A 112,219-nucleotide genomic window follows, 5' to 3' on the forward strand; every position below is an offset into this window, starting at 1 on the left:
GGTAAGCTGTCCATCCAGTTCCCCGATACGCGGCATAAGCTGTTTCACACGGGCAAATCCAAGCATGGACATTGCCTTGTAGGTTTCGATCTCGCACAGACGCTGAACAATTCGCCCCGTCCTGCGCCGCCCGGTGCCTTCCGTCACGAACATCGCAAAGCGCATATGCCCCGCGGGATCGATCCGGAAATCGCTTGCACAGATGGCAGCATCGTCCAACACGCGGGCCACGGCAAGACTTTCGGGCTCGAACCAGTCCAACAGTTTGGATTTGACGACCTCGTCGCTCTGCCGCTCAACGACGCGCACCATTGCCGACGTAACCCTTTGGCCGGGGCTGGCCATCAGCCAATCCGGTGGGAATACCTCAAAATCAGCAGGGTTGAACGCCCGGTCACTGACATTTTGTGCGATCGCAGTGTAGGTCACGAACTCGGTATGTTGCTCCCATTTCAACCAATGGCGGCCAATCTGCCCCGCGTAATGCGTGGCGTCCGGTTGAGGGTGTTGCGCCCCGTGACGATCCAGAAGATCAATCAAATGAGCCAGATCTTCGCGACGATCTCGCGCAACGGCGGCTTCCGATTTCTTGATCGCCAGAAAGACCACCGTGCAAGGCATCGCTGCCACCGGAAACGGACGGGCGTGCAGTTCATTTGCCAACGCATAGCGCAGCGGATGGTCATCTATCGGTGTCATTTAGGGCTCCGTTTCATCCGAGGCACTATACGACACCTTCAAAATACATCAATTATCTTTTTATTTCATATACTTACGGGGATACGATTGTATACAATACATCTATCTCATTGATTTGGCTGCCACAGCTCGATGGGATTGCCTTCGGGATCGTGAATACGGGCGAACTTACCGACCTCACTGTCCCATTCGGCGCGTGTCTCAACAGCGATCCCGGCGGAGTCCAGCTGCGCAATCATGGCCGCCAGATCATCGACGCGAAAATTGATCATCCACTGCTGCTCGACCCGCCCGAAATACTCGGTATCCTGCGCGAACGGAGCAAACACTGTATACCCTTCGCGCTGCTTCCAGGGCACGGGATCGTAATGATTGACGCCCAGATGCTTTTCATACCACGCACTCAAGGCTTCGGGATCACGGGCACGGAAGAACACCCCCCCAATGCCATTTACTTTCTGCATGACCAAACTCCTGACATTAAATCCCACAAACCAGCGTATCATACTCCGCCTGCTTCATCTGGTTGCAAATACCTTGGGGGTAAGTGGGCAAAGCCCCTTTCCAAACAAAAAAAGAAAAGGGCGCCCGCAGGCGCCCTTTGCAATTTGGTTGTTCCCTTTGATCAGTCGATCATCGGCAGGAGCTTGTCGAGCGACTGTTTTGCGTCACCATAGAACATGCGCGTGTTCTCTTTGAAGAACAGCGGGTTTTCGATGCCCGAATACCCCGTGCCCTGACCGCGCTTGGACACGAACACCTGCTTGGCCTTCCAGCATTCCAGAACCGGCATACCGGCGATGGGGCTGTTGGGGTCTTCCTGCGCCGCAGGGTTCACGATGTCGTTCGAGCCGATGACGATGGCCACATCCGTGTCCGGGAAGTCGTCGTTGATCTCGTCCATTTCCAGCACGATGTCATACGGCACCTTCGCCTCGGCCAGCAGAACGTTCATATGGCCCGGCAGACGACCCGCAACGGGGTGGATCGCAAAGCGCACCTCTTTGCCCTTGGCGCGCAGCTTGCGGACCAGTTCAGAGACCGACTGCTGCGCCTGTGCCACGGCCATGCCGTAACCCGGGATGATAATGACACTGTCCGCGTCGTTTAGAGCCGCGGCGACACCATCGGCATCGATGGCCACCTGCTCGCCTTCAACCGCCATCTGCTCGCCCTGCGGGCCGCCAAAGCCGCCGAGGATCACGCTGACAAAATGCCGGTTCATCGCCTTACACATGATGTAGGACAGGATCGCACCGGACGAGCCCACCAACGCACCGACCACGATCAGCAGGTCGTTGCCCAAGGAGAAGCCAATCGCAGCCGCCGCCCAGCCCGAGTAGCTGTTCAGCATCGAGACGACCACCGGCATGTCGGCACCGCCAATGCCCATGATCAGGTGATAGCCGATGAACAGCGCAGCCAGCGTCATCAGGATCAGCGGGAACAGACCACCGGTCGAGGTGTACCAGACCAGGCAGATCAGCGAGAGACCCGCAGCCGCCGCGTTCAGCGCATGGCCGCCGGGCAGCTTGGTCGCCGCCGATGTGACCTTACCGGCCAGCTTGCCATAAGCCACGACCGAACCGGTAAAGGTGATCGCACCGATGAAGATACCGAGGAACAGTTCGACATGCAGGATAGCCAGTTCGGCCGAGGTCTTCTTGGCGATCAGCTTGGCAAACGCGCCCAGATCGGACAGATCCGCTTCTTTCGCGCTGTCGGCGATCGCCATGACCTGCGCCACGTTGCCGATTTCAAAATGCGCGTTGAAGCCGACGAACACAGCCGCCAGACCAACCAGAGAGTGCATCGCAGCAACAAGCTGCGGCATCTCGGTCATCTGGACGCGCTGCGCCACATACTGACCGATCAGACCGCCACCCGCGATCAGCAGTAGCGACAGCAGCCACAGACCCGAACCGGGGCCAACCAGCGTGGCAAAGACCGCCAGCGCCATACCGACGATGCCGTACCAGACCGCGCGCTTGGCACTTTCCTGGTTCGACAGACCGCCGAGCGAAAGGATGAAAAGGACAGCCGCAACGACGTAGGCGGCAGTAGTGAAGCCAAATTCCATGTGCCCGGCCTCCTTAAGATTTCTGGAACATGGCGAGCATGCGCCGGGTTACGAGGAAGCCGCCGAAGATGTTGATCCCGGCCATGAAGACGGACAGCGCCGCCAGCAGAATGACCAGGAACGACCCCGACCCGATCTGCATCAAGGCCCCAACGATGATGATCGACGAGATCGCGTTGGTGATTGCCATCAGCGGCGTGTGCAGGCTGTGCGAGACGTTCCAGATCACCTGGAAGCCCACAAAGATCGCCAACACAAAGACGATGAAGTGCTGCATGAAGCTGGCCGGAGCGATCAGCCCTACCAACAACATCAGCGCACCACCGACCCCCAAAAGGGTAAACTGCTGCTTGGTTTGCGCCTTGAAGGCTGCGATTTCCTGCGCCTTTTTCTCTTCCGGGGTAAGTTCTTTGACCTCGGGCTTTTTCTGCGCCGCGATCGCCTGCACTTTGGGCGGTGGCGGTGGGAAGGTGATCTCGCCCTCATAGGTCACGGTCGAACCGCGGATCACATCGTCTTCCATGTCGTGATTAACCTGACCGTCCTTCTCGGGCGTCAGGTCGGTCATCATGTGACGGATGTTGGTCGCATAGAGCGACGAAGACTGAGCCGCCATCCGGCTGGGGAAGTCGGTATAACCGATGATGGTCACGCCATTGTCGGTCACGATCTTCTCATCCGGCACGGTCAGCTTGCAGTTGCCGCCTTTTTCCGCCGCCAAATCAACGATGACCGAGCCGGGCTTCATGCTTTCGACCATGTCCTTGGTCCAAAGCTCGGGCGCTTCACGGTTCGGGATAAGCGCGGTGGTGATGACGATGTCCATTTCCGGCGCAAGCTCACGGAACTTGGCCAGCTGGGCGTTACGGAATTCCTCCGACTGGACCGACGCATAACCGCCGGTGGCCGCACCATCCTGCTGGTCTTCTTCGAAGTCCAGATAGACGAACTCAGCCCCCATCGATTCGACCTGCTCGGCCACTTCCGGGCGCACGTCGAACGCATAGGTGATCGCACCCAGCGAGGTCGAGGTTCCGATGGCGGCCAGACCAGCCACACCGGCGCCGACAATCAGCACCTTGGCGGGCGGAACCTTTCCGGCCGCCGTTACCTGACCGGTGAAGAAACGGCCAAAGTTGTTGCCGGCCTCAATCACCGCGCGGTAACCGGCGATATTGGCCATCGACGACAGCGCATCCATTTTCTGCGCGCGCGAGATTCGCGGGACCATCTCCATGGCGATCACGTTCGCGCCTTTGGACTTGGCCAGTTCCATCCCCTCTTCATTCCCGGCCGGGTTGAAGAACGAGATCAGTGTTTTGCCCTTTGTCAGGCGCTTCAGCTCGGTCTCGGTGGGTTGGCGCACCTTGGCAACGATGTCCGCCGTCTTCCACAGTGAGGCAGCGGTTTTTACAATCTCAACGCCCGCGGCTTCGTAGGATGCATCGGAAAAGCCAGCGGCCTCACCAGCGCCTTTCTCGATCAGGCATTCATAGCCCAGTTTCTGCAACTGCACGGCAGAGTCAGGCGTCATCGCGACACGGTTCTCTCCGTCCAGTATCTCTTTTGGTGTGCCTATCTTCACTGGCAGTCCCCCTAATTTTCACTCTGACCGAGCGGGTGGTCGGTATTGTTTGTTAAGCAAACATGTATCTCGCGCAACATTATTTCGCAAGCGCAGCATATTTACGCTGTGTCATTACAACATCACATCATATCCATCGGCGTGTCTGGCGTTCGTATCTGGCAAAATCCGCGCGAAAAGTTCTGCGCAATCGGTCCTCTTCTGGCACGATGAAACGCCGTTCGATCACCCAAACGAAAACCGGAATTAGAACCAGCGAAAGGACTGCATCAAACCGCAGGACCAGCCCTGCTAGGATCAGCACATCACCAACATAGATCGGGTTTCGGCTGCGTTTGAAAATCCCTGACTGCACAAGTGAAGTCGGTGTTTCATGCGGAATGATTGTCGTGCGATGGCGACGGAACTCGGCGATGGCCAACGCGATCAGGATCACTCCGCCGCCAATCAGAATTCCGCTGAGAAGATCGGTAATCCCGCTGTCCAATGACAAACCCATCGGCATATGCCGCGCCTGCAGCCATGCCAGCACGGCAAAGCCCAGCAACCAGACCGGAGGGATATCGATTTTACGCATGTCGGGCTGTCTTTCGTTCCGGCAGTGGTAAAAAATGTCGCTTTTGCCCGATGACCTACCGCTTTTCTGCAGCAATAGCAAAACCCCAGTTGGTCGCAGCAGAAAAACCTTTCTCAACCCAACGCGGTTGCCATCAGGTTCGTCGAACATAGACAGAATCTTTTGGATCAGATAGCCATTTGATCCGGCGAGAACCCACCACATTCACAGGATTATGATGACCGACTTTGCCGCGACCAAAGCCATGTTCGACCTGCCCGAAAATGTCATTTACCTTGACGGAAATTCACTCGGCCCACTGCCCCGCGCTGCCGGAGACCGGGTGAATGACATGATGGTTCAGGAATGGGGGCAGATGCTGATCACCGGCTGGAACAAGGCCGGGTGGATGGGGTTGCCGACGGGCTTGGGTGATCGCGTGGGACGGTTGATTGGGGCCGAACCCGGCAGCGTTGTCATCGGCGATACCCTCTCTATCAAGGTCTATCAGGCCGTGGCCTCGGCGCTGGAACTGTGCCCTGACCGCAAGGTCGTCCTGTCTGACAGCGGGAATTTCCCGTCGGACCTTTATATGGTGGACGGCCTGTTGCGCTCTCTGGGTTCGGATTACGAGCTGCGAGTCGTCGCCCCTGAAGACGTTGCCCAAAACGTGACAGAAGATGTGGCAGTGCTGATGCTGACCGAGGTAGATTATCGCTCGGGCCGCATACACGACATGAAAGCCTTGACCGAACTGGCCCATTCGAATGGTACGATCACGGTTTGGGATCTGGCCCATTCCGCCGGCGCGATTCCCGTCGATCTGGCCGGGTGCAACGCCGACTTCGCCGTCGGTTGCACATATAAATACCTGAATGGTGGCCCCGGAGCGCCCGCGTTCATCTATGTGGCCCCGCGCCTGGCAGACCGGGTGCGCCCTGCACTATCCGGCTGGCTGGGTCACGAATCCCCCTTTGCCTTTGATCTGGATTACCGCCCCGGCAACGGCATCGAGCGGATGCGCGTCGGTACACCTCCGGTCATTCAAATGACCGCCCTGTCTGCTGCGATGGATGTCTGGGACATGGCTGACATGCAAGACGTGCGCGCCAAGTCAGTCGAGCTGACCGAGCTGTTCATCGAGCGGGTCGAGGCCACCTGCCCCGATCTGCATCTGGCCAGCCCGCGCGATCCGTCGAATCGCGGTAGCCAAGTGTCCTTCCGCTTCGCCGATGGATACGCGGCGATGCAGGCCCTGATCGCGCGAGGCGTAATCGGAGATTTCCGCGCGCCCGACATCATGCGTTTCGGCTTCACGCCGCTATACGTTGACGAACAGGATGTTGAACGCGCGGTCGAAATCCTTGCGGATATCATGCAGAACCGTTTGTGGGATGCGCCGGAATATAAGGTTCGGCAACGCGTTACCTAACCTCAAGCGCTGCGCCGATCAGTTTGGAAAACTGCGTGACAAGCGTTTCGTATTCCTGTGCACTGCCGGCGCTTACCTTCAGCCCTTTGAGAGCGGCCGTAATCGTCTTGGCCATCTCCCCCGCCTCAGCGGTCAGGCGGACTCGCCCGGCTTTTTCTTCACGCAAAAGCCACTCGGCATAAAGTCCGGCCAGATCCGCCTCGCCCTTTGACAGGATATCAGAGGCCAGTGATTTGGTGCTATCCAAGACTTCCAGCCCGTGGGGTGAGGCGAGAATGGCGGCGATCCCTTCGGTCTGAGCCTGAACCGCACGGGCAAAAACATCCGGTATGGAGCCGGGTGATCTCAACGCTTCGGCGACGGCTGCGTACTTCTCAACATAGTAAAGCTCGGTCAGTTTGCTGACGATCGCCTCTTTGTTCTTGAAATGCAGATACACGGCCGGACGGGACATCCCGGCGCCCCGCGCTATGTCGTCCATTGAAGTTTTCCGGAACCCATAAGTCGCAAAGGCCTGAAAGGCCGAGGTCAGAATCGCCTGCTGGCGTGTATCGTCTTTTATTTCTGCCATACCTGAAGTCGTGACACTTTCTGTTCATTTTGTCAATTGACATACTGACAAAATTCACCAATTATGTCAGAAACCAGCCACAGCTACGAGAGGTGCGCCATGGCGACCGACTTGAAGATCAACGGAAAGCAACATCAGGTTGACCTGCCCGATGACGTTCCCCTGCTCTGGGTTCTCCGGGACGAGATCGGCCTGACCGGAACCAAATTCGGCTGCGGCGTCGCCGCCTGTGGGGCTTGCACAGTTCACATTGATGGCGAGGCAGTACGCTCGTGCCAGGTGGCGCTGTCGGATGTCTGGGGCGATGTGACCACAATCGAAGGGGTCGGCACTCCGGGCTCGATGGCCGCAATCCAACAGGCCTGGGTCGATCATCAGGTGGCGCAGTGCGGGTATTGCCAGTCGGGCCAGATCATGCAGGCGGCCGCTCTGCTGGCTGAAAATCCTGCCCCTTCGGACGAAGACATTGACGAGGCAATGCAAGGCAACCTGTGCCGCTGTGGGACCTACCCCCGTATCCGTGCTGCAATTCACGACGCAGCATCCAAACTGAAGGAGGCGTAACCGATGGCATCCGTAGGAAAAATCCTCCGCCGCACCTTCCTGATCGGCTCGGCCGCAATCGTGGGTGGGGTGGCTTTTGGCGCTTACTACGTCAGCCGCCCTGCCGCCAACCCACTGAAGCCGGGTGAAGGAGAAACCGCACTCAGCCCCTTTGTTCTGATCGATCAACAAGGCGTCACCCTGTTCGCACCGCGCGCCGAGATGGGGCAAGGTGTCATGACCACGTGGGCCGCTCTGATCGCAGAAGAACTGGATGTGGAACTGGACCAGATCCGCGTCCTGCATGGTCCGGCCGCAGCGGCTTATTACAACTCGGCCCTGATTGGTGAGGGGTTGCCCAACAAAGGCTATGACATCTCGGACTTCCAGCACAATCTGGGTGAGGCTCTGGGCGTTCTTGGCCGAACACTCAGCCTTCAGGTTACGGGCGGGTCGACGTCGATGCGCGACGGGTTCGAACGCATGCGCGAGGCAGGTGCAACTGCACGCGAAACGCTGAAACAAGCCGCAGCTGACCGTCTGGGCGTTGATCGTTCGCAATTGAAGACCGAAAACGGTGCGGTCATCGCACCGGATGGGACACGCATTCCCTATACCGAGCTTGCCGAGGCTGCGGGCCAGATCGAGCCACCCGAAGTTGAGCTGCGCGATCCAACCAACTGGCGTTTGCTGGGACAAAACCTGCCACGCGTGGACGTGGTCGCCAAATCCACCGGCACCGCCGAGTTCGGGATCGATGTTCGCCCCGAAGGTCTGAAATTCGCGTCTGTCCGTATTAACCCGAAGTTAGGCGGAGAGATGAAAGGCTTTGACGCCAGCGCTGCCGAACAGATGCCCGGCGTCGAAAAGGTCGTTGATCTCGGCAATGGCGTTGCTGTGATTGCCAGCAACACATGGCTGGCCATTCAGGCGGTCGAGGCGATTGACGTGGACTGGGGAGACGCCCCCTACCCACCGGAAACTGGCGCAGTTTTCGCCGAGATTGCGAAGGCGTTCGATGCCTCACCGAACTCAACCATGCGTGATGATGGGGATGTAGACACCCTGCCCGAAGGTGCCTCGGAAATCACAGCAGAATACACCGTGCCCTATCTGGCCCACGCCACGATGGAGCCGATGAACGCCACTGCGCTGTTCACGGGCTCGGCGCTGGAACTGTGGTGCGGCAACCAGGCTCCGACACTCATCCAAATGCGCGCGGCCAACACCGCCAATCTGGACAAGGAAGCAGTTCAGATTCACACGACCTATCTTGGCGGCGGCTTCGGTCGCCGGGGTGAGCTGGACTTTGGCGAGATCGCCACCAAGGTCGCGATGGCCATGCCCGGTGTTCCCGTCCAGACCACCTGGAGCCGCGAAGAGGACATGCGCCACGACTACTACCGCCCCGGCGCGATGGCCCGGATGCGCGGTGCAGTCAAAGACGGTCAGGCTGTTCTGATCGACGGCAAAGTTGCGGCTCAGTCGTGCACGCAACAAGCGGTTCAGCGCTATACCGGCATACCCGGCGGAGGACCTGACAAAGTCCTGGTCGAAGGGTTCTTTAACCAGCCCTATGCGGTGCCAAACTATCGCATGAGCGGACACATTGCCGATCTGAACATTCCCGTCGGCTTCTGGCGCTCGGTCGGCAACAGCCATAACGGATTCTTCCACGAGACCTTCATGGACGAAATGGCCCACGCCGCAGGCCGCGACCCGCTGGAGTTTCGACTGGAGTTGGCCGAGGCCGAACACGCGCCCTCCGCAGGATGTCTGCAAGCCGTAAAGGAAATGTCCGGTTGGACCGGAGAAACCCCCGATGGAGTCGGACGCGGTGTGGCGATGACCTACAGCTTTGGCACGCCGGTCGCGCAAGTGATCGAGGTAGTCGACGAAGATGGCGCCATCCGTATCGCCAAAGCCTGGATCGCCTGTGATGTCGGTCTGGCACTGGATCCCGGCACGGTCGAGGCGCAGATGTATGGCGGCATGATCTATGGCTTGTCGGCTGCTGTGATGGGTGAGATCACGTTCGCTGATGGAGAAGTCGAACAATACAACTTCCCCGACTACGACGCCCTGCGGATGCACACCGCGCCGGTGACCGAAGTGAAGATCCTTGAAACCAACCGCCACATGGGCGGTGTGGGCGAACCCGGAACCCCTCCATCGATGCCAGCCCTTGGCAACGCCCTATTTGACCTTACGGGTGAGCGCGCGCGCACCCTGCCTTTGATCAATCAGTTCAATTTGCTGGTTTGATCGCGTTGCGCCGGTCTGGTCCTTCTCTCCCAGACCGGCGCACGAATTACGCGGACCGTTGGGCCAATGGCGCGTCAGACCCTGCGGCCCAGGCGTGCACTGCTGCGCCAAATGCTTTGAACAAGGGGCGCGAGACGGGGTCATTTTCGGCATCCCACTCAGGGTGCCACTGCACCGACAGGGTGAATCCCGGCGCATCCTGAACGTAGATCGCTTCGGGCGTCCCATCAGGCGCGTGACCGTCTATCACCACGCGGTGCCCGACGGTCTTGATCCCCTGCCCGTGCAGCGTGTTCGTCATCACTTCGGTCGCGCCCATCAGACGGTGAAAAACGCCGCCTTCGTTCAATGACACGATATGGCGCAGGGCAAACTTCTCTTCCAAGGTTCCATCGGGGGGCATCCGATGGTTCATGCGGCCCGGCAAATCCCTGATTTCAGGATACAGGGTCCCACCCATCGCCACGTTTACCTCCTGAAACCCGCGGCAGATGCCAAAAAACGGCTGGCCACGCTCGACGCAGGCCCGCACCAGCGGAAGGGTGATCGCGTCGCGCGCCCGGTCAAACTCGCCATGCGCCTCGGTCGCGGGCTCGCCGTATTCCTCGGGGTGAACATTCGGACGCCCACCGGTCAGCAGAAATCCGTCACAAACCTCGAGCAGTTCATCGACGCAGACATAACGCGGATCTGCCGGGATCAGCAGCGGCAAACAGTTCGACACATTCGCAACCGCGTCCGAATTCATCGTCCCACCGGCATGAGTTGGATATTGATCATTCATCAAGTACGAATTGCCGATGATACCGACGACGGGTCGAGACATTCTGCGTTCCTGTGTTGTTTCCTGTATTCTCAGAAAAACTATCGGCAGCGCAAAAAGCGCGCAATAGCACAAGCCCTGCGTGGCAGCGCAAGTTCTTGTTCAACCATGCACATGTTGGAAGATGTCCGGACCTTACTCTGTTTATAGATCGCTGCAGGAACTTTAGGCGTCGCGCAAACACCTGCAGGGACCGGAGGGCCTTGCAGGCCTTCCGCCCTTCAATGGTTCAGATCTCGCCGGTCAGACCAGCGGCTTCAATCCCGGCCAAGGCCGCAGCAGCATCGTTGTCTGACGTATCACCGGTCACTCCTACGGCTCCGATTACGGCGCCCTTTTTGTCACGCAGCAAAACGCCACCCGGAACCGGCACCACCTGTCCGCCATAGACGCCGTTCACGGCGGCCATGAAATAAGCTTGCGCTTCTGCCCGCTGCATTTGGGCCGTGCCAGCCATGCCCAGCATGACCGAACCGTAGGCCTTGCCGTGCGCAATCGCGAACCGACCGGGTGCCGCGCCATCTTCGCGTTCAAACGCGATCACGTGGCCACCTGCATCCAGCACGACGATCGAAAGTGGTTTGAGTTCCATCTCATGCCCTTTCTCAAGGGCTTTTCGGATGATGGTGCGGGCTTTGCGCAATGAAACTGCCATATCGTATCCTGTTGTTCTTTAAACGTTAAAGGCTGGCTTTCAGTTCCAACCGGCGGGCATGCAGGACCGGCTCGGTATAGCCCGATGGCTGCACGCGCCCCTTGAAGACCAGATCACAGGCCGCTTGGAAAGCAATTCCGTCAAAACCGGGCGCCAACGGGCGATAATCCGGATCATCCGCATTCTGGCGGTCCACCACCGCCGCCATCTTTTGCATCGCGGCCATGGCCTGCTCTTTCGAGATGATGTCGTGATGCAACCAGTTGGCCAACGCCTGAGACGAAATCCGGCAGGTCGCGCGATCTTCCATCAAGCCGATATCGTTGATGTCCGGCACCTTCGAACAGCCAACACCCTGATCGACCCAGCGCACCACATAGCCCAGAATGCCTTGCGCGTTGTTCTCGATCTCACGCGTGACCTCATCATCGCTGAGGTTGCGGCCGCCCAGCAGAGGAATGGTCAGCAGATCGTTCAGCGTACCGCGTGCACCGCCTGCAGCCAGTTCGTCCTGACGGGCGAGTACGTCCACCTTGTGGTAATGCGTTGCGTGCAGGGTCGCTGCGGTCGGCGACGGCACCCAGGCGCAGGTCGCGCCGGATTTCGGGTGGCCGATCTTTTGCTCCAGCATGTCGCCCATCCGGTCGGGCATTGCCCACATGCCCTTGCCGATCTGTGCCTTCCCTTTCAGTCCGCAAGCCAGGCCAATATCGACATTGCGATCCTCGTAGGAGGCAATCCACGGCGTGTTCTTGATGTCCCCCTTGGGCAGCATCGGCCCGGCTTCCATCGAGGTGTGGATTTCATCCCCGGTCCGATCAAGGAAGCCGGTATTGATGAAGGCCACACGCGATTTCGCGGCACGAATACATTCCTTGAGGTTGGCCGAAGTCCGGCGCTCCTCATCCATGATACCCAGCTTCACGGTGTTGCGCGGCAGGCCAAGGATGTCTTCGACCATATCGAAAATCTCAACCGAGAAAGCGACTTCCGCTGGCCCGTGCATTTTGGGCTTCACCACATAGACCGAGCCTGTGACCGAATTCCCACCCTCGCGCTGCAGGTCATGCATAGCGATCAGCGTGGTGCAAAGCGCATCCATCAGCCCTTCGCCGATTTCGTTGCCATCGCCATCCAGAACAGCCGGGTTAGTCATCAGGTGGCCCACGTTGCGGACCAGCATCAGAGATCGGCCTTTGAGAACATCCCATGCGCCATTGGCGGTCGTATAGGTCAGATCGTCAGCCAGTTTACGCGTGAAGGTGGAACCGCCTTTGGTAACCTCTTCGGTCAGGTCGCCCTTCATCAAGCCCAGCCAATTGCCATAGGCTACAACCTTGTCTTCGGCATCGACACAGGCCACCGAGTCCTCACAATCCATAATCGTGGAAAGCGCGGATTCCAGATAAACGTCCGCGATTCCCGCAGGATCGGACGCGCCGATGTTGCTGGACGGGTCGATCACGACCCGGATGTGCAGACCATTATTCTTCAGCAGTACGAAATCTGGGGTCCCGGCCGAACCGCCGTAGCCTACAAAACGCGAAGCATCGGCCAATGCAGGCACCAGCGCGCCCTCTTCGACACGCAGTTCAGATACATCCGCCCATGAACCGCTTACCAATGGCACCGCGTCATCCAGAAATCCTTTTGCCCAGGCAATCACCCGCGCGCCGCGTGCTGCGTCATAGCCGCCTGCCTTGGGCAGATCACCCATCGCATCCGTGCCGTAAAGCGCGTCATACAAGCTGCCCCAGCGCGCATTGGCAGCATTTAGCGCAAATCGGGCATTGGTGATTGGAACAACAAGCTGTGGCCCAGGGATCGAGGCGATCTCGGGGTCGACATTGGCGGTTTCGATCTGGAAATCCGCACCTTCCTCGACCAAATAGCCAATCTCGCGCAGAAACGCCTGATAAGCCTCGGCGTCATGCTCCTGCCCCAGGTGCTCAAGATGCCATGCGTCGACCTTGCCCTGGATATCCTGTCGCTTGGCCAGAAACGCGCGATTCTTGGGGCCCAACTCGGCAACCATGCGCGCAAGACCGTCCCAGAAGGCATCCGCTGTGACACTTGTTCCCGGCAGGACCTGCCCCTCGATAAACTCGGCCAGAACCTTATCCACCTGCAGTCCGCTGCGCGACTGTCTACTGCTCATGTTGTCTCTCCTGGGAATGTGCACGACTGTATGCCGTCAGCATTTAGGGCGAATGTTTCCGATAGGCAACTTGCGTCGCAGCGTCGCGGTTAAAAAGACTTACCAAAATCCGGTTCGGGGCATGCACAGGCAGGTCCGGCACCGCTTGCAGCCAACCGCCACAGCCCATACGTTCGCGCAAACACGAAATGATGCGAGGCCCCTGATGCGCGACGCTGCCCCAACGACAATTTATCTGAAAGACTACACACCCTTTGGGTATCTGGTGGACAGCGTGCATCTGACGTTCGATCTTGCCGCCCACGCGACCCGCGTGACCTCGCGCATCGCATTTCGCCCGAATCCGGATGCCACCGACACGACGTTCTTTCTGCATGGTGAAGAGCTGACACTGATCCGCGCATTGATCGACGGCACGGACATTACGCCCGAGGTCACCGACAAAGGCCTGACAGCCACCGTGCCCGATGCCCCCTTCGTCTGGGAAGCCGAGGTCGAGATCGATCCCGGCAACAACACCGCGCTCGAAGGGCTTTATATGTCGAACGGCATGTACTGCACCCAGTGCGAGGCCGAGGGATTCCGCAAGATCACTTATTACCCTGACCGCCCCGATGTGATGTCAACATTCACCGTGCGCATCAATGGCGACCTTCCGGTGCTGCTCTCCAACGGCAACCCCTCGGGCAAAGGCGAAGGCTGGGCCGAATGGACCGATCCGTGGCCCAAACCCGCCTACTTGTTCGCGCTGGTCGCCGGTGACCTGATCTCTCATCCCGGCCAGTTCACCTCAATGTCGGGCCGAGAGGTCGAACTGAACCTCTGGGTCCGCCCCGGCGATGAGGGCAAATGCGACTTCGGCATGGAGGCGTTGAAGAAGTCCATGAAATGGGACGAGGACGTCTATGGCCGCGAGTACGACCTGGACGTGTTCAACATCGTGGCCGTCGACGATTTCAACATGGGCGCGATGGAGAACAAGGGGCTGAACATCTTCAACTCTTCAGCTGTTTTGGCCAGCCCCGAAACCTCGACCGATGCCAACTTCGAACGCATCGAGGCGATCATCGCGCATGAGTACTTCCACAACTGGACCGGTAACCGGATCACCTGCCGCGACTGGTTCCAGCTGTGCCTGAAGGAAGGCCTGACAGTATTCCGTGACGCGCAATTCACATCCGACATGCGTTCGGCCCCGGTGAAACGCATCCATGACGCCATCGACCTGCGCGCACGGCAATTCCCCGAGGATAATGGGCCTCTGTCCCATCCGGTCCGGCCTGAGAGCTTTCAGGAAATCAACAACTTCTACACCGCAACGGTTTACGAGAAAGGCGCCGAGGTCATCGGCATGTTGAAACGTCTGGTCGGGGATGACGCCTATGCCAAGGCGCTCGACCTGTATTTCGACCGCCACGACGGTCAGGCCTGCACCATCGAAGACTGGATCAAGGTGTTCGAGGATACCACCGGTCGCGACCTGAGCCAGTTCAAGCGCTGGTACAGCCAATCCGGCACACCGCGCGTGACCGTGAGCGAAGACTGGAATGACGGCACCTATACGCTGACCCTTGCCCAGCGCACCGAAGAAACGCCGGGCCAGCCCGAGAAGCTGCCGCAGGTGATCCCCGTTGCCGTCGGCCTGCTTGGCCCCAACGGAGACGAAGTACGCGCAACCGAAGTTTTGGAACTGACCGAAGCCGAGCAGAGCTTCACCTTCACCGGCTTGGCAGCCAAACCTGTGGCCTCGATCCTGCGGGATTTCTCGGCCCCAGTGATCCTCGAGCACGACCACACCGATGCTGAACGCGCATTTCTGCTGGCCCACGACACCGATCCGTTCAACCGTTGGCAGGCGGGGCGGTCACTAGCCCAGGACACGCTGCTGCGCATGATCCTCGAAGACGCTGCGCCGGGCGCCGACTACCTGGACGGGATTCTGGCGGTACTGCGCGACGGTGAACTGGACCCCGCCTATCGGGCCTTGATGCTGGGGCTTCCCACACAGTCCGAGTTGGCCGCTTCTTTGTACGATCGCGGCGAAACGCCCGATCCAATGACGATCTGGACTGCTGTCGAAACGCTGCGGCAGGCAACAGCGCAGCATGTTCAGGACTTGCTGCCACGCCTGCACAGCGAGACCTTGATCGAAGCCGCATACAGCCCTGATGCCGAGCAAGCCGGCAAACGCTCGCTTGGCAGCGCCGCACTGGCTCTGACCTCGCGGTTGGATGGCGGCGCAAGGGCGGCCGAGGAATACAACGCGGCGGGCAACATGACGCTGCAACTGAACGCCCTGTCCTGCCTGCTGCGCGCTGGTAAAGGCGAAGCCGAACTGTCTGCGTTCTACGACCAATGGCAACATGACCGTCTGGTCATGGACAAATGGTTTGGCCTTCAAGTCGCAATGGCGTCCCCCGTTACCACTGCCGACATTGCGCGCGCGCTCACAGAGCACGCTGAATTCAACTGGAAGAACCCCAATAGATTCCGTGCCGTCATGGGCGCTCTGGCAATGAACCACGCTGGTTTCCACCGCGAAGACGGTGCCGGTTATGAACTGCTGGCGGACTGGCTCATCAAGTTGGACCCGGTCAACCCGCAAACCACTGCACGGATGTGTTCGGCGTTCCAAACGTGGAAACGCTATGACGCGGACCGGCAGGACTTGATCCGTGCACAACTGACCCGCATCGCCGAAACGCCAAATCTGTCACGTGACACGACCGAGATGGTTTCTCGTATCCTCAACGCATGACGGACTTCACGTTCACCCGTCAGAACAGGGCGCCGCGCACAGTCGGTGTCCTGATCTGCGTCTATGCGGCGCTCCTTGCCCTTGTGATCCTGTTTGACGCGGCGTGGTGGCTAGTTGGTCTTATGAGCTTGGCCACTTTGCCTGCCCTATGGGACATTGCGCAGAACACCAGCGCCGGGTTGAGCCTGGATCAGGACAAACTGCGGTGGTTTACCGGAACCCGCGAGGCCGAGGTCGAGTGCTCGGACATAGACTACATCCGCTTCGATACCCGGTGGGATTTCTCGGTTCGCGTCTCGCTGGTTCTGGTCTCTGGGAAACGTATTCGATTGCCGGACGAGTCGACCCCACACCACCGCGAATTCGAACAGGTGCTGCAGCAAGCGGGCTTTCGTGTCGAACGTCACCACTTCACCGCATTCTGAAACAATGTTTGCAAAATTTGAAAATTATCTAAGAAAATTTAACGATAGAATCCAAAAAACTTGAATTCGGTATCATTTCCGGCAAAGCTTTCAAGCTAGGTTACTTGGTTTTTTTGTTTCGAGTGTTGCCATGTTCTGGTTTTTTAGGGACCGTTGGTCTCGTTCCCGGTCTTCTTCGCGCCCAACCGCGCCGGATACGCGCCACGCGGATTCTGCTATTGCCGCTGTGTTGCCCGATCAAGGGCAGTTGAACATCCCATTAGCCGATATTCAGGCGCAGGATGAGATTGGGCGGAGTTCTATTGAGCAAGGGCGTTTTCTGGCCAGACAGGACCGATGGACAGAATTGACTGACCTGATGCGCGCTGCGGACGATGCGCGCGACACGGCGCCGGACGGGATGCCAATCGCGGAACTGTTGGCCTTTGGCGCTCGGGCCGATGTGGTCTTGGCCGTCGAGCACGCCCTCTCTGACGCCAAGGCGCTGTCGGAAATTGATGTGCTGAGCGGGATTTCAGAATTGGAAGACGAAATGCGCGCCCACGCCGACGATCCGATGATCGCACTCGTGGTGGCGCTCGCGCATATTGACCTCGCATGGGCGTGGCGGGGCACAACAACGGAAGCAACCCTGCCTACGCTACACCGATCCCGGTGTTCCGCGCATTTCGACCGAGCCGCAGCGATTTTTCCGGAATGCCGCGCGGCCGCGCCGAACAGCCCGATCGTCGCCGCTGCAGGCTGTGCCCTGCTTGCGGGCCAGCGCACGGCCAATACGCGTGTGGCAGATGAATACGAACGGCTGATCGAATTGGACCCACACAACCAGCGGCACATGCGCGCGATGGGCACTCATCTGTTGCCGCGCTGGTTCGGCAGTTATGACGAGCTTGAGGTTCAGGCCCTACGCATGGCGGCCCGCACGCAAGAGCTATGGGGTGCCGGCGGCTATACCTGGGTACAGTTCGACGCGATTGCGCTGGACGAAGAGGCCTGCGCGCGCTTGGATGTCGACTACTTCGTGGAAGGTTTACACGACATTCTGCGCCGGCGTCCGGATCAGCAGACCGTCAATTTACTTTCGGCCTATTGCTCCATCACGATCCAGAAGGGCGCTGGCCGAAACGACAAAGCTGATCAGGTACGCAGCCAAATTCATGAGGCCGCAAACTGGCTGATCCGCGATCACCTGACCGAGTTGCACCCGCTGATTTGGGCCCATGCAGCGAACGGGTTCAATAACAGCGTCCGCATCAGTTCGCCCGAGCGGTTTGCGGCCCGTGGCCAACGTGACGCTTTGCGCGCGATAGCCGATCTGTTCCGTGATGAGCTGCGCAGCGGACTGGACGTGACCTTCACGCCGAAGGGTCTGCACCTGTCCGGGCACTGATTCCCCCTTGCCCCTAGGCCGTGCCGGGCCTAATACGCAGGCTTAGACTTCTGCGGAAATGAGGCGCGCCATGCTCGACCTGACATACGAAATGCCCAAACCCAAAACCATTGCCGGGGCCAAGCACGACTGGGAACTGGTTATCGGGATGGAGGTGCACGCTCAGGTCTCGTCCAATGCCAAGCTGTTTTCGGGCGCATCGACCCGGTTCGGGGCCGAGCCGAACTCGAACGTGGCTTTCGTCGACGCGGCGATGCCGGGGATGCTGCCGGTTATCAACGAGTTCTGCGTGGAACAGGCCGTCCGTACCGGCCTTGGCCTGAAGGCGGATATCAATCTGAAATCGGCCTTTGACCGCAAGAACTACTTCTACCCCGACCTGCCTCAGGGCTATCAGATTTCCCAGCTGTATCACCCCATCGTGGGCGAAGGCGAAGTGCTGGTCGAGATGGGCGACGGCACCGCGCGCATGGTCCGCATCGAACGCATCCACATGGAGCAGGACGCCGGTAAATCGATCCACGACATGGATCCGCATATGTCCTTCGTCGACCTGAACCGCACCGGTGTCTGCCTGATGGAGATCGTCAGCCGCCCCGACATTCGCGGACCCGAAGAGGCCGCCGCCTATATCGCCAAGTTGCGTCAGATCATGCGTTATCTGGGTACCTGCGACGGCAACATGCAGAACGGCAACCTGCGGGCGGACGTGAACGTTTCGATCTGCTTGCCGGGCGCATATGAGAAGTACCAGGAAACGCAGGACTTCTCGCATCTGGGCACCCGCTGCGAGATCAAGAACATGAACTCGATGCGCTTTATCCAGCAGGCGATCGAGGTCGAAGCCCGTCGTCAAATCGCCATCGTAGAAGCCGGAGGCAAGGTCGATCAGGAAACCCGCCTGTACGACCCGGACAAGGGTGAAACCCGCTCAATGCGGTCGAAGGAAGAGGCGCACGACTATCGCTATTTCCCCGACCCCGACCTGCTGCCGCTGGAGATTGAACAGGCATGGGTCGACGACATTGCGGCCAATCTGCCCGAGTTGCCAGACGACAAGAAGGCACGATTCATCAGCGAGTTCGGCCTGACCGACTACGACGCGTCGGTGCTGACCGCTGAGGTGGAATCCGCCGCTTATTTCGAAGAGGTCGCCAAGGGTCGCAACGGTAAGCTGGCCGCGAACTGGGTGATCAACGAACTGTTCGGTCGACTGAAAAAAGAAGACCATGACATCACCGAGTCTCCGGTTACGCCTGCGCAGTTGGGCGGGATCATTGACCTGATCGCCTCAGACGCCATCTCGGGCAAAATCGCAAAGGACCTGTTCGAGATCGTTTACACCGAAGGCGGTGACCCCGCGCAGATCGTCGAAGACCGCGGTATGAAGCAGGTCACGGACACAGGCGCTATCGAAGCCGCGCTGGACGAGATCATCGCCGGCAACCCGGCACAGGTCGAAAAGGCCAAAGTGAACCCGAAACTGGCGGGTTGGTTCGTAGGTCAAGTGATGAAGGCAACCGGCGGCAAGGCCAACCCCAAGGCCGTCAACGAGTTGGTCAGCAAGAAACTGGGATCGTAAGCCTTTCGGATTAAACGACTTCTACGGCAGGTTTCAGGCGTATGGCCTGGACCTTGCCGGTCCCTGCGCAGGGTACGCGCAACAGATGACACAGAATTTGCCCTGCGGGCGAAGATGACTTTTCGAAACCCGGCAACATGTTAGATTGCTTGGGATCGGCAACCAGGAAGATCTGATGCAGCGCTACGAATACAAAGTTGTCCCCGCCCCGCAAAAAGGCACCAAGGCCAAGGGCGTCAAAACCGCCGAAGGGCGGTTTGCTGTGTCAATCGAACAGGTCCTGAACCAGATGGGCCAGGACGGCTGGGAATACCAGCGCGCGGAACTATTGCCCAGCGAGGAGCGCTCGGGCCTGACTACGTCGACCGTGAACTGGCGCAATGTTCTGGTGTTTCGGCGTGAAATCGAGGTCACGTTCACCTCGACGCGCACGGCGGACGAGACCGTTGAGGAGGTTGTCGAGGCGCAGCCGATCCCAGGCCCTGAAGAAGTGCAAGCGCCCGCGCCCATTTCCGAAGAGGTCAAGGACCCTCCACTGACCCTCAAAGCGGCGGACTTGTCCGACACGGGCAAAGACTAGCCATAACCAGCCCGCAAAGCTGGTCCATGGTTCGTCGCGTTTTCAGACCCTTAATCAGAGTTACTCTGCCGCATTCGCGGCCTGGGTGAGATCTTGCGCCAGCATCAGTGCGTTTCCGTCAGGATCGTAAAAGGTCGCGGTGCTTACCATGCCTTCGATGGTTTCCGTTTCACCATCGAACCTAACGCCCGAAGCTTCCAAAGACTTCCGGGCCACTGTGATATCGGACACCCCAAACACCGGCACCGTATTACCCGGCGCGGGCTCTGCCTGTTCGCCCAAACCTAGGGTCACGCCTTCGGTTTTGGTCTTCATCTCGCTCCACCCGGCTTCATCAATGTGGTGGATCAGCTCAAAGCCCAGCTTGGCCTGATACCATTCGGCGCTGGCGTGTCGATCCCGCACGGACATAGCCAGCGTTATCGTGTTTTCCAATGAGACAAGTGGCATAGAACTTTCCTTTGGTTTAAAAATAAAGTAACTATACTTTATGGACATAATGATTCTTGTCAAGCTCACGTCCCGCGCCTGGTCCCTGAATATTCTGGCATTGATGCACGAGGGCCTTCCTGGGCGTCAGGCACCCTTGCTGGCTGCGACAACGGCCAGTCGGACGTCTTTTACCCAAAGTCTTGATCACTTGATTCAGCTGGGATTTCTGGAACGGAACCCCGGTCACGGTCATCCGCTAAGACCCGAATTCCGACTGACTCAGATCGGTGTGCCGATGGCCGAAACCGCCAGCCGGATCGTAAATACCGTGCCGAGTGATATAGAATTCGCTGTGCTACGCCGCAGCTGGACCGCGCCCATTCTGGCGCTGACCGACGTACCGCGACGTTTCTCAGCCCTCAAATCCGGTCTGGTCACAATCTCGGATCGGGCATTGTCAACGTCGCTCCACCGGCTGGAAGAGCAGGAATGGATACAACGAGAAATCGACGCGACGCACCGCCAGCCCTTCCCAACTTATCGCGCGATAAACCGGGGTTTCGCGATCAATCAGGCAATTGCGCTTGCCGCCTGACCAAAGTGCAAGGCTTGCTTAGGAATCAACATCCAGCGCCAGCGCATGAATGCGGGGAACGATATCGCCCAGCGCCTTGTGAACAGCCCGATGGCGGGCAACACGGGACTGCCCTTCGAATGCGCGGCCACGGATACGGACGTTGAAATGGCTTTCACCACCCTCTTGGTACCCGGCATGACCGCGATGGCTTTCGCTGTCATCCACGACCTCCAGCTCGCGCGGTTCAAACGCGGCCTGTAGGCGGGATCGGATTTCGTCGGTCACAGTCATTTTTTCGCTCAGCGGCAAAAAATTTTGCCGCCCCCCTCTTCTACTTTCGGCTGCTTAGATTAAACTGCTGCCTCCGAGTCGAAAAGATGTGTTCGTAAGGATCAGAGCATGACGAAATCAGACCCCTTCGGATTCGATATGTCCGTTTCCAGCGCCAAGAAAAAGAACCCGCGCGGGCGTCGGGGGATGTCGGGCGCATCTGAAACCTCAGTGCGAATCTGTGACCATGAGGGCTGCAACGAGCCGGGTAAGTTCCGCGCGCCCAAGGCACCCGATGTTCTGGATGATTTCTTCTGGTTCTGCCAGCAGCACGTGCGCGAGTATAACCAAAAGTGGAACTTCTTCGACGGCACCACCGAGGCCGAGCTGAACGCCCAACGCTCCAAGGACAAAGTGTGGGAACGCGAGACCAAGCCCATGGGCGACCCTGAGGCGCGCGCCTGGGCCCGTCTGGGCATCGAGGACCCGCATCAGGTGCTTGGCGCGAACAGCACCCAGAACAAGGGCCGCACCTCTGGCGGCGGCGGTCGTCGTCTGCCCCCGACCGAGCGTCGTGCAATCGAGATTCTGGAAGCCAACGACAGCTGGACCAAGGCCGAAGTGCGCAAAGCCTACAAGAAGCTGATCAAGGTGCTGCACCCGGATATGAACGGCGGCGATCGCTCGCAGGAAGAGCAGTTGCAAGAGGTCGTCTGGGCCTGGGATCAGATCAAGGACAGCCGGAACTTCAAGTAATCGGGTTACTGCGTCAGCATACTACTTAACGCCTCGGTCTCGGGGCGTTTCAAACAACGAATACGTGTCTGTTTCCAGTTGGATGCAGGGCCACGCAGTTCGGGAAAAAGCTCACGAAGCTCTTCTACATCTTCACGATCGAAAGACAAAAGGGCCATATCGCCTAGAAATAGGCTTTCCGTTGGCAAACCATGCGACATCAATATCGCGTGGCGGCTGCACGCAATGTGGTAGTATGTGACCGTTTCATCGGATTGTATCTGACGAATTGTTTTATCATTAACCAGATGAATTGCTGCGGCGAAGACCTTCGGCTCTCCAAACAACAATTCCGCGCGCCACCCTTCCATAACAATCCGGTGTTGGGGTGACACATATAGATCGCGGGTTGGTAAGCCGTCTCCCATCGCTCCCTTCTGAATGCAAACTGGCCGCAAGTGTGGATTTCGCTTCAACGTTTCCGCGCTTAGGGTCTTTTCACCAATCCACAGAATAGGCAGCAATTCACCGCTGGACACGCGAACCTTGTCCCCCACCGACAGTTCTTCGACCGGGCAGTCACCTTTTTCGGTCTCCATCAAAGTCCCCTTCACGAAACACGGCACAGTTCCGGCAGGAAGGTCCACCGTTACTATGAGCGAGTCATTGTTACCGTTTCCAGGACCAGTCGATGCGAATATTTCGACGGTGAGCTGCGTGTTCAGGGGTATGTCCGCACCCGGCGTAAGTTCGACGGTCAAAACGCCGGTCGGAGAAATTGACACAGTGTAATCAGAAGGGTCCAACCCGCCTGTCCCCGTAACAACCACAGTCCATGAAGCCCCGGCTTTCGTAGCGGTGTACTGCTGCATAACGGAGGTCGATCCACCGGGAATCGCGATCGAAGACGGGCCTAAAATTGTAAGTGACATGCGAACCCTTGGAACCTAACTACAAACAGAAACACTTGGCACACTGTACAAGATGCACATTAACTCAAAATTAACATCTAAATGTTAGAATTTGATTTTTTTGCATTGGCGATGTTCTGCATTCCCTTTCGATGTCTGCATTCAGTCGCTTTGGGGTGGGGTGTTTGCTCAATCTGTTACAATTTGCCGTTACGCCCTATCTAATGGGCCGAACCTTTGGCCCATACCCAACCAGAGATCTGCCCGACTTGGGCCTGTGGCCCAGCGCCAGCGGTTGGCGGCACCATGCGGCCTTTGGATTGTTCCGCCTGTTTTGCGGCGCGACAGTGGTTTTTGCCCTTTGCGAGGCCTGGGTCAACGGCTGGGATATTGGGTGCGTTATGTGATCGGCGTTCCCATCATGGTGCTGTCCTTCGGGATCACCCTCTGGGGTTATCGATTTCTGGGCCTCGACAACACCTATTGCGAGAGCGACGGGCTGGTGACCGGCGGCATGTACGCCTATTCGCACAACCCGCAATATGTGACATCGGTTCTGGCCACTGTGGATCTGGGTATTGCTAGCGGATCCTGGGTGACCCTCGGATTGGCCGCGTTGGTGTTCGTTATCTACTTTCTATTCGTCTTGAACGAAGAACGCTGGTTGCTGCAGGAATACGGCCGTGCGTTCCAGGAGTACATGCATTCCACCCCTCGGTTCGTTGATGAACGCAGCCTGATCCGGGCCAGTGACGCGATCCTCGAACAACCATCTGCGTGCGTCGATAAGGCCAGTTTCAAAGAAACATCCGCCTAAGTCCCTACGCGCGCGGCTTTCCCTTGCCCTTGCCCGCAATATGTTGCACCACACACGGGTTCAAACCCGGCAATGCGGGCCAAAGGATAAGGACAAGGCGAATGGCTGACGGATCGATCGATATCAACGCAAAACCCACCGAAGATATTTCGGTCCGTGACGTGTTCGGTATTGATACCGACATGGCGATCAAGGGCTTTGCAGACCGCAGCGACCGTGTGCCTGCCATCGATCCGACCTACAAGTTCGACCCCGAGACCACGCTGGCGATTCTGGCAGGCTTTTCCCACAACCGCCGGGTGATGATCCAAGGATATCACGGCACGGGTAAGTCGACCCACATCGAACAGGTTGCCGCCCGCCTGAACTGGCCCGCCGTGCGGGTGAACCTCGACAGCCACATCAGCCGGATCGACCTGATTGGTAAAGATGCCATCAAGCTGCGTGACGGCAAGCAAGTCACCGAATTCCACGAGGGCATCCTGCCCTGGGCCCTGCGGAACCCCGTCGCCATCGTGTTCGACGAATACGACGCAGGCCGCGCGGACGTGATGTTCGTGATCCAGCGGGTGCTGGAGCATGATGGTAAGCTGACCCTGCTGGACCAGAACGAGATCATCACGCCGAACCCGAACTTCCGCCTGTTCGCCACCGCGAACACGGTCGGTCTGGGCGACACCACCGGCCTGTATCACGGCACGCAACAGATCAACCAGGCGCAAATGGACCGTTGGTCGCTGGTTTCTACGCTGAACTACCTCAGCCACGACGCCGAGACGATGATCGTTCTGTCCAAGGCACCGCACTACAACACCGAGAAGGGTCGCAAGACCGTCAGCCAGATGGTCACAGTCGCCGACCTGACCCGGACCGCCTTCATGAACGGCGACCTGTCCACCGTCATGAGCCCGCGAACCGTGATCAACTGGGCCCAGAACGCCGAGATCTTCCGCGACGTCGGCTATGCCTTCCGCCTGTCTTTCCTGAACAAATGTGACGAGCTGGAGCGCCAAACGGTCGCCGAGTTCTATCAGCGCTGCTTCGACGAAGAACTGCCGGAAAGCGCTGCGAGCGTGAGCTTGGGGTGATGAACGCCACACATTATTCTTTGTCGCTGACGCGGGATAGCGTAGCAGCAGGGGATGATGTGTCCGCACCTAATCGCGCTATTCTTATTGTTCCTGCACCAACGACGGGCTTTGATCTATGCAAAGCCATTCAGTCGCGGAATTACTTGGCGCGCATTTCAGGAGGTATGGCGACTTGGGTGGTTGAAGTGGATGAGGTACCTGTCGGTGTCATTGCCCAGCAATGGAAGACGCCGAAATCCATTGTCTTGAACCTGAAACCAAGCCAGAATTCTCAAGTTCACTGCAGATACCTGCTGCAACGGGACCCAGATGCTGTCTTCGCCGAATACTCTGATCCGGATTTGGGAAAACCAAAATGAGTAAACCAAACGACAACCCCGCCGATCCGTTCAAAAAGGCCTTGGCCGAGGCGACGAAGGTCATGGCTGACGATCCCGAACTGTCGGTGAGCTATACCGTCGACCCATCCGGTCTGTCGGGTGAATCGATGCGTCTGCCGCAGGTTTCTCGCCGTATGACCCGCGAAGAGGTTCTGTTGGCGCGCGGAACGGCGGATGCTCTGGCGTTGCAGCGCAAGTACCATGACGATGCGACACACGCGCGCTATGCCCCTCCGGGCGATATGGCGCGGGATTTGTATGAGGCGATGGAGGTTGCCCGATGCGAGGCGATGGGCGCACGGGATATGCCCGGCACCGCCTCGAACATCGACGTAAAGATCGGGCACGAGGCGCTGCGCCGTGGGTACGACCAGTGCAAACAACCCGCAGATGCCCCGTTGTCGGTGGCCGCCGGTTATCTGATCCGCCATCTGGCCACCGGACGGGATTTGCCGCCCGCAGCTGAGAACATCATGAACCTGTGGCGTGGATTCATCGAAGAACAGGCCGGAGGTACGCTGGACAACCTGCAAGAGATCCTCTCGGATCAGGCTGAATTCGCCAAATTCGCACGGCAGGTGATCAAGGATCTGGGGTACGGCGACCAGCTGGGTGAAGACCCGGATGAACTGGATGAAGATCAGGAAGATCAGGCCGAAGACGACGCCGAAGAACAGCCCGATCCCGACAGCACCGGTCAGGATGATCAGGACGAACAAGAGGCCGACGCGACCCCTGAACAAACTCAGGAAGAGCAGCAGGACCAGTCTCAGGCTCAGGTCTCGATGGACGAGATGGCCGAGGATGAGATGGGTGATGAGGCTGAGATGCCGGAAGGCGAGGCCCCGATGGAGCCGCCTGCCCCGCCGCCAGCGTCTGAGGCCGACCCGGACTACAAGGTCTATCTGAGCACCTACGACGAAGAGATCGCGGCCGAGGATCTGGCAGAACCTGCCGAACTGGAACGGCTGCGGGCCTATCTGGATCAGCAGCTGGAGCCGCTGAAAGGTGCCGTCAGTCGTCTGGCGAATAAGCTGCAACGCCGGTTGCAGGCACAGCAGAACCGGTCTTGGGAGTTCGACCGCGAGGAGGGTATCCTCGATGCCGGTCGTCTGGCACGTGTGGTTGCCAACCCGACTACTCCGTTGAGCTTCAAGGTCGAAAAAGACACCGAGTTCCGCGATACAGTTGTGACGCTGCTGCTGGACAATTCAGGCTCGATGCGCGGACGTCCGATCTCGATCGCTGCTATCTGTGCCGATGTTCTGGCCCGGACGCTGGAACGCTGCAACGTGAAGGTCGAGATTCTGGGATTTACCACACGGGCATGGAAAGGCGGTCAGGCACGTGAAGCGTGGCTGAACGATGGCCGCCCGCAGCAGCCAGGGCGTCTGAACGACCTCCGCCACATCATTTACAAAGGGGCGGATGCCCCGTGGCGCCGCGCACGACCCAATCTGGGTCTGATGATGAAAGAGGGCCTGCTGAAAGAGAACATCGACGGTGAAGCTTTGGAATGGGCGCACCGCCGGATGCTGGCGCGGCGAGAACAGCGCAAGATTCTGATGGTGATCTCGGATGGTGCGCCGGTCGATGATTCAACTTTGAGCGTCAACCCCGCTAATTATCTGGAAAAACACCTGCGCGACGTGATCGCCATGGTCGAAAAGCGCAAGATGGTCGAGCTTCTCGCCATCGGGATCGGCCACGACGTGACCCGTTATTATGACCGCGCTGTGACGATCACGGATGTCGAGCAGTTGGCGGGCGCAATGACCGAGCAGTTGGCGGCTCTATTCGACAGTGACCCCCGTGCCCGGGCCCGTGTGATGGGTATGAAAAAGGCCAGCTGAAGCTGGCCTTGCCTCCGGCAGGAGTATTTCAGAAAAGATGAAGGGGTAAGACCCGTCTGAGAGAGGTATGAGATGTTTCAGTCCTTTGCCGTGACAGCGCGCCCGGAACAGGGACCACCCCGGCTGGCCGCCCTGCGGGCCGAAATGGCGCAGGAAGGGGTCGACGGGTTTCTGATCCCGCGCGCGGACGCGCACCAAGGTGAGTACGTAGCACCACGGGATGAGCGACTGGCATGGCTGACCGGGTTTACCGGCTCGGCAGGGTTTTGCGCGGCCTTAACGGATACTGCCGGCGTATTCATCGACGGGCGCTATCGCACGCAGGTCAAGGCACAGGTCGCGGCCGAGTTCACGCCGGTGCCATGGCCCGAAACCAGCCTGAGTATGTGGCTGAAAGAGCAACTGCCCAACGGTGGCAAGGTTGCCTTTGATCCTTGGCTGCATGCGGCTGGCCAGATTTCCAGCACACAAAAAGAGTTGAACGGAAGCGGCATCGAACTGTTGCGCAGCGCCAATCTAGTGGATCGGGTCTGGCCGGATCAGCCGGATCCTCCGCTTAACCCGGTCAAGCCGCATCCGATTGAATTTTCCGGCGAAACAGCCGCAAGCAAAACCGCGCGGTTGGCCGACGACTTGCAGCAGAACGGATGTACTGCGGCGGTCATTACTCTGCCGGATTCGATCATGTGGCTCCTGAATATTCGAGGGTCGGATATCGGGTACAACCCGGTTGCGCATGGGTTCGCCATTCTGCATGCGGATGGGCGGGTCGACCTATTCATGGACGCGCAAAAACTGGCTGGGCTGAACGACCATCTCGGAAGTCAGGTGCAGGTCCATAAACCTCAGGCATTTCTGGGCGTGGTCGCTGAACTGGAAGGAACCGTTCAAGTCGATCTTGGAACGCTGCCCCAGGCCGTCGCGGACGTGTTGGGCGGCAAGATGCTGGACCGGGGCGATCCCTGCGCCTTGCCCAAAGCGCGCAAGAACCCGGCTGAAATCGCAGGCAGCGCCGAGGCGCATCTGCGCGACGCCGTGGCCGTCATCGAAACACTTTGCTGGCTGGACGCACAGGTCCCTGGCGCTCTGACCGAAGTGGAGGTGGTCACGCAGCTTGAGGAGAACCGCCGGCGGGACAACGCCTTGCAGGATATCTCGTTCGACACGATTGCCGGCACCGGGCCCAATGGCGCGATCATGCATTACCGGGTGACTGAGGAGACAGACAGCCGGCTGGAGGATGGGCATCTGCTGGTTCTGGACAGCGGCGGGCAGTATCTCGATGGCACGACCGACATCACCCGCACCATCGCGATCGGGGGCGTGGGTGATGAGGAAAAAGCGTGTTTCACGCGCGTTCTGAAAGGGATGATCAATATGTCCATGCTACGCTGGCCTGTTGGGTTGGCCGGGCGGGACATTGAATGCATCGCACGGGCTCCTCTTTGGCTGGCGGGTCAGGATTTCAATCACGGGGTTGGCCATGGGGTCGGCGCGTATCTGAGCGTCCACGAAGGGCCGCAGCGCCTGTCGAAGGTCAGCAATGTGCCGCTGGAACCGGGCATGATCCTGTCCAATGAGCCGGGATACTACCGCGAGGGTGCCTTTGGTATTCGGATCGAAAACCTTGTTGTGGTGCAAGAGGCCCCGGCCCTGCCCAGCGGGGATGACGAGCGCGCAATGCTGAATTGGCGAACCCTGACCTACGTTCCGATTGACCGGCGGCTTATAGTAGTCGATATGCTTACGCAGGAAGAACGAGCGTGGCTGAATGCCTATCACCGCGACGTTGCGGAAAAAGTCCGTCCAAGGCTGGGCGTTGACGCTCAACTGTGGTTGGATGCCGCAACTGCACCGATCTGACACTGAACTGTCACATAAACTGGGCAGAGGAGTGATCCGAAGAATAAGACGAGGGAAGAAGCAGAGATGACTGAGATAACGATCCGTAAGGCAGCTGGTAAATGGAGTGTTCGTTCCGGCGGCGCCGTTCTTGGAGAGAGCATGAACGCACTGGAACTGTTGGAAGGTGATCTGGAACCGGTGATATACTTCCCTCGCGCCGATATCGGGATGGCCTTTCTGGACCGTACGGAGAAGGTCACACATTGCCCGCATAAAGGGGATGCGACGCACTACTCTATCGCAAACAAATCTTCGGTGACCGAAAACGCAGCCTGGAGCTATGAAGACCCTGTTCCGGCGATGGCCGAAATCAAGGACCACGTCGCGTTCTATCGCGTCGACTCCGTGAAGGTCGAGCAGATCTAAGGATAGATCCGGCCTCAGATTCCCTCTCTTACCCGTTCGGTTCTGGCCACGTCGTGGCTCACACGGCCGTAGGCCTGCGCCATGGACGTCAGGGTGTGTGGCGGGCAGCCAGTTTCAGTCAGGCAAGAGGCATCGATGACCCGAGCCTGGCCCTGAAAGGCGGTTTCAACCGTCTGGTCCACAGGTTCGTTTCGGGCACCGATTGTCAAATTGTGATAGTGGAACCCCTGTCCGGGCGCCGTGACTCCCAGTTTGTTGCGCACTCTGTGTGACGCGAGCCAATCAAGAAAGCACAGTAGACGGTCATCCTGTTCCGGTGCGGGGACATGGGTTACCTCGATGCGGTCTTGTTGTGGCTGGTGGCGAAATTTCACAAATGTTTTGGGCGTCCAGTTCCGGAGGGGTTGCACGAAAACAATAAAACGACCCATACGCCAACCGCGTAAGCGCGGACCCAGACCCAACATCGTCACCAAGCTGACCGGCGCTTGTGACACGGCGTAAACGGAGGCAAAGAGATCGCATTTACCATCGTTTTTGCGTTTGAGCGTCATCGCATTGAAGTTTCCCCGGTTCGTATAATTCCGCGGCGACCCCAGAGCCCGCCTCAGCCCCAGACAGTTGATGGTGTAAGGCGCGTGATCCTGAAAGCCGATCTCCGCAATCTGTGGCAGACTATGTGCAAGCAGCGTTGCAGTTCCCAGAACCCCTGCCGCCAGAAACACGCGGCGCGCCTGAATTCGCGTGCTGTCATTCAATTCCAAGCACAAACAGTTTTTCTCGTTTTCGAAGCAGTGAACGCCGCCTGCCACCGGCCGGACCGGGTCGGCCGCTGTTGTCTGTATACGCATTCTGAGGTCCTCCAAAATAGACACGAAAGAATACGTTTAGATTGAAAAAATTTACTTGCGTGGCCCGGCGACGCACCACCTGCAAAGTGTCGGATCACCTCTGAAACACAACGCTGGCCGTCTTGGACAGGAAACAAATCCCCGATGAGCAGGAGGTTTTCCTCTGATAGGGTCACACTGTATCTCCGGGTTCAAGATCAGGCGGCAGTTCCATGCCGCAAGCCCGCGATGGTACCAGCTACTCTTGAAACAGGGGATGCAAAGCGAGATGCAGAAAGAGCATTGAACCGTGCCCCTGTTAACCTGAGATCTTGTTCAAAATTAATTCAGTGCAGTTGTGCCGCTCAAGTTTCTGAAACTTTGCAGGTCCCGCCTCCCACACGGGAGAAACTAAAATCGCTATGTACTTGTGAAAATACCGTGGCAGACCTTACCCATATTAACGATTTTTCTGGGTTTGGATCAAGAAAACAGGAAAATCAGAACGATCTTGGCCCGCGCATTTCACGTAGAAAACCAGCAATAATCGGCCCCAAACCCAAGGCTTTTAACCTTGTTCGGCGGTTCGGCGGATTCTGTTAAACGTTACGACAACATCCGGCGCGACCGGTCTCAAGTGCGTTCACGGCGCGTTCACGAGGCTGTTTCATGCATTTGAAGCACCAAGCGTGCACAATGTTTCCGAACACCGCCAGAGGATGCCATGTCGATTACCCGTCGCAGTTTCGCCGGATCGCTGAGCGTCGGGATCATACTGCCCGGCGCGCTGTCCGCCCAGCAGGATCGTGTGCTGGAGGCCGTGCGATCCACCTTGTTCGGAAGTGCCTCAGAGTTTGAGCAAGGTATGGCCTTTCTGACAGAACGCGGCAATCCGGACGTTGTCCCAGCCCTGCTGACTGGTATGCGATTTGGCAGGCGTCGCAGTGACGAGATCGCGCGCGTTATGCGCTCTTTGACCGGAGAGGACATCGGCGCAGACTGGTTTGACTGGATGCTGTGGCAGGAAAAGAACCCGCAGATTGTGCCCCACCCGTCTCTGATTCCGTTCAAGCGCGAAGTGCTGCTTGGGATCGATGGAAACTTCGACGATTTTCTACGCCCGGAATACCTGCAGCCTGACAAGATGAAAATCCGTCTGGAAGAAATCGCCTGGGGCGGTGTGCGAAAGGACGGCATCCCCTCACTGGACAATCCTGGGCTGATCCCCGCTGCGCGTGCTGATTACCTCAAGGACGATGACCTGGTCTTTGGCGTGTCGATCAACGGAGACGAACGGGCCTATCCGCTACGGATCATGGGCTGGCATGAGATGTTCAATGAGGTGATCGGCGGCGTTCCAGTGGCGCTGGCCTATTGTACGCTGTGCGGATCCGGAATTCTGTTCGAAACGCAGGTGCCCGGGCGTGAGAAACCGTTGATCTTTGGCTCATCCGGGTTCCTGTATCGGTCCAACAAGCTGATGTTCGACCGCCAGACACACTCTTTGTGGAACCAATACACAGGCAAGCCGGTTGTTGGCCCCCTGGTCGATAGCGGAATTGAGCTGAAGCAGCGCCCCGTAGTTATTACGACTTGGGAAAGCTGGAGAACATCACACCCCAAAACGCAGGTGCTGTCGCTGAAAACTGGGCACCGGCGGAACTATGGGTCGGGTGTGGTCTATCGCGAATACTTCGCCTCACCCGAGTTGATGTTCCCTGCGCTGGTTGATCAGTCCCATCACCAGCAGAAGGACTATGTCTTCGCCATTCGCCAGTTTGGCGCGGCACGGGCATGGCCTTTGGATTTGTTCAACAAGGCGCGGGTCATCAATGATGCAATTGCCAACCGCCCGCTGGTGCTGATCGGGAACTCGGACAAACGCGCGGTGCGGGCCTATGAGCGTGCGTCACATAAGTTTACTGCGTCAGGGGACGGTTTGGTGGACGAAAAAGGCCGGAAATGGACCATGACCGAAGAAGCACTGATCGGGCCGGATGGCACACGGCTGCCCCGGGTCGCTGGCCATATCTCATACTGGTTCGCGTGGAACAATTACCTTGGCGATGCCGCAACCGTGTACCGGCGTTAGGAATGCTCCTCGGCTGCCGTGGCAGCCAGCGCTCGGTTATAGGCCTTCAGGGCGTCGATGTGATACAGCGCCCCGACCGGAGTTTCACTGCCATCGGCCTCAACGATGACGACTGGAATACAAGGGATGTCATCGCGGTCGAAATAAGGCATCGCGGCCTCAAGCGTATCTCCGGCCTGCACGCAGAGGCCCTGTTCTATCAGTTCCCGGGCCTGCTCATTCGTGATTGAGCGTGTGTCACCAATGGGGCGCATAACCGCCCCGGCGCGCAGCATGGCAAGAAGATAGGCTTGCGGCCCGGCTGCCAGGTGCACATTGCGACGTTCGAGTTGGGTCAGGAAGAACGACCGGTCAACAAGGCGCGAGGCCAAAGCGGTCGACATCGAGACCGAGACCATCACCGCGATCCCGATCTGCCAGTCTCCGGTCAGTTCAAAGACAATCATCGTGGTTGAGATCGGTGCCCCAAGAACGGCAGCCGCCACAGCCCCCATACCTGCAAAAGCATACAGAGTGTGGGTGCCTGACACATCCGGCAGCAAACCCGTTGCGATCAAACCAAAGGCCAGCCCGGTCAACGCCCCGATCATAAGCGAGGGCGAGAACACTCCGCCCCCCATACGCCCGCCCATGGTGATGGCCAAAGCAACTGTTTTGATCACCGCGAACAGGATGGCGACCGTCAAAGTCAAATCCCCGGCCAGGGCGCGGATCGTGGTCTCATACCCCACACCGATGATATGCGGAAACCAGATCGCAAGCAGGCCCAGCATCGCACCGGACACAGCCGGGCGCAGCCAACGCGGCAGGGAAAGACGGCTCTGGATATGATTGCCGATATCCTCGGCAAAAAAGATCGAACGCATCAGCAGTAGGGACACCAGCCCGCAGATCAGGCCGAGGATCAGAAAGGCTGGCAGTTCCACGTAAAATTGCAACGAGCCCGGCGTCTCGAGTACAAACTCGGTCACGTCGCCATATTCCAGCCGGTTGATCACCGTGCCCGCGACCGAGGCGATCACGATCGGCGCAAAGGCATGCACCGCGAAATGGCGCAACACGACTTCAAGCGCGAACAACGCGCCGGCGATGGGTGAATTAAAGCTGGCCGACACAGCAGCGGCCACCGCACACCCCAACAAATCGCGCCCCGTAATGCCATCGGCATGGATACGGTTGCTGACCCAGGTCGATATCACCCCGGCCATATGGACAACTGGCCCCTCTCGCCCCGTCGACCCTCCGGTGCTGAGCGTGATAAGCGAGGCAAAGAAGGATGCGATGCCCGCCTTTTCTTCGACCCTACCATCGGTCACCGCAGAACCCTCGATCACATCTGCAACCGATCGAACACGCCCGTCGTCGGTGAACTTGTGCAGGATGATCCCCACGATCAGTCCGCCGATGATCGGCGTTATCAAAATCAGAAACCAGGGCAATTTCTCGGCATGGCTGTGCAGCAGCAGAATATCGTCGGTGTCATAGACATAGGCCTGCAAGGCTCGGATCGCCTTGCGGAATCCCAGCGCCATGAAACCCGCTGCAATACCGATGGCCAGTGCGATGAACCAGAACTGGATTTGGCTGGGACCGCGTCGAAGCATCACCCGCCAAGCGTCCTTGATCGCGGCCAGAGCCTGATTGAGCTGGTTGCGCAGAACGGTGCGGGTTGATTGCGTCATTGGCCCTCGGGGATCACGTCTTTCCCCTTAGTAAGCCACGGAGCGCCCTTATAAAAGTGGGATCGCGACGGTTTGAATGCAGGAAAGCGGCAGAATGACGTCAGGCATCCAGCAGCGCACGGGCAGCGGCGCGCGCCTCGTCGGTGATGGTGTCGCCTGCGACCATGCGCGCGATCTCGTCCACACGGTCCGGCTCGGCCAACGGCACGACGGTGGACAAGGTTTGCCCATTTGTGACCTGTTTCTGAACGCGCCAATGATGCGCCGCACGGGCGGCCACCTGTGGCGAGTGTGTCACGACCAACACCTGCCCGCCCTGCGCCAGCGAGGCCAGTCGCCGGCCGACTGCATCGGCGGTCGCACCACCGACACCCCGGTCGATTTCATCGAAAATCATCGTGCGGGCACTGTCGTCACCGGTCAGGCAAACCTTGAGCGCCAGCAAAAAGCGGCTGAGTTCACCGCCCGACGCGATCTTGTTCAGCGGACCAGATGGCGCGCCTGGGTTGGTGGCAACGGTAAAGGCCACAGCATCGGCGCCTTCGGGGCCGGGGTCGGCAACAGTGATTTCGGTCTGAAACACTGCGCGCTCCATTTTCAGCGGCGCAAGTTCGGCCATGACAGCCGAATCCAATTGCCCTGCCGCCGTATGACGAAGGGCGCTAAGGTCCGCGGCAGCGTGATTGTAAGCGGTTTGCGCGGCTTCGACGGCAACACGTTGGGCAGCTAGATCCGCATCCCCAGCCTCAAGCCGGTTCAACCGGTCCCGCAAAGTGTCAGCAAATGCACCCAGATCGTCGGGGGCAACATCATGCTTGCGAGCTAGCGCACGGATTGCGAACAGGCGTTCTTCGGCGGCCTCCAATTCTGCAGGATTGAAATCCAGAGCCTGAAGGCAGGCATTCACACCGTCCTGCGCCTCACCCAATTCAATCAGCGCGCGCCCCAAGGCGGCGATGGGGTCCTCAAGCTGACCACCTGCGTTGTCCGAAACCCCTTCGAGCCAGCGCATGGCGTCCGCCATTGCCGCCTCGGCCCCGTTACCGCCTAGCAAATCAAAAGCGCGGGCAACATCATCGCGGATACGTTCGGCCGCCTGCATCATGCGGCGGCGGGCGTCGAGTTCGGCATCCTCGCCCGGTTGCGGGTCGAGTTTATCCAGTTCGGAGACAGAATGGCGCAGAAACTCTTCCTCTGCCCGCATGGCGGCAAGGGCCGCCTCTGTCTCGGTCAGAGCCTTCCGAGCACGGGACATTTCGGACCAGGCCGATCTTACCTTGGCAAGGTGATCCCCTGCCCCGGCATAGTCGTCCAACATTGCTCGGTGGCCGCGCGGGTTCAACAGACCCCGGTCATCATGCTGCCCGTGCAGCTCGATTAGTGTTTCGGACAATGCGCGAAGAACTTCACCCGAACAGCGGCGGTCATTGACCCACGCCGTCTTGCGCCCTTCAGCCGTATTGACGCGGCGCAGGATCAGTGCCTCGCCTCCGGGCAACCCTGCCTCGGCCAGAATGCCATGCGCCGGATGCCCTTCGGGCAGTTCGAACTCGGCCACGACTTCACCCTGTGCAGCGCCCTGACGTACCAACTCGGCCCGTCCACGCCAGCCCAGCACGAACCCCAACGAATCCAACAGGATCGATTTGCCCGCCCCGGTCTCACCAGTCAAAGCGTTCAGACCTGGCTGAAACGTCAGTTCCAGCCGGTCGATGATCAGCATATCGCGGATATCGAGGGCGCGCAGCATCGGGTCTTAGCGTCCCACCCCTTTGGCCATGGCGATTACAACCACTCACCTTTGAGAGTCTGACGGTAAATCGTGCTGAGCCAGTTGTTGCCGCGGCTCTTCAGGTCTAGCCCACGCGACGTCAACAATTTGTAGCCCGCATCATACCATTCAGACGACTGATAGTTGTAACCCAGAATGGCACCAGCCGACTGCGCCTCGTCAACCAGACCCAGCGCCAGATATGCCTCGATCAGACGATAGAGCGCTTCAGCCGTGTGCGACGTAGTCTGGAAATCCTCGACCACAACCCGGAACCGGTTGATGGCGGCGGAATAGTGATCCTGACGCAGGTAATAGCGCCCGATCTCCATTTCCTTGCCTGCCAGATGGTCAAAGGCCAGGTCGAATTTCAGCACCGCAGAGGTCGCATATTCGCTGTCGGGATAAACCTCGATCACCGTTCGCAGCGATTGCAGCGCCTGAAAGGTCAGCCCCTGATCGCGCCCAACCTCGTCAATCTGATCATAATAGCTCAGTGCCAGAAGATACTGCGCATAGGCCGCGTCTTCGTCGGTTGGATAGAAATCAATGTACCGCTGTGCGGCAGCCCTGCTTTCCTCGTAATTCTTGTCCGCATGGTACGAAAACGCCTGCATGATCAGCGCGCGCTTGGCCCAGTCGGAATAGGGATACAGGCGCTCGACCTCCGAGAAATACCACGCCGCATCATCCGAACGATTCTGCGACAGCTCAAACTCGCCGCGCGTGAAAATCTGTTCGGGAGTGAACCCTTCCAGGTTCTGATCGCGGTCTGCGCCTTTGCCAGCGCACGCCGTCAAAACTGCTGTCAGAAGAATCGCGCCTGCGAATCTGACTGCCGCTTTGGTGCCAACCATTCCGCCTATCCTTGTCGTATTACTTGACGGGGTTATGCCCCGGTTTAGGCCATGGTCTAGCACATATAATTCCGGTGCAAAACGCCTTATGCGCCAGTTGGCGGAATTGTCGTCAGAGTTGATCCAATCAGGCGACTTCCGGGATTTCGTCCCAGACCAACCCCTGCCCGGGCAGACGGGCCGCCTGTTCGGGTGTGCACAGGATCGGGCGGACTGCGCCCGGCGTCTCAAACAGTTTGCGCAGCAATGTGTTGGTCATTGCGTGACCCGACTTGTCGCCAGTGAAGTGACCCAGAATTGGGCCGCCCGCTAGATACAGGTCACCCAGTGCATCCAGCATCTTGTGGCGCACGGCTTCATCCGCATGGCGGAAACCACCGGGAGTCAGGACTTCGTCACCCTGAACAACGACAGCATTTTCCAGCGTACCGCCCAGAGCCAAACCATTGTCGCGCATCGCTTCGACGTCGGTGCGGCGGCAGAAGGTCCGACAATCGCTGAGCTCACGCGCGAACGATCCGTTGCGCATGTCCAGACGCTTGGTCTGGCTGCCAATCGCACTGTCCTCAAAGTCGATGTGGAAATCGATGATCAGCCCGTCCGCAGGCGCAATCGATGCGCTGGCACCTTCACGCATAGCAGTCACCGGCTTAAGAACTTCGTAGGCCAGAACGGGGCTGGCCTGACGGCGAACGCCCTTGGCCATGATTCCGCGCACGAAATCGATTGACGAACCGTCCATGATCGGAACTTCGGGACCGTCGATTTCGATCAGAGCGTTATGAACACCACAACCGGCCAGAGCCGCCATGATATGTTCGACAGTGGAAACAGAGACACCCGCGTCGTTGATCAGACGGGTGCAGAGCGGGGTGCGCTCAACCACGTCATAGATCGCAGGGATGAGGGCATTGCCCAGCTCAATATCCGTCCGCTTGAACCAGATGCCGTGACCGGCAGCAGCCGGTTTCAGGACCATCGTCGCAGGCTTGCCGCTGTGCAGCCCGATGCCTGTAAACGTGACCGGAGATTTGAGCGTATGTTGCAAGGTGAACCTCGAAGAGTGGCGTCCGACCTGGTTCGGCCGTGTTGGACACTCAGTTAAGGAAGGCCGCGTCAAGGCTCAACTCACTCTTTGTAACCAAATGAAACATGGGTGTAACAGATCGGCAAATCCCTGCTTACACCCCTTCAAATACCTGTAAAACAAAAGAAAAGGGCCGCCATTTGGCGACCCATTGTAGTCATTTTGTTACCGCGATCAGTTGGCCTGACGGCGCAAAAAGGCGGGGATTTCGATCCGATCCTGCTCGGGGTCTGCTTCTTCCCGCGCAGGTGCCGTAGCGTCAGCTTGGCGCATTACAGGCTGCTGACGCGGCGGTTGGGCCGGTGTGTCGGCCGCATGACCGGTCATCCGGTCGATCAACCGATTGAAGCCAAACCGGGGCCGATCATGCGCCTCTCCCTGCGGTGCAGGGGCCGGTTGAGGGGCTGTGGGACGAACCATCGAGGGGCTCCGCTCGGACTGCGGAACGTTCTGAACGGCGGCCTGCAGTCGCTGCAGTGCCTCGGGCGAAGGTGTACCCGCTGCCGGTTGAGGCTGCGGAGCGACAAAGCTCTCAGGCGCAGTCTCAACCGGTTCGGGGGTCGGCTCAAATTCTGCAACACGCGGCTGGTATGCCGGGGGCGGCAGACCGTCATCATCCTGCTCAACACGCGGCTGGAACTGGGGCTGCGCGGGCTCTTCCGATGTTTCAAACAGTGAGGGTTCGCGGTTCATTTCGGGCTGCGGTGCGTGCTCAACTGTCTCAGCCGCGACCGGTGCTTCTTCTTGTGCAGGCTCTTCAGCCGAAACCGTGCGTGTCAGCGGAGCCGACATCGAGCGGCGCGCAACCGGAACGTCATCGGTTTTCTCGCTGGCGTCGATACCTGTAGCGACGACCGACACGCGCATACCGCCTTCCATCGCGGTATCCAGGGTCGAACCGACGATGATGTTTGCTTCGGGATCTACTTCCTCGCGAATGCGGTTGGCGGCTTCGTCCAGTTCGAACAGGGTCAGGTCGTGCGAGCCGGTGATGTTGATCAATACGCCCTTCGCGCCCTTGAGGCTGATCTCGTCCAGCAGCGGGTTGGCGATGGCTTTTTCGGCAGCCTGAACCGCGCGATCTTCGCCGGTGGCTTCACCAGTACCCATCATCGCTTTGCCCATTTCGTCCATCACTGCGCGAACATCAGCAAAGTCGAGGTTGATCAGGCCCGGACGCACCATCAGGTCGGTCACACCCTTAACGCCTTGATACAGAACGTCGTCTGCCATCGAGAACGCCTCGGTGAAGGTGGTCTTTTCGTTGGCCAGACGGAACAGGTTCTGGTTCGGGATAATGATCAGCGTGTCGACGACCTTTTGCAGCATATCCACGCCGTCTTCGGCCTGACGCATGCGCTTGGCACCTTCGAACTGGAAGGGCTTGGTCACAACACCCACTGTCAGTACGCCCAGCTCACGCGCGGCCTGTGCGATGATCGGCGCAGCCCCCGTGCCGGTGCCACCGCCCATACCAGCAGTAATGAAGCACATATGTGCGCCTGCCAGGTGATCAACGATCTGCTCGATGCTTTCTTCTGCAGCTGCGGCACCAACAGCCGGACGGGCCCCTGCCCCCAAACCTTCGGTGACTTTCACGCCCAACTGAACTCGCGCCGAAGACTGGCTTTGCTGCAGCGCCTGCGCATCTGTGTTGGCGACCACGAAATCGACGCCGTCCAACTGTTTCTCAATCATGTTGTTGACAGCGTTGCCGCCAGCACCACCAACGCCAAATACTGTAATCCGAGGCTTCAGTTCGTCGTGCCCGGGCATCGAAAGATTCAATGTCATGCTCTGTCCGCCTGTTTTATTGACCCGCCAAAGCGGTGTTTTTCTTACCTATCCTGCATCAATCCTACCGTTCGAAACGGCAAACGTCACGCCAAAAATCGCGTGAATCCACAAAATATGGAGGAAATAAGGCGCTGACCGGCAGTATTTCGCAAATACTCCCAGATGTTGCGGAAAGAACTCAATGTAGCACAAAACAGGCGATATACGCGCGGCAACCAACCGACGCTTCACCAAGAAGACTCATAACTGTCGAACTGCGGAAAACTGCTCAGGTCCTGCCGCGGGCCTCTGTCGGGCCATGTGGATATCTTGCGGGATAATCTAGTCGGCTGCAACCCATTTCTTTAACCAATCGGGGCACTTGGACAGTTCAAACCGTCCTCGGTGATACTGCGCACCTCTTGAATTTCAGAATGCGTGAAAGTTGCCAACCGCACCATTAACCGGTCTTCGTGCAGGAACGGCCACCAGCAGACGGGGACACCGTCCTCATCATCGTCATACAGAAAACAGATCTGCCCGTCGGGCGTCGTGATCTGACCATAGACACACCCCCGCCCCACCATCCGCCAAACTGAAAGCGTAGCGCTGAGGAATTCCTCGGTGCCTACCAATTCGCCAGTGGGATAGTCGTGGAACGTGACGGTCTTGCCCTGAACCGCGCTCAGGAACACTTCGGGCGTGATCCGGGTCTGCGCCTGTGCTGCCAGCGGGATCAGCGCCAGCAGCGCGGCAATCCCAGCCTTACCAATTGTCACGGAACCAGCGCACGGCGCGTTTGAACGGGCGCGCAGCATAGGTGTCGACGGGAATTTCGAAATCCCACCATTCGTCCTGCGGGTGCGCCGCAAACAGGCTAAGCCCCACGGCAGATGAGAACCCCGGCCCTGTCGCCGATTGCGGCAGACCATGAACCCGCAGCGGACGCCCTAGGCGAACGCGCTGACCAAGGATGCGCGTGGCAAGGCCATCCAGCCCCATGATCTGACTGCCCCCACCGGTCAGGACGATCTGTTGGCTGGGCATGTGCTCGAACCCTGCCGCATCCAGGCGCACGCGCACTTCTTCGAGGATTTCCTCGACGCGGGGCCGCATGATTCCGATCAGCTCGGCACGGCTGACAGTGCGCCGGTCGTGTTCCCAGTCACCGGTATCACCGCCGATGTCGATCAGGTCGCGGTCATCCGCGCCGGTGGCATGTACGCCACCATTGAATGTTTTGATCCGCTCTGCCACGGAAGCCGGAATGCCCAGCCCCATCGAGATGTCCGAGGTCACGTGATCGCCGCCCATGCGAACACAATCGGCATAGATCATGTGCTTTTTCATGAAGATCGAAACGCTGGTTGTTCCGCCACCCATGTCGATGCAAGCCGCGCCTAGTTCCTGTTCGTCCTCGACCAGCGCAGAAATACCAGACACATAGGCCGAGTTCGCAATCCCGGCCAATTCCAGATCGCACCGCTTGATGCAGCGTACGATGTTCTGGATCGCGATCGCATCGACGGTCAGCATATGCATGTCGACGGCAAGACTCTGCCCCATTTGCCCGCGCGGGTCGATCAGGCCCGAGCGATTGTCGAGCGCGAAGTTCACTGGTTGGGCATGAAGTACCTCGCGCCCCGCCCCGTAATCCGGCACGTCGCAGGCGTTCAGAACGCGGCCAACTTCGGCCTCATTCACGACCTGGCCTTCCAGATCGACCTGCGCGTCAAGACCATAGGACCGCGGGTTGGCGCCCGAGAAACAAGCGATGACGTGATCTACACGGATATCGGCCATCTTCTGCGCCGCCTGCAGCGCAGTACGAATAGCGCGTTCGGTTTCCTGCATGGCGGTGACTTCGCCAAACTGCACCCCGCGCGACCTGGTGGTAGCCGCGCCGATGACCCGAAAGCCGGTCTGACCCGCCATCGAGCCGATGGTGTTGTCCTCGCTCAGCCGACCGGTCCCGTCGAAACGCAGCACTAGGCAGGCAATCTTGGAACTGCCAACGTCAAGAATTGCAACGACACCGCGCTGCATTGCCTGTCTGCGCATCTGCCGCATGGCACGCTGGGACTGATAAAGATCGGTCATCATGGTCTTATTGCTCGCTACCCACTGTCACTTTTGTATTCCACCAGTCTTCGCTGGCGGCTTTGGTCATTCTTATTGTTGGACGCTGCCCAAGGCGCATGTCGACGACTGCCACGTCGCGTTCCAGAAGGTCCTGCACCTCATTCACAGCCAGGACGCGCTCCAACGCACGCACCGGACGTTCGGTCGGCAACATGATGCGCTGGCCCCGGTCCATGACCAGATCCCAGCGACGTTCGCCAATTCGCACCAGCCCGCGCACGCGACCACCCAGGCTGCGGGCGGTTGTCAGCAATTCCAGCGCCTCACCCACATGGCCGTCGGCACCTTCACCGGCGATCAGTGGTAAATTCGGGTGATCCTTACGAGCGGCGATACGTTCCACATGGGCGCCGGTTTCATCCAGCAACTCGATCCCGTTCCGCGTACGCCAGATGATGACAGGCTGACGCTCGACCACATCAACCTGCAGAATACCGCCCGGACGCACGCGTACTGTGGCCGACTTAACTGGATTCAAGCCGATGATTGTATCGCGGATCTGCTCGACATCCAGATCCCAGGAACTGATCGGGAAATCCAGAGGCACGACCTCGCGTATATCTTCGGACAGGTTGGTCCCTGCCCCATCAATGGCCATCAGATTGACCATGAATTCGGGTCGCTGCTGGATCGAGGTTTTGATGTCGGCCACATAGGCCACCACTGCGTCGCGACGCTCCTGCGAACCGAAATAGATGCCGGCCGCCGCACACATTGCAAGTACCGGCAACCCGAACTTCAAACCGCGACGAATTCCCGGTGTCAGCATCCAGCGCTGCAACCGATAGCTGAGGCGCGACGGCGCCGGGTCGAAGCGACCGGCCCCGGCATTGCGGCCAAACAAGCCACGCAATCGCAGCTTGGGTTCGGCACCCGAGCGCGCCCCGGATTCGAAATCCGCGTCCGGACCGGCCAGCTGTTTGGACCGATGAATCACAGGCGCCCGGGTGGCTGTCAGCGGTCGCATGAAGCGTCCCCCACCATCCAGGCGCAAAGCTGTCCGAATGTCATACCCAGATGCGCGGCCTGTTCCGGCACCAGCGACGTTGGCGTCATGCCGGGCTGAGTATTGGTTTCCAGCAGGAACAGCCCATCTGTGCCCATGCTGTCATCCCAACGGAAGTCCGTGCGGCTGACGCCTTTGCATCCCAACGCACTGTGCGCGCGCAATGCGTAATCCATACAACGGTCGAAAATGTCGGCTGGAATGTCGGCAGGCAGGACATGCCACGATCCGCCGGGCTTATACTTGGCGTCGTAATCGTACCAGCCGCCATCGGTCATGATCTCGGTCACCGTCAGGGCACGGTCGTCCATCACTGTGACAGTCAACTCGCGACCAGCGATGTACTTCTCGACCATCACCAGATCGGGCATCTCATCTGACAGTTGCGGCGGGCCATTGGACCCTTCTTGCACGATGTAGATGCCGACGCTGGACCCTTCGTTGTTGGGCTTGGCCACGTAAGGAGGCTCCATCACGTGGACCTTGATAACCTCAACTTTGGGAACGATCACACTTGGAACGACAGGCAGGCCTTCGGCCTCGTAAACCTCTTTGCTGCGCTGCTTGTCCATGGCCAGAGCCGAGGCCAGCACACCGGAGTGCGTGTACGGAATACGCATCCATTCCAGCAGCCCCTGCACACAGCCATCCTCGCCCCAGCGGCCATGCAAGGCGTTGAAAACCACATCCGGCTTGATTTCCAGAAGGCGCGCATAGAGGTCAGGACCTGCGTCCAACTCGACCACTTCAAAGCCTTCTCCCTTTAGGGCGGCTGCGCATTCGCGCCCAGAGCTGAGAGACACCTCGCGTTCTTTCGAGGGTCCGCCCATCAATACCGCCACTTTGGGGTTTGTCCTGCTCGACAGTCCCACTTCGTGCGCCTCAATGTCCCCGGACCTTATGTCGTGGTCCGTACTGCGTTTATGCCTTTGATCCGTCGCCTTAAATTGCCTGTTATTGGTCTGACGGTAAGGGCCTTATTCTGCCAGCGGATCACCGACCCGCATGATTTCCCACTCTAGCGTGATGCCGCTTGTTTCGTAAACCTTTTTTCGCACATCTTCACCCAGACCTTCGAGGTCGGCAGCGGTGGCAGTACCGGTGTTGATCAGGAAATTCGAGTGCTTTTCGCTCATCTGCGCGCCACCCCGTGTTGCGCCACGCATCCCGGCGTTATCGATCACCTTCCAGGCCTTCAGGTCGTGCACATCATCCGCCCGTCCGGTCGAAGAAAATCCGGCCGGATTGCGGAACGTCGAACCGGCACTGCGGTCCTTGGTCGGCTGCGTTTCGTCGCGTTTTTGCAACTGAGCCGACATTCGGGCATGCAACTCTTCGGGATCGCCCGTCGCGCCTTCGAACGTGGCCGAGACCAAAACGGCACCCTCCGGAAGGTCGGACTGTCGATAGCGGAAGTTCAGGTCTTCCGGTGTCAGGTCCGCCAGGTCACCTTTCCGTGTGACGATGGTGGCCTTCCGCAGAACATCCGCAGTATAGCTGCCGTAGCAGCCTGCGTTCATCCGGACCGCACCGCCGACTGAGCCGGGGATCGTGCGCAAAAAGGCCAGATCCACCCCCGCATCCGCCGCTTTGCGCGCCACATGCGCGTCCAGCGCTGCGGCCCCGGCGGTGACGGTGTTGCCCTCAACCGAAATGCCGTTGAACCCGCGCCCCAACCGGATCACAATCGCGCGCAGACCTCCGTCACGGACGATCAGGTTCGATCCAACGCCCATTGGGAACACCGGAACGTCCGCCGGAAGATCACGCAGAAAGGCTTGCAAGTCTGCAATGTCGGCTGGTTGAAACAGGAAATCCGCTGGACCGCCAACGCGGAGCCAGGTCAGGTCGGAAAGGGTTCGGGCCTCAGACAGGCGACCCCGAACAGCAGGCATACCGTTCATGCGTTTGCCCGGTTCGCCAGATTGCGCCCGCCGACACCGCCCATGATGACGGCAAAGAGGAAGGGCAACACGGCACCGGTCAACCAGACGAAGGGACCGAAAGCCTGTTGTTCCTCGCCCGTTTCAACGCCCGCAAGCATCACGATCAGCACCAGACCAGCGGCTGAGGTCAGACCAATCAGCCATAGCAAGGCTTTGGTCCCAACCCAGCGCGCGGCGACCAGGCCGGCGATGCCGCCCAGAACGAGCGCAATGAGCGGCAGATAAGCGAATGTGGCAATGTCGACCATAGGGGCCTCCTGAAAATGGTCGGTTACTTGTTCGTCGTCTTCATGCCCTGCAATTTCGCTTTTGTCCAACGGGTCAGGTAAATCACTGGCCAACGCAGCACAGACATGCCCATCACCAGAACAACCAACCCGATCCACGGGCCGTTCTGCAATGTCACATAGCCGAGAATCGGGATGCCGACGCCAATCAGGATATATGCGCGGGTCCAGTGGTTGTCTTTGCTTGGGATCATTGCCAGCACGTTTGCGACAATTCCCCACAGGGCGGCCAAAGCGATCGACCAGTTCATTCCTCAACCTCGCGCCCCGTCCATCGGCGCCAGTAATAGCGAATGGGGTTGCGGAACATGGATGCAAAGGCCGCAAAGGCCAGCACAGAGAAGAACCAGCCAAAGTCATGGCCCAGCCAGACAATCAGCGCAGGGGCAGAGACGAATAGGACAACGCCCGGCGGGAATTGCAGACGCATTGGCAGCATGGCCACGATCGTCGAGGCCACAACCCACAAGGCAGCGAATACGACCGAATACACCTATTGCCCCTCCAAGGACATTCTCATCTGCGGTTGCGACGCGACACTCTAAAGTTGCATCGCAGCGGAGTCCATGGTGCTACACGGCTTGTTTGTGCTGCAAACGCTCAGGCAACCCATTGGCCCAGGCGCTGATCGTACCGGCCCCAAGGCAGACAACCATGTCACCGGGGCGGGCCTGTTCGCGTACAAGGCGTTCCAGATCGTTTTCGTCCAGCAATGCCCGAGCATGGCGGTGCCCGTGGCGGATCAGGCCCTGCACCAGATCATCGCGGCTGGCCCCCTCGATTGGATCTTCTCCGGCGGCAAAAACATCGGCGATGGCCACGACATCCGCGTCGTTGAAGCAGGTACAGAAATCGTCAAACAAGTTCGACAGGCGCGAGTAACGGTGCGGCTGATGCACGGCGATGACGCGGCCACCGGTTGCCTGACGGGCAGCCTTCAACACAGCCGCGATTTCCACCGGGTGGTGCCCATAGTCGTCGATGATTGTGACGCCATCCACCTCTCCGACCTTTGTGAAGCGTCGATTGACGCCGCCGAAATTGGCGAGCGCATCGCGGATTTCCGACGATTTCATACCAAGATGGCGGGCAACGGCCACGGCAGACAACGCGTTCGAGACGTTGTGATCGCCGGGCATCGGCAGGGTGCAGCCCTTGATCACCTTGTCTTCGTTTTGCAGATGAATGTCGAAATGGGCCACCCCGCCCTTGTAGGTCAGGTTTAGTGCACGCACATCCGCCTGCGCATTGAAGCCATAGGTCCGCACGCGCCGGTCGGTGATCCTGCCCACCAGAGCCTGTACTTCGGCATGATCGGTGCAGCAGACGGCAAGGCCATAGAACGGCAGGTTCGAGACGAACTCGTGAAACCCATCGCGCAGTTGGTCGAAATCGCCCCAATGCTCCATATGCTCGGGGTCGATATTGGTAACGATAGCGATGGTTGCGGGCAGACGGTTGAACGAGCCGTCGGATTCGTCGGCCTCGACCACCATCCATTCGCCCTGCCCCATCCGCGCATTCGAGCCATAGGCGTGGATAATGCCGCCATTGATGACGGTTGGGTCAAAATCACCGGCTACCATCAATTCAGCCATCATCGTCGTGGTCGTGGTTTTGCCATGCGTGCCCGCGATCGCGATATTCGACTTGAGGCGCATTAGCTCCGCCAACATGTCAGCGCGGCGAACCACCGGCAACCCTCGCGCCCGCGCGCCATCAAGTTCCGGGTTACCCGGTTTGATCGCCGTCGACACCACCACAACAGCGGCGTTTTCCAGGTTTTCGGCCCGTTGACCAACAAAGATCTCAGCCCCCAAACCAGCCAGACGATCGGTGATCTTGGACGCCTTCAGGTCCGATCCCTGCACCCGGTAGCCAAGGTTCAACAGCACTTCGGCGATCCCTGACATCCCGATACCACCGATCCCCACGAAATGGATCGATCCTACGTCCTGCGGCAGTTTGGTTGCTGGATTCATGTGGTCTCCTTCTGCGCCAATTGTTCGACAAGAGCGACCAGACGCTCGGTCGCGTCGGGGGCACCGGTCGAGAGGGCGGCATGGGCCATCTTTTGCGCGGCTTCGGGGTTGGTCAGAACTGCGGTGATTTGCTCTGTCAGCGATGGAACGTCAAGCACGTTTTCGGGAATCATGATCGCACCGCCTGCCTGAACCAACCCGCGCGCGTTGGCGGTCTGATGGTCACCCGCGGCAGCGGCAAAGGGGATCAGGATCGATGGCCGCCCGATGACCGAGATATCGGCAACGCTGGACGCACCGGCACGTGAGATGACCAGTTGGGCATCGGACATGCGCCGGGGAACATCATCGAAGAACGGAAGGACTTCGGCACGGATCCCGTGCTCGGCATAGAACGCAGTGACCCGTTCGCCATCCTCGTCGCGCGCCTGATGGGCCACGCGAATATGGTTGCGCAGGTCTTCGGGCAACGCGGCGATAGCACCGGGGACAACGTCGCTGAGAATGCGTGCGCCTTGAGAGCCGCCCATTACCAGAACCGACATCGGGTAATCGCCCGGCGGGATGTAACCGGCGGCCGCGCGATCCAGAACTGCGGCCCGGACGGGGTTTCCGGTATGGATACCGTTGGCACCCTCTGGCAGGTCGGTTGGCCAGGCACCACAGGCCACGATGGCCACGCGCTTGGCGAACAGTTGGTTCACGCGCCCCAGAACACCGTTCTGTTCGTGGATCATACGCGGAACGTTCAGCATCGTTGCTGCCCCCAGCGCCGGGATCGACGGGTACCCACCAAAGCCCACGACCACATCCGGTTTATCCCGCATCATCTGGATCGCAACGTTGGTGACGCCTGCAGCAATTTTGGGTCCGACCATGGCCTTGGCGGCCAGCCCACCGCGCGCAAATGTGGCCGAGGCAACCTCGACAATCTCGGTCGTTTGCGGAAAACCACCAGTATACCGTGCACCGCGCTCATCAGTGGACAAACGGACGCGCCAGCCTTTGTTCAGCATCGCTTCGGCCAGCGCCTGCGCGGGGAACATGTGGCCCCCGGTGCCGCCAGCAGCAATCAACAGGTAAGGTTTCCCCATTATCCTCTTCCGCGCAGAATATCGCCAAGTTCGCCCTGAGGGCGGCTTCGGGTAAAGGCCAGCAACATGCCGACGGCGATGCCACCCGCGATCAGTGATGAACCGCCATAACTGACGAAGGGCAACGTCATACCCTTGGCAGGCAGCAGTCGCACAGCCACACCCATGTTGATCATTGCCTGAACGCCGAACATGCAGGCCAGACCGGTCCCGGCTAGGCGGATAAACATGTCCCTCTCGCGCATCAGTCTCAGCAACGAGCGTACCACGATCAGCGAATAGAGTGCGATGATGATCAGCACCAGGATCAGCCCATATTCCTCGGCCGCGACAGCGATGATGAAATCGGTATGGGCATCAGGCAGAGACCATTTCACCTGCCCTTCGCCCACGCCGACTCCGAACAGGCCGCCCTCGCGGATGGCGTTGGTGGCATAGCCAAGCTGCGTGGTCGGGTCGACCTCCTGGTTCAGAAAGCCGTCGATACGACGCGCAAAGTGTTCCGAATTCGAATAGGCGAACATGCCGCCCAGCACCACGACCCCGGCCATGCCGACCAACAGCAGCATCGGCGCCCCAGCCACGAAGTACATCACGCCCCAGCCGAACAGGATCAGACAGGCCTGTCCGAAATCCGGCTGCAGCACCAGCATCGCCACAATCGCCATACACAGCGCAAAGGACCAAAGCCGCCCCGGCGGGCCGTTGATTTCCTGCGATGCGGCCAGAAGCCACGCTGCGACAACGACAAATCCGGGCTTAAGAAACTCTGACGGTTGCATCGACGCAAACCCCAGCGAATACCAGCGCACCGCCCCTTTTCCGAAATCCGTACCGAAAACAGGCAGGAAAGCCAGCGCCACAAAAGCGGCCAGAAAGCCCAGAACCGCCAGACGCCGCACCAATGTCGGCGACATCATCGAGGTCAGCAGCATCGCAATCAGCGCCAGACCGCCGAACAGCACCTGCCGCTCAACATAGTGGAACGGATCAAACCCGTTGCGCCCGGCCAGCGGCGGCGAAGCAGCCAGTCCCAGCAACAGGCCGATGACAAACAGGATCAGCACGCAGGACATCGTCCAGCGATCAATTGTTCGCCACCACTTTGGAAGAATCGGTTCGCCGCGCTGGTCCTGGACCGCGCCATACACCATCTCAGTCATGAGATACCGCCACTATCTGCCTCGTTAAAACGTCCCGTTTTCGGGATCTGATTGAGAGTCTACAGGGATTTTTGCGTTTGGGCTAGCGGAATGACTGGCGGCCATGGAATTTGGTGGCCGAAAGCTGCCGCCGCAAGTATGGCGACCATTTTCTGATTTACCGGAGGCTTAAGCAACCAAGTCGTAGTGCTTGATCGTTCTGGATTCGACGAGTTCAGCCTCAGCCGGATCAATATGTGGGCTCGTATAGTCGTCTCCGATGAAGGCTTTCAATGCATCCAAGCTGCTCCAGACCATGACAAAGCTGAACTCGCGAGGCGTTTCCTTGCGTGGAGCCCCCGGTAGAACTTGAACGATCCCGTCCGTATTTTGCATCAGGGGAATCGCCGTCTCGTGAAAGAACTTTGAGAACTCAGCCTCTCTACCGGGCCGAACTGTGACTTGGAAATTCGCATGATCATCTGGGCGTCCTCCTATGCAACGGGCGCGACTGAGGGTCTTGCACGGCAGGAGTCTAGCACAATACCTCCTCGACCCTTCACGCTGACATTCGCTTCCACTTGATATCTCCGCCATTTCCCGCCATGCGCTGCGCATGACTTATGACGCGATCATCCTAGGTGCCGGCGCGGCCGGTATGATGTGCGCCGCGCATTGTGGCGGGCGGGTGCTGGTGATCGATCACGCGAAGGCGCCTGGTGAGAAAATCCGCATTTCAGGCGGAGGTCGCTGCAATTTCACCAACATGTATGCGGCGCCCGGAAACTTCCTGTCCCAGAACCCGCATTTCTGCAAATCCGCACTGGCACGGTACACGCAATGGGATTTCGTAGATCTTGTCGGACGTCACGGCATCGCGTGGCATGAGAAAACGCTGGGCCAGTTGTTTTGTGACGGGTCGTCGAAGCAGATCATTCAGATGCTGTTGTCCGAGATGGAGCGCGTCGGGGCAGATTTATGGGTGAGAACCGAGCTGAAAGACCTGCGCAAAACTGACGCGGGGTTTGCACTGGAAGTCGAACGCGAGGGCCAGCGCCTGAAACTGACCTGCGCCAACCTCGTGCTGGCCACTGGTGGCAAATCCATCCCCAAGATGGGCGCGACCGGACTGGCCTATGAAATCGCGAAGCAATTCGGGCTGCGCCTGACCGAAACGCGGGCCGCGCTTGTGCCATTCACCTTTTCGAACGGACAGTTCAAAGATCTGTCCGGCGTGTCCCTCCCCGCGCGGCTGTCCAATGACCGCACCAGCTTTGACGAAGCCCTGTTGTTCACCCATCGCGGCCTGAGCGGGCCATCGGTTCTGCAACTGTCTTCTTACTGGCGGGAAGGTGAAACGATCCGGGTTAACCTGATCCCCGACCTTCCTTTGTTCGACGTGCTGCGGGATCAGCGGCAAAGTGGCGGGCGTAAAGCGCTGACAACTGAACTGGCACGCCATGTTCCGGCAAGGCTGGTGGAATACCTGAGCAAGCACATCTCAATGCAAGGCAATCTGGCTGATCAGTCCGATGCCGCGCTGACGGACCTGATTAGTGCCCTTTCGAACTGGCAACTGACCCCGTCAGGCACCGAGGGCTATCGCACAGCCGAAGTGACGCTGGGCGGGATCAATACCGATGACCTGTCATCCAAAACAATGGAGACCAGGGATATCCCTGGCCTCTTTGCGATTGGCGAAGCGGTGGATGTCACCGGCTGGTTGGGCGGGTACAACTTCCAGTGGGCTTGGTCCTCGGGCCACGCCGCGGGAACTGCAATCGCGGCTAAAGCTTAACCGACGACGTTGTAACCACGACCGCGCATACAGTTGCGGACGATCACTTCCTGGTTCTGGGTGTTTTGCAGCGCGCTGGCTCCGGCACCGATCAGCGCACCGGCTGCGGCTGTACGTCCCAGATCGCTTGCGCTGTCGTCGATAATGGCTTTGGTTCCCGCAGCACCAACGGCACCGACGGCTGCCGCTCCTGCCGTTCTGCTGTTCAAAGTTGGCTGCGACCTTGCCAGAGCCTGACACTGCGCCAGATCCGCATTGTAGTTCGGGCTCACCGGACCGTCGATGACCGGCTGATAATTCGCACCGATATTTGTGCATGCCCCCACGACCAGAATGGCGGGCAGGATCAGAGAGAGTTTACGGTATGGCATAGTCATGACCTCGTGTTGAATTTGCAGGCAAGCAAAACCAATAAACATGGCGCGTCAAGCTGATAGCGCCTCAGTTTGGCCCAACCGGCGGTCTATTGCAAACGGCTATTCCGGCAGCCTCTGCCGGACCTGCTCAACGAAATCCTCTCCACGCTTTTCGAAATTGTCATACTGGTCGAAACTGGCGGCCGCCGGGGCAAGCAGGACGGTTTCACCGGGTTGGGCGTCCTTCATGGCTTGCTCGACAGCCTCGGACATCGTGGTGCACACCTGCGCGTCTGCCTCAAGCTGCATGGCGAAGTTCGCCGCCTCGCGCCCTATGACATAAGCTTTGATGACCTGATCCGACGCGCCGTTCAGGGAGGCCAGCCCGCCCTCTTTTTCAAGCCCTCCGCAAATCCAGCGGATTTGCTTGAATGCACTCAAGGCTTTGAGGGCACTGTCGACATTCGTCGCCTTGGAGTCATTCACGTAGGTGACACCGCCCGATTCGGCTATGATCTGACTGCGATGTGGCAAGCCCGGATAGCTATGCAGCGCGCCTTCGATCACACGCGGCGCCAACCCCAGCGCGCGGCAGGCAGCATAGGCGGCGCAGGCGTTCTGATGGTTATGCGCGCCAGGCAGCCCCTTGATCCCGCGCAGGTCAATCGATCCGGCCTGCCGCGCCTTGCGGTACTCCGACAAAAAGCCCTTGCGGGCAAAGACCTGCCATCCCGGGCCGGTCAGCTTACGTGCGACTGAAACGCGGATCACCCGGTCATCCGCAGGACCTTCAGCCAGTTGACCTGCCAGAAATGCCCCCTCTTTCTCGTCGACACCGATCACCGCCCGATCCGGTCCACCTTCTGAAAACAACCGGCGCTTGGCGGCGAAATAGCCCCCCATACCGCCATGCCGATCCAGATGGTCTGGCGAAAGGTTGGTGAAAACGGCCACATCCGGTGTCAGCGCCCGGGCCAGTTCGGTCTGATAGCTGGACAGCTCCAGCACTACGACGGATCCGTCACCGCCCGGATCTATATCCAGCACACCGCGGCCGATATTGCCCGCCAATTGGGCCTCACGCCCGGCCTCGGTCAGGATATGATGGATCAGCGCCGCCGTAGTCGATTTCCCGTTCGACCCGGTCACCGCGATCACGCGCGGCGGGGTGTCATAGTTGTTCCACTCTGGCCCAGCGAAGGAGCGGAAGAACAATCCTATGTCATTGTCAACCGGAACACCGGCCTCAAGCGCGGCTGCAACGACTGGATTCGGATCAGGATAGAGATGCGGAATGCCCGGCGAGACGATCAGCGAGGCGATATCATCAAACGCCCCATGACGTCGCAGATCGGCGCAGGTGAACCCTTCGGCCTCAGCCTTTTCACGCGCGGCGGGGTTGTCATCCCAGCACACCGGCTCGGCCTTGCCCGCCAGCAACGCACGCGCCGTGGCCAGCCCCGACCGGCCAAGCCCCAGAACCGCAACCTTCTGCCCTGAAAACCCTTTGACCGGGATCATTCTGCCCACCCTTTTTTGACTTTGGATTGGCCGCCACACTGCACCGAAGAATTCCCGGATGGCAAGGGCGGCAAAAGGCTCGCGCGACAGCGCGAGCCGGGCCCAACAGGTGGCAGGTGGACCGCAGGTCCGCCGAACCTGGCGGGAGCGTTACCGAACTTTCAGGGTCGCCAGACCGATCATCGCCAGGATCAGAGAGATGATCCAGAACCGGATCACGATGGTCGGCTCGGCCCAGCCCTTTTTTTCATAGTGGTGATGGATTGGTGCCATCAGGAACACGCGGCGCCCAGTGCGCTTGAAGTACAGGACCTGAATGATCACGCTCAACGCCTCGACCACGAACAGGCCACCCACTACGGCCAGCACCAGTTCGTGCTTGGTGGCCACCGCAATCGCCCCGAGCGCACCGCCCAGTGCCAGCGATCCGGTGTCACCCATGAACACCGCTGCGGGCGGAGCGTTGTACCAAAGGAAACCAAGGCCGGCGCCAAACAGTGCCGAAGTAAAAATGAAAATCTCCCCCGTTCCGGGCACGTAATGCACGTCCAGGTATTCGGTAAAGTCGACCCGTCCCACGGCATAGGCAATCACGCCCAACGTCGAGGCCGCGATCATCGCGGGCATGATGGCCAGACCGTCCAGACCATCCGTCAGGTTCACCGCATTGGCCGCCCCGACGATCACAACAATCGAGAACGGAATGTAAAAGATCCCGAGATTGATCAGAGTATCCTTGAAGATCGGCAACGCCAGTTGGTTCTGCAGCCCTTCGGGGTGGTGCAACGTGGCCCACAATGCCGCCAGAACTGCGATGATGACGCCCAGCGCCAACCGCATTCTGCCTGAAACGCCCTTGGTGTTCTGCTTTGAGACCTTGGCATAGTCATCCGCGAACCCAATCGCAGCGTAGGCCAACGTCACAAACAGAACCATCCAGACATAGGGATTGTCCCACCGCGCCCAGACAAGGGTCGATGTTACAAGCGCGCCCACGATCAGCAATCCGCCCATAGTAGGCGTACCGGCCTTCGAGAAATGCCCCTCCGGGCCATCATCCCGGATCGGCTGACCCTTGCCCTGCTTTTTCCGCAGTACGTTGATCAGCGGTTTACCGAAGAGAAAGCCAAAAATCAGCGCGGTAAGAAAGGCGCCGCCTGCGCGGAACGTAATATACCGGAAGAGGTTGAAAAAATCTCCTCCGTCCGACAGGGCGGTCAACCAATAGAGCATTACAAAACCTTTCTCACACAGGGGTCGCGGGCGCGGTCATCGATCAAGCGCGCCCCCTTGCCCCATTTTACGCAAACCGTCAACAATCTGTGCCAGCGCCATGCTCAGCGATCCCTTGGCCAGCACCGTATCGCCCGCATCAATCAGCTCGGGCAGATGTTCAACCATCTCGGCGCTGGTCTCGGACCACAGCCCACGTTTTTCAGCCGGAAGCGCACCGTGCAGCGCCTTCATCAACGGGCCGACGCAATGCACCTGATCGACACGTTCCATAGCGGCGATATCTGCCATCGCCGCATGCATAGCAACTTCATCGGCCCCCAACTCTTTCATATCGCCCAAAAAAGCGATGCGGCGCGTACCCTTTGCGGCCGCAAGAACGTCCAGCGCGGCCTCCATCGAAGTTGGGTTCGCGTTATAGCTGTCGTCCAGCAGTTCGATCTGACTGCCATCTGCCAAGGCGATCTGTTCGCGCACACCGCGCCCCTTGACCGGCGACCATCCGCCGAGGCTGGCGATCGCCTTGTCCAGATCAACGCCCAATTCGACGCAGGCCGCCAAAGCTCCCAAAGCATTCATGGCGAAATGGGTCCCTGCGGACTGCACATCAAACGAGATCGGTTTTCCTGCAATCGACGCCGTCGCATGCACCGAGTCGGCATCTTGAGCCACACTGGTCAGCGTGAAGTCCGCTGCGTCGCAGCCGAACTCGACCGGTTTTGCACCGAGTTTCTGCGCGCTGGCCCGCAGGATATCTGCGTGTTCGATGTCTGCATTAACAATAGCCGCGCCACCTTGCGCCAACCCGTCAAAGATCGCCGCTTTTTCGTGCGCGATACCCGCTACCGAGTCGAAGGCTTCGAGGTGCACGGCCGCCACCGTTGTCACAAGCGCCACGTGCGGTCTGGCCTGAATTGCCAGCGGACCGATTTCGCCGGGGTGGTTCATACCGATTTCGATCACTGCAAATTCGGTGTCGCTTGGCATCCGAGCAAGAGTCAGCGGCACGCCCCAATGGTTGTTGTAACTGGCGACGCTGGCATGGGTTTTGCCTTGCGTTTCCAGAATGGTCGCCAGCATTTCCTTGGTCGAAGTCTTGCCGACACTGCCGGTCACGCCAACCACCCGCGCGCCGGTTCTGGCCCGAGCGGCCTGACCGAGCGCCTCCAGCCCCGTTTGCACATCCTCGACAATCAGCAAAGGCGCATCCTCAGACACGCCTTCGGGAATACGGGACACCAAAGCCGCCCCGGCCCCTTTTTCCAAAGCCTGCGCGACGAAATCGTGCCCGTCCCGCGCGGCCTTGAGCGCAACGAACAAGTCGCCCGGCTGAATGGTGCGGGTGTCAATCGAGACACCATTGACCACCCAATCGGTCGTGGCACGCCCGCCGGTGGCTTCGGCGGCCTCAGCTGCAGTCCAGAGCGTCATGCGACCCTCCCGTCCAAAGCAGCCACGCTGATGCTGGCTTGCTCGGCGTCGTCGAAGGGCAGGACCTGATCACCGACGATCTGGCCGGTTTCGTGTCCCTTGCCCGCGATCAACAGCGCGTCCCCCGGCTGAAGGGCGTCAATGCCACGCAGGATCGCTTCGGCACGGTCGCCGACTTCCGTCGCGGCTGGCGCACCCTCCATCACGGCGGCCCGGATCGTCGCCGGGTCCTCACTGCGAGGGTTGTCGTCGGTGACAAAGACCACATCAGCATTGTCAGCGGCAGCTTTGCCCATCAGAGGGCGCTTTGTCGCATCGCGATCTCCACCCGCACCAACGATGGCAATAAGGCGACCCATCACGTGCGGTCGCAGCGCCTTGAGCGCCGTAGCCACCGCGTCGGGCGTGTGGGCGTAGTCCACAAATACTGCCGCGCCATTATCGCGAGTTGCGGCCAATTGCATACGACCACGGACAGTTGTCAGGTGCGGCAAGGTTTCGAACACACGTTCCGGCTCCTCACCCGCTGCAATTACCAAACCGCAAGCCAGCAGGATGTTCTCGGCCTGAAACCCACCAATCAGGTTCAGACGGGTTTGAAAAACCTTGCCCTGCCAGGAAAACCGCAGGTCCTGACCCGTTGCATCAAAGCGTTGGTTGATGAGACAAAGATCGGCGTCGCCCACTCCAACAGTCAGCACGTCCTGACCGCGTGCATTTGCAATCTGACAAACCTGAGCGCCCTTGGGATCGCTCATATTGACCACGGCCGTACCGTCCTGCGGCAAAACCCGATCAAACAGACCCGCCTTGGCGTCAAAATACGCCTCGAACGTCTCGTGGTAATCCAGATGGTCCTGTGTGAAGTTCGAAAAGCCGGCAGCCACAAGATGCACACCATCCAGTCGGCGTTGTTCGAGACCGTGCGATGACGCCTCCATCGCCGCACGGGTCACGCCGTTTTCGGCGGCCTCGGACAGGCAGCGATGCAGGGTAATCGGCTCGGGCGTCGTATGAGCCAGCGGCGCCGTCCAAGCACCCTCGACACCGGTTGTGCCAAGATTGACAGCGGCGTGCCCTAGTTCGGTCCAGATCTGGCGCACAAAAGTTGCGACGGATGTTTTGCCATTGGTTCCCGTAACGGCCACGATAGTCTGAGGCTGCGCGCCGAACCACAACGCGGCGCATCCGGCCAACGCCTGACGTGGGTCTTCGACCACGATTAGCGCTGCATCTGACCCCGCGAGTTCCTCGGAGGCAATCTCGGCCCCTTCGGCATCCGTCAGGACCGCAGCAGCACCCATGCGCAGAGCAAATTGAATGAATTCACCACCATGAACGCGCGTACCGGGAAGTGCCGCGAACAGGTAACCGTCTTTGACCTCTCGGCTGTCGACCGCCAGACCGGTGATGTCTGGATTAACACCCCCTCGCGCGGTCAGGGCCAGTTGGCTGAGTTTCTTTGTCCTTGTGCCCATGACCCACCTCTTGCCGGACAGCCTAATTTGAGGTCAGCGTTATAGCAGCGCGCGCATCAGGCTCAAGCCGGGGACGCAAGCCCAGCAAGGGAGCGATGCGACCGATCAATTCCGCCGCGACAGGAACCGCCGTCCAGCCTGCCGTACGCCGCTTTTCGCCATACGCAACAATGGATGGCTCGTCCAAAGTCACGATCAGGACGTATTTGGGATCATAGGCGGGAAACAGCGTAGCGAACGTCGCAATGACCTTGTCATCATAGTAGCCACCGCGCGGCTTGGGCTTGTCTGCGGTTCCGGTCTTGCCGGCCACCTCATAGCCCTTCACGTCGCCAAAGCTGGCGGTACCATCGGTCACCACACGGCGCAGCATGTTCTGCGCTTGCGTTGCGGCATTTTCCGACATTACGCGGGGCCCGTACTGCGCGCCGTTCTTGCGCAGGATCGTGGGGCTGACGTAATGCCCGCCATTGGCAATCGCCGCGTATCCGGCGGCTAGATGCATCGGGCTGGTCGAAAGGCCGTGACCATAAGAAATCGTAACGGTACTCAGCTCGCCCCAATTCTTGGGCTTCAATGGCTCGCCGCCCTTAGCTTCAACGATCTCGAACGGTGTCGGATCGAACATGCCCAGAGATTGCAGGAAATCCTGCTGCCGCTGCGCGCCAATCTGCAATGCCAGACGGCCAGTGCCTCGGTTCGAACTGTGAACGATCACGTCTGAGACGCTGATCTTGCCATAATTCTTGCCGTTGAACTCACCGATCGGGAAACGGCCGATCTTCATCGGCCCGGACGTGTCGATGATGGTGTTCGAGTTCACCAGCCCCAACTGAACCGCTTGTGCGGCCGTGAAAATCTTGAACACGGAGCCAAGCTCGTAGACACCCTGCACATAGCGGTTGAACAACGGGCTGTCTGAAGGGTCAAAGCCCGAGGTCGGCGGGCGTGGGCGGTCATTTGGATCGAAGGACGGCAGTGACGCCGCTGAAATGACCTCACCTGTATGCGCGTTCATAAGGACAGCCGAAGCGCCCTTGGCGTTCATGATCTTCATGCCACCGTACAGCACCTGCTCGACCGCGGCCTGAATGGTCAGGTCCAACGACAGTTGCAGGGGTTTATTGCCATTGGCGGGGTCACGCAGATAGTCGTCGAACTGCTTTTCAACGCCTGCCACGCCGATAACCTCGGCGGCGCTGACGCCTTCGCGCCCGAAACTCGAGCCACCCAGAATATGCGCAGCCAGACGGCCATTCGGATACAGCCGCATCTCACGCGGACCGAACAGAATGCCGGGATCGCCGATATCATGCACGGCTTGCTTTTGCTCAGGCGAGATGCGCTTTTTGATCCAAAGAAACTTGCGATTTCCGGTGAAGTCCTTGACCAGACGCTCTTTTTCCAAATCGGGGAAGATCGCCACAAGCTGGTCGGCTGCGGCGACCGGGTCAATCATTAGCGGCGGTTGAGCATAAACGGAGTAGGTGTCCAGATTGGTCGCCAGAATGCGCCCCTCGCGGTCGACGATGTTGGCGCGCTGCATGGCAATCGCGGCACCGGGGGCCGAGGCCAGAGGCTCCTGCGCTTCGGACGTGGCCAGCATGCCCATGCGAACGCCGACCACTGAGAAAGCGCAGAAAAAGAACAGACCGAGCACCAGCAAACGACCTTCGGCGCGAGCACGAGCCCGGTCCTTCATGTCTTCGTGGCGTTTGCGGATATTCTCACGCTCAATCGTCTTGGGGTTCTCACCGCGGGCGCGGGCATCAAGGATTCGGGCCAGCGGGCGAAGCGGCGTCCGGGTCATGGGATCTGCACCTCGCCCAGCGCCTGAATATCGGTAATGGCCTGCAACTCAATCGGGTCGACGATCGGCAGATCCGGGTCCTCGGCATAGGCGATCTGGTCGGCGCGGCCGAACTGCTCGGCCCGCAGGGGCAACAGACCCATCCGCTCGAAATTCAGGTCCGCCAGTTCACGCAGCCGATCAGGACGGTTCAGATACGCCCATTCAGCGTTCAACACCGCTAGCCGTACCTGCGCCATGCCAATTTCTCGCTGCAGCTTCTGCGTTTCCTTCACCACTTGCTGAGTGCGGTAGTTTTCCTGATAGGCCCACAGCGCAAGTCCGAACACGGACAGAGCAGTCAACACATACAAAACACTCTTCATTTTGCCCTTCCCCCTAATTGAGGCATCCCAAGTGCGCGGGCATCAATTTCCCCCGCCGGTGCCTCGGTCCGAATTGCGACACGCAGCTTGGCCGAGCGCGCGCGCGGATTCTCTTGCAATTCCTGTTCATCAGGACCCACCGCCTTGCGGGTCTTGAGCGTGAACTGCGGCTGTTCCTGTTCCAGCTCGGGCGCATAACGGTTGGCCCGGCCCGTCTTGCCAGCACGTGACTGAAAGAACCGTTTCACCATCCGGTCCTCAATGGAATGAAACGTCACCACGGCCAGCTGCCCGCCTGGCTTCAGAGCGCGTTCAGCCGCCATAAGGCCCTGATACAGCTCTTCATATTCGGCGTTCACCGCAATCCGTAGGCCCTGAAAGCTGCGCGTTGCGGGGTGCGATTGCCCCGGCTTGGGTCGAGGCAGGCAGGATTCGATGATCTCGGCCAGCCGTAGCGTCGTGGTGATCGGCGCCTCGGTGCGGGCTTTGACAATGGCCTTAGCAATGCGGCGACTGGCCCGCTCTTCGCCAAAGTGAAACAGGATGTCGGCCAGTTGGGCCTCGGTCGCCGAGTTGACCAGATCGGCTGCGCTTTCACCTTCCTGGCTCATGCGCATGTCCAGTGGGCCGTCTTTCATAAAGGAAAACCCGCGTTCAGCCTGATCCAGCTGCATCGACGACACGCCAAGATCCAGAACAACGCCATCCAGGTCCTGCGCATATTCATCCATGCGCGAGAACACACCCGGTTGCATCACCAAACGGTCGCCGTAGCCTCCGGCCCATTCGGCCGCCATTTCAAAAGCCAGCGGATCGCGGTCCACACCAATGACTTTGTCGGCCCCTGCCTCCAGCAGTCCGCGCGTATAGCCACCTGCACCGAACGTGCCGTCCAGCCAGCTCCCCGAAACCGGTGCAACCGCGGCCAACAAAGGCCGCAGCAGAACAGGAACATGGGGTTTGTCGGAAGGGGTTTCAGCGCCGGCCATGCCGTTACGCATCCCCGGTGCCATCAAGGAACTCCAGAGGATCAAAGTCCTCGGGCTGTTCGTCCAGCCACTCCTCAGCAGCGGCCAGTTCTTCGGATTCGTAGGTTTCCGGCTTCCAGATCTGGAACGTGTCACCAGCCGCGATAAAAAACGCCTCGTTCTCGAGGCCGATCTTGCTGCGCAGCTTGGCGGGCAACACGAGACGACCTGTTTCGTCTACCGTGGTCGGGAAAGACTGACCATGGAACATGCGCTGCAGCATCTTCCGCTGCATTGACCCGCGGGGCAGCGCATCGATCTTGGAGTCCACCTCTTCAATCGCCTGCATGGTATAACATTCAAGAAATTTGCGACGATGATCGCCGTACACTATCACAAGCTCGGGACTGTCACCAGATTGCCAGTTCGGGTCCGAGGCCTCCAGCACACGGCGAAACGAGGCCGGGATCGAAACCCTGCCCTTCGTATCCACCTTGTGATGGCTTTCGCCTCTAAACCTGCGCGCCAAGACGACTGTCCCTTTCGCTTGCGCCCCACCCAATTATCTCGCCCCCCGGGATGAAAAACGGCGGGTTGATCTGCTGCCACTGATCAACCCGCCGCATTGACCCGCTGTGCGGGATGTCCAGCTGCGCGCGCCACCTGGGGGGATGTCTGCTCGCCCGCGCGCCGGATCTCTTGATTGATGAAAGCGAGATGCCTGTATGAAACCTGTTTTTGTTGTTTCGGGGTCGTTTGGCGCCCCATGTGCCTCGTCCTCATCGGATGAATAAGGGATGCCATGGGAATTTATGGAAATCAATAGGAATTTTTACGACACACGTGAAGGAATCGCAATCTAACCGAGCTAAAATCAAAAGAAAACCACTTTACCGGCACTATCCATGGACGGATGAAGGTGTAATAACACTAAATATGCCAAAATAGTGGCAACACCCAAACTGTCCCACAAATTCCCAGAAAAAATTCGGCCGGGCGGAAAATTTCGTCAAACGAAGGTTAATCAGCGCGAATTTCCGACGAATCACCCATCATCAACCAAAACAAAAAGGGTGCAACTCCACCCGCTCCCAATCTGCGCCCATGAATTCCCATAACGTCGAAACCGCATGCTGGCCGAAACGTACTCTGCGGAATTGATACATATAGCGCACAAACTTTGGCGAACTCCGCTCAAAAATCGCGCAACCCTCAAAACCTGAAATATCAGGGTGAAACTTGCCGCAAGGGAAGCGATTGCTGAAAGCCTTGTTTTACAGGGGTTTCCAAAACCTGGTCAGCAACCAGTTGATATCTATGCATTTGCTGCATAGCGGCATTGATCACGCGAAGTATTGTGCAATTGCAGCATTTGCCTATTTTCAGTCTCAAGCAAACGCCGGAACACACCGGCACGAACAAACTATCGAGTAAAGCAAATGGCTGTAGCAACACATAACACCGCACTCAAAGGTGCACCGGTAACCGGCCTGGCTTCGTTGATTGAGGCGGCAAAGACTCGGTTCGCGCGTTATCGTATTTACCGCCAGACAGTTAACGAACTGTCTGAGCTGTCGAACCGGGAACTGGCTGATCTGGGGCTTCACCGCTCGATGATCCGTCGCCTGGCCCAGCAAGCGGCTGAAGACCACGTCGCGCGTTAAGCGCACAGAAACAACGAGATCAGGTCCTTCCTCCTCCCTTTAGGACCTGTATTTCAGCGGCGACATCTCTCCTCCTCCCTGATGTCGTCGCACCTTATACCGGCCCTGAACGCCGGAACGTGACACACCGGGTACTCCTCCTCCCTTTCCCGGTGTTGAAAGCGCGCGGCGACGTCTCTCCTCCTCCCTGACGTCGCCGCGTCTTCCTCATACCGGGATCAAACCCGGGTTCGGATACATCAGGGCTCTCCTCCTCCCTGCCTTGGTGTTGAAAAGAACGGCGGTTCCCTCTCCTCCTCCCTGGGAACCGCCGTTTTTCGTTTTTTTGCACAGGGCGTGTAAGCTGGGCGGGTGAACCGACAATCAGGAGCACCCCATGGCCGCGTATTTTATCGCTCAGATTTCCATTCATGATCCGGACGGATATCAGAAGTATCTCGAGGGGTTTTTCCCGATCTTTGATCGGCATGGCGGACGTTTGTTGACCGTTTCATCAAAGCCCGTCGAAGTGATCGAAGGGACTTGGGCTGAGGATGGAATCGTCTTGATGGAATTCCCCGACGTCGCCGCCGCAACTGCGTGGAAAGACGACCCGGACTACATCGAACTTGCTAAGATCCGGCAGAAAACGGCAACGGCCAATTTGGTTCTAGTCGAAGGCCTTTGATCGTCAGAACGGCACATCATCTTTAGATGACAAGAATCTGGAGACGACTTTTTTCGTCCCCGCCTTGTCGAAATCCACCTCGACCTTGTCTCCTTCTATGCCGATCACCGCGCCGTAGCCGAATTTCTGGTGAAACACGCGCTCGCCCAGTGTGAAACTGGCCACCGCCGTCGCGTCGATTACCGTATTCCGGCTTTCGCGCGGTTGAGACATACCATATTGCCCCTGCCGCGCCTGCATCCGCTTCCAACCTGGGGAGTTATAAACATTGGCCTCGGCCGCGCGGGTTTCGATGCTGGCCGCGGGCTGACCCCCGCCATACAGGCCCGGAGGGGTCAGTACCTCAACGTGATCTTCTGGCAGTTCGTCAATAAATCGGGACGGCATGGCGTTCTGCCATTGCCCAAATACGCGCCGATTGGCGGCAAATGAGATCGTACAGACCTCTTCCGCGCGGGTGATGCCCACATAGGCCAGCCGTCGTTCTTCCTCGAGGCCTTTGAGTCCCGATTCGTCCATCGACCTTTGCGATGGGAAAAGCCCATCCTCCCATCCCGGCAGGAACACGGCTGGGAACTCCAACCCTTTGGCCGCATGCAATGTCATGATCGAGACCTTGGCCCCGTCGCTCTCTTGCTCGTTGTCCATCACCAGGCTGACATGCTCCAGAAATCCTTGCAGGTTCTCGAAATTATCCAGCTGGTTAACCAGTTCCTTGAGGTTCTCCAGCCTGCCGGGCGCTTCGGGCGTCTTTTCGTTCTGCCAGTGCGCGGTATAGCCGGATTCGTCCAGAATGATCTGGGCCAACTCAATATGTGAGACTTCGGGTTCACCAAACCGCAACGGCGCAGAGCCATCATCGATCACTGTATCGTCGTCAAATTCGATCCGTGGCCCACGAGTCATCGCATTCCACCGCGCCAACCCATCGATCAGCTCGCGCAGTGCCTTGCCGCCCTTGCCTTTGATCAGTCCGCTATCGACCGCAATCCGCGCGCCATCGACCAGAGACACGCCGTTTTCCCGCGCGGTCATCTGAATCGTCTGTTGCGCCTTGTCGCCGAGGCCGCGTTTCGGGGTGTTCACAATCCGCTCGAATGCCAGATCGTCACCGGGGCTGACCACCAGCCGGAAATAGGCCATGGCATCGCGGATCTCCATCCGCTCATAGAATCGGGGGCCACCGATCACCTTGTAAGGCAGGCCAATGGTCAGGAACCGATCCTCGAACGCGCGCATCTGGTGCGAAGCCCGCACCAGAATCGCGATCTCGTCCAGCCCGATGGGCCGCACACCGCGCGTGCCGCCCTGCATCGCATCGATTTCCTCGCCGATCCAGCGGGCTTCTTCCTCGCCATCCCAATGGCCGATCAGACGGACCTTTTCGCCCTCTTCCGCGTCGGTCCACAGCTCTTTGCCCAAGCGGCTTTCATTGCCGCGGATCACATTCGACGCAGCAGCCAGAATATGTGGAGTCGAGCGGTAATTCTGCTCCAGCCGCACCACATACGCTCCGGGAAAGTCCTTTTCGAACCGAAGGATATTGCCCACTTCGGCCCCGCGCCAGCCATAGATCGACTGGTCGTCATCCCCCACACAACAGATGTTCTTGTGCGCCCCGGCCAGCAGTCGCAGCCACAGGTATTGGGCGACGTTGGTATCCTGATATTCGTCCACCAGAATATAGCGGAGCCAGCGTTGGTATTGCTCCAGAACGTCCTGATGGGTCTGGAAAATCGTGACCATGTGCAGCAGCAGGTCACCGAAATCCACCGCGTTCAGTTCGCGCAGGCGGGTCTGGTACTGGGCATAAAGCTCAATACCCTTGTTGTTGTAGGCCCCGGCATCCGCCGCAGGCACCTTATCGGGCGTCAGCGCGCGGTTTTTCCAATCATCGATGATCCCCGCCAGCATCCGCGCGGGCCACCGCTTGTCGTCGATATTGGCGGCCTGGATCAACTGCTTGAGCAAACGCAGCTGATCATCCGTATCCAGAATGGTGAAATTCGATTTAATACCGGCCAGCTCTGCGTGCCGTCGCAGCAGCTTTACGCAGATCGAGTGGAAGGTACCCAACCAAGGCATACCTTCAGCCGGTTGACTCAACAATCGACCCACGCGCTCTTTCATCTCGCGCGCGGCTTTATTGGTAAAGGTTACCGACAGAATCTCATTTGGGCGGGCGCGTCCGGTGCTTAACAAATGCGCGATGCGCGCCGTCAGGGCCTTGGTCTTGCCGGTTCCTGCCCCCGCCAACATCAGGACAGGGCCATCCAGCCGCTCAACCGCGTCGCGCTGCGCCGGGTTCAGTTCGTCCAGATAGGGCGTAGAACGCGCAGCCATGGCGCGCGCGGACAGGGATGCGCCCTCGAAGGCGTCCATTTCGTCGAAACTGCTCATCCGCCCAAACTACGCCGGATAAGCGCTGAGGGAAAGAGTTTGTTCACGCCTTGTTCACATAGATTTACATGAGTGATTGCAGCCAATTCTAATTATTGCGCCCCGCGTTGACGCAACCACATTAACCAGCTGTAAAACTCTGACGTCAATGATCGCTTCACTGCTGTGGGAGCGTGAAGATATGAAGAAAGCAAGGCCGGGGGCCGTACATCATCGGCTGAAATGGATCGGAATCAGCATGTTGCTGATTACTCTGGCCATCGGATGCGGCTGGGGGATATACAAATTGCCTGCGCCGCTGGTCGACAGAATGTTAAAGATCGACATTCTGAAACAGGCCGAGTTGTGGAAGCGAAGGGTCGTTTTGCATCTGGATGACCCCGCACACGCACTGGAAACCGGTTTGATCGACGCACATGATGCTGAGTTTCTGAACTCGATGCCCGAAGCATCGGACGTCTATCGCTTTAAACTGTTCGACACCAATGGACGTGTCACCTGGTCGACTCGCCCGGAAGAAATCGGCAGCGTCGAATCCCGTGACTTCTTTCGCAGCGACGTCGCCAGAGGAATGGTCCACTACATTCAGGAAGTTGTTCCCCTGTCAGAGATCGATGGCCTGGATCTGCATACCGGCAACATACAGAATGCGATGCAGCATCACGTGGCCGAGATTTTCATGCCGGTCACCAAGAACGGGCGTTTTATAGGTGCCATCGAATTCTTCACGGATTTCTCCGACCTGCGCACCACGTTTGTTTCGCGGCTTAGAATTTCACTGGCAATTCTGAGCGGCATCGCCCTGCTCGCACTGGGCGCTGTATCGTTTGCGGCATACCGGACCAACCGCTTTCAGGTGCGTGCGTTGCACAAGCAGTCCGCGAAAGAGCGCGAGTTGATGGATGAACAGCTGCGTCTGGCTCGTGAAGTGCGACTGCTCGGTGAGTTGAACGAATGGCTGCAGTCCAGCCGCTCATTGGATGAGCTGTTCGACATGGTCTCGCGCTTTATGACGCATATCCTGCCCGAAGCTGAGGGCAGCGTATATGTATACTCGAACTCGCGCGATGTGCTGGATGGGTGTGCCAGTTGGAACGGCGGGTCCCACAAGGCACACATCCACCCCGAGGGGTGCTGGGGCCTGCGGCGCGGTCGGACCTATGAATTCGGCGCATCCGAGATCGACTTTGTCTGTGAACACGCAGAGCCGCATGACGGTCGGCCTTATTTCTGCTTTCCCATTCTCGCGCATGGCGAAACGGTTGGCCTGCTGCATTTGCGGGCGATTGAAGGGACAGACGAAGCGTTTCACGCAAGCAAAAAACTGGCCCAACTCTGCGCCGAACAGATCAGCATGGCGATTGCAAATGTGCGGATGCGCGATCAATTGCACGACCAATCCGTCCGAGATCCCCTGACCGGGCTGTTCAATCGCCGCCATATGATAGAAACGCTGCGGAAATCCATCGGCCGCAGCCAGCAGACCGGTGCGCCACTGAGCCTGATTGCCGTAGACGTGGATCATTTCAAAAAGTTCAATGACACGCACGGTCATGACGCCGGCGACATGGTGCTGCGCGCAGTCGGCGCCGCTCTGGAACAGGGCTGCGACCGGGACGAGGTTGCCTGCCGCATCGGCGGCGAAGAATTCATGCTGATCCTGCCGGACAACACCTCGGAGGACGCAATTACCCGGGCTGAAAGCCTGCGGCAGGCGGTTGAGGCCGTGTCGGTTCGCTATGGCGAAAAATCCCTTCCCCGCATCACGATCTCGGTGGGAGTATCCCACTACCCGGCGCATGGAACCATGCCGCAAGACCTGATGCGCGCGGCGGATGATGCGCTGTACGCAGCCAAGGACAAAGGGCGCAACCAAGTTCGGGTTGCTGGCAGCGACACGGCTCCGGTGACTGAGCTGAAACTGCCGGTCAAATCGGTCGGTGGGCCGTCAACGACTTAAAATCCTTGCCGAATCGCGCTTCAGGTCTGATCAATCCTTATGGATCTTCACAGCCGCTATCCCGGCATTGCCGACCTGAAACGCCGCGCCAAGCGCCGGATACCCCATTTTGTCTGGGAATACCTGGACAGCGGAACCGGGGTTGAGGCAACGCTGCATCGTAATCGCAAAGGTTTGGATCGCGTCGGCTTCATGCCCTCGATCCTGCACGGACCGATGGAGTTTAACACCTCAACCGAGTTTCTGGGCCAGACTTACCCGCTGCCTTTCGGTATTGCTCCGATCGGCATGGCTGGCTTGATCTGGCCCGACGCAGAAGGGCATCTGGCCCGCGCGGCGGCCAAAGCCGGGTTGCCCTTTGCGCTGTCAAACGTCGCCAGCCAAAGCCCCGAGGACGTTGCGCCTCATCTTGGCGAAAACGCCTGGTTTCAGCTGTATCCCCCCAAAGACCCGGACATTCGCAAAGACCTTTTGAATCGGGTCCGGGACGCAGGTTTTACGACACTTGTCATGACAGCGGACGTCCCGGTTGCGTCTCGGCGCGAACGCCAAACGCGCTCGGGCCTGACCAATCCGCCGAAACTGACCCCGCGGCTGTTGGCTCAGATCGCGCGACGGCCTGCGTGGGCGATAGGAATGGCACGCAGCGGCCCGCCGCGGATGAGGACGCTGGACAAGTACACGGACAACTCCAGCAATTTGCCCCCGACAGCGCATGTCGGTTACCTGCTGCGTACATCGCCTGACATGGACTATGTGCACTGGTTGCGCGACGCATGGGACGGCCCGCTGGTGGTCAAAGGCGTATTGTGCCCCGAAGATGCCACGCCACTGCAAAAAGCCGGGGTCGATGCCATCTGGGTTTCGAATCACGGCGGGCGTCAGTTCGACGGCGCTCCTGCCAGCATCGAAGCCCTGCCGGCCATTCGCGCGGCCACCGACCTGCCTCTGATTTTCGATAGCGGGATCGAGGGAGGCCTGGATATCCTGCGCGCCAGGGCTCTTGGGGCCGATTTTGTGATGCTGGGGCGGGGTTTTATGTACGGATTGGGCGCACTGGGCCCTCAGGGTCCTGCCCATGTGATCGATATTTTGCAGCAGGATTTGCTGGCGAATATGGGCCAATTGGGGGCTGAGACGTTGAATCACTTGCCCCCCATCACACCGCTTGTTGATGCCGCAGTGCAGCGTTAAAAGACAAATAGCGTTACCAGAAGGCGTTTGCGAGCGTTAACATGCCGGTTCTACCCAGAACGACTGATATACGTGCGCGTATTGTCCGCCTATCAACACGGCCAAACAAGTAGGACCGGGACCCAACATGACCGACTTCAAAAAGATCCTGATAGCCAATCGCGGCGAGATCGCCATTCGCGTGATGCGCGCGGCCAACGAGATGGGCAAACACACAGTTGCCGTCTTTGCCGAGGAAGACAAACTCGGTCTGCACCGGTTCAAGGCGGATGAAGCCTATCGCATTGGCGAGGGGATGGGGCCGGTTGCGGCGTATCTGTCGATTGACGAGATCATTCGCGTTGCCAAGGAATGTGGCGCGGATGCCATCCACCCTGGATATGGCCTGCTGTCGGAAAATCCGGACTTTGTGGACGCCTGCGTTCAGAACGGCATCACCTTCATTGGCCCCAAGGCTGAAACCATGCGCGCACTTGGCGATAAGGCCAGCGCGCGGCGCGTGGCCATCGCGGCCGGAGTGCCGGTGATCCCCGCAACCGAGGTGCTGGGCGACGACATGGACGCGATCCGGGCTGAGGCCAAAGAGATCGGCTATCCTCTGATGCTCAAGGCCTCATGGGGCGGCGGCGGACGCGGTATGCGCCCGATCCACTCGGAAGACGAGTTGGAAGAAAAAGTTCTGGAAGGCCGCCGCGAGGCTGAAGCCGCTTTCGGCAACGGCGAGGGCTATCTGGAAAAGATGATCATCCGTGCTCGCCACGTTGAGGTTCAAATCCTCGGCGACAAGCACGGTGAGATTTATCACCTCTACGAACGCGACTGCTCGGTCCAGCGCCGGAACCAGAAGGTCGTGGAACGCGCCCCTGCCCCGTATCTGTCCGAAGAACAGCGTGCCGAGATTTGTGAGCTGGGCCGCAAGATTTGCGCCCATGTGAACTATGAATGTGCAGGCACCGTCGAATTTCTGATGGATATGGAGACGGGCAAGTTCTACTTCATCGAAGTGAACCCGCGCGTGCAGGTGGAACACACTGTCACCGAAGAAGTCACCGGCATCGACATCGTTCAGGCGCAAATTCTGATTGCCGAGGGCAAGACCCTTGCCGAAGCCACCGGTGCCGCCAGCCAAGCGGATGTGCATCTGACCGGCCACGCGTTGCAGACCCGGATCACCACCGAGGACCCGCAGAACAACTTTATCCCTGACTACGGCCGTATCACCGCCTATCGTTCGGCCACCGGAATGGGCATTCGTCTGGACGGCGGCACAGCCTATGCGGGCGGGGTGATCACGCGTTATTATGACTCGCTGCTGACCAAGGTGACCGCCAAGGCTCCGACTCCTCAGGCCGCCATCGCGCGGATGGACCGCGCCCTGCGCGAGTTCCGCATTCGCGGCGTCAGCACCAATATCGACTTTGTTATCAACCTGCTGAAGCACCCGACCTTCCTATCGAACGAATACACAACCAAATTCATCGACACGACGCCGGACCTGTTCGCCTTCAAACGCCGCCGCGACCGGGGCACCAAGGTCCTGACCTATATCGCCGACATCACGGTGAACGGGCACCCCGAGACCAAGGACCGCCCGGAACCGCGCGCCGATCTGAAAGAGGCCAAGGCACCCACACCAAAGGCCGAGCCGCGGATGGGTACCCGCAACCTGCTGGAGCAAAAAGGCCCGCAAGCCGTCGCCGACTGGATGAAGGCGCAGCGTCAGTTGCTGATCACCGACACCACCATGCGGGATGGCCACCAGTCGCTGCTGGCGACCCGGATGCGGTCTATCGACATGATCAAGGTGGCGCCGACCTATGCGGCCAACCTGCCGCAGTTGTTCTCGGTCGAATGCTGGGGTGGCGCGACCTTCGACGTGGCTTACCGCTTTTTGCAGGAATGCCCGTGGCAGCGTCTGCGCGACCTGCGCGAAGCGATGCCGAACCTGATGACCCAGATGCTGCTGCGCGGTGCAAACGGGGTTGGCTATACCAACTATCCCGACAACGTGGTGCAAGAGTTTGTTCGTCAGGCGTCGAAAAACATCGACGTATTCCGCGTATTCGACTCGCTGAACTGGGTCGAGAACATGCGCGTGGCGATGGATGCGGTCGTCGAGAATGGCAAAATCTGTGAGGGCACCGTCTGTTATACCGGTGACATTCTGGACCCGGATCGCGCCAAGTACGACCTGAAATACTATGTCGGCATGGCCAAGGAACTGCGTGATGCAGGTGCGCATGTTCTGGGCCTGAAGGATATGGCAGGCCTGCTGAAACCGGCATCGGCCAAGATTCTGATCCGCGCGCTGAAAGAAGAGGTCGGCCTGCCGATCCACTTCCACACCCACGACACAGCCGGTATCGCCAGCGCCACCATTCTGGCCGCGTCCGAGGCGGGCGTGGACGCGGTGGATTGCGCGATGGACAGCTTCTCGGGCAACACCTCACAAGCAACGCTGGGCACTGTGGTCGAAGCGCTGCGCCATACCGAACGTGACACCGGTCTGGACATCAAGGCGATCCGCGAGATCAGCGATTACTTCGAGGCGGTGCGCGGCCAGTACGCGGCCTTCGAATCCAGCCTTCAGGCCCCGGCGTCCGAGGTCTATCTGCACGAGATGCCCGGCGGTCAGTTCACCAACCTCAAGGCGCAGGCACGCTCGCTGGGGCTGGAAGAACGCTGGCACGAAGTGGCGCAGATGTATGCCGACGTGAACCAGATGTTCGGTGACATCGTGAAGGTGACACCGTCGTCCAAGGTTGTCGGTGACATGGCGCTGATGATGGTCAGCCAGAACATGACCCGCGAGCAGGTCGAAGATCCGACTACGGATGTGGCCTTCCCCGACTCGGTCGTGGATATGATGCGCGGTAATCTGGGTCAGCCTCCGGGCGGGTTCCCCGACACGATCATCAAAAAGGTGCTGAAGGACGAGACCCCCAACACCGATCGTCCGGGCAAGGACGTGCCACCGGTTGATCTTGAAGCAACGCGCGCCGACCTGTCCAAACAGCTTGAAGGCAAAGAGATCGATGATGAGGATCTGAACGGCTACCTCATGTATCCGAAGGTTTTCCTGGATTACATGGGCCGTCACCGGACTTATGGCCCGGTGCGCACCCTGCCCACGCGGACTTTCTTCTATGGCATGGAACCCGGCGAAGAGATCACCGCCGAGATCGATCCGGGCAAGACGCTGGAAATCCGCTGTCAGGCCATCGGTGAGACCGACGAGAACGGCGAAGTTCGCGTGTTCTTCGAACTCAACGGCCAGCCCCGCGTCATCCGCGTTCCGAACCGTCTGGTGACCTCGACCACACAGGCCCGCCCAAAGGCCGAGGCAGGCAACGCCAACCACATCGGCGCACCCATGCCGGGTGTAGTGGCCACGGTTGCGGTGTCGGCCGGACAGGAGGTCAAGGAAGGTGATCTGCTGCTGACCATCGAAGCGATGAAGATGGAAACCGGCATCCACGCCGAGCGTGACGCGACGGTCAAAGCCATCCACGTCCAGCCCGGCGGCCAGATTGACGCAAAGGACCTACTGGTCGAACTGGAATAAACGACCTAACCTTCTAGGGTTACAAGGGCCGCTCGGGCAACCGGGCGGCCTGTTTTTTTGGACCTGAGAGGAGCAGACCATGCTGTCCATCACCCCAGTCTATGCCGCATTGCTGGCACTTCTATACGTCGCGCTGAGTGTGCGGGTCATCATGCAGCGCCGCAGCGACAAGATTTCTTACGGCGATGGCGGCAATACCGACATGCTCAAGGTGATGCGGACGCATTCCAACTTTGCCGAATACGCGCCGTTCGCACTGTTACTGATCGCGATGGTCGAACTTCAGGGCGCGGCGGCCTGGCTGGTCAATCTGCTGGGGCTGGGTATTCTGGCCGGGCGCGTGCTGCACGCCTACGGATTTGGCCGCAAACCGCAGATCGTCATCCTACGCCAGATCGGCATGTCCCTGACTTTTGCCGTCCTCATCATTGCCGCGATCGCAAGCCTTTTGCTGGCGCTGTGAACCGGTTGGCGGGGCTCAACCCACCAGAACCCGCGTTTCGATTCGGGGGGCATCCGTGAAAAACGATTCAGCCTCCCCCACCCTGTCTTTGTCTTTTCCGGGTAACGCGGTTGCCAGCAAAATCATCACGGCCAGTGCCACCAGCTTCAAGTCCGTAAAACATGTCATTTATTCACCTCCACCGTTCTTATTCTTGGTTGCTCTGGTTCCTGAACGGTTAAGGGGCACGTTTCCGTCGCAAATAATTTTCCTCTTTTTTGTTTTTTCCGCTTGCAGCCCTGCGTGGGAATTTATACATCCCTCCTCACTCAACGGCGCGGGCGTAGCTCAGGGGTAGAGCATAACCTTGCCAAGGTTAGGGTCGGGCGTTCGAATCGCCTCGCCCGCTCCATTGAGAGGTCGCAAGACCGAAACATATGTATCTGATGCGGGCGTAGCTCAGGGGTAGAGCATAACCTTGCCAAGGTTAGGGTCGGGCGTTCGAATCGCCTCGCCCGCTCCAGATACCAAGCTCTCCAAACCTACTGGTTCTTTCGGTGTTGTTGCGGCATCCTCGGGTTGCACGCAATCACTAGGAGACGCGCCCATGCCGGAATACGTAATTCGCTCTTTAACAGCGGATGAGGTCCAGACGGCCGTCGACTGGGCAGGTCAGGAAGGCTGGAACCCCGGCCTGCATGACGCTGTTTGTTTCCGCAGCTCTGACCCCGAGGGCTTTAAGGGCGGGTTTCTGGATGGCCGGATGATCGCGTCGGCCTCGGCCGTGAATTACGACGATAACTATGCGTTCTTAGGCTTTTATATCGTGCATCCCGACTACCGCGGATCGGGCTACGGGCTTCAGGTGGCCGAGGCGGTCAAGGCGCATTGCGAAGACCGAAACATGGGCATGGACGGCGTTGTCGAGCAGCAGGACAACTATCGCAAGTTCGGATTCGAACTTGCTTATGACAACTACCGTTTCTCAGGCACGGTCGGCGGGATCCTGGACCAGTTGGGCCGGTCGCCACACAGCCAGATCACGCCCCTCGGCGCCCTGACGGATGAGCTGAGAGCTTATGACCGTGGTCTGTTCCCTGCCCCCCGCGATACGTTCCTGCATGCCTGGCTGGACGCGCCCAATCACCACTCTCGGATTTTCAAACAAGATGAGCAAATCAAAGGCTATGCAACGCTGCGTCGGTGTTTGGCCGGGTACAAGGTCGGACCATTGTTCGCGGACACGCCCGAGATCGCGCAGGCCCTTTTGGTGTCGCTGTTGACGACCCTTCCCGACGACCAGATGGATGCAGAGGTCTTTATCGACATGCCCAACCCCAACACGCAAGCTATGGCTATGGCGCAACAGTTGGGATTGACCAAAGTATTCGAAACCGGGCGTATGTATTCCAGCCACGCGCCGGACATCGACTTGGATCGCATCTATGGCATTACGACATTTGAGTTGGGATGACTTTCTATCCCTTGGACTGATTTCTAATGATCAGAGACTTTTGAGACATGGCGGGAGCCAACCAAAAACGATTGCTGCTTGAGATGTTTGAGAATCTCCCCGGCCTGACCTTCATGATTCTTCTTCGCACGACCGCTGACTTGCGGCTGGCAGGATGGCTTGGAACGGTCCTGGCCGCGATGGTCTGCGTCGCCTATGCACCAAAGTCTCTGCGACCTCAGCCAATCCTGCTTGGCATCAACATCTTCATGGTCGTGGTCACGCCTCTGATTGAATGTCTGGTTTACGCAGGCCACGGCAGTATCGCGTCAGTACTGATCGGGAACATTCCCACGCTTGTCTTAATAAGTGTGTTCACAACGGGCCTAGTTTTCACCGTGTTCACAAAGAATGGATTTTTGAACTATCCGACCGACAGCCAAAGGGAAAAATGCAAGCATTCTGCCGTTCTGCTGGGCATTTGCGTCCTCGGTGCGGTTTAGTCGCAATTGGCCGGAGACAACTACCTTGTCTCACTTGGCGCACCCTTGATGGTGCTATTCGGATTGCACCAGTTGCTCCGTGCGGGAGCAACTGATCGACCAACGCGCAACGGCGCGATTCTGGCGTGCGCTTCGCCGCAAAGCTCCGCGCCTGATGCCTCTGTCTAACTCAGAACGCTTTGAAGGTCATGGTGGTCAAGGACCGCTCTATATTCGGAATCACCAGCAGATTTTCGTTGATGAAATGGCCGACATCGTCGGTCTCGGGGATGTAGAGCTTGAGCAGCAGGTCATATTCACCGCTGGTCGAGTAAAGTTCCGAGTGGATCTCGCGCAGCGCGATATCTTCAGCGACCTTATAAGTGGTGCCGGGTTTGCAGCGGATCTGGATAAAAACGCAGGTGGACATGATTTGGACCTGTTGATTGAGTTTCCGGCAGGCTGGCATGGCACGACACCGGGCGCAATCCCCTGCAACAGATTGCAGCTATTGCGACGGTTGGTCTGGATATGCCGGACAATCCCCGTCTATAAGCGCGCCTGTAGCAAAAGGAATTCGCCCATGCGCAGCGCAAAGATCAGCCGTCAAACCGCCGAGACCGAGATCTCGGTCGAGGTCAATCTGGACGGCTCTGGCCAGTATGACAATCAGACCGGCGTTGGCTTCTTTGACCACATGCTGGATCAGCTTGCGCGCCATTCGCTGATCGACATGACGATCCGCGCCAAGGGCGATTACCACATCGACGACCACCACACGGTCGAGGACACCGGCATCGCGCTGGGTCAGGCATTGACGCAGGCCCTGGGCGACAAAAAGGGCATCCGTCGCTATGGCGAGTGCCACCTGCCCATGGATGACGCTCAGGTGCGTTGCGCGCTGGACTTGTCGGGCCGTCCGTTCCTGATCTGGAACGTTGACCTGCCGACCCCCAAGATCGGCACCTTCGACACAGAACTGGTGCGCGAGTTCTTTCAGGCGCTCAGCACTCATGGGGGCATCACGCTGCACATCGACCAATTGCACGGGTTCAACAGCCACCACATTGCCGAGGCCGCTTTCAAGGCGGTCGCCCGCGCTTTGCGTCTGGCGATCGAAACCGACCCGCGCAAGGCCGATGCGATCCCGTCCACGAAGGGCGCACTATAAATGCTGACGGCTATTATCGACTACGAAAGCGGCAACCTGCACTCGGCCGAAAAGGCGTTTCAACGCATGGCGCGTGAGGTGAATGCGGGTAAGGTTGTTGTAACCTCGGACGCGGACGTCGTTGCGCGTGCGGATCGGCTGGTGCTGCCCGGTGACGGCGCTTTTCCCGCCTGTGCGGCCGAGTTGCGTGGTCACAAAGGCATTTACGACGCGATGGTCGAAGCAGTCGAGCAAAAGGGCCGCCCCTTTCTGGGCATCTGCGTGGGCATGCAGCTGATGGCCACGAAGGGTCATGAGTACACCGAGACCGATGGTCTGGGCTGGGTTGCAGGCGATGTGGTGCGGATCGAACCATTAGACAACGCGCTGAAAGTGCCCCATATGGGCTGGAACGATCTGGTTCTGGAAAGCGACCACCCGGTCTTTACCGGCGTGCAATCAGGCGACCACGCCTATTTCGTGCACTCATACCATTTCCGGGTCAGCGACCCGTCGCAACGGCTGGCTTATGTGGATTATGGACAGGAGGTCACGGCCGTGATTGGCCGCGACACGATGGTTGGAATGCAGTTTCACCCTGAAAAGAGTCAGGATGTGGGGCTGCGCATGATCGGAAATTTCCTGACCTGGACCCCGTGACGGTTTACTGAACGCGAGTCCAGGTCTGCCCGCGGCAAATAATCCCACCAGCGACACAGCCTTTGACGGTCAGTGTGTTCTGATTGTCCAGAGACATTTTCGAGCTGTAGGTCTTGTCGCGGTCCGGTGCCCAGATCTTGCCGTCATCGTAGCTGCCGCCGCCATCCGGAACCATGTCCCAGATAATCTGTTTGCCAAGATTCTCGTAATTCAGCTGCTGATTGCCCTGCCCATCAAAGGCCGAGTCGATCGTGCCGCAAATGGCGCTGCCGCAGGGCGCTATCGAGACGTGCAGATAGCCGCCGGTGTCGCCCGGCTCTGTCTTCCACAGGCCATCAACCGGGTCGGCAACCGCTGCGCTGGCTGCCATGGCTGCAAACGCCGTTGCAAGTGTGAGTTTCTTCATGATCTCCTCCCTGTTTTGCCCTCACTCTGGCCCGGTGGTCGGCCTCGGGCAAGATTGACTTTGCGTCGCGTTGCATCCCCTGCCTTGCTTGTGCGATATCCCGCGCGAACAGTTTTGATATAGGGCCGCCTGACATGATCCTCTACCCCGCCATCGACCTCAAAGACGGCCAGGCCGTGCGCCTGCTGCGCGGTGAAATGGACAAGGCCACCGTTTTCAACGAGGACCCGGCCGCGCAGGCGCGGGCCTTTGTCGAGGCAGGGTGCGAGTGGCTGCACTTGGTTGACCTGAACGGCGCGTTCGCGGGCGAGCCGGTCAACGCAGCTCCGGTCGAGGCCATCCTGAAGGAGTGCAATGTGCCCGCACAGCTCGGCGGCGGCATTCGTGACATGGCCACGATAGAAACATGGATCACCAAAGGCCTTGCGCGTGTGATCTTGGGCACCGTAGCAGTCGAGAATCCTGATCTTGTGCGTGAAGCGGCCAAGGCGTTTCCGGGCAAGGTGGCCGTCGGCATCGACGCGCGTAATGGCATGGTTGCTACAAAAGGCTGGGCTGAAGAAACGGACGTTCAGGTCACGGACCTGGCCCGCAGCTTTGAAGACGCGGGTGTTGCGGCCATCATCTACACTGATATCAACCGCGACGGGGCGATGCAGGGTCCGAATATCGAAGCCACTGCAGCTTTGGCGCGTGCGGTTTCAATTCCTGTCGTTGCGTCGGGCGGTGTCAGCTCATTGGACGACTTGATCGCACTGCGTGATTGCGGCGTCGAACTGAACGGTGCGATTTCAGGACGCGCACTGTATGATGGCGCGCTTGATCTGGCAGAAGCTCTGAAAGCTCTGAACAAGTAAGGCTGTGCGCCTGCGGCGTTCCCGCAGGCGCAAGCATTTGGATTATTGCGCTGCGACCGAGGTCAGTTTAGCCAACGCGCCACGCATCTTTTCGATGACAGGCGATTTCTCGACCTCGTCTAGCTCGTCCATCGTTTCCTTGGGGTCTTCATAGGCCAACCAGACCTGCCCGATTTCATCTTCGTATGCCTGTACCTTTAGCGGCAGGAACAGCCCCGCACGCGGATCGATCTGCATTGCGGGCGTTCCCAGCGCGGGGTTGCCAAAGATCAGAACCTGGTTAGCAGGAATGGTCAGCCCGACTTTTTCCGCACCCGCTGCGTGATCAACCCGAGCGAAGACTGTCGCGCCCGCATTGCCAACGGCAGCTTCCAAAGCGTCCATCGCCTCTTGCACTGACTTATCCGTGTTTACCTTAATGATGTCGTCGGCCATGGCAGACAGCGCCCCTCCGAAAGTCAGAATTGTTGCCAGTATCAGTTTTTGCATATCGGATTTCCTTCTGTAATTTTCACCCTCATTTTCACAGCTTTACACGATCCTACAATCACATCTCCGGCATCGGCGGGGCTTTGCCACCGGCCAGGCATCACCTAAAGGCATCACTCAGCGAACCGTTTTGCAATTGGGAACAATACTCGACCCTGACAGGTATTTTGCGCACATTGGCCCTAACTTGGTCTCATTTCTTGGTTAGCTGTCGTACCAACGAGAGCGAGCAGGGATTTCAGACATGAGTATTTCAAGCACAGAATTGTCGAACAGTTCTTGGTTCAGAATTGGCGTAGTGTTCAGTTTCTGCACGACTATTTTCGTCAGTGCCTGCCTCTTGTTTTTCGTGCAACCGCTATTTGCCAAGCTCGTTCTGCCACAAATAGGCGGTGCACCAGCGGTTTGGACAACTGCAATGTTGTTTTTCCAAGTGGTTCTGATCGTGGGCTACATTTACGCCCATTTTCTGACAAAATGGCTGCCGTTGCGCTGGCAACTCGTTACACATTTGGCATTTTGGTTGGTCGCTCTGACGTTCCTGCCGCTTTCGATCAGCGAAAGCTGGAGTTATGATGCGTCCAACTCAACCGCACTGCAAACCCTTGAATTGTTTGCCTTGGGTGTCGGCTTGCCGTTTGCAGTTCTGTCTGCCAACGCGCCTTTGTTACAAGCATGGTATGCGCGTTCGGGAGGCCCTTCTGCAGACGACCCCTACTTTCTCTATAGCGCCAGCAATGTGGGGTCATTGCTGGCACTGCTGGCTTTCCCGCTGTTGGCCGATCCCTTTTGGGGCGCCCGAGAAACCAGCAATCTGTGGTTCCTTGGGTTCGTAGTTTTTGGCGGACTGCTTTTGATAAGCGGCCTTGTGGCCATCCGCGGATCAGGCGGATCACTTGGTCCAGTCGCCGCAAATATCTCATACAGCAGTCCAAAATTGAGGCAGATTGCAACCTGGGTTGTTATCGCCTTCATCCCGTCATCTTTGATGCTCTCCTTTACGACGAAGGTCAGCACAGATTTGGGATCGATTCCGCTAATCTGGGTTGTACCTCTGGCGACTTACATTCTGTCGTTTGTTTTTGCTTTCGCCAAATGGAAGAAGTTGAGCGCAGAAAGCTTGCGTATCCCAATGATCCTGGCGTTGGCCGTGGGTGTTGTACTGTTGTCCAACCTGATCAAGCAGCACTCTGCGCCCGTTATCATCCTAATCTACGTTCCCGTGCTATTCGTAATCGCCCTTTATGCGCACAGGTTGCTGTACGAAATGCGACCACCGGCAGAGCAATTGACCGTGTTCTACATTGCCCTTTCAGTAGGAGGAGCAATTGGTGGGCTGTTCAACTCGATCGTGGCACCTTTTGCATTCGTTCACGAAATCGAAGCGCAGCTGACGCTTATATTTGCGGGTGGATTACTGTTGCTGACAAAGGCCTCATTTACGCCGCGAAATCTGGCAATAGGCCTGTTGGGGAGTTACCCACTGCTCGTCATTTTTGGTGTGTTCGGCGATATCAAACCACTTGGAGAAGGGGTCTTGCGCTTGGTCGTCGCAACCGCAGTTTTGGTCACCATACTGATCCTGTTTCGAAACAGTCCGACACGTATTGCCGTACTTGTTATGGTTCTCATGCTGCCAGCCATCGCGCCCAAGGATAACGCTATTTTTCAAGACCGAAGCTTCTTTGGCACTCACACAGTTTATTCCTCCACAGGATACCGGATTTACCAGAATGGAACGACGTTGCATGGCTGGCAGCGAGTAGAGGACTTCGGCAAGCGACCAACCCCTTTGTCCTATTACCACCCAGAAGGTCCAATGGCTCAGGTAATCACGTCAGAATTCGGACGTCAGTCCGATAGCATTGGCATCGTCGGTCTGGGTACCGGAGCTCTGGCCTGCTACAAGCTGCCGTCTCAGCAGTGGGTCTTCTTCGAAATCGACGCCATGGTCGACAGTGTAGCGCGAGATCCGTCGATGTTCACCTACATCTCGGAATGTGCACCAACATCCGAAACTTACCTTGGTGATGCGCGGATCGTATTGGCACAAAATCCCTTCGCGTTCGATATTCTGGTACTGGACGCATACAGTTCAGATGCAATTCCGCTGCATCTCATCACAAAAGAAGCCGTCGAGATGTATGTAGAACGTCTGACTGATGACGGGGTTTTGGTGTTTCACGTCTCAAACCGATACTATGATCTGACGCCCCCCCTGGCACGCATTGCGGATACTCTTGGGCTATTTGCCGCCTATCAGTTTCAGGAAATCGAGAATGAGCAAAGCATTCGTACTGGCGCATCGTCATCCGATGTTGTCATTATCAGTCCGGACAAGTCCAGAATTGATAGTTTTGTCGAGAACGGACAGTGGCAATTGGTCGTTTCAGGCAACGCTGAGCCATGGACTGACGACAAAGCAAACCTTTTGTCTGCGCTCAAGCTGCTTAAAGACGAGGACACTTCGAACTAACGTTTTCTCGAGCCTCCCGCACACATTGGCGCCTCCATCTGGTTTGGGGGCGCACAGCCATTGGCCCAGCCGTTTCTTTCGACGTGCTTCATCGCTACTGGCATCGACGAGGGTTTGGCGTTAGAGGTGCGCCAGCAAAGGACGCCGACATGCTGAAAACCCGCATCATTCCCTGTCTGGATGTCGCCGATGGCCGCGTGGTCAAAGGTGTGAACTTCGTAGGCCTGCGCGATGCAGGTGACCCGGTAGAATCGGCCAAGGCCTATGATGCCGCAGGCGCTGATGAAATCTGTTTTCTGGACATCCATGCCACGCATGAAAATCGCGGCACCATGTTCGATGTGGTTCAGCGCACGGCTGAGCAGTGCTTTGTGCCGCTAACCGTCGGCGGAGGCGTTCGTACCAAAGATGATGTGCGTGCACTGCTATTGGCCGGCGCTGACAAGGTCAGTTTCAACTCGGCTGCCGTGGCCAATCCGGATGTCGTCGCCGAAGCAGCGGACCAGTTCGGCAGCCAGTGCATCGTCTGCGCCATCGACGCCAAGACCGTCAGCCCCGGCAAATGGGAAATCTTCACCCACGGTGGCCGCAAACCCACCGGAATCGACGCCGTCGAGTTTGCCAAAACGGTCGTCGGCAAGGGCGCCGGAGAGATTCTGCTGACATCAATGGACCGCGACGGCACCAAGGCCGGGTTCAACTTGCCGCTAACCCGTGCGATCTCGGATGCGGTGGACGTTCCTGTAATTGCTTCCGGCGGCGTCGGCAATCTGGACCATCTGGTCGAAGGCGTTACGGAAGGCGGTGCAAGCGCAGTTTTGGCCGCGTCAATTTTCCACTTCGGCGAGTACTCTATTCGCGAGGCCAAGGAACACATGGCCGCCGCAGGTATTCCGATGAGGCTGACATGAACATCCTGCACGATCTGGCCGCAACGATTGAAGCCCGCAAAGGAACCGACCCCGACTCCAGCTGGACTGCAAAACTTCTGGCGAAAGGTCCGGAAAAATGCGCCGAGAAATTCGGCGAGGAAGCAATCGAAGCGATCATCGAAGCCGTCAAAGGCGATCGGGAAAAACTGACGTCTGAGGCTGCTGATGTGCTCTATCACCTGCTGGTCATGCTTGCCGCGCGGGATGTGGCGCTGGACGATGTGCTTGCCGAACTGGCCCACCGCCAAGGGACCAGTGGAATCGCTGAAAAAGCGTCTCGCCCCAAGGGTTAAACGCGCGGGTTCCGTCCTGCCACCCTGCCCTGTATAGTCAGGGATCAGTGTGACACGGAGCGAGGGACGCGGGAATGACCAGGGCTTTGGCCTTCGTAATGGCTTTGCTTTCCATTTTGACGATTGCCGCCTGTTCTGCGCCACCGCGAGCCACCGGTGATGAGGTTCAAAGGCTGGCGACAGAAATCCGCAGCCTTGGTCCTGATATCGACCCGGAAGAGGCAGACCGTGCCGCGCGTATTGCTTATTCCTACACTGCGCAGCTGGTGCAGGAATATGAAATCACCGATCCGCCGTTGATCCACAATGCCAAGGTAAACAAGGGCCTGCGGCCGCGTGGATTGTGCTGGCATTGGGCCGAGGACATCGAGCGCCGACTGAAGCAGGAAGACTTCGAGACGTTGGAATTGCATCGGGCGATCGCCAACGCTGACAACCCGTTTCGAATCGACCACAGCACCGCCATTATCAGCCGCAAGGGCGAGACGATGTATGACGGCGTGGTTCTGGACCCATGGCGTTATGGCGGGGTTTTGTATTGGTCACCGCTTGTTGAAGACACCCGATACGAGTGGGTGCCGCGCGAAGTTGTTCTGGAAAAACGCCGCCTTGAACAGGTGGCTCGGCTGAAGCCTCTGCCCGGTTCGTAAGCGATCACAGCTTGGACGAAATCACACCCGTGGCGAACCCACCCATGCGAAGCTCACCGAACAGCCTCTGATATTCGATTTTGGGACACCGGTTCATTACCACGTCAACGCCGCGCGCCTGCGCTTTGGCCGCCGCCTCGGGGTGCTCAACGCCGATCTGCATCCAAATCGTTCGCAGGTTCGGAAATGTGGAAAGGGCTTCGTCGACAATTGGTGGGACAGCCTCAGATCGACGAAAAATATCCACCATATCAACAGGTTCAGAGATATCCCCTAGTGACGCGCGAACTGTTTGACCAAACAACTCGGCCCCGGCGTGTCCTGGGTTCACAGGAATGACCTTATACCCTTTCAGCGACAGATATCGCGCAACGTAGTAACTGGGCCGTACGGGATTCATCGAAACGCCAACCACGGCAATAACCTTGGTGCTGCGCAGGATGTCTTTCAGGATGCTGTCCGTGTAATCCGTCATGGGCACACCCTAGACGGGGCGCGGAAAAGAAAAAAGCGCTCAGGTCGAACCTGAGCGCCAGTTGTTGGAACGAGGGACAGTGAAATGACCCGCGGCAGTTCCGTTCCGCGGTCACTGTGACATTTAAGCATGGGATCTGAGAAAAAAAGAGGTGTTTCGCATTTTTGTGATGACAGGCCGAAAATAGCGGAAAGTCGCCTATTGATGATACAGCACAACCGGCCAGTGTTCCTCGGCCATTTGAATGTACTCAGCGCGGTCATCGTTCCACAACCGCTCGATCTCGGGCGAATGTGTCAGGTACAACCGACCGTCAACCACATCCCACAGCATCGGATCCGTGCTGATCAACTCACCTTGAGCCATTGCATAAGCGCAGTATCCGCCAAACTGAGGCGCATAGGCGCGCGGATTGCTTTCGAACAGATCACGGTTCTCGGCAGACGCAAAATGCCACTCGGCGCCTTTCCAAATGACGGAGTATTCCGGTAGCCCCCGGACCGGGGTTCCACCTCTGAAATACGAGACCGGGTCATAACCGGCCATGACCGCGCCATCCGTCTCAAAATAAACAGGCATGTCCTGCGCGTGAGCGGCAGGAAGAAACGCAGCGGCGGCTATTGCACCAATAATGATTCGTCTGGTTGGCATCGCGTGTTCACGGTTACAAAATCAGGGTATCAAGATGCAATCTTTTGTCGCACGGAACACCCCTATTAACGTGGTTGTGAACGCTTGTGTCGCACCAGCCCCCTGTCAATCGAAGATATCTTCAACAACATCCCAAGCTTCGTCGAAGACGCGCGCAAAAACGCCCTTTTTCTTCTTTTTCTTTTTCTGGGGCGTAGGCTTGTAGGTGTCGCGCTTCGCCTTGCCTTCGGTCAGCTTGTGCTTTGGGACCATTTTGAGGTCGTGCAAAGGCGCTCCGCAGCTGGAGCAACTGAGTTCATGACGTTGCTTCCCCTTCAGAACCAACGCTGCGCGCGTTCCGCAGTAACAGCAGGTAGCGATTTTGGACGGGCTGGAAATGGGACTCTCCTGTCTATCGATGCCTTGAAGCATATAAGGCAATTGCGGCAGCATTTGAGACGTTGAGCGAACCAAAACCTCCGGCTGCGTCGATTTTCACCAGTTGATCAACGGTTTCCTTGGTCTTTTGCCGCAACCCCGGCCCTTCGGCGCCCAGCACCAGCGCCACAGGTTGGTCCAGCTTGCCGCCCAACGCGGTTTCGATAGTTGCTTCTGCTTCCCCGTCCAGGCCCAAAACCAGAAAGCCCATATTCTGCAATTCGACGACCGCATCCGCCAGATTGCGCACACGTAAATAAGGCTGACGCTCCAACGCACCACTTGCCGTTTTTGCCAACGCGCCCGTTTCCGGTGCCGAATGATGGCGTGTTCCGATCACCGCGCTGGCCCCCAGCACTTCGGCCGAACGTAGAATCGCCCCAACGTTATGCGGGTCGGTAACACGGTCCAGCAGGATGACGCGCGGATGCGCGCGCCCGATGCAGTTCTCAGCCAACCCACCCCAATCCAACGGTTTGACCTCAAGCGCAGCACCTTGGTGAACCGAGCCCGGGTCAATCGGCGCGGTGAATTTGCGCGGGTCGACCATTTCAGTCTCAATCCCTGCAAATTCAATGGCTTCCGACAGCTTATCCCGCGCGTTACGCGTCACGATCAGATGGAGTTTTTGCCTTTTCGGGTTCATCAACGCGTCCCGAACGGCATGCAAACCGAACAGCCACACAGTTTCGGACGCGGCAGCTTTGCGCGCCTGTTCCTTTTCAACGACCCACTTAGGTTTCTTCATTTCTTGGGCCTCCGGGCCGGGATTTCGGTTTCCTGCGTCAAAGCGAAATTTTCCTGTTGACGCTCCTTCAAGGCGCTAGTAATCACGCCTCCACGTCAGGTGCAACGCCTGACAGTGGGCGACAGGCCGCAAGGTGTGGCAGGGGACTGTAACTCCCTCGCGGAGACGCACGCCTGGTTCGATTCCAGGGTCGCCCACCACTTCTTCAAGCAATTGAAAGACTTGGTGTGTTTTTCTTACGAGAAAAGCGCTCGCTATCCAATCCACGGTTTGCACGGACCATTTTGCCAAAGCTCGTTGCAATCGTTCTCCATGAATTTCCCCCAAATTGAAGTCAAAAGCTGGATTTGCCGCAAGCGCGCGGACCGATGCTGAGCCGCGGACTAAACATCAGCTTGGAATCAAAAGCAGACAAGTTGCCGGGGATGAGGCCATCTGATCGGAGCGGTTGCAGCGTCACATGGACGCGCGCACCTAGTTCCGAGACAAACCGCTTTCCACTAATTGGGCAGGCAATCCCATTCTTGTGCGACTTTCTCACCTCTGACGGCCAACAGCGTCCCGAACTGATTCATCACAGCCTCGCTTTGGGTCGGGCGCAGCAACGCGATATCGCCGGCGGCGACGGCGGCCATAACTGGTCCGGTCCAGACCTCTTGGTTGCTGGACCGGCCAAACACTCTGGAATAGCCGAAGCCATCGGGAAAGACTGGTTCAGCCAGAAAGTGTCCACCGAATACCGCAATATCCGTTTTGTTCCTTGGTAAAAAATCCAGGCCAGGCAGGGCGTTTGCGGGCATCGTTTTGAGGATTGGCGTGGCGATGAACGCCGCTGGCTGAAATGCTTGCGTTGAAGCGTGGTCGAAATCGCCGGGCTTGACCAGAACCGAACCGAAAGCGACCTCGTTTGCCGCGCCATTTGCGAGGTAGGATTGAAAGGTCAGGCTGCCGCCCGTGTTCAAGCACATGCCGGACCCGGCGTTTGGCAACGCGGACACAGCCGCGTTAAACGCGTCAGAGCTGGTCCTCGCCGCCCGCTTGCGCAGAATACCCGGTAGCCTGGCCAGATGCGCCTCGTACCCCATAACCCCGGCAAGCTGGCCGTTAGGATGTGCGGCGATACGTTGTGCGACCTCTGACACGCGCTCGGGCCGAATTCCACCACGGTGCAGGCCGATATCAAGTTCAAGCGAGAATCGCAGACACAGCTGCCGGTCTGAAGCCAGAGCCAGATACTCTCCAAGTCGCGCCGGAGTGTCGATCAACCATTGGACGCGCTTGGCGGCATCTGGATTCGACGACAGCAGGCTCGCGGCAGAGCTGACGGGCAATGGCTTACCGATCAGATGATCCGTCTCGGGCTCAGCCGTCAAAAGCGCCTGAAGCATCGGCTTGGAAAACGTCATCAGGCCAGAGGCTGGGATTTGCGCTCGAATGTGATCCAGCAATGGCAGGCAGGGCAACGACTTGGCGACCAGACGGCGCGCCAGCCCTGTGTCCGCGCTGCCCTGCGCCACGGCGCAATTGGCATCCAGCAGATCCAAATCCACAACGAATACGGGCTTGTCCACACCATGTGACCGCAGAGTATCAGACAGGTTTTTCAGATAGGTCTCATTCATGGCCGAAACAGCCTGGCAAGCGCGGGGGTCAGGAACTTACCTGTCGGATCAAGCTGTTCTCGCAATTCACAAAACCGGTCAAAGTCCGGGTAGAGCGCGGACAGCTCTTTATGGGTCAAGTTGTGCAGTTTGCCCCAATGCGGTCGGCCCCCGGCTTCGACAAAAAGCGGTTCGAGTGCTTCGAAATATGCCTGGTGATCCTCAGCCGCGTCGGTGTGGACGGCAATGGATATGCGCGGCCCGCCCTGAAACGGCGACAAGCAGGCCGTGTCTCCTGCCGTCTGACGAACCTCAATCGGGAAATAGATGTCCTTGTGGTCTCGGTGCAGGCGACTCAGAACCACTTGCAGCACGTCACCGGCTACGTCAGGCGGCAGATGATACTCCATTTCCTTGAACGGGATACGCCGATCGCTGCACAGGACACGCCAGCTTTCGCCGACATAGTCTTCGTCGGATTGAGCAAGTGTCAGCAGTTTCAGGATCGCTGCGCGCAAGCCTTCGCTGACCCGTCCCGCAGCGCGCGCCAGTTTCAGCACTTTCACGGCGATCATATCCAGATCAAGCGGCGCTTTGCCTTCAGGTGCCTCGGTCAAGGCGTGTCGCAGTTCCACAGTCTTTCCCGTAAACGGGATATAGAAAAACTCGAAATTCCGATTGTCCGCCCATTTCTGGTGCATCGTGGCCAAGCTTTCTTCGACCGATGCCAACTGTACCTGGCGACGCAAGTTGTATTTCGGTACGACCGAGATTTCCGCCTCGGTCAAAACCCCCAACATGCCCAGCGTGACCTGCGCCATCTCAAGCGCAATATCGTTGGTGGACAGGATATCCCCATCCGCACCGACCAACTTGGCTGCGGTGATTTCCGCCGCCAAGCACGGAAGCCCGCGACCGGTTCCATGGGTCGCGGTCGCAACTGCACCCGCCAAGGATTGTGCGTTGATATCCCCGAGGTTGCGGAAAGCCAGCCCCTGATCCGCCAGCGCCGGAGACAGATCACGCAACCGCGCATTGGCGTTGACCCAGATACGGTCCTCGGTCACTTCACCCAGCGTGGGCAGGTCGAGCCCCGAAAGGTCCAGTATCCGGTCTCCGCCGGCGACAATCGGTGTGAACGAATGACCGGCGCCCAAAACGCGCATGGATTGGGGCTGCGCAACCGCCTGCTGCAGTTCCGCAATTGTCGACGGTCGCGCGATTGGTGTGTCGGCGCGCTGGTTTCCGGCCCAGTTGGTCCACATGTGAGTTCTCCTCCGAGTGAGAGGATTGCAGCACATGTGACACGAAACAAGTCAGGAAAACAGAAGCTTACCCTACGGGAGCTTTGTCAGGCCGCAGCCACCCGTTGCGCTGTGACGCGGTCGAACCATGCGGTGATACTTACAAGATCTGACTCGATCTGTTCCGCGGCCCCGCCAGTGAATTCGTCGAATTTTTCTTTGTTCAGACCGTTCACACCAACCAACACAGGAATGTCCTGAGCCAATGCCTCGGCGATCACAGGTCGAAATCCGCGCCCGTCAGCCTCATGCTTGCCGAATTTGTTGATGATCAGCAGATGCGGGGCATCGGCCAAAGATGCGGTCACATATCCCACGGCTTGTTCCAGTGCGGCCGGGTCCAGACGACATCCGCGCGACTGTTCGCCCAGGGACTGTGAGATCCGAATGGTCTCTCCTTCCGGCAAGACCCGGACATCCATGTCGCATTTGCTGCTGTCGGCGCACTCAGTGTTGGTTTGCACCACGCCTGCCAGGCTCGCACCTTTTGACAGCAGGTGCTCGGCAACCGCGCTCAGCAGCCGGTCGGTTGCGCCGCGATCAGTGGTGGTGACATAGGCCAGATACATCGAAGGACCCCTTGGTACAAAATTGTGACATTCCAGATAGCACGCAAGTGCCTGCCCGACCACTCCCCTGCGTTAAGGCAACGGAGAAAGTCCGATTACAGATGCGTGCAGGTGAAGCAGAACCATAAAGATGGCGATGGAGGTCAGCCAGACCCAACGGCGCGGCCACGGGCGCGGCGCGCGCAGTGAAAACCTCGCCGTATTGCGGGACAGGCGCGTCCATTCCATGCCCATCTCACGCTCTTTTCTGCGGTCGATCAAAGCCATACCCAGTGCGGCAAAGCCCGCAAAAAGACCAAACAGGATAACGTGGGACAGGCTGCCATTGGCCAGCAAATGCGCACCGGCCCACAGCATCAACGCGGCAAGTATCGGATGGCGAGTGGTGCGAAGGAGGCCGGGGTTTTCCGGATCGAACGCGCGATGCCCCAGCCCACCAAAGGAAAACGGGTTTTGGATGGACAGGCCTGCGACAGCCAGCCAGCACACGACCGGCATCACCAACAGAGGTGCCCAGCGAAAGATACCGAGTGGCGGGATGACCTCGACATAGGGCGCTTGTGCCGCTGCCACGATCAACCAGGCAAGTACCAGCAGCGACAATGCGGAATACGCCGCAAAGTAACCTCTGCGCCCCAAGGATTCGATCAGCCGCCCGCGTACTCCGGGACGCACGGGTATGGCGTGACTGACAAGAAATGTGATCAGTGCTGCGAGGAAAAAGGCCCAACCGGTCATAGTATTCTCCGAACGTGTTCGCCGGGGTTTAACGCCCTGTCCCGACATGGTCCTTGTCCGAAATCAAGTGCAGGCAAAGGGGCGACCGCGCCGCCCCTGCCCTGTTTACAGTCCCAGCGCCTTGCGCTGTTCTTCGGCAAACCCCTGGACGATACGGTCGGCAACCAGCGCAAGGATGGCCATTGCAGCCCCGGCAGAGATCCCCAGACCTACATCTGCCTGCCCCAATGCCAGATAGATCGACTGACCAAGACCGGTGGTTCCGATCAAAGCGGCGATCACCAGCATGGCGAAGGCGTAGAGGATGGTTTGGTTCAGCCCCAGCAAGATGGTTGGCGCGGCATAGGGCGCGCGCACATCGCGCATGATCTGCCACTCGGTCGCACCGCTGGAGATTGCAGCCTCCATCATCTCATCCGGCGTGTTCACCAAGCCGTGCCGCGTGTAACGGACCATCGGAACGATTGCATAAGCACAGATCGCCAGAAAGGCCGAGAACTCGCCGATCTGAAACACCATCAACACCGGGATCAGGAAGACGAACAGAGGGATCGTCTGCAACATGTCACAAATCGGACGGACGATTTTCCAAACCGGCGACCAAACCGCGCTGGCCAATCCGATCAGCCCGCCGACTACGGCGCAGGAAAACACTGCAGCACCGCTGAGATAAAGCGACAAAAGCGCTCTTTCCCAAAGGCCCGATACAAGAATGGTGCACAGCAGCCCCACCGACAGCACCGCCAACCGCCAACCGCCCGCAACATAGCTTAGCGCAGCAGCGCCGGTCAGAACGAAAGGCCATGGCAGGTTCGAGATGCCGGTTTCGAGCATGCCGATCAGGATTAGCACGACTAAACCTCCGGTCAGGTGACCACGCCACGCCATCAGCGCGGCGATGACACCTGCGGCGGCGAAGAGGCCGTAGCTCATGCCTGCTGTCCACTGGAAACCCCATGTGAACGGCAGAACAGCTTGGTCCAATCCGATCCGCAACGGCAGTAGCACATAGAACAATGAGTTGTTCTTGAGCGCGTCCAGCCATGGGCCATTGGTCTGCGTAAAGGCGGTCAGGCCACTGTCCACAGCCTCGGCCACCGGGTCCAAAAGGGTCAACTCGGACGGGTTCGGCAGCCATGCCCAGAAGGCGGCGGTGAACAAGGCGGTGAAACCCAACACCGCCCAGACGACCCGTTGATCAAACCGTTTGCGCTCGGTCGCCAGCGTGCCGCTCATCCGGTCGATCACCACAGCAAAGACAACGATAACCAGACCAGCCAGCAGCGACTCGCCAAACTGGGCCTTGCGCATGGTCAGCAGGACTTCCCAGCCGATGTCGTTGAAGCCACCGATAACGGCGGCGATGATGACCATCGACAGTGCGGCCATAAGACATTGGTTGACACCCACCATGATCTGTGTGGCCGCTGCCGGGATTTCGACCTGAAACAGCTGCTGAAACCGGGTACCGCCGGACATGATGGCGGCCTCTTTGATCTCGGGCTCGACCCGTTCCAGACCCAGCATCGCGTTACGGGCCATTGGCGGGGCTGCATAAATGGCCGAGGCGATCAAGCCTACCACCGGGCCAAAGCCGAACAGAAGCAACAGCGGTGTCAGATAAGCAAAGGTCGGAACCGTCTGCATCACGTCCAGAACCGCCTGAACAAAGGACTTCACGCGCGGAACTTCGTTCGCAAGGATGCCGATGGCACCACCCACGATCAACGCGACGGGCACCGAAACAGCGACCAGAGCCAGTGTATTCATACTCTCGGCCCAGTAGCCCGAAGCCAGCACGAAACAGAGGCCAAAGAAGCCAAGCGCCGCCATCGGCAAGCCGCCCAGATACCAGCCCAGCGCCGTCACCAGACCAATAAGGATGGGCCAAGGCGTATTTCCCAACACGAAATTGGCCGCGTTCATGGGATAGGCCATCAGGTCGGAAAACAACCGCATCGCTGGTTTGATGCCGTTCAGAAACCAGTCCAGAAACGCTCCAACCCATTGTGTCGCGGGCAGTTCCCACGCTGCGGGCCACTTGACCAGCCACGGCGCGACATCTTCCAGCGCCAAGCAAATGGCTCCGACAACAACGGTGATCAGTGCGGCCTTAGCACCTATTGTAAGATGCGACACCTGTTGCGATGGGATATCCGTGACGGCGGTCATGTCTCGTCCACCTGCAAGGCCGCGGCCAGGTCCGACGGATGAACCGTCCCGACAATGTTGCCAGCCTCATCGCGCACCGGCACGGGCTCATATAGCTCCATGCAATGCGCCAGTGCGGCGTCCAAAGTCATTGATGTGGTCAGGCCCGGATCGTCCGGCCCACGTTGGTCGTCATCCCGCATGACCGAAGCGACCTTGGCGTGCTGGCCCTTCGCCACGTCCTTCGAAAACTCTCGGACATAGTCGTCGACCGGGCGCAGGACAATATCAGTAGGCGTACCGATCTGCACAATCTTGCCATCCCGCATAATGGCGATGCGGTCGGCTAATTTCAGGGCTTCTTGTATATCGTGAGTGATGAAGACGATAGATTTCTTGAGCGTCGCCTGAATGCGCAGGAATTCGTCCTGCAACTGGCGGCGGATCAGAGGGTCTAGGGCCGAAAACGGTTCATCTAGAAACCAGATATCGGGGTTTACGGCCAAGGACCGCGCGATCCCCACGCGCTGACGCTGACCACCGGAAAGCTGACGGGGAAAGCTGTCCTCACGCCCCTCCAGTCCGACAAGCGTGATGACTTCTTGCGCACGAGCCAGACGTTCCTTTTTGCCAACGCCCTGCACGCGCAGCGGGTAAGCCACGTTCTCGGCAACCGTCATATGTGGAAAAAGGCCGAAATGCTGGAACACCATGCCCAGCTTTTTGCGCCGCAATTCGGTTAGCGCTTTTTTCGATGCGCCAATGACGTTTTCACCATCGACCCGAATTTCCCCACCCGTTCCCGGCAGCAACTGAGAAATACAGCGGATCAGCGTGGATTTACCCGACCCCGACAACCCCATGATGACGAAAAGCTCGCCTTCTTTGACTTCGAAATTTGCGTCCTGAACGGCAGGGATGAACCCGTGTTCGCGCAGATCGGCGGCGGCTTTGTCCGCGTCATTCCCTGACCGAGACAGCGCGTCGGTCAGGGCTTTGTCTGCGCCTTGGCCAAAGACCTGCCAGAGATTCTGGCAGGCGATGGCTGGCGTATTCGCGTCAGTCACTTATGCGAACTCACTGCGTTGCCGCGTCGACAACCGGACGCCACTTGTCTTCGTTCTCGGCCATCCAAGCGGCGACGACCTCTTCGACCTGACCGCCGTCAACGTCGATCGCACCCATCATCGGCTGCTGGTCTTCGACCGCCAGCTGATAGTTGGACAGGATTTCAAAGGCGGCTGGCCATTTGTCTTCCATGCCGTTCCAGCTGGCCTTGAAGATGCGCGAAGGCGAGAAATCGCAGTCGTTCACAGCGTTCGGGTTCGGCCCCCATGCCGGATCGTTAAAGCATGCTTCCTCGCCCGCGGGCAGGTCAACGAACTGCACGTCATAGGCCGACATCGCCCAATGAGGCTGCCAGAAGGTGATCAGCAAAGGCGACTTGCGCTCGGTCGAGGCGCGCAGCTCGGCGATCAGAGCACCTTCGGAACCGGCAGGAACCGCCTTGAACGGAAGCTCAAGACCAACCATGCGGTCCGCGCCCGGTGTACCCCAATCGGCAGGGTAGTCAACCAGACGCCCACCTGGCAAAGTTTCAGCAGTTGCAAAGACTTGCGCGCAGTCCTTCAGCGCTTCCCATGCGGGCAAACCCGGGCACAGTTCGGCCACATGCGCCGGATAGGCGATGCCTTCTTTGGCGTCCAGCCCCAGATCGCCGATCTCGACGACGGTGCCTTCGTCGATCTTCTTGGCGTATTCGTCCGAAACGTTGGACGACCAGATTTCAAGCGTAGCTGTGATGTCGCCGTCCGCGATCGCCTGGAACTGGTTCATCATACCGGCGGTGACGTATTCGACATTGTAGCCCGCAGCCTTCAGCATCTCGCCCGCCACGTGGGTTGTCACGTGCTGACCAGTCCATTCGTTGATCGCCAGTTTTATCGGTTCGTCCACGGCGCCCATTTCGGCGGCATAAGCGGAACCGGCTACCATCATAGCCAAGAGGCTGACACTGAGTTTTTTCATCGACATTCTCCCTGTCTTATTTGTGTACCGTCCGCCTCGGCGCAAACTCTCGCGCCGGTAGGTTCGTCGGACGACAATACCATGTCGCAACATGCACAATTTTAGCCGCAAAAGGGAAGTGAACACTTTGAACCAAGGCGGAATTTTTCACCTCGGACCAAGCTGCAAGTCCCCACCCGCTGCCTTGTGCCGAACACCCGCGCCGCCCGTGTTTTCACCTTTTTCGACGCGGGACATTGATTGACGAGTCAATCACAAACCCGAATCCCCTGTTTTGTCGAGCATTTCTTTCTGCAAACGCCGATTTTTCTGCAGAGTCCCAATCACGACGGCACTAAAAACCCAAAAATGCGCCTGTTTTGAGATCTTGCAACCCACCGCCCGTCGGGCAAACCTGACCGCGGAGGACACAACAGATGCGCCACTTTGAAGAGATATTCACCATTGCAGCCGATCGCCACGGCGGTCCAGCTGCCTTGGAGGCAAAACTGAACAAACCCAAAAGCCCGACCGAGCTTGCGGCCCTGCCAGACGATCGCTGGCTTTCGATCATCACCAAATGCGTCTTTCAGGCCGGGTTCAACTGGAAGGTCATCGAAAACAAATGGGACGGTTTTGAGGCCGCCTTTGATAGGTTCGATGTCGAGCGCTGCGCCTTCATGGATGATGAAAAATTCGACGCTTTGCTTCAGGACAAGCGTATCGTCCGGAATGGAACCAAGATCGCCACGGTTCGCGACAATGCTGCCTTTCTGCTGGAGTTGCGCGAAGAAGGCGGCGCGGGTCAGGTTCTGGGCGGCTGGCCGTCGACCGACTACATCGGGCTTTTGGCGATGTTGGCCAAGCGCGGATCACGCCTGGGTGGGGCCTCGGCCCAGTATGCGATGCGTTTTGCCCGGCGGGACAGCTTTATCCTCTCGCAAGACGTGACTGCGCGATTGGTTGCCGAAGGAGTGGTCGACAAGACTCCGACCTCGAAAAGAGCGATGGCGGCGGTTCAAGAGGCCTTCAATACGTGGATGGATCAATCCAATCGTTCGCTGACAGAAATCAGCCGTGTGTTGGCGATGAGCCTGTGAAAACGGGTTGCAGCGCGGGGCCTTCGCATTAGGCTTGAACTATGGTCCTTCGCATTTTGATGACGCTTCTCTTTCTGTTTGCCGCCTGCGGTCGTCCGCTGACGGATCAGGAACGCGACTTTGCCAGTGTTGTCCAGGGGGAAACACTGAACTTGGATCGCGTGCGTCTGGTTGAGGGTGCTCCGGTCGCGCCAATCACGTTCTACCGCAAAGACCGCCCACGCCTGGCCTGCCGGGAACGTATTCTTCCCCCAACCGAAGAAGGGATCGTCACCGCAAAACCGGCTGCTGTTGCCTTGTTCAACAAGATCTATTTCACAGAGGAATGGTATCTTGAGGACTATATGTCCGACTTTCCAGAGCAAATGGACCTGATTTCCGCGATGTTGCTGGCGCACGAATTGACCCATGTCTGGCAATGGCAGAATCGCAAGACCACCGGATACCACCCCCTACGCGCAGCTGCCGAGCATGGCGGGAACAAGGACCCCTATCAGTTCGATCTGAAGAAATCGCCGGACTTTCTGTCCTATGGGTTCGAGCAACAGGGGGCGATTGTCGAAGAATATGTTTGCTGCCGGGCGCTGGATCCGGCCGCACCGCGAACGCAAAGGCTTCACGAAATGCTGGGTACACATTTCGATCTGTCGCCCCTGCCGGGCGCAGAACGGGAACGTGCCGTTGTCATCCCCTGGAGCGGGGCCAAGGTCGAGGGTATCTGCCGCTAAGGCCAAGTTTCATTGAAGCGTTTGCAGATATGCCACCAGGTCCACAATCGGCTGACTGGTCAGGATCGGCTGGCCATCAGGTGTTTTCATCGAGGTGTCTTGCCCCTCGAAATAGGGGCCATAGACGGGCATCGGGCTACCGTGACTGACCAACGGGTCGCGCCCGTCGATACGCGCCACGACGCGGGCCGTTGGGAAAACGCCATCCTCTCCGGCAAGTTGCGTCAGATCAGTGGGTTGAATGATCAGCACACCAGCCATTGGACCGTGCCCGGTTGCATCAATCCCATGGCACGTGGCGCAATAATGCCCATACAACTCGGCACCTGTTTCCACGTTCTGCGCCACGGCCTGAGACGCCACAGTGGCCAACCCCAAGCAAATAGTCCGGTACAAGGGCCTGATCATCGCATCCTCCTGTCTCGATTGACATTTGCAGGCTTGCCCGTCGGACAGCTTGGCGCAATGATCCAGATCAACGAACCGGGCGCAGAGGATACAGGCAATGACTCAATACGCAGCGATCATGTTGGCAGCCGGGATCGGTGTCCCGATTCTGGCGGCGCTGAATGCGGCTCTGGGCAAGCTGATCGGGTCGCCCACCACTGCAGCGGTGATCCTGTTTGCCATCGCGTTCATCGCTTCGGCGCTGGTCATGCTGCTGTTTCCGGGCATGGAGGCTTTGTCGAAGGTGGGCCAAGCGCCGAAACACCTGCTTTTGGCCGGCGTCTTGATTGCGTTCTACGTTCTGTCCATCACACATGTCGCGCCACATTTCGGCGTCGGCAACGCAGTGTTCTTTGTTTTGCTGGGGCAACTGATCAGCACGGCGGCCATTGATCACTTTGGCCTGTTTGGCGCTCAGATCACGCCGCTGACCTGGATCCGCGCCGGGGGCATCGCAGTGATGGCCGTCGGGGTCGCCATTACTCAACTGGCCTGAGCATACCCGCTTCAAGCCGCAGCTTTCGGTCCATCCGCGCCGCAAGGTCCATGTTGTGCGTCGCGATCAGCGCCGAAAGCCCCTCGTCCCGGACCAGCGCCATCAGGGCATCAAACACCTGATCAGACGTTTCAGGGTCCAGATTGCCAGTCGGTTCATCCGCCAACAGAATGCGCGGCTCGTTGGCCAAGGCCCGACAAAAAGCCACCCGCTGCTGCTCGCCACCTGACAACGCGGCAGGGCGGTGGTCCGCGCGTGCTGCGACGCCAACACGGTCCAACAACGTCATTGCCCTTGCTTGCGCGGTTTTCTCGGAGATACCGTTGGCCAGTTGCGGCAGAGTGATGTTTTCGAGCGCGGTGAATTCAGGCAGCAAGTGGTGGAACTGGTACACAAACCCCACATCCTGCCGCCGCAGAGCGGTACGCGTCCTGTCGCCCCTGCCCGCCACATTCTGACCCGAAATCTCCACCGACCCGTTGTCCGGAGTGTCCAGCAACCCAGCGATGTGCAACAGCGTCGACTTACCTGCACCGGACGGCGCCACCAAGGCCACCGCCTCGCCAGCGCGAAGTTCCAAGTCGACACCGCGTAACACCTGAACCTCGCCGGGTGTGCCTTTAAGATAGGTTTTGGTCAGGCCATCCAACCGCATCGTCACATCATTCATAGCGCAGCGCCTCAACCGGATTCATCCGCGCCGCGCGACGGGCGGGGAAATAGGTGACAAAGAAGGACAGCCCCAGCGACAATCCGATTGCCTTGAGAACGTCTGTCAGGTGCAACTCAGCCGGCAGGGAATAAATACCGCGAATGGACGGGTCCCATACTCCACCACCCATAACATAGTTCACGAACGAGAAAATCGGATCGATATAGATTGCAAACAGACAACCCAGGATCACCCCGATCGCCGTGCCGATGATCCCGGTGAATGCCCCACAGATGAAAAAGACCCGCAGAACGGAACCTTCGCTCAACCCGATGGTGCGGAGGATGCCAATGTCCCGCCCCTTGTTCTTGACCAGCATGATCAGGCCGGAAACGATATTCATCGCGGCGATCAAGACAAGGATCGACAGGATGATGAACATCACATTGTCCTCAACTTCCAGCGCCCGCAGGAACCCGCCCGAGGCGTCCTTCCATGTCCAGATCTGACTGCGCGGGCCCGCAGCCTCGAGGATCGGGATCAGGACGGGATTCATCTCCTCGGGTCGTTCGACCATCACTTCGATTTCGTCAGCTACACCTTCGCGATTGAAAAAGGCCTGGGCCTGTTCGAACGGCATGTAAACGCGGGTCCGGTCGATGTCATATCGCCCCGCTGAGAAAACGTAGACTACGCGATAAGCGTTTACGCGCGGGGAAGTACCAAAGGCGGTCTTTACTCCGTTGGGTGATGTCAGTTTGACCGTGTCACCAACTGTCGCACCAATGCTGCGGGCCACACCAGACCCGATGGCAATCACATCTTCGCCGTTCTGAAACTGAGACAGGTCACCGACAGCCTGTTCGCTTTCCGCTACGCCCGGCAGATCACGCAGGTCGTCGGGTTGAATACCAAACACCTCGACCCCGCTGCTGCGGTCGCGATTGGTGATCAGGACCTGGCCTTTGACCAGAGGGGCTGCACGTTCCACACCGGGAACCTGCGCAATTCGGGTAGTCATTTCTTCGTAGTCCGCGATCCTACGGTCCACGCGCCCCTGTGCGTCAAACTCGCCAGCAGAATAGACCGTCACATGCGCGTTGGCGCCCAGAATGGTGCCCACAAATTCAGACCGGAACCCCGATCTGACGGCCAAAGTGGCAATCAGCGCAAAAACGGCCAACGTGATCCCGACAAGGGAAATCCACGTCATAACGCTGACGCCACCCTCGGCGCGACGGGCGCGCAGGTAACGCCAGGCGATTTTCCATTCAAAGGGGGCAAAGGGCGGGGGTGTTTTGGCCATGCTTGTTCCGGTTGCTTTGTTGACGCGACCCTTTCGGCATTTCACCAGATGGTCAACCCGGTAGTCGGCCCCGTCGGTCCCGCCGTGCGGATTAGCACCTGTTCTCCGCCTCACGGGTCGGGGCCGCCTGGTCCGGTCCCGCTGGAAATCGCGAAGGCCAGGCAGTGCATCGCGCCATGTCATAGACGCAAGAGCTGCAATTTTCAGGCGATTGCCTTCATGGATGGTGGTCTTAGGTCAGAGATTTCCACCTTGTCCAATTCACGTCAAAGCTCGGAATCTGCGAATCAGTCGTGCCCTGGGTCGAACATGCATTCGAACTAAAAGGAGATCGCCCGCCAACCGAATACACCATCGGTTGTGACGCTCTTCACAGACAGCTGGATATTGTTTCATGTATGAAGTCAATGTGAGCACGGCGAGGCAAACTGAACTCAAAATGCAACATTTTAGACGCAACTTTATTTCGCTTTTTGCTTATTTTTGGAAATTTTGTCACCCTTATTACGGGGGAATACATTTTTAGAGCGGGGGTCGCTCATGAGTATTCGAATTGAATCAGAACTACCGGACACTATTTCGGTCCGACAAATATCAACAGAACTGGATTGTGAATCCGCAGCCTTGCTGCGTGCAACGATACTTCCGATCTTTGCCAGCGCTGCAAGCTGGGCGGGTCTGACGGGCATCCTGAACGACAAGGGTTATGGTCTTGTCTTCCGGGATGGACGGATGTGCATCACGGACAACCTGACCGGAGACCGGGTTTGCGGACTGCGCTTTCTGGGCCTTGAATTCAAGGAACTGGTCCGGAGGTTAGGACGTCCGATCGTGGTCGCGCGAGGTCAGCAAGCTGACGGAGACATTCTGACAGCCCGTCCGACGGCGGGCCGCGCCTAGTAGCTGCGCCAGAACTGAACAGACCGGCGCATGGTCTTCCACAAGCTGTGGCGTGCGGCTGCTTTGATTGCGTCCGATGTACCGGGCTTTAACAATCGTTCCAGGATCAAAGGCGCGGGCATGTGGCCGCGCCGGAAGAACCGGAAGAAGTCTTCCGGCGTCAGGTCGTGGGCCGCTTTGAACCCTTCGTAGTATTTCATCCAGACACGGGCGTAATCTTCGGCGGTTATTACAATGTCGCTGGTCACTCCCCTGCCCCAGAACATGGAAATCGGGTCGTCCGTGCGTTCGCTTTGATACCCTTCGGTCAATAACCGCAACATCAGATCGTAATCGGCAGCAACGCGAAACTGCGTGTCGTGCCCGCCCAGAGCGAGGAACACATCCCGTTTCAACAGCACTGAATTATGGCAGAATGGCATCCGCTGCAGGATCGCTGTCAGCGACATCCGCTTTTCTCGGGTTTCCGATCCGTCCTCGTACCGCCGCAAGGTCGAGCCATAGAGGAAATCCGGCCGGGTTGCCTCAAGCCGATCGGCGACGGTGTTCAAGATGTCATCGGACGCCAAGGAATCATCCGAGTTCAGGAACAGCAGGTATTCCCCGTGTGCGGCCTGCGCCCCCTTGTTCATGGCATCATACAAACCAGAATCCGGTTCGCTGATCAGACGGGTGCGTGGAGCATCCGCAGTCAATTCCTGCAGAAACTCCACAGTCCCATCGGTCGAAGCGCCGTCCTGAATAATGTGCTCAGCCCGGACACAGCCCTGGCGCGCCATGCAATCGATCACCTCGCGAAAGCTATCCTGCCGCCCTTGCGACAGCAGGTTGTAGGTCGCAGTGATGACCGAGATCAGCGGCGCGCCGATTGGGTCAGCCGATGCGCTCATAGATCTCGGCGATCTTGGTGACGGCGGCCTCGGGGCTCAGCTCTTCGCTTTCGCCGGTGCGACGGCTTGTCAGTTCAACCACCCCGTTCTTCAGACCGCGCGGACCAACCGTGATGCGCCATGGCAGACCGATCAGGTCCATGGTGGCGAACTTGCCCCCGGCCCTTTCGTTGCGATCATCGTAAAGCGGCTCGAGCCCCAGAGCAGTCAGCGCGCCGTAGATCTTGTCGCAGGCTGCGTCGGCCTCGTCATCACCCTGTTTCAGGTTGACGATCCCGCAATGGAACGGAGTTACGCCTTCCGGCCAGATGATACCTTTGTCGTCATGGCTGGCCTCGATGATCGCGCCGACCAGACGGCTGACGCCGATACCGTGGCTGCCCATGTGAACCGGCGTCGGCTTGCCATCCGGGCCTTGAACAGTTGCGCCCATGGCCTCGGAATACTTGGTACCGAAATAGAAGATCTGGCCAACCTCGATCCCGCGCGCCACGCGGCGACGCTCTTCCGGGATCTGGTTGAACAGCACCTCGTCATGAGTTTCATCTGTACGAGCATATTTCGAAGTGAATTCTTCCAGGATCGCCTGACACTGCGCGCGGTCATCATAATCGATCTGACGATCACCAAAGGTCAAGTCGGTGACTGCACTGTCGTAAAACACCTCGGACTCACCGGTATCGGCCAGCACGAGGAATTCGTGCGTATTGTCGCCACCGATGGGGCCGGAGTCGGCGCGCATTGGCAGGGCCTGCAGGCCCATACGCTCATAGGTGCGCAGATAAGTGACCAGATGACGGTTATAGGCGTGCAGCGCATCCTCTTTGGTCAGGTCGAAATTGTATCCGTCCTTCATATAGAACTCACGACCACGCATCACGCCGAAGCGGGGGCGGATCTCATCGCGGAATTTCCACTGGATCTGGTAAAGCGTCAACGGCAGGTCCTTGTAGCTGTTGACGTGGCCGCGGAAGATGTCGGTCACCAGTTCTTCGGCGGTCGGCGTGAACAGCATATCGCGGTCATGCCGGTCTTTCATACGCAGCATTTCCTGACCGTAGTCATCATAGCGACCGGATTCGCGCCACAGGTCCGCCGATTGAATGATGGGCATCTGGATCGCAATATGGCCAGCGCGCGCCTGCTCTTCATGGATGATGTTTTCCAGCTTGCGCAGAACCTTGAAGCCCAGCGGAAGCCACGAATAGATCCCGGCAGACGCTTGCTTGATCATCCCGGCACGCAGCATCAGCCGGTGGCTGACGATCTGGGCCTCGGAGGGGTTTTCCTTGAGAACGGGCAGAAAGTAACGGCTGAGGCGCATTTTGAACCTTTAAAGGTGAATTCGGACTTCAAAGGTCATTATTCCAAAGCCCCGCTGGGGGCAATCGGCCAATGGTAATTTTGCGACCCCAAGTCAGTCGGATTTTTGATTGACCCGCCAGTCAGGGTTTTCAATTGTGACTGAAATGTAAATTCCAGGGGGCACCCATGCAGACCATTCAGGAACCCGCTCGTCATATCCCTGTCGTCCACCAAACGGACGTTCTGGTCGTAGGCTCCGGCCCCGCCGGATTGGCCGCCGCGTTGGCAGCCGCGCGCGCGGGGGCCGAGGTGTCTCTGGTCGACCGGTTCGGCTGCATGGGTGGCAACATCACCGCCGTTGGCGTCGAAGGATTCGCCTGGTACCGGCACGAACAAACGGTCGAGGCCGGCGGTATTGGTATGGAGTTCGAAAACCGCGCCAAGGAAATGGGCGCTGCTGTGCCCGAAAGCCAGTCGCTGAGTTATGAGTTGGACAGCGAAGGGTTCAAACTGGTTGCCGACAAACTGGTCGAAGAGGCAGGCGTCCACCCGATGCTGCACCGGCAGTTCGTCGCTCCGATCATGGAGGGCGACCGGATCACCGGCATCATCACAGAGTCCAAGGCAGGGCGCGAGGCGATTTTGGCCAAGGTCGTGATCGACGCCACCGGAGACGCAGACGTCGCCCACCGCGCAGGTGCGCCGACCCACAAAACTGCCCGCGAAGACATGATGGCGGCCTCGGTCATGTTCCATCTGGCCGGTGTCGACAAGCGCGCCTTTATGGAGGGCGTAAAGGCCGACCCGCAAACCTATAAAGATTGGGGCGGTGGCGGCGAGTGGAACATTGAGACCTCGGGCAAAGAGGACGATATGTTCTCACCCTTCGTGCACAAGCCCTTCCAGCAGGCCATTGATGAGGGGTTGATCCCACCGCATCTGAACACCATCGCAGGCACATGGGGCGCGATGCACGATACGGGTGAACTGACCTATATGAACCTCATCCATCTGGCCGAGGTCGACGGCACAGACCCCGATAGCCTGACACGGGGCGAGATTGAGGGCCGCCGTCAGTCGATGCTTGCCATTGAGGCGCTGCGCCGGTTCATGCCCGGTTGTGAAAACGCACGGCTGCGGAACTTTGGGATGACTATCGGCATCCGCGACACCCGCAAGATCGACGCAGTCTACAACATGACCGAAGATGACGCTCGCCATCAGGGCCGGTTCGAGGATACGATCGGCATTTACCCCGAATTCATCGATGGATATGGCATCCTGATCCTGCCGACCACCGGGCGGTACATGCAGGTGCCCTATCGCTCGATGTTGCCCAAAGGTGTCAAAGGGCTGCTGGTCGCTGGCCGCTCGCACGGTGCGGATAGGGTTGCCCACGCAGCGACACGTAACATGGCCTGCTGCGCGGTCATGGGTCAGGGCGCGGGTATCGCAGCGGCGCTGTCGCTGAAAAGCAATCAGGAGCTGCACAAGCTGAACCTTGCCCCAGTCCATGCAGAGCTGGACCGCCAAGGCGTGAGGATTCACTGATGCAAACAATTCCTACGATCGACATTTCTCCGCTCAACGACGCTTCGCACCCGGATCACGGTGCTACGGTCCGGAGAATCCTTGATGCGTGCACCGATATCGGATTCCTGTCCATCACCGGCACCGGTGTTTCGCAGGAAACCGTCGATGAGGTGCGTGCCAAGGCTCGGGCGATCTTTGACATCGGCGAACAGAGCAAGTGGGATCAGGCCATCACCCGCGACAACTATCGCGGTTACATTCCGATGGGGTTTTTCACTCCAAACGACGGCTCGGGCAAAGCGGACAAATACGAAGGCTACAAGCTGCATTTCGATGTGCCCGAGGAAGCCTCGGTGCGTCAGGACTGCGCGCTCTATGGCCCGAACCTCTGGCCGAACGAAGTGCCCGAGGCGCGGGATGTTATTCTGGATTATTGGGTGCAACTGGACCGGGTGACGGACTTGCTGTTGGGCGCACTGGAGATCGGTCTGGACCTGAAGCCGAACGTCTTGAGTGACGCCTTCGTCACACCAATGACCAACATGACGTTGCTGCACTACCCTCCGCAGGCTCCGGACGAGGAAGGGTTCGGCATTCATCCGCACAAAGACACGGACGCTCTGACCATCATCGCGCCGGACCCTGTCGGTGGACTTGAGGTACAAACCCGCGACGGCGGCTGGATCACTCCGGATTGTCCGCCCGGCGGGTTTGTCGTCAATATCGGTGACATGCTCGAATTGTGGTCGGGCGGCCGGTTGAAATCCACACCCCATCGGGTGGTCAACACATCAGGCAAAGAGCGCTACTCTTTCCCCTATTTCGCGGTTCCACGTCACGACGTTGTCGTAGCGCCGCTGCTGACACCTGTGCCCGGTTTTGACCGGCCGTCAGTTCACTGCGGGCATTGGTCGGCCGAAATCTGGCGCACCAACTGGCCGGACGAAACCGCCACCGCCGACACCCCGGAGCTTGGCACTCTAAGCTCCTGAGGTCTGGAAAACCCCACGCATGAACCGCTTGCATCACAGGGCCGCATAAGCCAAGAACACCGGTAAAAGCCAAGAACAAGGGGACACGCATGGCCTTGCCGGTAAAGGATCAACTCAGATACTGGGGCATTGCCGCTGCAATTTTTGTGCTTTGCTTGTGGGCACTTGGAGACGTTCTGCTGCCGTTCGTGATCGGCGGCGCCATCGCCTATTTCCTTGATCCGGTTGCGGACCGGCTGGAAAACCTCGGTCTGTCACGCATGGCGGCCACCGCGATCATCACAGTTGTCGGCATCCTGAGTTTTGCCCTGATGATCCTGATGGTGGTGCCAGCCCTGATCACTCAGTTGATCGAGCTGGTCGAGGTCATGCCCAGCCTGTTCCAACAACTGCGCGGCTTCATTGAACAACAGTTTCCATCCCTTTTGGATCGCGAGTCCAATTCGCATCAGGCTCTGGTGTCGCTGGGCGAGACGCTGAAATCCAAGACAGGCGACGTTCTGCAATCCGTTGCAGCCTCGGTAGGGTCCGCGATCAATGTGGTCGTTCTGCTGGTTATCGTTCCGGTCGTGGCCGTCTACATGCTGCTGGATTGGGATCGCATGATCGCCCGCATCGGAGAGCTGCTGCCGCGCGACCACGCCCCCACGATCAAACGTCTGGCCGGAGAAATTGACGCCGTTCTGGCCTCATTCGTTCGCGGCATGGGCACTGTCTGCCTGATCCTCGGCACGTACTACGCCGTGGCGCTGATGGCTGTCGGCCTGCAATTCGGATTGATTGTCGGATTTATTGCCGGGCTGGTCACGTTCATCCCTTACCTCGGGGCGCTTATCGGCGGCACGCTGGCCATCGGTCTGGCTCTGTTCCAGTTCTGGGGAGATTGGGCGTATATTGGTCTGGTTGCCGGTATCTTTGCGCTGGGTCAAGTGGCCGAGGGCAATTTCCTGACGCCGAAACTTGTTGGAAACTCAGTTGGCCTGCACCCTGTCTGGTTGCTGCTGGCCCTGTCGGTCTTTGGAGCGTTGTTCGGCTTTGTCGGGATGCTGGTTGCCGTTCCCGTCGCTGCGGCACTGGGCGTGATCGCGCGGTTTGGTACATCGGTCTACCTCGATAGCCGCCTGTATACTGGCCTTGAAAGCGCGGACCGGGAAGATTCCTAATGGCCCTTCAACTGAGCTTTGACCTTCCGGCCAAGACGGCGCTGGGGCGTGAGGATTTTTTTGTATCGCCTGCGAATGCCTTGGCCGTCGCAATGATCTCGGCCACCTCCTGGCCGGGCAACAAACTGGTACTGAGCGGCCCCGCCGGCGCAGGAAAAACCCATCTGGCCCATGTCTGGGCGGCGGAAACCGGTGGGCGGATCATTCAGGCCTCAGACGTCAGATACGACGATGTCCCCAGCCTCGCTGGTACCGCGGTGGCGGTGGAAGACGTACCGATGGTCGCTGGTGATCCCGAACAGCAAAAGACGCTGTTTCACCTGCACAACCTTGTGCTGGCAGAAGGAAACGCCCTGCTGATGACCGGACGGCTTGCGCCCAAATTCTGGCAATTGCCATTGCCGGACTTGCAAAGCCGGATCGAAGGCGCGCATCATGTGGCGCTTGATCCACCGGATGACGCCCTGCTGGGTGCGGTTTTGGCCAAGCTGTTCGTGGACCGGCAATTGAACCCCAGCCCCGACGTGATCGCCTATCTGGTCAAACATATGGACCGGCGCTTTGAAACGGCGGCGAGCGTCGTGGCGCAACTTGACCAGCTTGCCCTGTCGGAGAAACGCGACATAACCCGTGCGCTGGCAGTGCGTGTTCTGAACGCGGATTTGGACGATGTCTAATCTGGTAATTGACCCGCAACCGGTCATCTCGCATTCTGCACCCGGAATACCTGGAAGTGACATGGATCAGACTGTCGAAACCGAAATCCCTGACTGGGGGCCGTTCGGCAAGCCCCTCTTCGACGATCCCGAAGCGCGAGCCTTGTCGCGCGTGGGCGTGGTCGATGTCGGATCGAACTCGGTCCGGATGGTCATCTTTGACGGCGCGGCGCGATCACCGGCTTACTTCTACAATGAAAAGGTGATGTGCGAGCTGGGTGCTGGCTTGTCGGATACCGGGCACCTCAACCCGCTTGGCCGCAAACGCGCACTGGCGGCGTTGCGACGGTTTGCCCGGCTGTCTGACGATCTGGGCCTGCCCGGCTTGCATGTCGTTGCAACTGCCGCGGTACGCGAAGCCAAGGACGGCCCTGAGTTTTGCGACGAGGTCAAAGCCGAAACCGGCCTGACCGTTTCCGTCGTCAACGGCGACGAAGAGGCCCGCCTGTCGGCGCAGGGTGTCTTGCTGGGCTGGCCCGGCGCGTATGGTCTGATCTGCGACATCGGCGGGTCATCCATGGAACTTGCCGAAATTGGAGACGGTGATGTCGGGCGGCGTGTGACCTCGGCGCTGGGTCCCCTGAAACTGCGGGACATCAAAGGCGGACGTCGGGCGCGCAAGGCTCACATCAAAGCCACGATGGAGAATCTGCGCGATCAGATGGGGCCGCAACGCGACCGGCTGTTCCTTGTGGGCGGTAGTTGGCGAGCCTTTGCGCGACTGGACATGCTGCGCCGGGGGTATCCCCTGAACGTACTGCATGAATACCGCATGACCACAAAACAGGTGCGCGAGACCATCAAGCTCATTGAAAAGGGTGATCCGGATAAGCTGCGCAGTCAGGCCGGGGTGTCAGGGTCACGGATGGCACTGATGCCCTATGCGATGGACGTCCTGGCGCGATTGATCCGCACGTTCAAACCCAAGGATATCGCAATCTCAAGCTATGGTATCCGCGAAGGGTTGCTGTATGAGCAGATGCCGCAGAACCTGCGAGACTGCGACCCGCTGATCGAGGCAAGCAGATTTTCCGAAGCCAAGGATTCCCGTTTACCCGGCTTTGGCAAACACCTGTTCGATTTCGTCATGCCGCTGTTCAAGTCTGCCCCGCCCGCGCGTGTGCGCCTGGTGAAAGCGGCCTGCCTTTTGCATGATGTCAGTTGGCGTGCCCATCCCGACTATCGGGCCGAGGTCTGCTTTGACAACGTGACGCGCGCCAATCTGGGTGGCCTGAAACACTCGGAGCGGGTCTTTATCGGGCTGGCGTTGCAACACCGATACCGAAACAAGCGCGAAGGCAACCGATTTGCCCCGCTCTACGAACTGCTAGACGAGAAAGACCAGAAACAGGCCGAGATATTGGGTAAGGCGATGCGGTTTGGTGCCATGTTGTGGATGAAAAACGACGCCAAAATGGGAACGTTGAAATTCTATCCCAAAAAGCGGCAGCTTGAGCTGTTTCTGCCCACTGCGGCAAGCCCCTTGTTCAGCGAGGTCGCCGTGGCGCGGTTGAATTCACTGGCCAGCGCACTGAAATCAGAGACCCGCGTCATCATCCGGGACTAAACCTCAGATTTCGATCTCGCCCTCGGGCGCGCTTTCAGGCAATTCCGGCTGCACATCGGGGTCCTGAGGGGGCTTCTTTCGAATAATGATATCACCGTTGGGTAAGATCTCGGGCGCTTCATAGGCGCTCCAATCCTGAATTTCACCCGCCAGATCGGCCAAGGCGGGCCCCATTTCCGCGATAAATGACTGCATGGCCGGGCCGAATTGGTCCGCAAGCCCAAGAAGATCTTCCAGAGCGGGTTCCATCTCTTGCCGCAGGCCCTCAAAGAACAACTCGGCCCCCTGCTCCATAAGGGATTTGCTCCCCTCTTCCTCGGCAGAGGCAGGATTGACCATAGCCACGGTCAGCGCGCAAATGGGGATGAGATGTTTCATTTCTAAAATATAGAGCACCTGAAACGCGGTTGGAAGATCACAGCTCGATATCCAGAGTTACAGGGAAATGGTCAGACGCCGTAAGCAATGCCTCATGCAACTCCCGCGCGCCACGGCAGGCCGGATCGCGAAATGGATGCCAAATGCGCCAATCCGGGCGACGCCCCTTTAACCCGTCGCTGATCATGATGTAGTCCAACAACGCCTCAAGGTACCCGCGATCTTCCGCGCGATAAAAACGCGCCGTCGAAGGGCGGTCGCCCGTTTCTGATCCGAAAGCCGTTTCCGCGTGGGGATCGAATAATCCTGATTGCAACAGAATTTCGACCGATGAGCGACCGAACAGGTTCTCGAATTCGTCCAGCCCCGGACCGTCGTTCAGATCACCCAGCAAGATCACCTGTTCACCATCCGCAAGATGTGCTTTGACCCGTCTGCCCAGCCAGATGGCTTGCGCCAACTGTTTCCGGCGATTGGCGATCGAGATACGGATCGCCTCATCTCGGGATTCCGCCCCATGAGGCGCTTTTGACTTCAGATGCGCGCCGATAAGGCGGAACCGTTCGCCCTCTTTGGTTTCGGCGGCCAGTTCCATCGGCGGCTTGGAAAACTGCACCTGATCCTCGGTCGCGTCGATATCAAGGTCGATATGAAAATCCTGATCGAAACGCGGGGCCCTTTGGCCTCCGTCTTTTGGATCCTGTCGCACTTTCAGAACGCGCGGATCGTATAGCAAGGCCAGTTCCTGATGCGTCTCATTGGCAAATCCCATCACAGCTTCGCTGGTACGCAGATCGAAAGCCTCGGCATAGTTTTGCAATGCCCGGACAGTGTTCTGAGATTTGCCAGTGTTTGGTGCTTCGACCACCAGCACAGCATCGGCATCGATCGCGGTAAGTACCTTGGCGATGGCCTCAATCTGCTGTGCTTTGGTGACATCGTGGCGCCCCGACCAACTGTCATCCACGATCAGTTCGTCATGACGGTCAAACAGATTGGCAAACCATTCGATGTTGTAGGTCGCCAGACGCATGCCTCAGGCCCGCGCGCCGTTGATTTCGTCCCAGGCGCGGTTGATGTCGATCATCTTTTTCTCGGCCAATCGAACGGCCTCTTCGGGGACACCACGCGCCAGCATCGCATCGGGGTGCGTTTCACGCACAAGTTGCCGCCAAACCTTGCGGATATCGGTCAGCGGCATGTCGCGCGGAACCCCAAGCACCGTATAGGGATCATTGGGCGCATCGGGCACGAAGCGCGCGCGCAGAGCCATGAACTGGGCATCGGTCTGGCCGAAAATCCGGCTGACCTCTTCGAGAAACTCGTTTTCGTTGGGATGATAAAACCCATCCGCCATCGCAATGTGGAATAACCCCTCCATCAAGTCGCAAAGTGTGGTGCTGTCCTCTGAGAACATACGTGCGATCTTGCGGGCATAGTCCTGATAGCCTGCGACGTCCGTGCGGGCCATGTTGAACACACGCGCGGCACCTTCTTCATCTTCGCGGGCGATCTGGAAAACGTCGCGAAATGCCGTGACCTCATCCCGCGTCACCTGGCCATCCGCCTTGGCCATTTTTGCGCCCAGCGCGATCACAGCGATGGTGAACGCCACGGACCGTTCAGGCGGCGAGCGCAGTTTTTCGAAGACAGCGGTCAGGCTTTCGCCCTGTGCAAGCGCGCTTAGCGCATCGGATATTCTGATCCAGATCGACATGCGCGCACCCTAGCGCCCCAAATCGCGCATGTCAGGTGCGACCAATCCGTCCTGGGCAAGAATTTTCTGCATCAGGACAAGGTCTAACCGTTTTCCCCACTTGAACCCGACCTCGGGCATGCGGCCAACTTCCGAAAAACCCAAGGCTGCGTGAAAAGAAACAGCATCCGGATTGGCAGAGGAAATACCAGCCACCAACACATGCACACCTTGTGCCCGTGCTGTCGCCTCGAGCTCCGTCATCAAAGCACGACCTGCGCCCTGCCCACGAGCCTCGGGTGCCAATTGGATCGTGTGCTCACTGCACTGCGCATACCCGGGTCCGGAACGAAACTGTGAATAGGTGGCAAACCCAAGAACCTGGCCGTTCGATTCGGCGACAAGATAGGCGGGTCCTCGGGCTTCGATATCGCTGGCAATGCTATCCACACTGCGTTCATCTGTGGTGAACGTCACATGCGTATCGCGGATGATCGCGTTGGTGATCGCGGCGATCTCATTGGCATCTGCGCCCCGGGCTTGCCTGATCCTCATTCCAGCACGCGCGGTCCGTGCGGTGTCTCGAACTCTGCCCGTAACGCAGCCGGGCCGGTATCGAACACCACGATCTCCAAATCACCTAAGAGTCGGGCCAGTTCCAAGGCGTCCGGGTGGAAGACCACAAGGCGCTGCAATCGGCAGCCACTATCCCGCAACATCTTCGCCGGATGCAAGTCTCCGTGCCACTGGATGAGCGCCGGGAACAGATTATCGAAAGGCAAACGACCATTCGGCGGCACCGCCATTTGCCAGCGCAATGCCCCTCGGGCCAGATCAATTGGGTGGCCGGCACCATCCGGGAAAACGGTAAGCGAGGCTTCGATATCCGACACCTGGCAAATCCAATTGGTCAGACGAGGCGAACCATTGAACCGATCAAGATCGAACCATCTGGTTCTTTGCGGGTTCGGAGCTTCCGGATCGATCGCGATTGCCTCAAGGTATAGACCGTCCCGCAGACCCAGCAACCGGTTATACGTCCCGAAGGTTTCGTGTTTGCCGCCGTCCTGCAGCGGCACACCCAACGCCTGTTCGATATGCGCCGATGCCTCTTCCAGCGTTTCGCCGGCAACGGCCAGATGATCCAGTAACACGCGCGCCCCTCCTATGGAAAACGACCAGACCCTAATGGATCTGGTCGCATGTTTTCGTCAAAGACACGGAACCACAAGGTTTTTCATCGAAAAACCCTTGGGCGATGTCAGCCCTTGGCTTCGCCGATAAGACGTAGGATGTCCTGCGCCGCCTCAGGAATGTTGGTGCCCGGACCAAAAATCGCTTTGACGCCGTGGTCGTAGAGGAACTGATAATCCTGCTGAGGGATCACCCCGCCGCAGATCACGATGATATCCTCGGCACCAGCCTTCTTCAGCTCCTCGACCAGTTGCGGCGCAAGCGTCTTGTGCCCTGCCGCCTGAGACGAGATGCCAATAACGTGAACGTCATTGTCCACCGCGTCCTGAGCAGCCTCGGCCGGGGTCTGGAACAGAGGCCCAACGTCCACGTCAAAGCCGATATCGGCAAAGGCTGTGGCAATAACCTTGGCACCCCGGTCGTGACCATCCTGACCCATCTTGACCACCAGCAGGCGGGGGCGACGGCCTTCGGCCTCGGCGAATTCTTCAATGGATTTCTGAATGGCAGCAAAACCTTCATCACCTTCGTAGGCCGCACCATAAACTCCTGCCAGGGTTTTCACCTCGGCGCGGTGACGGCCGAATTCCTTCTCCATTGCCATGCTGATCTCTCCTACGGATGCGCGGGCACGGGCGGCCTCGACGGCGGCGGCCAGCAGGTTTCCACCCTCGCGGGCAGTGGTGGTCAGAGCGTCCAATGCCTGTTGGCAGGCTGCTTCGTCCCGCGTTGCGCGGATACGTTCCAACCGCGCGACCTGAGCTTCGCGCACGGCTACGTTGTCGACGTCCAGAATGTCGATCGGGTCTTCCTGTTCCTTGCGGTACTTGTTGACGCCGACGATCACTTCGTCGCCCCGATCGATCATCGCCTGACGACGAGCGGCGCTTTCTTCAATGCGCAGCTTGGGCATGCCCGAGGCGACGGCCTTGGTCATACCGCCCATCTCCTCGACCTCTTCCATCAAGGCCCAGGCCTTTTCGATCAAATCGTTGGTCAGGCTTTCAACATAGTACGACCCCGCCAACGGATCGACCACATCGGTCACTCCAGTTTCCTCTTGCAGCACTAATTGCGTGTTCCGCGCAATACGGGCAGAAAAATCGGTGGGCAGCGCAATCGCTTCGTCCAGCGCGTTGGTGTGCAGCGACTGCGTACCGCCCAAAACAGCGCTCATCGCCTCATAGGCGGTGCGGATTACGTTGTTATAGGGGTCCTGTTCCTGCAGCGACACGCCCGACGTCTGGCAGTGAGTCCGCAGCATTTTGGAACGTTCGGATTTTGCACCAAAGTCAGTCATCACCCGATGCCACAGCGTGCGTGCGGCGCGCAGCTTGGCGATCTCCATGAAGAAGTTCATGCCGATGGCAAAGAAGAACGACAGACGGCCCGCGAACTTGTCGACGTCCATCCCGGCCTGCGTCGCGGCACGCACATATTCGCGCCCGTCGGCCAATGTATAGGCCAGCTCCTGCACAAGGTTCGCCCCGGCCTCTTGCATGTGATAGCCCGAGATCGAGATCGAGTTGAATTTCGGCATCTCGTTCGAGGTGAATTCAATGATGTCCGAGATGATCTTCATCGACGGCTCAGGCGGGTAGATATAGGTATTGCGCACCATGAATTCTTTCAGAATATCATTCTGAATGGTGCCGGACAGAACGGATTTGTCGTGCCCCTGCTCTTCGCCCGCAACGATGAAACTTGCCAGAATCGGAATCACCGCACCGTTCATCGTCATCGAGACCGATACTTTGTCCAGCGGAATGCCGTCGAACAGGATCTTCATGTCCTCGACACTGTCGATGGCCACGCCAGCCTTGCCCACGTCACCAACCACGCGCGGGTGATCGCTGTCGTAGCCGCGGTGCGTCGCCAGATCGAAAGCAACCGAGACACCTTGCTGGCCTGCCGCCAGGTTTCGGCGATAGAAGGCGTTCGATTCCTCGGCGGTTGAGAAACCGGCATATTGCCGAATGGTCCAGGGACGACCGGCATACATGGTTGCCTTCACCCCACGCGTGAACGGACCGAACCCCGGCAGCGACCCCATATGTGGCAGTTCAGCCGTGTCTTCCTGCGTATAGAGCGGTTTAACGTCGATGCCTTCCAGCGTCTCTTTGGTCAGGTCGTCCAACGGGCGACCGCGCAGCTCTTTCTCGGCCAGCGCTTGCCAGTCTTTCGTATCGGTCATTGCGATTTCCTTTTCTCAATTCGGTTCGCGCCGGGCCGCAGCCCGCGCGTTGTGATGTCCTGAGCCACCCGTTTCGGCGAGGGTGCGCGCACAAATTTGTGCGCCTTATGCATTTCGCCGGTCGCATTCACCGTCGCAGGGGCTATATTCAAACGAACAGGAGGCCCTATGACTCGAACGCTTGCCCTTGTTTTCTCGGCACTATTCCCGCTGTCCGCTTTGGCGGCAGATGGGGCTGCGCCCACTGGTGAAGAATTCGTCCGCCCCGCTGGTGACATCGAGCTGAGCGAATACTTGTGGATCAACCGACCCATCGTCGTTTTTGCCGACACCCCTGCAGACCCGAGGTTCCAGCAACAGATCGATATGCTGCTGGAAGGCGAAGAAGCCATGCGCGATCGGGATGTCGTTGTACTGACCGACACCGACCCATCGGCCCGTTCTCCGATCCGGTCACAGCTGCGTCCA

At 58.6% G+C, this 112,219-nt stretch carries 108 protein-coding genes, 3 tRNA genes and 1 pseudogene (2 of these 112 cut by a window edge); 46 read left to right on the top strand and 66 right to left on the bottom strand.

Annotation, left to right across the window (positions count from 1 at the left end; genetic code table 11):
• The 5 genes from ACR0AA_RS03480 to ACR0AA_RS03500 form a co-directional block, all read right to left on the bottom strand.
• Nucleotides 1-699, bottom strand: the 5' portion of a protein-coding gene (locus tag ACR0AA_RS03480; RefSeq protein WP_480662676.1) for a DUF3422 family protein. 579 nt of this gene lie to the left of the window's left edge; only the first 699 of its 1,278 coding nucleotides appear in the window; its start codon is at nt 697-699; its stop codon lies beyond the left edge, outside the window.
• Nucleotides 700-806: 107 nt separating this feature from the next.
• On the bottom strand, nt 807-1,163 hold the full coding sequence (locus tag ACR0AA_RS03485) for a VOC family protein (RefSeq protein ID WP_480662674.1): 357 nt from the start codon (nt 1,161-1,163) through the stop codon (nt 807-809).
• 161 nt (nt 1,164-1,324) lie between these two features.
• The gene (locus tag ACR0AA_RS03490) at nt 1,325-2,779 is read right to left on the bottom strand and encodes an NAD(P)(+) transhydrogenase (Re/Si-specific) subunit beta (protein WP_480662672.1); all 1,455 of its coding nucleotides are present in this window, start codon (nt 2,777-2,779) and stop codon (nt 1,325-1,327) included.
• A 13-nt stretch (nt 2,780-2,792) separates the two neighbouring features.
• A complete protein-coding gene (locus ACR0AA_RS03495; RefSeq protein ID WP_480755454.1) occupies nt 2,793-4,364 on the bottom strand; it encodes a Re/Si-specific NAD(P)(+) transhydrogenase subunit alpha in 1,572 nt (523 codons plus the stop codon).
• A gap of 127 nt (nt 4,365-4,491) precedes the next feature.
• Nucleotides 4,492-4,941, bottom strand: coding sequence for a methyltransferase family protein (locus tag ACR0AA_RS03500; protein WP_480662668.1), 450 nt, complete (start codon nt 4,939-4,941; stop codon nt 4,492-4,494).
• Between the two features lie 217 nt (nt 4,942-5,158).
• Here ACR0AA_RS03500 and kynU point away from each other — a divergent pair, with 217 nt between their 5' ends.
• Nucleotides 5,159-6,352: a kynureninase gene (kynU, locus tag ACR0AA_RS03505; RefSeq protein WP_480662666.1), complete on the top strand. Its 1,194-nt coding sequence runs from the start codon at nt 5,159-5,161 to the stop codon at nt 6,350-6,352.
• Here the strand turns inward: kynU and ACR0AA_RS03510 are convergent.
• Nucleotides 6,345-6,923 (bottom strand): TetR/AcrR family transcriptional regulator, encoded by a 579-nt coding sequence (locus ACR0AA_RS03510; protein ID WP_480662664.1) that lies wholly within the window; start codon nt 6,921-6,923, stop codon nt 6,345-6,347. The two genes, kynU and ACR0AA_RS03510, sit on opposite strands and share 8 nt — an antisense overlap.
• Before the next feature lie 99 nt (nt 6,924-7,022).
• On the opposite strand from ACR0AA_RS03510, the gene ACR0AA_RS03515 reads away from it, so the two are divergent.
• A complete protein-coding gene (locus ACR0AA_RS03515; protein WP_480662662.1) occupies nt 7,023-7,487 on the top strand; it encodes a (2Fe-2S)-binding protein in 465 nt (154 codons plus the stop codon).
• 3 nt (nt 7,488-7,490) lie between these two features.
• A complete protein-coding gene (locus ACR0AA_RS03520; RefSeq protein ID WP_480662660.1) occupies nt 7,491-9,731 on the top strand; it encodes a xanthine dehydrogenase family protein molybdopterin-binding subunit in 2,241 nt (746 codons plus the stop codon).
• A gap of 46 nt (nt 9,732-9,777) precedes the next feature.
• Here the strand turns inward: ACR0AA_RS03520 and ACR0AA_RS03525 are convergent, their stop codons facing one another.
• The 3 genes from ACR0AA_RS03525 to ACR0AA_RS03535 all read right to left on the bottom strand — a co-directional run bounded on the left by ACR0AA_RS03525 (nt 9,778) and on the right by ACR0AA_RS03535 (nt 13,367).
• Entirely contained in the window at nt 9,778-10,557 is a 780-nt protein-coding gene (locus ACR0AA_RS03525) for a gamma-glutamyl-gamma-aminobutyrate hydrolase family protein (RefSeq protein ID WP_480662658.1), read from the bottom strand.
• Nucleotides 10,558-10,783: 226 nt separating this feature from the next.
• A complete protein-coding gene (locus ACR0AA_RS03530; protein WP_480662656.1) occupies nt 10,784-11,209 on the bottom strand; it encodes a GlcG/HbpS family heme-binding protein in 426 nt (141 codons plus the stop codon).
• A gap of 25 nt (nt 11,210-11,234) precedes the next feature.
• A complete protein-coding gene (locus ACR0AA_RS03535; protein ID WP_480662654.1) occupies nt 11,235-13,367 on the bottom strand; it encodes a malate synthase G in 2,133 nt (710 codons plus the stop codon).
• A 205-nt stretch (nt 13,368-13,572) separates the two neighbouring features.
• Between ACR0AA_RS03535 and pepN the strand changes: the two genes are divergently transcribed.
• The 5 genes from pepN to ACR0AA_RS03560 all read left to right on the top strand — a co-directional run bounded on the left by pepN (nt 13,573) and on the right by ACR0AA_RS03560 (nt 20,102).
• Nucleotides 13,573-16,125, top strand: a complete 2,553-nt coding sequence (pepN, locus tag ACR0AA_RS03540; RefSeq protein ID WP_480755455.1) for an aminopeptidase N — start codon at nt 13,573-13,575, stop codon at nt 16,123-16,125.
• A complete protein-coding gene (locus ACR0AA_RS03545) occupies nt 16,122-16,550 on the top strand; it encodes a hypothetical protein (RefSeq protein ID WP_480662651.1) in 429 nt (142 codons plus the stop codon). The genes pepN and ACR0AA_RS03545 overlap by 4 nt, the downstream gene beginning before the upstream one ends.
• Nucleotides 16,551-16,680: 130 nt before the next feature.
• On the top strand, nt 16,681-17,940 hold the full coding sequence (locus ACR0AA_RS03550; RefSeq protein WP_480662649.1) for a hypothetical protein: 1,260 nt from the start codon (nt 16,681-16,683) through the stop codon (nt 17,938-17,940).
• 70 nt (nt 17,941-18,010) lie between these two features.
• Nucleotides 18,011-19,522 carry an Asp-tRNA(Asn)/Glu-tRNA(Gln) amidotransferase subunit GatB gene (gatB, locus tag ACR0AA_RS03555; protein ID WP_480662647.1) on the top strand — a complete coding sequence of 504 codons (1,512 nt, stop codon included), beginning with the start codon at nt 18,011-18,013 and terminating at the stop codon, nt 19,520-19,522.
• 175 nt (nt 19,523-19,697) lie between these two features.
• Nucleotides 19,698-20,102 carry a DUF4177 domain-containing protein gene (locus tag ACR0AA_RS03560; protein ID WP_480755456.1) on the top strand — a complete coding sequence of 135 codons (405 nt, stop codon included), beginning with the start codon at nt 19,698-19,700 and terminating at the stop codon, nt 20,100-20,102.
• A 60-nt stretch (nt 20,103-20,162) separates the two neighbouring features.
• On the opposite strand, the gene ACR0AA_RS03565 is transcribed toward ACR0AA_RS03560, so the two are convergent.
• Entirely contained in the window at nt 20,163-20,552 is a 390-nt protein-coding gene (locus ACR0AA_RS03565) for a VOC family protein (RefSeq protein ID WP_480662643.1), read from the bottom strand.
• A gap of 49 nt (nt 20,553-20,601) precedes the next feature.
• On the opposite strand from ACR0AA_RS03565, the gene ACR0AA_RS03570 reads away from it, so the two are divergent.
• Nucleotides 20,602-21,129 carry a winged helix-turn-helix transcriptional regulator gene (locus tag ACR0AA_RS03570; RefSeq protein ID WP_480662641.1) on the top strand — a complete coding sequence of 176 codons (528 nt, stop codon included), beginning with the start codon at nt 20,602-20,604 and terminating at the stop codon, nt 21,127-21,129.
• Nucleotides 21,130-21,147: 18 nt separating this feature from the next.
• Here ACR0AA_RS03570 and ACR0AA_RS03575 read toward each other — a convergent pair whose 3' ends face one another.
• Complete coding sequence (locus ACR0AA_RS03575; protein WP_480755457.1) at nt 21,148-21,402, bottom strand: BolA family protein; 255 nt, start codon at nt 21,400-21,402, stop codon at nt 21,148-21,150.
• 108 nt (nt 21,403-21,510) lie between these two features.
• Here ACR0AA_RS03575 and ACR0AA_RS03580 point away from each other — a divergent pair, with 108 nt between their 5' ends.
• Entirely contained in the window at nt 21,511-22,137 is a 627-nt protein-coding gene (locus tag ACR0AA_RS03580) for a J domain-containing protein (RefSeq protein WP_170331529.1), read from the top strand.
• 5 nt (nt 22,138-22,142) lie between these two features.
• On the opposite strand, the gene ACR0AA_RS03585 is transcribed toward ACR0AA_RS03580, so the two are convergent.
• A complete protein-coding gene (locus ACR0AA_RS03585; RefSeq protein ID WP_480755458.1) occupies nt 22,143-23,048 on the bottom strand; it encodes a Hint domain-containing protein in 906 nt (301 codons plus the stop codon).
• Between the two features lie 373 nt (nt 23,049-23,421).
• On the opposite strand from ACR0AA_RS03585, the gene ACR0AA_RS03590 reads away from it, so the two are divergent.
• The 6 genes from ACR0AA_RS03590 to ACR0AA_RS03615 all read left to right on the top strand — a co-directional run bounded on the left by ACR0AA_RS03590 (nt 23,422) and on the right by ACR0AA_RS03615 (nt 29,439).
• Entirely contained in the window at nt 23,422-23,844 is a 423-nt protein-coding gene (locus ACR0AA_RS03590) for a methyltransferase family protein (RefSeq protein WP_480662634.1), read from the top strand.
• 101 nt (nt 23,845-23,945) lie between these two features.
• On the top strand, nt 23,946-24,932 hold the full coding sequence (gene cobS / locus ACR0AA_RS03595; protein WP_480662632.1) for a cobaltochelatase subunit CobS: 987 nt from the start codon (nt 23,946-23,948) through the stop codon (nt 24,930-24,932).
• Complete coding sequence (locus tag ACR0AA_RS03600) at nt 24,932-25,294, top strand: hypothetical protein (protein WP_480755459.1); 363 nt, start codon at nt 24,932-24,934, stop codon at nt 25,292-25,294. The genes cobS and ACR0AA_RS03600 overlap by 1 nt, the downstream gene beginning before the upstream one ends.
• Nucleotides 25,291-27,168 (top strand): cobaltochelatase subunit CobT, encoded by a 1,878-nt coding sequence (gene cobT / locus ACR0AA_RS03605; RefSeq protein WP_480755460.1) that lies wholly within the window; start codon nt 25,291-25,293, stop codon nt 27,166-27,168. The genes ACR0AA_RS03600 and cobT overlap by 4 nt, the downstream gene beginning before the upstream one ends.
• Before the next feature lie 72 nt (nt 27,169-27,240).
• On the top strand, nt 27,241-29,031 hold the full coding sequence (locus tag ACR0AA_RS03610; RefSeq protein ID WP_480755461.1) for an aminopeptidase P family protein: 1,791 nt from the start codon (nt 27,241-27,243) through the stop codon (nt 29,029-29,031).
• A gap of 66 nt (nt 29,032-29,097) precedes the next feature.
• Nucleotides 29,098-29,439, top strand: a complete 342-nt coding sequence (locus ACR0AA_RS03615) for a DUF427 domain-containing protein (protein ID WP_480662624.1) — start codon at nt 29,098-29,100, stop codon at nt 29,437-29,439.
• A gap of 14 nt (nt 29,440-29,453) precedes the next feature.
• Here the strand turns inward: ACR0AA_RS03615 and ACR0AA_RS03620 are convergent, their stop codons facing one another.
• Nucleotides 29,454-30,290, bottom strand: a complete 837-nt coding sequence (locus tag ACR0AA_RS03620; protein ID WP_480662622.1) for a hypothetical protein — start codon at nt 30,288-30,290, stop codon at nt 29,454-29,456.
• A 703-nt stretch (nt 30,291-30,993) separates the two neighbouring features.
• On the opposite strand from ACR0AA_RS03620, the gene ACR0AA_RS03625 reads away from it, so the two are divergent.
• The gene (locus tag ACR0AA_RS03625; RefSeq protein ID WP_480662620.1) at nt 30,994-32,361 is read left to right on the top strand and encodes a DUF3179 domain-containing protein; all 1,368 of its coding nucleotides are present in this window, start codon (nt 30,994-30,996) and stop codon (nt 32,359-32,361) included.
• Here the strand turns inward: ACR0AA_RS03625 and ACR0AA_RS03630 are convergent.
• From ACR0AA_RS03630 to ACR0AA_RS03710, 17 genes and pseudogenes are all read right to left on the bottom strand, one after another.
• Nucleotides 32,358-34,043, bottom strand: a complete 1,686-nt coding sequence (locus ACR0AA_RS03630) for a chloride channel protein (RefSeq protein WP_480662619.1) — start codon at nt 34,041-34,043, stop codon at nt 32,358-32,360. The genes ACR0AA_RS03625 and ACR0AA_RS03630 overlap by 4 nt on opposite strands.
• A gap of 100 nt (nt 34,044-34,143) precedes the next feature.
• Nucleotides 34,144-35,793, bottom strand: a complete 1,650-nt coding sequence (recN, locus tag ACR0AA_RS03635; protein ID WP_480755462.1) for a DNA repair protein RecN — start codon at nt 35,791-35,793, stop codon at nt 34,144-34,146.
• 35 nt (nt 35,794-35,828) lie between these two features.
• Nucleotides 35,829-36,671, bottom strand: coding sequence for an outer membrane protein assembly factor BamD (locus tag ACR0AA_RS03640; protein ID WP_480662615.1), 843 nt, complete (start codon nt 36,669-36,671; stop codon nt 35,829-35,831).
• A 127-nt stretch (nt 36,672-36,798) separates the two neighbouring features.
• Entirely contained in the window at nt 36,799-37,719 is a 921-nt protein-coding gene (gene lpxC, locus ACR0AA_RS03645) for a UDP-3-O-acyl-N-acetylglucosamine deacetylase (protein ID WP_480662613.1), read from the bottom strand.
• A gap of 213 nt (nt 37,720-37,932) precedes the next feature.
• Nucleotides 37,933-39,552, bottom strand: a complete 1,620-nt coding sequence (ftsZ, locus tag ACR0AA_RS03650) for a cell division protein FtsZ (RefSeq protein WP_480662611.1) — start codon at nt 39,550-39,552, stop codon at nt 37,933-37,935.
• A gap of 347 nt (nt 39,553-39,899) precedes the next feature.
• Complete coding sequence (locus ACR0AA_RS03655) at nt 39,900-40,313, bottom strand: hypothetical protein (RefSeq protein WP_480662609.1); 414 nt, start codon at nt 40,311-40,313, stop codon at nt 39,900-39,902.
• Nucleotides 40,300-41,634, bottom strand: coding sequence for a cell division protein FtsA (gene ftsA, locus ACR0AA_RS03660; RefSeq protein WP_480662884.1), 1,335 nt, complete (start codon nt 41,632-41,634; stop codon nt 40,300-40,302). The genes ACR0AA_RS03655 and ftsA overlap by 14 nt, the downstream gene beginning before the upstream one ends.
• Nucleotides 41,635-41,641: 7 nt before the next feature.
• The gene (locus tag ACR0AA_RS03665) at nt 41,642-42,643 is read right to left on the bottom strand and encodes a cell division protein FtsQ/DivIB (protein WP_480755463.1); all 1,002 of its coding nucleotides are present in this window, start codon (nt 42,641-42,643) and stop codon (nt 41,642-41,644) included.
• The gene (locus ACR0AA_RS03670) at nt 42,631-43,512 is read right to left on the bottom strand and encodes a D-alanine--D-alanine ligase (RefSeq protein WP_480662605.1); all 882 of its coding nucleotides are present in this window, start codon (nt 43,510-43,512) and stop codon (nt 42,631-42,633) included. Before ACR0AA_RS03670 ends, ACR0AA_RS03665 begins: the two co-directional genes overlap by 13 nt.
• Before the next feature lie 147 nt (nt 43,513-43,659).
• Complete coding sequence (gene murB / locus ACR0AA_RS03675; protein WP_480755464.1) at nt 43,660-44,586, bottom strand: UDP-N-acetylmuramate dehydrogenase; 927 nt, start codon at nt 44,584-44,586, stop codon at nt 43,660-43,662.
• Nucleotides 44,583-44,876 (bottom strand): hypothetical protein, encoded by a 294-nt coding sequence (locus tag ACR0AA_RS03680; protein ID WP_480755465.1) that lies wholly within the window; start codon nt 44,874-44,876, stop codon nt 44,583-44,585. Before ACR0AA_RS03680 ends, murB begins: the two co-directional genes overlap by 4 nt.
• A gap of 23 nt (nt 44,877-44,899) precedes the next feature.
• Nucleotides 44,900-45,166, bottom strand: coding sequence for a DUF2484 family protein (locus ACR0AA_RS03685; RefSeq protein ID WP_480755466.1), 267 nt, complete (start codon nt 45,164-45,166; stop codon nt 44,900-44,902).
• Nucleotides 45,163-45,408, bottom strand: coding sequence for a DUF2484 family protein (locus ACR0AA_RS03690; protein WP_480755467.1), 246 nt, complete (start codon nt 45,406-45,408; stop codon nt 45,163-45,165). Before ACR0AA_RS03690 ends, ACR0AA_RS03685 begins: the two co-directional genes overlap by 4 nt.
• Nucleotides 45,409-45,487: 79 nt before the next feature.
• Nucleotides 45,488-46,897, bottom strand: coding sequence for a UDP-N-acetylmuramate--L-alanine ligase (gene murC / locus ACR0AA_RS03695; protein ID WP_480755468.1), 1,410 nt, complete (start codon nt 46,895-46,897; stop codon nt 45,488-45,490).
• Nucleotides 46,894-47,991, bottom strand: a complete 1,098-nt coding sequence (locus ACR0AA_RS03700; protein WP_480662594.1) for a UDP-N-acetylglucosamine--N-acetylmuramyl-(pentapeptide) pyrophosphoryl-undecaprenol N-acetylglucosamine transferase — start codon at nt 47,989-47,991, stop codon at nt 46,894-46,896. Before ACR0AA_RS03700 ends, murC begins: the two co-directional genes overlap by 4 nt.
• On the bottom strand, nt 47,991-49,154 hold the full coding sequence (gene ftsW, locus ACR0AA_RS03705; RefSeq protein ID WP_480662592.1) for a putative lipid II flippase FtsW: 1,164 nt from the start codon (nt 49,152-49,154) through the stop codon (nt 47,991-47,993). The genes ACR0AA_RS03700 and ftsW overlap by 1 nt, the downstream gene beginning before the upstream one ends.
• A 168-nt stretch (nt 49,155-49,322) precedes the next feature.
• Nucleotides 49,323-49,615, bottom strand: a pseudogene (locus tag ACR0AA_RS03710) (antibiotic biosynthesis monooxygenase family protein).
• A 134-nt stretch (nt 49,616-49,749) separates the two neighbouring features.
• Here ACR0AA_RS03710 and ACR0AA_RS03715 point away from each other — a divergent pair.
• On the top strand, nt 49,750-50,931 hold the full coding sequence (locus ACR0AA_RS03715; RefSeq protein ID WP_480755469.1) for a BaiN/RdsA family NAD(P)/FAD-dependent oxidoreductase: 1,182 nt from the start codon (nt 49,750-49,752) through the stop codon (nt 50,929-50,931).
• On the opposite strand, the gene ACR0AA_RS03720 is transcribed toward ACR0AA_RS03715, so the two are convergent.
• The 9 genes from ACR0AA_RS03720 to mraZ form a co-directional block, all read right to left on the bottom strand.
• A complete protein-coding gene (locus tag ACR0AA_RS03720; protein WP_480662586.1) occupies nt 50,928-51,302 on the bottom strand; it encodes a glycine zipper family protein in 375 nt (124 codons plus the stop codon). The genes ACR0AA_RS03715 and ACR0AA_RS03720 overlap by 4 nt on opposite strands.
• A 105-nt stretch (nt 51,303-51,407) precedes the next feature.
• Nucleotides 51,408-52,808, bottom strand: a complete 1,401-nt coding sequence (gene murD / locus ACR0AA_RS03725) for a UDP-N-acetylmuramoyl-L-alanine--D-glutamate ligase (RefSeq protein ID WP_480662584.1) — start codon at nt 52,806-52,808, stop codon at nt 51,408-51,410.
• A gap of 150 nt (nt 52,809-52,958) precedes the next feature.
• Nucleotides 52,959-54,041, bottom strand: coding sequence for a phospho-N-acetylmuramoyl-pentapeptide-transferase (mraY, locus tag ACR0AA_RS03730; RefSeq protein ID WP_480662582.1), 1,083 nt, complete (start codon nt 54,039-54,041; stop codon nt 52,959-52,961).
• Between the two features lie 36 nt (nt 54,042-54,077).
• Entirely contained in the window at nt 54,078-55,472 is a 1,395-nt protein-coding gene (locus ACR0AA_RS03735) for a UDP-N-acetylmuramoyl-tripeptide--D-alanyl-D-alanine ligase (protein ID WP_480662580.1), read from the bottom strand.
• Nucleotides 55,469-56,950 carry a UDP-N-acetylmuramoyl-L-alanyl-D-glutamate--2,6-diaminopimelate ligase gene (locus tag ACR0AA_RS03740; protein WP_480662578.1) on the bottom strand — a complete coding sequence of 494 codons (1,482 nt, stop codon included), beginning with the start codon at nt 56,948-56,950 and terminating at the stop codon, nt 55,469-55,471. Before ACR0AA_RS03740 ends, ACR0AA_RS03735 begins: the two co-directional genes overlap by 4 nt.
• A gap of 22 nt (nt 56,951-56,972) precedes the next feature.
• Nucleotides 56,973-58,760 (bottom strand): peptidoglycan D,D-transpeptidase FtsI family protein, encoded by a 1,788-nt coding sequence (locus tag ACR0AA_RS03745; protein WP_480662576.1) that lies wholly within the window; start codon nt 58,758-58,760, stop codon nt 56,973-56,975.
• Nucleotides 58,757-59,125, bottom strand: coding sequence for a cell division protein FtsL (gene ftsL, locus ACR0AA_RS03750; protein WP_480662574.1), 369 nt, complete (start codon nt 59,123-59,125; stop codon nt 58,757-58,759). Before ftsL ends, ACR0AA_RS03745 begins: the two co-directional genes overlap by 4 nt.
• The gene (gene rsmH, locus ACR0AA_RS03755; RefSeq protein WP_480755622.1) at nt 59,122-60,114 is read right to left on the bottom strand and encodes a 16S rRNA (cytosine(1402)-N(4))-methyltransferase RsmH; all 993 of its coding nucleotides are present in this window, start codon (nt 60,112-60,114) and stop codon (nt 59,122-59,124) included. The genes ftsL and rsmH overlap by 4 nt, the downstream gene beginning before the upstream one ends.
• Before the next feature lie 4 nt (nt 60,115-60,118).
• Nucleotides 60,119-60,622: a division/cell wall cluster transcriptional repressor MraZ gene (gene mraZ / locus ACR0AA_RS03760; RefSeq protein ID WP_480662572.1), complete on the bottom strand. Its 504-nt coding sequence runs from the start codon at nt 60,620-60,622 to the stop codon at nt 60,119-60,121.
• A 910-nt stretch (nt 60,623-61,532) separates the two neighbouring features.
• Here mraZ and ACR0AA_RS03765 point away from each other — a divergent pair.
• Together ACR0AA_RS03765 and ACR0AA_RS03770 are read left to right on the top strand one after the other, a co-directional pair.
• Nucleotides 61,533-61,757: a DUF1127 domain-containing protein gene (locus ACR0AA_RS03765; protein ID WP_239337111.1), complete on the top strand. Its 225-nt coding sequence runs from the start codon at nt 61,533-61,535 to the stop codon at nt 61,755-61,757.
• A 376-nt stretch (nt 61,758-62,133) separates the two neighbouring features.
• A complete protein-coding gene (locus tag ACR0AA_RS03770) occupies nt 62,134-62,424 on the top strand; it encodes a DUF1330 domain-containing protein (RefSeq protein WP_480662570.1) in 291 nt (96 codons plus the stop codon).
• Between the two features lie 3 nt (nt 62,425-62,427).
• On the opposite strand, the gene ACR0AA_RS03775 is transcribed toward ACR0AA_RS03770, so the two are convergent.
• Nucleotides 62,428-64,824 carry an ATP-dependent helicase gene (locus ACR0AA_RS03775; protein WP_480755470.1) on the bottom strand — a complete coding sequence of 799 codons (2,397 nt, stop codon included), beginning with the start codon at nt 64,822-64,824 and terminating at the stop codon, nt 62,428-62,430.
• Between the two features lie 181 nt (nt 64,825-65,005).
• On the opposite strand from ACR0AA_RS03775, the gene ACR0AA_RS03780 reads away from it, so the two are divergent.
• The 4 genes from ACR0AA_RS03780 to ACR0AA_RS03795 all read left to right on the top strand — a co-directional run bounded on the left by ACR0AA_RS03780 (nt 65,006) and on the right by ACR0AA_RS03795 (nt 72,006).
• The gene (locus tag ACR0AA_RS03780; RefSeq protein ID WP_480662566.1) at nt 65,006-66,784 is read left to right on the top strand and encodes a sensor domain-containing diguanylate cyclase; all 1,779 of its coding nucleotides are present in this window, start codon (nt 65,006-65,008) and stop codon (nt 66,782-66,784) included.
• A 39-nt stretch (nt 66,785-66,823) separates the two neighbouring features.
• A complete protein-coding gene (locus ACR0AA_RS03785; protein WP_480662564.1) occupies nt 66,824-67,978 on the top strand; it encodes an alpha-hydroxy acid oxidase in 1,155 nt (384 codons plus the stop codon).
• Between the two features lie 127 nt (nt 67,979-68,105).
• Nucleotides 68,106-71,543, top strand: coding sequence for a pyruvate carboxylase (locus ACR0AA_RS03790; protein ID WP_480662562.1), 3,438 nt, complete (start codon nt 68,106-68,108; stop codon nt 71,541-71,543).
• A gap of 79 nt (nt 71,544-71,622) precedes the next feature.
• On the top strand, nt 71,623-72,006 hold the full coding sequence (locus tag ACR0AA_RS03795; protein WP_480755471.1) for an MAPEG family protein: 384 nt from the start codon (nt 71,623-71,625) through the stop codon (nt 72,004-72,006).
• A gap of 15 nt (nt 72,007-72,021) precedes the next feature.
• On the opposite strand, the gene ACR0AA_RS03800 is transcribed toward ACR0AA_RS03795, so the two are convergent.
• Entirely contained in the window at nt 72,022-72,174 is a 153-nt protein-coding gene (locus tag ACR0AA_RS03800; protein WP_480662558.1) for a hypothetical protein, read from the bottom strand.
• A 148-nt stretch (nt 72,175-72,322) separates the two neighbouring features.
• Here ACR0AA_RS03800 and ACR0AA_RS03805 point away from each other — a divergent pair.
• The 4 genes from ACR0AA_RS03805 to ACR0AA_RS03820 all read left to right on the top strand — a co-directional run bounded on the left by ACR0AA_RS03805 (nt 72,323) and on the right by ACR0AA_RS03820 (nt 73,941).
• Nucleotides 72,323-72,397: transfer RNA gene (locus tag ACR0AA_RS03805), tRNA-Gly, on the top strand.
• Nucleotides 72,398-72,433: 36 nt separating this feature from the next.
• Nucleotides 72,434-72,508, top strand: a tRNA-Gly gene (locus tag ACR0AA_RS03810).
• Between the two features lie 84 nt (nt 72,509-72,592).
• Nucleotides 72,593-73,459: a GNAT family N-acetyltransferase gene (locus ACR0AA_RS03815; protein ID WP_480755472.1), complete on the top strand. Its 867-nt coding sequence runs from the start codon at nt 72,593-72,595 to the stop codon at nt 73,457-73,459.
• A 47-nt stretch (nt 73,460-73,506) separates the two neighbouring features.
• Nucleotides 73,507-73,941 carry a hypothetical protein gene (locus tag ACR0AA_RS03820; protein ID WP_480755473.1) on the top strand — a complete coding sequence of 145 codons (435 nt, stop codon included), beginning with the start codon at nt 73,507-73,509 and terminating at the stop codon, nt 73,939-73,941.
• 169 nt (nt 73,942-74,110) lie between these two features.
• Here the strand turns inward: ACR0AA_RS03820 and ACR0AA_RS03825 are convergent, their stop codons facing one another.
• Nucleotides 74,111-74,350, bottom strand: a complete 240-nt coding sequence (locus tag ACR0AA_RS03825; RefSeq protein WP_155147317.1) for an Lrp/AsnC family transcriptional regulator — start codon at nt 74,348-74,350, stop codon at nt 74,111-74,113.
• 153 nt (nt 74,351-74,503) lie between these two features.
• On the opposite strand from ACR0AA_RS03825, the gene hisB reads away from it, so the two are divergent.
• Nucleotides 74,504-75,091 (top strand): imidazoleglycerol-phosphate dehydratase HisB, encoded by a 588-nt coding sequence (gene hisB / locus ACR0AA_RS03830; protein ID WP_480662554.1) that lies wholly within the window; start codon nt 74,504-74,506, stop codon nt 75,089-75,091.
• Nucleotides 75,092-75,730, top strand: a complete 639-nt coding sequence (gene hisH / locus ACR0AA_RS03835; protein ID WP_480662553.1) for an imidazole glycerol phosphate synthase subunit HisH — start codon at nt 75,092-75,094, stop codon at nt 75,728-75,730.
• A gap of 4 nt (nt 75,731-75,734) precedes the next feature.
• Here hisH and ACR0AA_RS03840 read toward each other — a convergent pair whose 3' ends face one another.
• Nucleotides 75,735-76,136 carry a DUF2147 domain-containing protein gene (locus ACR0AA_RS03840; protein ID WP_480662551.1) on the bottom strand — a complete coding sequence of 134 codons (402 nt, stop codon included), beginning with the start codon at nt 76,134-76,136 and terminating at the stop codon, nt 75,735-75,737.
• Between the two features lie 134 nt (nt 76,137-76,270).
• On the opposite strand from ACR0AA_RS03840, the gene hisA reads away from it, so the two are divergent.
• A complete protein-coding gene (gene hisA / locus ACR0AA_RS03845) occupies nt 76,271-76,993 on the top strand; it encodes a 1-(5-phosphoribosyl)-5-[(5-phosphoribosylamino)methylideneamino]imidazole-4-carboxamide isomerase (RefSeq protein ID WP_480662549.1) in 723 nt (240 codons plus the stop codon).
• A 42-nt stretch (nt 76,994-77,035) separates the two neighbouring features.
• Here hisA and ACR0AA_RS03850 read toward each other — a convergent pair whose 3' ends face one another.
• Entirely contained in the window at nt 77,036-77,482 is a 447-nt protein-coding gene (locus tag ACR0AA_RS03850; RefSeq protein ID WP_480755474.1) for a DUF302 domain-containing protein, read from the bottom strand.
• A 418-nt stretch (nt 77,483-77,900) separates the two neighbouring features.
• Here ACR0AA_RS03850 and ACR0AA_RS03855 point away from each other — a divergent pair, with 418 nt between their 5' ends.
• The 4 genes from ACR0AA_RS03855 (at nt 77,901) to ACR0AA_RS03870 (ending at nt 81,833) form a co-directional block, all read left to right on the top strand.
• Entirely contained in the window at nt 77,901-79,958 is a 2,058-nt protein-coding gene (locus tag ACR0AA_RS03855) for a fused MFS/spermidine synthase (RefSeq protein ID WP_480755475.1), read from the top strand.
• A gap of 149 nt (nt 79,959-80,107) precedes the next feature.
• Entirely contained in the window at nt 80,108-80,869 is a 762-nt protein-coding gene (hisF, locus tag ACR0AA_RS03860) for an imidazole glycerol phosphate synthase subunit HisF (RefSeq protein WP_480662544.1), read from the top strand.
• Nucleotides 80,866-81,183 (top strand): phosphoribosyl-ATP diphosphatase, encoded by a 318-nt coding sequence (locus tag ACR0AA_RS03865; protein WP_480662542.1) that lies wholly within the window; start codon nt 80,866-80,868, stop codon nt 81,181-81,183. Before hisF ends, ACR0AA_RS03865 begins: the two co-directional genes overlap by 4 nt.
• Nucleotides 81,184-81,257: 74 nt before the next feature.
• The gene (locus ACR0AA_RS03870; RefSeq protein WP_480662540.1) at nt 81,258-81,833 is read left to right on the top strand and encodes a hypothetical protein; all 576 of its coding nucleotides are present in this window, start codon (nt 81,258-81,260) and stop codon (nt 81,831-81,833) included.
• 4 nt (nt 81,834-81,837) lie between these two features.
• Here the strand turns inward: ACR0AA_RS03870 and ACR0AA_RS03875 are convergent, their stop codons facing one another.
• From ACR0AA_RS03875 to rlmB, 4 genes are all read right to left on the bottom strand, one after another.
• Complete coding sequence (locus ACR0AA_RS03875; protein ID WP_480662538.1) at nt 81,838-82,308, bottom strand: CoA-binding protein; 471 nt, start codon at nt 82,306-82,308, stop codon at nt 81,838-81,840.
• A 198-nt stretch (nt 82,309-82,506) separates the two neighbouring features.
• Nucleotides 82,507-82,959, bottom strand: coding sequence for a YHS domain-containing (seleno)protein (locus tag ACR0AA_RS03880; protein WP_480662536.1), 453 nt, complete (start codon nt 82,957-82,959; stop codon nt 82,507-82,509).
• Between the two features lie 105 nt (nt 82,960-83,064).
• Nucleotides 83,065-83,370 carry a hypothetical protein gene (locus tag ACR0AA_RS03885; protein ID WP_480662534.1) on the bottom strand — a complete coding sequence of 102 codons (306 nt, stop codon included), beginning with the start codon at nt 83,368-83,370 and terminating at the stop codon, nt 83,065-83,067.
• Complete coding sequence (gene rlmB / locus ACR0AA_RS03890) at nt 83,351-84,124, bottom strand: 23S rRNA (guanosine(2251)-2'-O)-methyltransferase RlmB (RefSeq protein ID WP_480662532.1); 774 nt, start codon at nt 84,122-84,124, stop codon at nt 83,351-83,353. Before rlmB ends, ACR0AA_RS03885 begins: the two co-directional genes overlap by 20 nt.
• A 116-nt stretch (nt 84,125-84,240) precedes the next feature.
• Here rlmB and ACR0AA_RS03895 point away from each other — a divergent pair.
• Nucleotides 84,241-84,324: transfer RNA gene (locus ACR0AA_RS03895), tRNA-Tyr, on the top strand.
• A gap of 300 nt (nt 84,325-84,624) precedes the next feature.
• On the opposite strand, the gene ACR0AA_RS03900 is transcribed toward ACR0AA_RS03895, so the two are convergent.
• From ACR0AA_RS03900 to ACR0AA_RS03930, 7 genes are all read right to left on the bottom strand, one after another.
• The gene (locus ACR0AA_RS03900) at nt 84,625-85,746 is read right to left on the bottom strand and encodes an alanine racemase (RefSeq protein WP_480755476.1); all 1,122 of its coding nucleotides are present in this window, start codon (nt 85,744-85,746) and stop codon (nt 84,625-84,627) included.
• Nucleotides 85,743-86,990 carry a D-arabinono-1,4-lactone oxidase gene (locus ACR0AA_RS03905; RefSeq protein ID WP_480755477.1) on the bottom strand — a complete coding sequence of 416 codons (1,248 nt, stop codon included), beginning with the start codon at nt 86,988-86,990 and terminating at the stop codon, nt 85,743-85,745. Before ACR0AA_RS03905 ends, ACR0AA_RS03900 begins: the two co-directional genes overlap by 4 nt.
• 86 nt (nt 86,991-87,076) lie before the next feature.
• On the bottom strand, nt 87,077-87,598 hold the full coding sequence (locus ACR0AA_RS03910) for a DUF2478 domain-containing protein (protein WP_480662526.1): 522 nt from the start codon (nt 87,596-87,598) through the stop codon (nt 87,077-87,079).
• 72 nt (nt 87,599-87,670) lie between these two features.
• Nucleotides 87,671-88,336: an NnrU family protein gene (locus ACR0AA_RS03915; RefSeq protein WP_480755478.1), complete on the bottom strand. Its 666-nt coding sequence runs from the start codon at nt 88,334-88,336 to the stop codon at nt 87,671-87,673.
• A 105-nt stretch (nt 88,337-88,441) separates the two neighbouring features.
• Nucleotides 88,442-90,508: an ABC transporter permease gene (locus ACR0AA_RS03920; protein WP_480755479.1), complete on the bottom strand. Its 2,067-nt coding sequence runs from the start codon at nt 90,506-90,508 to the stop codon at nt 88,442-88,444.
• Nucleotides 90,505-91,554: a quaternary amine ABC transporter ATP-binding protein gene (locus tag ACR0AA_RS03925; RefSeq protein WP_480755480.1), complete on the bottom strand. Its 1,050-nt coding sequence runs from the start codon at nt 91,552-91,554 to the stop codon at nt 90,505-90,507. Before ACR0AA_RS03925 ends, ACR0AA_RS03920 begins: the two co-directional genes overlap by 4 nt.
• Before the next feature lie 10 nt (nt 91,555-91,564).
• Entirely contained in the window at nt 91,565-92,515 is a 951-nt protein-coding gene (locus tag ACR0AA_RS03930; RefSeq protein WP_480662518.1) for an ABC transporter substrate-binding protein, read from the bottom strand.
• Between the two features lie 416 nt (nt 92,516-92,931).
• Between ACR0AA_RS03930 and ACR0AA_RS03935 the strand changes: the two genes are divergently transcribed.
• Complete coding sequence (locus ACR0AA_RS03935; protein WP_480755481.1) at nt 92,932-93,594, top strand: DNA-3-methyladenine glycosylase I; 663 nt, start codon at nt 92,932-92,934, stop codon at nt 93,592-93,594.
• Nucleotides 93,595-93,635: 41 nt separating this feature from the next.
• Nucleotides 93,636-94,322 carry a hypothetical protein gene (locus ACR0AA_RS03940; RefSeq protein WP_480755482.1) on the top strand — a complete coding sequence of 229 codons (687 nt, stop codon included), beginning with the start codon at nt 93,636-93,638 and terminating at the stop codon, nt 94,320-94,322.
• Between the two features lie 9 nt (nt 94,323-94,331).
• Here ACR0AA_RS03940 and ACR0AA_RS03945 read toward each other — a convergent pair whose 3' ends face one another.
• Complete coding sequence (locus tag ACR0AA_RS03945; protein ID WP_480755483.1) at nt 94,332-94,730, bottom strand: c-type cytochrome; 399 nt, start codon at nt 94,728-94,730, stop codon at nt 94,332-94,334.
• Between the two features lie 97 nt (nt 94,731-94,827).
• On the opposite strand from ACR0AA_RS03945, the gene ACR0AA_RS03950 reads away from it, so the two are divergent.
• Nucleotides 94,828-95,265 (top strand): DMT family transporter, encoded by a 438-nt coding sequence (locus ACR0AA_RS03950; protein ID WP_480662510.1) that lies wholly within the window; start codon nt 94,828-94,830, stop codon nt 95,263-95,265.
• Here the strand turns inward: ACR0AA_RS03950 and ACR0AA_RS03955 are convergent.
• Nucleotides 95,249-95,935 (bottom strand): ABC transporter ATP-binding protein, encoded by a 687-nt coding sequence (locus tag ACR0AA_RS03955; protein WP_480755484.1) that lies wholly within the window; start codon nt 95,933-95,935, stop codon nt 95,249-95,251. The genes ACR0AA_RS03950 and ACR0AA_RS03955 overlap by 17 nt on opposite strands.
• Nucleotides 95,928-97,223 (bottom strand): lipoprotein-releasing ABC transporter permease subunit, encoded by a 1,296-nt coding sequence (locus ACR0AA_RS03960; protein ID WP_480755485.1) that lies wholly within the window; start codon nt 97,221-97,223, stop codon nt 95,928-95,930. The genes ACR0AA_RS03955 and ACR0AA_RS03960 overlap by 8 nt, the downstream gene beginning before the upstream one ends.
• Nucleotides 97,224-97,763: 540 nt before the next feature.
• Here ACR0AA_RS03960 and ACR0AA_RS03965 point away from each other — a divergent pair.
• A complete protein-coding gene (locus ACR0AA_RS03965; protein WP_480662504.1) occupies nt 97,764-98,123 on the top strand; it encodes a hypothetical protein in 360 nt (119 codons plus the stop codon).
• Here the strand turns inward: ACR0AA_RS03965 and ACR0AA_RS03970 are convergent.
• Both ACR0AA_RS03970 and proS read right to left on the bottom strand, forming a co-directional pair.
• Nucleotides 98,120-99,013 carry a glycosyltransferase family 2 protein gene (locus tag ACR0AA_RS03970; protein WP_480755486.1) on the bottom strand — a complete coding sequence of 298 codons (894 nt, stop codon included), beginning with the start codon at nt 99,011-99,013 and terminating at the stop codon, nt 98,120-98,122. The two genes, ACR0AA_RS03965 and ACR0AA_RS03970, sit on opposite strands and share 4 nt — an antisense overlap.
• A complete protein-coding gene (gene proS / locus ACR0AA_RS03975; protein ID WP_480662500.1) occupies nt 98,997-100,337 on the bottom strand; it encodes a proline--tRNA ligase in 1,341 nt (446 codons plus the stop codon). The genes ACR0AA_RS03970 and proS overlap by 17 nt, the downstream gene beginning before the upstream one ends.
• Before the next feature lie 167 nt (nt 100,338-100,504).
• Here proS and ACR0AA_RS03980 point away from each other — a divergent pair, with 167 nt between their 5' ends.
• The 5 genes from ACR0AA_RS03980 to ACR0AA_RS04000 all read left to right on the top strand — a co-directional run bounded on the left by ACR0AA_RS03980 (nt 100,505) and on the right by ACR0AA_RS04000 (nt 106,289).
• Nucleotides 100,505-101,869, top strand: coding sequence for an FAD-dependent oxidoreductase (locus ACR0AA_RS03980; protein WP_480662499.1), 1,365 nt, complete (start codon nt 100,505-100,507; stop codon nt 101,867-101,869).
• Entirely contained in the window at nt 101,869-102,843 is a 975-nt protein-coding gene (locus tag ACR0AA_RS03985; RefSeq protein WP_480662498.1) for an isopenicillin N synthase family dioxygenase, read from the top strand. The genes ACR0AA_RS03980 and ACR0AA_RS03985 overlap by 1 nt, the downstream gene beginning before the upstream one ends.
• Nucleotides 102,844-102,932: 89 nt before the next feature.
• Nucleotides 102,933-104,006 carry an AI-2E family transporter gene (locus ACR0AA_RS03990; protein ID WP_480755487.1) on the top strand — a complete coding sequence of 358 codons (1,074 nt, stop codon included), beginning with the start codon at nt 102,933-102,935 and terminating at the stop codon, nt 104,004-104,006.
• On the top strand, nt 104,006-104,683 hold the full coding sequence (locus tag ACR0AA_RS03995) for an HdaA/DnaA family protein (RefSeq protein WP_480662494.1): 678 nt from the start codon (nt 104,006-104,008) through the stop codon (nt 104,681-104,683). Before ACR0AA_RS03990 ends, ACR0AA_RS03995 begins: the two co-directional genes overlap by 1 nt.
• A 61-nt stretch (nt 104,684-104,744) precedes the next feature.
• The gene (locus ACR0AA_RS04000; protein ID WP_480662880.1) at nt 104,745-106,289 is read left to right on the top strand and encodes a Ppx/GppA family phosphatase; all 1,545 of its coding nucleotides are present in this window, start codon (nt 104,745-104,747) and stop codon (nt 106,287-106,289) included.
• 3 nt (nt 106,290-106,292) lie between these two features.
• Here the strand turns inward: ACR0AA_RS04000 and ACR0AA_RS04005 are convergent, their stop codons facing one another.
• The 6 genes from ACR0AA_RS04005 to scpA form a co-directional block, all read right to left on the bottom strand.
• Nucleotides 106,293-106,667: a hypothetical protein gene (locus ACR0AA_RS04005; protein ID WP_480662493.1), complete on the bottom strand. Its 375-nt coding sequence runs from the start codon at nt 106,665-106,667 to the stop codon at nt 106,293-106,295.
• 37 nt (nt 106,668-106,704) lie between these two features.
• The gene (locus tag ACR0AA_RS04010) at nt 106,705-107,700 is read right to left on the bottom strand and encodes an endonuclease/exonuclease/phosphatase family protein (protein ID WP_480755488.1); all 996 of its coding nucleotides are present in this window, start codon (nt 107,698-107,700) and stop codon (nt 106,705-106,707) included.
• A 3-nt stretch (nt 107,701-107,703) separates the two neighbouring features.
• Nucleotides 107,704-108,384 (bottom strand): TerB family tellurite resistance protein, encoded by a 681-nt coding sequence (locus tag ACR0AA_RS04015; RefSeq protein WP_480755489.1) that lies wholly within the window; start codon nt 108,382-108,384, stop codon nt 107,704-107,706.
• Nucleotides 108,385-108,393: 9 nt separating this feature from the next.
• Nucleotides 108,394-108,918, bottom strand: a complete 525-nt coding sequence (locus tag ACR0AA_RS04020; protein ID WP_480755490.1) for an N-acetyltransferase family protein — start codon at nt 108,916-108,918, stop codon at nt 108,394-108,396.
• Nucleotides 108,915-109,517 (bottom strand): VOC family protein, encoded by a 603-nt coding sequence (locus ACR0AA_RS04025; RefSeq protein ID WP_480662487.1) that lies wholly within the window; start codon nt 109,515-109,517, stop codon nt 108,915-108,917. The genes ACR0AA_RS04020 and ACR0AA_RS04025 overlap by 4 nt, the downstream gene beginning before the upstream one ends.
• Nucleotides 109,518-109,624: 107 nt before the next feature.
• Nucleotides 109,625-111,751: a methylmalonyl-CoA mutase gene (gene scpA / locus ACR0AA_RS04030; RefSeq protein WP_480662485.1), complete on the bottom strand. Its 2,127-nt coding sequence runs from the start codon at nt 111,749-111,751 to the stop codon at nt 109,625-109,627.
• Nucleotides 111,752-111,919: 168 nt separating this feature from the next.
• Here scpA and ACR0AA_RS04035 point away from each other — a divergent pair, with 168 nt between their 5' ends.
• On the top strand, nt 111,920-112,219 hold the 5' portion of the coding sequence (locus ACR0AA_RS04035) for a DUF4174 domain-containing protein (RefSeq protein ID WP_480662483.1). Its footprint extends 147 nt past the window's final position; 300 of the gene's 447 nt are visible here — the first part of the coding sequence; its start codon is at nt 111,920-111,922; its stop codon lies off the right edge, out of view.

Source organism: Ruegeria sp. CE8 (genome assembly GCF_056537465.1).

Excerpts from the sequence above, each read along its gene's own strand:
- ACR0AA_RS03520 (WP_480662660.1), top strand. The coding sequence starts at position 7,491 with ATGGCATCCGTAGGAAAAATCCTCCGCCGCACCTTCCTGATCGGCTCG.
- ACR0AA_RS03800 (WP_480662558.1), bottom strand. The coding sequence starts at position 72,174 with ATGACATGTTTTACGGACTTGAAGCTGGTGGCACTGGCCGTGATGATT.
- ACR0AA_RS03935 (WP_480755481.1), top strand. The coding sequence starts at position 92,932 with ATGCGCCACTTTGAAGAGATATTCACCATTGCAGCCGATCGCCACGGC.
- ACR0AA_RS03885 (WP_480662534.1), bottom strand. The coding sequence starts at position 83,370 with ATGCTTCAAGGCATCGATAGACAGGAGAGTCCCATTTCCAGCCCGTCC.
- ACR0AA_RS03490 (WP_480662672.1), bottom strand. The coding sequence starts at position 2,779 with ATGGAATTTGGCTTCACTACTGCCGCCTACGTCGTTGCGGCTGTCCTT.
- ACR0AA_RS03950 (WP_480662510.1), top strand. The coding sequence starts at position 94,828 with ATGACTCAATACGCAGCGATCATGTTGGCAGCCGGGATCGGTGTCCCG.
- ACR0AA_RS03580 (WP_170331529.1), top strand. The coding sequence starts at position 21,511 with ATGACGAAATCAGACCCCTTCGGATTCGATATGTCCGTTTCCAGCGCC.
- ACR0AA_RS03865 (WP_480662542.1), top strand. The coding sequence starts at position 80,866 with ATGAACATCCTGCACGATCTGGCCGCAACGATTGAAGCCCGCAAAGGA.
- ACR0AA_RS03770 (WP_480662570.1), top strand. The coding sequence starts at position 62,134 with ATGGCCGCGTATTTTATCGCTCAGATTTCCATTCATGATCCGGACGGA.
- hisF (WP_480662544.1), top strand. The coding sequence starts at position 80,108 with ATGCTGAAAACCCGCATCATTCCCTGTCTGGATGTCGCCGATGGCCGC.
- ACR0AA_RS03920 (WP_480755479.1), bottom strand. The coding sequence starts at position 90,508 with ATGACCGCCGTCACGGATATCCCATCGCAACAGGTGTCGCATCTTACA.
- ACR0AA_RS04005 (WP_480662493.1), bottom strand. The coding sequence starts at position 106,667 with ATGAAACATCTCATCCCCATTTGCGCGCTGACCGTGGCTATGGTCAAT.
- ACR0AA_RS03680 (WP_480755465.1), bottom strand. The coding sequence starts at position 44,876 with ATGGTCGACATTGCCACATTCGCTTATCTGCCGCTCATTGCGCTCGTT.
- murC (WP_480755468.1), bottom strand. The coding sequence starts at position 46,897 with ATGAATCCAGCAACCAAACTGCCGCAGGACGTAGGATCGATCCATTTC.
- ACR0AA_RS04010 (WP_480755488.1), bottom strand. The coding sequence starts at position 107,700 with ATGCGTCTGGCGACCTACAACATCGAATGGTTTGCCAATCTGTTTGAC.
- ACR0AA_RS03615 (WP_480662624.1), top strand. The coding sequence starts at position 29,098 with ATGACTGAGATAACGATCCGTAAGGCAGCTGGTAAATGGAGTGTTCGT.
- ACR0AA_RS03610 (WP_480755461.1), top strand. The coding sequence starts at position 27,241 with ATGTTTCAGTCCTTTGCCGTGACAGCGCGCCCGGAACAGGGACCACCC.
- ACR0AA_RS03880 (WP_480662536.1), bottom strand. The coding sequence starts at position 82,959 with ATGCCAACCAGACGAATCATTATTGGTGCAATAGCCGCCGCTGCGTTT.
- ACR0AA_RS03940 (WP_480755482.1), top strand. The coding sequence starts at position 93,636 with ATGGTCCTTCGCATTTTGATGACGCTTCTCTTTCTGTTTGCCGCCTGC.
- ACR0AA_RS03720 (WP_480662586.1), bottom strand. The coding sequence starts at position 51,302 with ATGCCATACCGTAAACTCTCTCTGATCCTGCCCGCCATTCTGGTCGTG.
- ACR0AA_RS03500 (WP_480662668.1), bottom strand. The coding sequence starts at position 4,941 with ATGCGTAAAATCGATATCCCTCCGGTCTGGTTGCTGGGCTTTGCCGTG.
- rlmB (WP_480662532.1), bottom strand. The coding sequence starts at position 84,124 with ATGAAGAAACCTAAGTGGGTCGTTGAAAAGGAACAGGCGCGCAAAGCT.
- ftsA (WP_480662884.1), bottom strand. The coding sequence starts at position 41,634 with ATGACCGATCTTTATCAGTCCCAGCGTGCCATGCGGCAGATGCGCAGA.
- ACR0AA_RS03820 (WP_480755473.1), top strand. The coding sequence starts at position 73,507 with ATGGCGGGAGCCAACCAAAAACGATTGCTGCTTGAGATGTTTGAGAAT.
- ACR0AA_RS03665 (WP_480755463.1), bottom strand. The coding sequence starts at position 42,643 with ATGCGACCGCTGACAGCCACCCGGGCGCCTGTGATTCATCGGTCCAAA.
- ACR0AA_RS03850 (WP_480755474.1), bottom strand. The coding sequence starts at position 77,482 with ATGCAAAAACTGATACTGGCAACAATTCTGACTTTCGGAGGGGCGCTG.
- ACR0AA_RS04000 (WP_480662880.1), top strand. The coding sequence starts at position 104,745 with ATGGATCAGACTGTCGAAACCGAAATCCCTGACTGGGGGCCGTTCGGC.
- ACR0AA_RS03640 (WP_480662615.1), bottom strand. The coding sequence starts at position 36,671 with ATGGTTGGCACCAAAGCGGCAGTCAGATTCGCAGGCGCGATTCTTCTG.
- ACR0AA_RS03995 (WP_480662494.1), top strand. The coding sequence starts at position 104,006 with ATGGCCCTTCAACTGAGCTTTGACCTTCCGGCCAAGACGGCGCTGGGG.
- ACR0AA_RS03550 (WP_480662649.1), top strand. The coding sequence starts at position 16,681 with ATGTTCTGGTTTTTTAGGGACCGTTGGTCTCGTTCCCGGTCTTCTTCG.
- hisB (WP_480662554.1), top strand. The coding sequence starts at position 74,504 with ATGCGCAGCGCAAAGATCAGCCGTCAAACCGCCGAGACCGAGATCTCG.
- proS (WP_480662500.1), bottom strand. The coding sequence starts at position 100,337 with ATGCGCCTCAGCCGTTACTTTCTGCCCGTTCTCAAGGAAAACCCCTCC.
- ACR0AA_RS03945 (WP_480755483.1), bottom strand. The coding sequence starts at position 94,730 with ATGATCAGGCCCTTGTACCGGACTATTTGCTTGGGGTTGGCCACTGTG.
- ACR0AA_RS03855 (WP_480755475.1), top strand. The coding sequence starts at position 77,901 with ATGTTGTTTTTCCAAGTGGTTCTGATCGTGGGCTACATTTACGCCCAT.
- ftsW (WP_480662592.1), bottom strand. The coding sequence starts at position 49,154 with ATGACTGAGATGGTGTATGGCGCGGTCCAGGACCAGCGCGGCGAACCG.
- ACR0AA_RS03570 (WP_480662641.1), top strand. The coding sequence starts at position 20,602 with ATGATTCTTGTCAAGCTCACGTCCCGCGCCTGGTCCCTGAATATTCTG.
- ACR0AA_RS03685 (WP_480755466.1), bottom strand. The coding sequence starts at position 45,166 with ATGAACTGGTCGATCGCTTTGGCCGCCCTGTGGGGAATTGTCGCAAAC.
- ACR0AA_RS03575 (WP_480755457.1), bottom strand. The coding sequence starts at position 21,402 with ATGACTGTGACCGACGAAATCCGATCCCGCCTACAGGCCGCGTTTGAA.
- ACR0AA_RS03545 (WP_480662651.1), top strand. The coding sequence starts at position 16,122 with ATGACGGACTTCACGTTCACCCGTCAGAACAGGGCGCCGCGCACAGTC.
- ACR0AA_RS03530 (WP_480662656.1), bottom strand. The coding sequence starts at position 11,209 with ATGGCAGTTTCATTGCGCAAAGCCCGCACCATCATCCGAAAAGCCCTT.
- recN (WP_480755462.1), bottom strand. The coding sequence starts at position 35,793 with ATGCTGCGCGCCCTCGATATCCGCGATATGCTGATCATCGACCGGCTG.
- ACR0AA_RS03525 (WP_480662658.1), bottom strand. The coding sequence starts at position 10,557 with ATGTCTCGACCCGTCGTCGGTATCATCGGCAATTCGTACTTGATGAAT.
- ACR0AA_RS03930 (WP_480662518.1), bottom strand. The coding sequence starts at position 92,515 with ATGAAAAAACTCAGTGTCAGCCTCTTGGCTATGATGGTAGCCGGTTCC.
- ACR0AA_RS03900 (WP_480755476.1), bottom strand. The coding sequence starts at position 85,746 with ATGAATGAGACCTATCTGAAAAACCTGTCTGATACTCTGCGGTCACAT.
- ACR0AA_RS03620 (WP_480662622.1), bottom strand. The coding sequence starts at position 30,290 with ATGCGTATACAGACAACAGCGGCCGACCCGGTCCGGCCGGTGGCAGGC.
- ACR0AA_RS03795 (WP_480755471.1), top strand. The coding sequence starts at position 71,623 with ATGCTGTCCATCACCCCAGTCTATGCCGCATTGCTGGCACTTCTATAC.
- hisA (WP_480662549.1), top strand. The coding sequence starts at position 76,271 with ATGATCCTCTACCCCGCCATCGACCTCAAAGACGGCCAGGCCGTGCGC.
- ACR0AA_RS03775 (WP_480755470.1), bottom strand. The coding sequence starts at position 64,824 with ATGAGCAGTTTCGACGAAATGGACGCCTTCGAGGGCGCATCCCTGTCC.
- hisH (WP_480662553.1), top strand. The coding sequence starts at position 75,092 with ATGCTGACGGCTATTATCGACTACGAAAGCGGCAACCTGCACTCGGCC.
- ACR0AA_RS03985 (WP_480662498.1), top strand. The coding sequence starts at position 101,869 with ATGCAAACAATTCCTACGATCGACATTTCTCCGCTCAACGACGCTTCG.
- ACR0AA_RS03625 (WP_480662620.1), top strand. The coding sequence starts at position 30,994 with ATGTCGATTACCCGTCGCAGTTTCGCCGGATCGCTGAGCGTCGGGATC.
- ACR0AA_RS03960 (WP_480755485.1), bottom strand. The coding sequence starts at position 97,223 with ATGGCCAAAACACCCCCGCCCTTTGCCCCCTTTGAATGGAAAATCGCC.
- ACR0AA_RS03825 (WP_155147317.1), bottom strand. The coding sequence starts at position 74,350 with ATGTCCACCTGCGTTTTTATCCAGATCCGCTGCAAACCCGGCACCACT.
- ACR0AA_RS03630 (WP_480662619.1), bottom strand. The coding sequence starts at position 34,043 with ATGACGCAATCAACCCGCACCGTTCTGCGCAACCAGCTCAATCAGGCT.
- rsmH (WP_480755622.1), bottom strand. The coding sequence starts at position 60,114 with ATGGCCGGCGCTGAAACCCCTTCCGACAAACCCCATGTTCCTGTTCTG.
- ACR0AA_RS04020 (WP_480755490.1), bottom strand. The coding sequence starts at position 108,918 with ATGAGGATCAGGCAAGCCCGGGGCGCAGATGCCAATGAGATCGCCGCG.
- ACR0AA_RS03905 (WP_480755477.1), bottom strand. The coding sequence starts at position 86,990 with ATGTGGACCAACTGGGCCGGAAACCAGCGCGCCGACACACCAATCGCG.
- ACR0AA_RS03780 (WP_480662566.1), top strand. The coding sequence starts at position 65,006 with ATGAAGAAAGCAAGGCCGGGGGCCGTACATCATCGGCTGAAATGGATC.
- ACR0AA_RS03700 (WP_480662594.1), bottom strand. The coding sequence starts at position 47,991 with ATGGGGAAACCTTACCTGTTGATTGCTGCTGGCGGCACCGGGGGCCAC.
- murD (WP_480662584.1), bottom strand. The coding sequence starts at position 52,808 with ATGATCCCGGTCAAAGGGTTTTCAGGGCAGAAGGTTGCGGTTCTGGGG.
- ACR0AA_RS03970 (WP_480755486.1), bottom strand. The coding sequence starts at position 99,013 with ATGAGCGCATCGGCTGACCCAATCGGCGCGCCGCTGATCTCGGTCATC.
- ftsL (WP_480662574.1), bottom strand. The coding sequence starts at position 59,125 with ATGAAGAGTGTTTTGTATGTGTTGACTGCTCTGTCCGTGTTCGGACTT.
- murB (WP_480755464.1), bottom strand. The coding sequence starts at position 44,586 with ATGAACGGTATGCCTGCTGTTCGGGGTCGCCTGTCTGAGGCCCGAACC.
- ACR0AA_RS03740 (WP_480662578.1), bottom strand. The coding sequence starts at position 56,950 with ATGGGCACAAGGACAAAGAAACTCAGCCAACTGGCCCTGACCGCGCGA.
- ACR0AA_RS03875 (WP_480662538.1), bottom strand. The coding sequence starts at position 82,308 with ATGACGGATTACACGGACAGCATCCTGAAAGACATCCTGCGCAGCACC.
- ACR0AA_RS03980 (WP_480662499.1), top strand. The coding sequence starts at position 100,505 with ATGCAGACCATTCAGGAACCCGCTCGTCATATCCCTGTCGTCCACCAA.
- ACR0AA_RS03840 (WP_480662551.1), bottom strand. The coding sequence starts at position 76,136 with ATGAAGAAACTCACACTTGCAACGGCGTTTGCAGCCATGGCAGCCAGC.
- ACR0AA_RS03735 (WP_480662580.1), bottom strand. The coding sequence starts at position 55,472 with ATGACGCTCTGGACTGCAGCTGAGGCCGCCGAAGCCACCGGCGGGCGT.
- ACR0AA_RS03815 (WP_480755472.1), top strand. The coding sequence starts at position 72,593 with ATGCCGGAATACGTAATTCGCTCTTTAACAGCGGATGAGGTCCAGACG.
- ACR0AA_RS03965 (WP_480662504.1), top strand. The coding sequence starts at position 97,764 with ATGAGTATTCGAATTGAATCAGAACTACCGGACACTATTTCGGTCCGA.
- pepN (WP_480755455.1), top strand. The coding sequence starts at position 13,573 with ATGCGCGACGCTGCCCCAACGACAATTTATCTGAAAGACTACACACCC.
- ACR0AA_RS03870 (WP_480662540.1), top strand. The coding sequence starts at position 81,258 with ATGACCAGGGCTTTGGCCTTCGTAATGGCTTTGCTTTCCATTTTGACG.
- ACR0AA_RS03765 (WP_239337111.1), top strand. The coding sequence starts at position 61,533 with ATGGCTGTAGCAACACATAACACCGCACTCAAAGGTGCACCGGTAACC.
- ACR0AA_RS03515 (WP_480662662.1), top strand. The coding sequence starts at position 7,023 with ATGGCGACCGACTTGAAGATCAACGGAAAGCAACATCAGGTTGACCTG.
- ACR0AA_RS03485 (WP_480662674.1), bottom strand. The coding sequence starts at position 1,163 with ATGCAGAAAGTAAATGGCATTGGGGGGGTGTTCTTCCGTGCCCGTGAT.
- ACR0AA_RS03565 (WP_480662643.1), bottom strand. The coding sequence starts at position 20,552 with ATGCCACTTGTCTCATTGGAAAACACGATAACGCTGGCTATGTCCGTG.
- cobS (WP_480662632.1), top strand. The coding sequence starts at position 23,946 with ATGGCTGACGGATCGATCGATATCAACGCAAAACCCACCGAAGATATT.
- ACR0AA_RS03785 (WP_480662564.1), top strand. The coding sequence starts at position 66,824 with ATGGATCTTCACAGCCGCTATCCCGGCATTGCCGACCTGAAACGCCGC.
- ACR0AA_RS03915 (WP_480755478.1), bottom strand. The coding sequence starts at position 88,336 with ATGACCGGTTGGGCCTTTTTCCTCGCAGCACTGATCACATTTCTTGTC.
- ACR0AA_RS03745 (WP_480662576.1), bottom strand. The coding sequence starts at position 58,760 with ATGACCCGGACGCCGCTTCGCCCGCTGGCCCGAATCCTTGATGCCCGC.
- gatB (WP_480662647.1), top strand. The coding sequence starts at position 18,011 with ATGCTCGACCTGACATACGAAATGCCCAAACCCAAAACCATTGCCGGG.
- ACR0AA_RS03670 (WP_480662605.1), bottom strand. The coding sequence starts at position 43,512 with ATGGGCGGACCCTCGAAAGAACGCGAGGTGTCTCTCAGCTCTGGGCGC.
- ACR0AA_RS04015 (WP_480755489.1), bottom strand. The coding sequence starts at position 108,384 with ATGTCGATCTGGATCAGAATATCCGATGCGCTAAGCGCGCTTGCACAG.
- ftsZ (WP_480662611.1), bottom strand. The coding sequence starts at position 39,552 with ATGACATTGAATCTTTCGATGCCCGGGCACGACGAACTGAAGCCTCGG.
- kynU (WP_480662666.1), top strand. The coding sequence starts at position 5,159 with ATGACCGACTTTGCCGCGACCAAAGCCATGTTCGACCTGCCCGAAAAT.
- ACR0AA_RS03560 (WP_480755456.1), top strand. The coding sequence starts at position 19,698 with ATGCAGCGCTACGAATACAAAGTTGTCCCCGCCCCGCAAAAAGGCACC.
- ACR0AA_RS03910 (WP_480662526.1), bottom strand. The coding sequence starts at position 87,598 with ATGTATCTGGCCTATGTCACCACCACTGATCGCGGCGCAACCGACCGG.
- cobT (WP_480755460.1), top strand. The coding sequence starts at position 25,291 with ATGAGTAAACCAAACGACAACCCCGCCGATCCGTTCAAAAAGGCCTTG.
- ACR0AA_RS03955 (WP_480755484.1), bottom strand. The coding sequence starts at position 95,935 with ATGAATGATGTGACGATGCGGTTGGATGGCCTGACCAAAACCTATCTT.
- scpA (WP_480662485.1), bottom strand. The coding sequence starts at position 111,751 with ATGACCGATACGAAAGACTGGCAAGCGCTGGCCGAGAAAGAGCTGCGC.
- ACR0AA_RS03510 (WP_480662664.1), bottom strand. The coding sequence starts at position 6,923 with ATGGCAGAAATAAAAGACGATACACGCCAGCAGGCGATTCTGACCTCG.
- ACR0AA_RS03585 (WP_480755458.1), bottom strand. The coding sequence starts at position 23,048 with ATGTCACTTACAATTTTAGGCCCGTCTTCGATCGCGATTCCCGGTGGA.
- ACR0AA_RS03715 (WP_480755469.1), top strand. The coding sequence starts at position 49,750 with ATGACTTATGACGCGATCATCCTAGGTGCCGGCGCGGCCGGTATGATG.
- ACR0AA_RS03535 (WP_480662654.1), bottom strand. The coding sequence starts at position 13,367 with ATGAGCAGTAGACAGTCGCGCAGCGGACTGCAGGTGGATAAGGTTCTG.
- ACR0AA_RS03600 (WP_480755459.1), top strand. The coding sequence starts at position 24,932 with ATGAACGCCACACATTATTCTTTGTCGCTGACGCGGGATAGCGTAGCA.
- ACR0AA_RS03990 (WP_480755487.1), top strand. The coding sequence starts at position 102,933 with ATGGCCTTGCCGGTAAAGGATCAACTCAGATACTGGGGCATTGCCGCT.
- mraY (WP_480662582.1), bottom strand. The coding sequence starts at position 54,041 with ATGCTCTATTGGTTGACCGCCCTGTCGGACGGAGGAGATTTTTTCAAC.
- ACR0AA_RS03790 (WP_480662562.1), top strand. The coding sequence starts at position 68,106 with ATGACCGACTTCAAAAAGATCCTGATAGCCAATCGCGGCGAGATCGCC.